We start from the raw sequence: 115343 nt of genomic DNA on the forward strand, positions 1-115343 counted from the left end.
TGGAATATAGCCAGATTGAGCCATAGCAGTCCGATTATATAGACAGGCAAGGCCCGTACGAACCAGCGCTCGCGCTCTTTACCCATCTTGTGGAACGCGCGGAAAATCTCAGGGATGCCTTGCAGCATCAGGAGAAAGCCACCGACTGGCATCGCCAGGCGCGCGGGCCACAAAAGTGGTCCCCAGGCACTGTCGATCTGCATGGTTTCACCTCTTGAAAAGGCGAGCCACCAGAACTCCGAGGCTATAATAGTGAAGAAGATCATCGAAGGCATAAAGAACAAGAGGTACAGTGTTGCATCTACTGTCGCCTGTGTCTTTGCCGACCAATTTCGGTAGAGGAAGTCGGCGCGGATATGAACACCGCGCATCAGACCGTAGCCCGCGGCCGCCATGAAGAGCACCCCGGCTATCATACGACTGGTGTCATACACCCAGAGCGTGGGGCCAAGCCCAAGGGCCTGGGCGAGACCTTCGAACCCGGCATTTTGCAAGATCGCAAACGAGTTACGAGAAAGGACTTCGAGCACCACTACGGCAATGAGTGGTACCATGAGCAGGGCAATAATCTGACCCGCCCGGTAATTAATGATGTCAATGGCTGCGGTTATCGGGCGTTGCCAGGGTGTCATATCCTCTGGCGTCTCGCCAGGTGACTCGGCACGTCGCTCCGCAATCAGTTCGTCCGCAATCTCGAGCTCTTCCGGATTTACCTCAAGCTCTTCTGGGTTTGCCTCATCTTTGGTCATACCCACTTCCCCCTCGTTTTTCTTGCCCTTTTTGGGCTCTCATTATTTAAATGGGCCCGGGCCCTTATGGAAACTTCGAAGCGAGGCCCTGATGGGCCTCGCAACGAATCTTTTTTTATTTTTTAAGTGTATCCGCGTGTGCGCGACCCAAACTTGCGTTTGAGGTCTGTGCACCCGCCCAGAATGGTACCACGGTGTCGGCGAAATCCTTTTGCGACTGCCACACTTCTGCGAAGAACTTGTTTTCTTTCGCAGCTTTTTCCAGCGACTTTTTAGCGGCCGCCATGTACTCGGTGAAGTAATCCGCAGGAGTATCTTCCAGGATAACACCGTGATTATCCGTCAGATCTTTCAACGCCTTACCGTTCTCAAAGATTCGGTAGGACATGGATTTTGACAGAGACGCGTTTGCCGCCACTTCCATGGCTTTTTGCTCAAGCGGGGTCAGCGAGTTGTAGAAATCGCCATTCACATACATGTCCGCGTTCACGGTCACCTGGTGCAGACCCTGGAGGTAGTAGTGCTTTAGCACTTTCTGGAAACCAAAGACGGAGTCTGGCTTGGGGCAGCACCACTCGGCTGCGTCGATCGTACCCTTCTCGAGCGCGGGCAGGATGTCGCCGCCGCCCATGGCAACCGCTGGAACACCGATTTCAGCGTATGCGGCACCAACCATGCCTGGAGGTGCACGGAAGCGCATTTGACGGAAGTCATCCATCGACTTGATCGGCTTTGGGAACCAACCGAGTGCCTCAGGGCCTACTGGCTGCAACATGAATCCCTTGACGTTTACGCCCATTTCATCCCACAGACGGTCATACAGCTCTTTGCCGCCGCCGTACTGGAACCAGCTCAGGAACGCGATGTTATCGAGACCTACACCGGCACCCGCAACAGGCGCGCCGAACAGGTTCGCCGCAACGTGCTTACCACCCCAATAATGTGTCCAGGCGAAGCCACCTTCAACCAGACCCGCGTCGACAGCATCTATGATGTCGCGTGGTCCAACAACAGCGCCTGCTGGCAGAACTTCGATGGTGAGCGACCCATTAGTCAGGGCTGCGACGTCTTTTCCGAACTCCTTCAACATAACGACTTCGTCAGCTGAGTTGGGTAGCACCGACTGGATACGTAAGACCTTGGCCTTTTCTGCCGCCATGGCAGACGATGCCATGAGGGCCAAGGCTGCTGTACAGGCAGCTATATATTTTAGTTTGATCATGTCTACTCCTCTAATTAAGAAAGCCTTCGTTATGTTATGCGCCGCGAGGCTGAAGGCAGCGCCCCGGAGCTTGTTGGGCCGGCGGTCCGACCCGAGTTCAATGCCGAAAACCGGCAAGAGTTAGTTTAAATGAGACTCTCGGTCTCGATATTACAGCTTTTTGCGATTGAGTAACAGAGCTAAATGCCTATAAATTTCGGTATCCCAAAAACCGAACTTGATGGAGCTATTCAGAGTAGAACCATCTAACAGATTCGTCAACGGGTCTTAAACGAGAATATTTGTTCCGTTTTAGCGGCACTTATAGTATCGTCGAATCGAAACATGTAACGATAGGGGGCTCGTGGATCAATTCGACTATATCGTCGTTGGCGCCGGATCGGCTGGCTGCGTGCTCGCCAATCGGCTGTCGGCGAATCCGGCGCACAAGGTGCTGTTAGTCGAGGCCGGGGGCAGGGATTTAAGCCCCTGGCTGCACATACCGGTCGGCTATTTCAAAACCATGCATAATCCCGGTTTCGACTGGTGTTACCTGACCGAACCGGACCCGGGTATCGCCGGACGTCGGCTGCAGTGGCCCCGGGGTAAAGTGCTCGGTGGGTCGAGTGCGCTCAACGGTTTGCTCTACGTGCGCGGTCAGCCGGAGGATTACAATCGCTGGGTCGAGCTGGGTAATCCTGGCTGGAGTTTTCGAGAGGTACTACCGTACTTCAAGAAATCGGAAGACAACGATCGTGGCGCCGACGAGTTTCACGGTGTGGGTGGGTTGCAAAAGGTGTCGGACCTGCGCCTGCGACGACCGATTGCCGAACATTTTATCCAGGCCGCGACCGAAATCGGTATTCCTTTCAACGAGGATTACAACGGTGCCGAGCAGGAGGGGGTCGGTTATTTTCAGCAGACCGCGTATCGGGGCTTTCGCTGGAGTACCGCGAAGAGTTTCCTCCGACCCGCCAAAAAACGGCCGAATCTCCGGGTGTTGACCAACGCCCAGGCAACCGGGCTGATCCTGGAGGGAAAACGGGTAACCGGGCTACAGTATCGGCAGGGCGGCCAGCAACGCTCGGCGATGGCCAGTGCCGAAGTCATCCTCAGCGCCGGCGCGATCAATTCGCCGCAGATTTTGCAGTGTTCCGGTATCGGTGACCCCGAACAACTGAAAGCCGTGGGGGTCGAAACACGGCATGCGCTCCCCGGGGTCGGCAAGAACCTGCAGGATCACCTGCAGATCCGTCTCGTGTTCAAGACTAACAAGCGCACCCTCAACGATGAGTTGAACAATTGGGTAAAACGCATGCTGGTGGGCATGCAGTATGTGCTGACCCGAACCGGGCCTTTGACCCTGGCCGCCAGCCAGGTCGCGATTTTCACCCGCTCCAGCGATGCGGTGCAGCGTCCCGATATCCAGTTCCACATGCAGCCCCTGTCGGCGGACAAACCCGGTGATGGCGTGCATCCGTTCTCGGCGTTCACCTCGTCGGTCTGCCAGCTCCGACCGCACAGCCGGGGCACTGTTGCGATCAAGTCACCGGACCCGCTGCAGGCGCCGGCGATGATGCCCAATTATCTCTCCGACGAGCGCGACTGCGAGGTCGCCGTCGGCGGTATTAAAGTCGCCCGACGTATCTGCGAAGCACCGTCTCTGCGAAATTGTGTCATCGATGAGTATGTGCCGGGTAGGCAGTTTCAGACCGATGCGGAACTGCTCGAGGCCGCGCGTAATTACAGCCAGACAATCTACCATCCGACCAGTACCTGTAAAATGGGGGTCGATGCGGACGCGGTGGTCGATCCGGAATTGCGTGTACATGGACTCGATGGATTGCGTGTAGTCGATGCTTCGATTATGCCGGAGATCGTATCCGGCAACACCAATGCGCCGACTATCATGATTGCGGAGAAGGCAGCCGACATGATTCTGGGGAAAAAGAGGTAATTTGGTTGCAATACCGTTTAAAAATTGCAAAAATGAGACTTTAAGTACCATTATAACAAACGAATGACTTTGGCTTTAACCTGACCTGGTTTGCGATTCTCGTGGCGGGGAATCTGCAAACCGCCTGGCTATCGCCACCAGTGGCGCTATCCGCCTATTTTTTGAAGGGGGTAGTGCCGGAATGGGACTTAAAGGATATCTATGGCGGCATGATGTAATTCATGGTGATCCAGGTGATCGGTTTGTTGCTGATTATCTTCTTCCCGCAGATCGCCTTGTGGTTACCCGAGTACCTTTATCCAACCCCTTAGTTTGAGATTTAGATAATGAGTGTAGAAATTGTAAAAAAGGCATCCAAGACCCCGGCCACGGGTGAGGACGACACCGCGCAAATCGTGCGCACCATGCTGCAAGAAATTGAGGAAGGCGGTGAAGCAAAAGCGCGTGAGTACGCACAAAAGCTGGATGGCTGGGACAAGGATATCGTCCTCAGTCGCGCTGAAATCGATGCGGCGATTGAACTGGTGCCAGAGCAGGCCAAGCACGACATTCAATTTTCGCACGCGCGCGTCAAGAGCTTTGCCGAGGCGCAGCTTGCCAGTATGACCGAGTTTGAAACCGAGCTGTCGCCCGGTCTGTTTGCCGGCCAGCGCCTGATCCCGGTCAATACCGCTGGCTGCTACGTTCCCGGCGGTCGCTACGCGCATATAGCCTCGGCCATCATGAGCATCACCACGGCACGCGTTGCCGGCGTCAAGCAGGTTATCGCCTGCTCGCCGACGCACCCGGACCGCGGCGTGCACCCGGCGATTATTTACGCGGCCGATCTGGCCGGCGCCGATACCATACTCTCTCTCGGAGGCGTGCAGGGCATCGCAGCAATGGCCTTCGGTCTTTTTACCGGCCACCCGGCCGATATCCTGGTCGGGCCCGGTAATCGTTTTGTCGCCGAGGCCAAGCGGATTCTATATGGGCGAGTCGGCATCGATCTGTTCGCAGGGCCCACTGAAATCCTGGTGATTGCGGATGACACGGCGGATCCGGAAATCGTTGCCTGCGACCTGGCAGGGCAGGCCGAGCACGGGCTCGATTCACCCGCGTGGCTGGTTTCCACCTCTGCCGAACTGGCACAGCAGGTGATCGACCTGATGCCGAAGTATATCGAACGCATGGCAGAGCCGAATCGCTCCACGGCTGAGAGTTCCTGGCGTGATTACGGTGAAGTGGTCGTGGTCGGTACGCGTGAAGAGGCGGTCAAGGTCAGCGATGATTATGCCCCCGAACACCTCGAGGTGCAGTGTGAAGATCTCGACTGGTGGCTGCAGCATTTAAGCAACTATGGCTCGCTGTTTCTCGGTGAAGAAACCACGGTCGCCTATGGTGATAAGTGTTCCGGCACCAACCATATCCTCCCAACCAAGGGCGCGGCTCGCTATACCGGGGGCTTAAGTGTCAGCAAATTTATCAAGGTACTGACCTGGCAGCGTATGACAGAAGAAGCGAATCGCGATGTCGGTGCGGTTACCGCGCGAATTTCACGTTCCGAGGGTATGGAGGGGCATGCGCGTTCCGGTGATGATCGCCTGTATAAGTATTTTCCGGGAGAGGAATTCGAACTGGGTATCGAGTAAAATCTCGCCATGCCCGCGATTCTTGACCAGTTCAAGCTAGCCGGTAGTAACTTTGTTGTGACCGGAGCAAGCTCCGGAATCGGTCGTGCCATGGCAGGTTTCCTGGCGCAGGCCGGTGCCGGTGTGGTGCTGGTGGCGCGACGCGAAACCGCGTTGGCCGAGGCCGTCGACGAAATTAATACCGGTGTTGACAAAGCCAGTTACGTGGTCGCCGACCTTGAACAGCGCGATCAGCTTGCGGAAATTGCCGCTCAATGCAAGTCGTCGATCAAGGGTGGGCATATCGATGGCATCGTTAATGCTGCCGGACTTAACCTGCGCGAACCGGTTGAGCAGGTATCGATCGAGAGCTGGGATGTCACGATAAACCTGAACCTTTCAGTTCCATTTTTCTTCACGCGCGAATTTATACCAGAGATGCGCAGTCGAAAATTTGGCCGCATCATCAACATTGCCTCGTTGCAATCGACGCGCGCTTTTCCAAATGGTCTGCCCTATGGTGCTTCCAAGGGTGGCATCTGCCAGTTGACACGCGCCATGGCAGAAGCCTGGTCACGCCACGGTATTTGCTGCAACGCGCTGGCACCCGGATTTTTTCCGACCGAGCTCACGGCCCCGGTATTCGATAATCCCGAGAGCCGGGATCGGTTCGCGCAACAAACCGCGATCGGGCGTAACGGCGAACTCGAAGATTTATCGGGAGCTACCATATTTTTTGCCTCGCCGGCGTCGGGTTATATTACCGGCCAGACCCTGGCGGTCGATGGAGGATTCACCGCAAAATGAAAGCACTAGTTTACACCGCCAACGAGGAGATGACTTACCGCGATGAGCCGGAACCGACGCCCGACCAGGGCGATGCGCTAATTGCAATCGAATCTGTCGGTATCTGTGGGTCCGACATGCACGCCTACCTTGGACACGACGAGAGGCGGGTGCCACCTTTGATACTGGGTCATGAGGCAGTAGGCACGGTCATCGAGGGTGGCAATAGCGGGCAACGGGTCGTGTTGAATCCACTCATCACCTGTGGGATCTGCGACGATTGTCTCGGCGGACGCCAGAACCTGTGCGCGAGTCGCGACTTGATCGGTATGTATCGCGCCGGCGCTTTCGCCGAGAAAATTGCGATTCCCGAGCGTAACCTGATCCCGGTACCGCAAGGAATGCCGAGTGAACACGCGGCGCTGACTGAACCGGGTGCGACCGGTCTGCATGCGGTTTTGCTCGCCGAGCGGATCGTCAGTCGGCCCTTGAGCGAATCGTGCGCGCTCGTCATTGGCGCCGGTTCGGTCGGTTTACTGACCGCGTTGATACTGCGTGACAAGGGCGTCGAAGAAATCGTGGTCGCCGAAACCAACCCGTTGAGGCGCGAACTGGTTGCACAACACTGCGATTTTGAGTTGATTGATCCGATTACTGAACAGCCAGCGGCACAACGCTTCGATTGCGTGTTTGACGCGGTCGGTGGAGCAGTCACGCGCGAGCAGGCGGTGCCGGCTACTCGATCTGGCGGGATTATCGTGCATATCGGTTTGATGGATAACAAGGGATCGATGGACGTGCGCGCGATGACTCTGCGCGAGATCACGTTTATCGGCACCTATACCTATACCCCGTTAGATTTGGGCGCCACGCTGCATAAATTAAACAGCGGTGCGCTTGGCAGCCTGAACTGGATTGAACAACGACCATTGGCCGATGGCGCCGAGGCATTCAGCGAGTTGCTACATGGGCAATGTGCTGCGCCTAAGGTTGTTTTAAGTACCGTTTAAAGTCAGTAGTCAAACCGTCCGAACCGTACCAGCGGCCCGGGTTTCCACTCCCGGGCTTTGGCGGTTTAGTTCAGGCGCTGGTCTTAACCTTGATCACGGCCTCGTGCCAGTCGGCCAGCAGCAGGCTGCGCTGATGGGCTTCCATTTCGGGATCAAACTCCCGCTCCGCCTGCCAACGCCGCGCAACATCGTCAAGCGAGTCGAATAATCCGACCTGCAGGCCGGCGAGGTAGGCGGCACCCAGCGCGGTGGTTTCGGTCTCCACTGGCCGTTCGACAATGATGTCTAGCATGCTGGCGAGAAACTGGCACAGCCAGTTATTTTGTACCATGCCACCATCGACACGTAACCGGGTCGGGGTTATACCGTCGCGGCGCTTGGCCTCGAGCAGGTCGAAGGTCTGGTAGCAAATCGATTCGAGCGTGGCGCGCACCAGCTCGGCCGGCCCGGTATCGCGCGTAATGCCAAATATTGCACCACGAGCTTCGGGATCCCAGTGCGGGGCACCCAGACCGGTAAACGCCGGCACCAGGTAGACCCCATTATTGGAATCGAGCGATTCGGCCATGGCCTCGGTTTGATGCGCCGTATCGATGATGCCGATGCCATCGCGCAGCCACTGCACCGCGGCACCGGCAACGAAGATCGAACCTTCCAGTGCATAAGTCGTTTTTCCGGCAAGCCGGTAGCCAACCGTAGTTAACAGCTTGTTGCTTGACGCCAGTGCCTGCGCACCGGTATTCAGCATCATGAAACAACCGGTGCCATAGGTGCTCTTGATCATTCCGGTTTCGAAACAGGCCTGGCCGACGAGCGCGGCCTGTTGATCGCCAGCAACACCCGCGATTGGAATTTCGACGCTCAGCAATGACTTGCTGGTTACCCCGTAGTCAGCAGCACAGTCGCGAACGTCGGGCAATAGTGACTCGGGAACGTCAAGCATGTCGAGTAGTTCGGTATCCCATTGCTGTGTATGGATATCGAACATCAGCGTGCGAGAAGCGTTGGTAGCGTCGGTGGCATGAACCTTGCCGCCAGTCAGGCGCCAGATCAGGAAACTGTCGATCGTACCGAAAGCCAGTTCTCCCTTGGCGGCACGGGCTCGTGCGCCCTCGACATTTTCGAGAATCCAGTTAACCTTGGTGCCGGAAAAATAAGGGTCTAGCAGTAGCCCGGTTTTTGCGGTAACCATAGCTTCCAGGTTTTGGGCGCGCAAGGTTTCGCAATAGTTGGCGGTGCGGCGATCCTGCCACACGATCGCGTGGTAGATCGGCTCGCCGCTGGAACGGTCCCAGACCACGGTAGTTTCGCGCTGGTTGGTAATGCCGATCGCGGCGATTTCGCGATTGTCGGTACCCGCCTTTTCAAGAGCGTCACGCACTACTGTCAGTGTTGTCGTCCAGATTTCTTCTGCGTTATGCTCAACCCAGCCATCCCTCGGAAAATGCTGCGAAAATTCCTTTTGTGCGGTAAAGCAGGCATGCCCGTTTTCGTCGAACAGCATGGCCCGTGAACTGGTGGTGCCCTGGTCGATGCTGAGAATATACTGACTCATCTAAAAATCCTCTGTGCTGTCATCCCGAACTCGACTCGGGCTCTTGCAATCATCGCATTATATCGAGATTCCGATATGTCGGACCACCGCTTATGCGGGAATGACGGCAAAGTTTATGCGTCATCCCGGGCTTGACCGATACGTCGGACCGCCGGGATCTTGTAATGTCGCCGTGAATCAAATATTCCCGCCGGGCCGCGCAGGTTCGCGAGAGAATGAGACTATTTCGCAAAATACTCATCGAAACGTGCCTTTGCCTCGTTGCCAAATAGCTTTTCGCAGGCCTCGAACAGACCTGCCGATTGTTGCAGTGTCGTACGCGACACCAGCAACTCGATCTTGGAGCGGCGCCTGAGATAATCTTCGAGTTTGACGATCATTTCATTGTGCGCCAGGTATTCTATTTCGCAACGGCGGATGCCGGTGTTTTCAATCAACGGCTCTGTCAGGGTGGGGTTCCGCTCAATCGCGTTGAGCAGGGTCTCGGCCTGTGCGCCATAGCGGCGCCACAAGCGCCTGCTTAAGGGTTCACAGGTGTCGTTGGCGAAAAATTCATCGAGCCCCAGCTTGCTTGCACGTTTGAAATAAGCCTGTTGTGCCTGATCATCGGGTTCCCCATACCATTTCTCGACATGATCCAGTTTCAGGCCGAGTTCGGCGACGCAAGCACAAATCTCGTTGCCGACATTCAGGCAGTCAGTCAATTTGCCACCAAAAATACTGATGTGACTCTGACCGGCGGACATCTCAATCACGTGTTTGCGCGATAGTTGCTGGACGTCAATCGAATTATCGCCGAGCTTGCGTGTTGCCAATGGCCGTACGCCACAGCGCTCGGCAATAATATCCCCGGGTACTAGCGGTGTGGGTAGATCGAGTCGGGCATTTATGTTCGATAGCACGAAATCACGATCCTCATCGGTTACCGCGGGGACAGGATCGTCAACCTTCGTGTCGGTAGTACCGATGCAGGTCCGGTTTGCCATGGGTATTGCAAAGAACAGGCGTTCATCGTCGGCAAAAAATGCAAGCACGCGATGATTTTCCGAAATCTGCGGTACGATCAGATGGATGCCTTTCGATAAAACGTGTTGGTATTCAGTCTCGACGCCGGTGAGCGCATTATGGCTGTCGACGAAGGCACCCGCCGCATTGATCAGGATTCTGGAGCGAATTTCAAACGAGTTGCCGTTGATCTGGTCCTGTGCCTGCGTGATCCAGTGGCCATTCGCATCGCGGGTCGCTCCTTCAGATTTGACATAGTTGGCCGCAACACAGCCGTTGTCGAGTGCGCTGCGCACGAAGTTGAATACAAAGCGAGCGTCGTTATCATGCAGAAACGCATCTGAGTACTCGATTCCGGCGCTGCTTATGCCCGTGTTGATTAAGGGTTCGATCTGCTTTAAACGACGCGGTGAAACCAGCTTTGGTGTGCGAGTTTTACCCCGGCCCAGCAACCAGTAGAGCCAGGTACTTGCCAAGATAATCCAGGGGTGAAATCGAAAACGTTTGTTGACCGTCATCAGGAAGCGAATTTCCTTGACGGTAGAGGGAAAGCTGTCGAGCAACTCGTTGCGCGACTTGCACAGTCCCGCAACCAGGCCGAACTCATAGCCTTCCATGTACTTGATACCGCCCCAGACCAGGTTGGAGGATTGCTGGCTGGTGAAACCGGCAAAGTCTCCGGCATCGATCAGCGCGACGCTTGCCCCACGTGCTGCCAGTGCCGCAGCCGTTACCGCACCGTTGATGCCACCACCCACAATCAGAACTTCAAAGGCTTCATTTTCGAGGCGCGCAATATTGCCGTTACGCAGGTCCATCGATTTACCGACACGGCTCCCTGTGATTCAAATTTACAGCCAATTCAGACTTTCCTGAAAACAAAGACGAACCAGCCAATTGCCAACGCCAGCGCGCCCCATAGCGGGGTGCCGATAAAGGCCAGCCATCCCAGGTTGATAAATCCCGTGCCCAACCATGAAATGAAGAGGCGATCACCACGAGTCGTATCGATGCCGAATATACCGCGGCGTGGATTACCCCCGGGGCTGAATTTTTCCCAGACGCCCATGGTGACGATTGACCCCACCAACGTTATGAAAAACGCGGCGGTCGGCCAGGTCCATGCCATCCAGGATAAATCTAACACGGGGCACCCATCTGACTAAACACGTCCCAGGGCAAAACCCTTGGCGATGTAGTTGCGCACGAAGTAAATGACAAACGCTCCCGGTATGATGGTGAGCGAACCCGCGGCGGCCAACAGTCCAAGTTCGTAACCCGAGGTACTTGCCGTTCGCGTCATGGTCGCTGCAATGGGCTTGGCTTCAACCGAGGTCAGGGTTTTTGCCAGTAACAGTTCCACCCACGAGTACATGAAGCAGAAGAACATGGCGACGCCGATACCGGCTGCGATGGTTGGGATAAAAATACGAATAAAAAATCGCCAGAAGGAGTAGCCGTCGAGATAGGCGGTTTCATCGAGCTCTTTCGGAATCCCGGACATGAAGCCCTCGAGAATCCATACCGCGAGCGGAATGTTAAACAGGCAATGCGCGAGCGCGACGGCGATATGCGTATCAAACAACTCGATCGATGAGTAAAGCTGGAAGAATGGCAGTGCAAACACGGCCGGGGGCGCCATACGATTGGTCAATAACCAGAAGAACAGATGCTTGTCACCGAGGAAACGATAGCGTGAAAACGCGTAAGCCGCGGGTAGCGCGACCGAAACCGAAATGAAAGTGTTGATGACCACGTAAATCAGCGAATTGATGTAACCGTTATACCAGGTTGGATCGGTAAAAATCTTGGTATAGTTTTCTAGCGTGAACTGTTGTGGAAAAAATGAAAACCCGCCCAGAATTTCGTTGGTCGTTTTAAACGACATCGACAGCAGCCCGTAGATCGGCAGCATCAGGAACAGGATATACAGGGTTGGCAAAACCCATTTTCTATTCATGCGGTCATTGCTCCTCGTTGCGCATCATCACGGTGTAAAAAACCCAGCAAATCAGCAACACGACCAGGAAGTAGATTAATGACATCGCCGCCGCGGGGCCGAGATCGAATTGCCCGAGCGCGATCTTGACCAGGTCGATCGACAGGAAGGTGGTGGTGTTGCCCGGGCCGCCTCCGGTCAGTACGAAGGGTTCGGTGTATATCATGAAACTGTCCATGAAACGCAACAGGATCGCAATGGTCAGTACCCGTTTCATTTTCGGCAACTGGATATAACGAAATACCGCCCAGCGACTGGCGCCATCGATGTGCGCAGCCTGGTAGTAGGCATCGGGAATCGAACACAACCCGGCATAACAAAGTAACACCACCAGGGAAGTCCAGTGCCAGACATCCATAACTACAGTCGTCATCCAGGCAGATACTGGTTGCTGGGTGAAATTGTAGTCAAAACCTATCGAGTTCAGGCTGTACCCGAGCAGGCCGATGTCGGGTAGCGCGAAAATGTTCCACATCGCACCGACGACGTTCCACGGGATCAGCAACGGCAGCGCCATCAGCACCAGGCAGACCGAGACCCATGGTCCCTTGCGCGGCATCGACAGTGCGACCGCGATCCCGAGCGGGACCTCGATCGAGATTATCATGCCGGTAAACAACAACTGTCGCAGTAGCGAATCGTGAAAACGTTCGGAACGCAGTACCTTCTCGAACCAGGTGACGCCTTCCCAGAAAAAAGCGTTATTACCGAAAGTTTCCTGCACCGAGTAATTGACGACCGTCATCAGCGGGATGAATGCGTTGAATGCCACCAGTAGTAATACCGGCACCACCAGCCACCAGGCTTTTTGATTGGTGGTTTTACGCACCTTTCGCCTCCACCACCCAGTCATCGCGATAAATGTGGAGATTGGCGGGATCGAATTGAATCATCGGGCTTTCCGGGGGTATTGCCTGGTCTTCTGCAACCAGCATCTTGATTTGCTCGGATTCGTGTTTGACGGTCACCACCTGGAAGCGCCCGAGGTCTTCAACTTTCTGAATCTCGACCGGAATCCCGTCATCGCCGAAACGAACAAACTCCGGCCGAATACCGATTTCGAGTTTACCGCTCAAATCGGTATCGGCCGGATAATCCGACGAGAGCGGATTATTCCCAAATACGGGTTGCCCGTTTTCTAGCCTGCAGGGCAGTACGTTCATCCCGGGTGAACCAATAAAGTAGCCAACGAATGTGTGTTTGGGCCTGGAAAATAATTCTACGGGGCTGCCGACCTGAACCACCCCGCCGTCATGCATGACGATGACCTGATCGGCAAAGGTTAGCGCCTCGACCTGATCGTGGGTAACGTAAATCATCGTAACCCCGATCTGTTGATGCAGCTCCTTGAGCTTCGAGCGCAGCTGCCATTTCAAATGCGGGTCGATGACCGTCAGTGGCTCGTCGAACAGAATTGCGTTGACATCCTCGCGCACCAGACCCCGGCCCAGGGAAATTTTTTGCTTGCCGTCCGCAGTCAGACCCGAAGCACGCTGCTGCAATCGCTCGGACAGGTCCAGCATGTCGGCGATCTCGGTAACTCTTTCCCGGATCCTTGCTTCCGGCATACCTCGATTGCGCAGTGGAAATGCCAGGTTATCGAACACGGTCATCGTGTCGTAGACCACCGGAAACTGGAAAACCTGTGCAATATGTCGACCGGCCGTAGGCAGCTGGGTCACCTCTTGATGGTCAAACAGAATCGAACCTTCTGACGGTGTCAGTAACCCCGAAATAATGTTTAACAAGGTCGTTTTGCCACAGCCTGAGGGACCGAGCAGCGCGTAAGCACCGCCATCTTCCCATACCTGGCTGACTTCCTTGAGCGCGTATACAGGTGCCTGGCCCGGTGGCGGGGGATAGGCATGGCGTACGTCCTTAAACTCGATTCGCGACATGCTACACCTGTGTTTCGATTAACATTTCGTTGGCGTCGAAATACAGGCAGCGATTCGAATCGAAGAAAAAACTGGCGCTCTCCCCAAATTCGTAGCCGTGAATACCGTGCGCCTCGCTAACCCAGTTATTGCCTTCGATAATGACGCGAATGATACTTTCAGAGCCGCTAATCTCGGCAATCTGAACCTCGCCATCGACTTCGACACCTTCGCCAACGGGTAATAAATGGTGCGGCCGCAAACCGATTTTATAGGCTCCGTCGGGCATCTCGGCGAGCCTGGGTGGCACGCTCCAGCTCACCGCGTCACTGAGGTAGGCGGTCTCACCACGTTTCTCGATCGAGGCGATATTAACCGGCGGGTCGGAGAAAACCCGGGCGCTCGCAAGCGATTCGGGATGGCGATAAATGGTCGAGGTTTTGCCGAACTGTACCACCCGCCCCTCGTCCAGGGTCGCCGTGTAACCCCCGAGCATCAGTGCCTCGAGCGGCTCGCTGGTAGCATAGACGACCGTGGCACCGGTATCGGCAAACATCCTCGGGAGTTCGTCGCGCAGCTCTTCGCGTAACTTGTAATCGAGGTTCGCAAGCGGCTCGTCCAGTAACACCAGTTCGGCCCCCTTGACCAGTGCCCGCGCCAGCGCGGTGCGCTGTTGCTGACCACCTGAAAGTTCACTCGGCAGGCGGTCGAGCATGGGTGTCAGTTTCAACAGGTCGGCAAAGCGACGCACCTTTTCATTAATTTCCTGTCGGGGTAATCCGGCAACCTTTAACGGTGAAGCGATGTTGTCGTAAACGCTGAAACTCGGGTAATTGATAAAGGCCTGGTAAACCATTGCAACGCTGCGCTTTTGCACCGGTATTCCGGTGACGTTTTCACCATTGACCCAGAGTTCACCACGGGTCGGTTTTTCCAGTCCTGCCATCAGGCGCATCAGCGAGGTCTTGCCGCTTAACGTGGTACCCAGCAGGATATTGAACTGGCCGGGTTCTAGCGACAAATCGGTTTCGTAGATATGGGTCTCAGCACCAACTCGCAGTGAAACCTGGCGTAATTCAATCGCCATTTAAGCGCTTCCCGCCAATTTTTCAGTCGCGTGGGCGCGTTTAATGATTTCAAGATTGACATCGTACTCGCGGCACAGCCGGATCGCTTCGTCGGGAATGCCGTCATCCGTAACCAGCGTTTCGATCGCCGAAACACCCGCAATTCGAATTGGCGCATGACGTTCAAACTTCATCGAGTCGGTGACCAGTATGACCGAGCGCGCATGCTGAATGATCGCCCGCGTGACGCGAACTTCCCTGAGGTCAAAGTCGAAAAACTCGCCCTCGCTGTCGATCGCCGAGCAACCGATAATGGCATAGTCAACCTTGAAGTTGTCGATAAATTCCTCGGCGCTGGAACCAACGATTCCGCCATCAGAGCTCCGAATTGCACCACCCGCGATCATGACGTCGAGGCTGGGGGCAGGCCACAGCATACTGGCGACGTTGATGTTATTGGTAATCACCAGCATCCCGCTGCGGTCGTAAAGATATTCGGCGACGCGCTCGGTGGTGGTGCCGATGTTGATGAACAGTGAAGAATTGTCGGGTAGTAACTCGGCCGCACGGCGGGCAATCTCGGATTTTTCCTCGCGCATCAGGATTTTACGAGCACCGTAGCCGAGATTTTCGACATTGTCTTTGACCACTGCGCCACCGTGAACCCGCTGCAGCAGCTGTTGTTCATACAGCTGGTTCAGGTCACGGCGAATGGTTTGTGGCGTTACCCGCAGGTGATTCGATAACTGGTCGACCTGAACCGATCCATGCTCACGGATATAGTCCATGATCAGATGCTGTCGACTGCTGATATCGGTGCTCATCGTGGTTTCACAGAAATTTGAGAGCAGACCACCCCCGGAGCCCTGTTTAACGAGCCCCGGCGGCAATCATGTTCAACGGTCTATCCCCAGACCGTTAGTTCTTCCAGCGTTTGATTAACTCGTCGTAGTTGACGGTCTGCCCCCTGGGCTTTTCGTTAACCTTGGCTTTCGGTGATCCGGGCTTGTTTAGCCAGACTGATGGATCCGATACCTTGTTGAGCCGTGGACCGCAGCCACCATAAGTACCCGCTTTCTCGTCCGCGGCCTGCATGCGCGACATGACGAGATCCATTTCCTCCGCGAGACGATCCATCGCCTGCTGCGGTGTGAAAGCGCCCGAGTTTACATCCCCGATTTGCTGCCACCAGATTTGGGCCAGCTTCGGGTAGTCGGGTACGTTGACACCGGTCGGTGACCACAACACGCGATCAGGCGAGCGATAGAATTCCACCAATCCTCCCAGTTTCGGGGCGCGCTCGGTGAACGACTCGTGGTTGATCGTGGTGTCGCGGATGAAGGTCAGTCCAACATGGCTTTTCTTGACGTCGACTGTTTTTGAAACCACGAACTGGGCATACAGCCAGGCCGCCTTGCGACGATCAACCGGGGTTGACTTGAACAGGGTCCAGGAACCTGCATCCTGGTAGCCGAGTTTTTGACCTTCTTCCCAGTAGGGTCCGTGGGGCGAAGGTGCCATCCGCCAGAGCAGATTTCCATCACCGTCAACGGTATTGTTGCCGGCACTCTGCGGAGCCACCATGGATGCCGTAAACGCGGTGTACCAGAAGATCTGCTGGGCCACGTTGCCTTGCGAAAGCGCTGGCAGCGACTGGTAAAAGTCATAACTAGCGGCGCCCGGTGGTGCATATTTGCGCAGCCATTCGTCCCACTTGCGGATCGCGTAAACTGCAGCCGGGCCGTTGGCGGCACCACCGCGGGAAACCGATGCGCCGACCGGGTTACAGCTGCCGGATTCCATGCGTATGCCCCATTCGTCGACGGGAATTCCGTTCGGCAGACTCTTGCTGCCGGCACCGGCCATCGATAGCCAGGCGTCGGTCATGCGCCAACCCAGGTCAGGTGCGCGCTTGCCGTAGTCCATGTGGCCATAGACCCGAACGCCATCGATTTCCTTGACGTGTACCGAGAAGAACTCGGCGATATCTTCATAGGCCGACCAGTTAACCGGAACGCCAAGGTCGTAACCGTACATGCTTTTGAATTTTTCCTGTAAATCCGCACGATCGAACCAGTCCTTGCGAAACCAGTACAGGTTCGCAAACTGCTGATCGGGCAACTGGTAAAGTTTGCCATCCGGTCCGGTGGTGAAGGATCGGCCAACGAAATCATCAACGTCAAGCATCGGATTGGTGACGTCTTTACCGTCGCCCGCCATCCAGTCCGACAGGTTCACCGCCAGCTGTAAGCGGGAATGAGTACCGATCAAATCCGAGTCATTGATGTAAGCATCGTACAAGTTACGTTGAGTTTGCATCTGGGTCTGCACTGCCTGCACCACCTCGCCTTCGCCGAGCAACTGGTGATTAACCTTGATCCCGGTGATTTCCTCGAACGCCTTGGTCAGGGTTTTGGACTCGTATTCGTGGGTTGGAATGGTTTCGGACAGAACGTTGATTTCCATACCCTGGAACGGCTTGGCAGCATTGATAAACCATTCCATTTCCTTCATCTGTTCTGATTTCGACAGTGAAGACGGCTGGAATTCGTTGTCCACCCAATTTTTTGCCTCGTCCATACCGGCATAGACGGATTGTGCACAGAACGCAGCAGCCGCAGCCACCAGCGCGATTCGCTTGATCATGAGAATTGCCTCCTCGGTTTTATGTTTATTTAGTTACTTCGACACGCCCGCTGAATCTACGCCCGCGGATTCAGATTGTCAATAATCTTTTTCGTTTGTTCGTATTAATGTTCATTTTGACGTTATATTTTCGTTTTATCTGAAAACTAACGATAAATCGGTGTCGGCTTTTACTCTATTCAAGGCTGCTTTAAGCCTTTATGATCGCTTCATGCCGAATCCCAAGCACTTGCTCATTGTTGCCCATAATCCGTCGGCCAACACCCAGAAACTGGTGGATGCGACGCTGCGTGGCGCCAGGCATGAAGATATCGAAGGGGTAGAGGTGAAGCATATTCCGCCGCTACAGGCAGTCGCCGATGACGTGCTCCGGGCGGACGCGATAATTCTTGGGACGACCGAGAATTTTGGCTATATGAGCGGTGCACTGAAAGATTTCTTCGATCGAATTTACTATCCCTGCCTGGAACATACCGAGGCAATGCCGTTTGCTGCGTATATCCGCGCGGGCCTTGACGGTACCGGCACCAAAATCGCGATCCGTAAAATCACGTCGGGATTGAAATGGAAAGCGGTGCAGGAATCGATCATATTGCATGGTGAATACCGGCCGGAGTTTGAAGCACAGTGCGAAGAGCTTGGCATGTTGATGGCCGCCAGTTTGGAATCAGGCATAATCTGAATGAAATAAATGGTCATTCCCGCGCAAGTTGCGGTCCGAAGTATCGGAATCTTGTATCGTGCGTATTTTAAAGGATCCCCGTTTGCACGTGGATCACATCATAGTCGTTGGGGGATTTTAAATGGCGGACTTTAGTGGAAAAAAAGCAATTGTTTTAGGGGGTACATCCGGCATCGGGCTGGCGACCAGCGAAATGCTGCGTGACGGCGGCGCTGAAGTCATCGCCGGTAGCCGCAGCGAACGTGAAATCGACGGCATCGAGTGCGTGCAGGTCGACGTGCTCGATCGTCCGGTATTGAGCACACTGTTCGAAAAACACCAGGGATTTGATTACCTGGTCAATGCGGCCACCGGGGGCCCCCGCGCCATAGGGCCTTTCCTCGAAATGGATCTCGACGGATTTCAGAATTCATTCGCCAAGCTCTGGGGCTATGTGAACAGCGTGCGTCTCGGGGTTCCGCAGATGTCACCGGGAGGCGCGGTGGTATTGTTCAGCGGTTATCCCGCGCGCAAGTATCGTCCGGGCACGCTCGCCATCGGCAGCGTCGGTGGTTCGGTTGAAGCCTTTATCCACCTGGTCGCCAACGAGGTCAGCCCGGTCCGTATCAACGGTGTTTGCCCCGGCCTTATCGATACGCCGATGTCGCCGCTGCAGGGTGACGAACGCAAGGCATACTATGACAAAGGCACTGCAGGTCATCTGATTCCGCGGGCCGGCACGGCTTCGGAATGCGCTGGCGCCGCAATCTTTCTGCTCGAAAACGAATTTGTAACCGGCACGATCATCGACGTCGATGGCGGTGCGATCGTGACATGAGTTTTGAAAAAATCAGTAAGCTGCTGACTGGAGATACCCCGGGGTGCACCACAGAACTGAACTATTTCCACATCGGGCCTGCTGATGCGGACAAAAAAGTCTACCTGCAGGCGGCCCTGCATGCCGATGAACAGCCTGGAATCCTGATTCTGCATCACCTGTTGCAATTATTACGTGACGCGGATACCGCCGGTGAACTGAATGCGCGCTTCGTGATTTTCCCGATGGTCAATCCACTCGGTATGGGCGATATCGAATTTGGTCAACACCAGGGCCGTTACAATCGCAGTACCGGGGTGAACCATAATCGTGCCTGGCCGGAACTTTATGATGCGGTCGGTGAAGCGCTTTTAAGCAAACTCGGTCCTGACGCCGACGAAAATCTCCGGCAGGTCCGCACAGCCTTGCTGGACTGGGTTGAAACCCTGCCGCAGGTTACCGTGCTGGATCAATGGCGCCGATGTCTAATCGGTGAAGCCTGCGACGCGGACTATGTTTTTGATGTGCATTGCGACGATGACTCGTTGGTCCATATTTTTACCGTGCCGCAGCTGGCGGAAACTATGCAACAGCTCGCCAACTGGACCGGGGCCGCGGCGACCTTGCTGGCAGAAGACAGCGGCGGTGGTTCCTTCGACGAGGTTTGGGCCGCTATCTGGTTGCGACTCGCATCCGAGTGCCCGGATAAACCTGTTCCCTTACCGGTCGTTTCTTGCACGCTGGAATACCGTGGTCGATTCGACACCTTTGACGAACTGAATCGACGAGACGCCGAAAATCTGTACGGTTATTTCCAGGAACAGGGTTTGATTACCGGAAAGTGGATCGGTCAAAAACACGAGGCTCCCGCACCCACTGATCTACGTGCGACCGAAATGCTGCGAGCACCGCAAGCAGGATTACTCGCCTATTGCGTGGAACTCGGGGACTGGGTCGAAAAGGGCGATCGCATCGCCGACCTGATCCGGCTCGACGGCGAGGGCGTGTTTGTTGAAAGAATCCCGTTGCTTGCGGGCACTTCTGGCCGGGTCATTTCACGTAAAGTCACGAAGTATGCCTGGGCTAATGCCAATGTTGCCAAGATTGTTGGTACTGAAATCCTCGAATCGCGCAGCGGCTACCTGCTCAGTGATTAATCCTGGTTTTCCTGGGTCCAGTTGCTCACGGGCAGATGCTCGTCGACATGTAGCCAGCTGACCTTTTCTTCAAGGAAACTGTGATCCTGCGGTGCCAGTCGCTCGAGATCGTCAAACAGGCCGAGTTGCATGTGAATTTCATCCGGACGGTCGCTGGTTTCGTAGGCAACCGGTGATCCACAATGCCCGCAGAAACTTCGCGTAACGCCATCATCGGTGGTAAACCGTTTTGGCACTGCCGCGGTGAATATTACTTGTCCTGGCTTAAAACCGGCAAAGGTCGTCATGACCGAACCACTTTGCCGGCGACAGGATTCGCAATGACAGTGCCCGACCCAGTCTGATTCACCGTCGATTTCGAATTTGACTGCACCACAGTAACAGTGGCCGGTTAATTTTTGTTCGTTCATTGAGGTTTTGCCGGAGGTCGATTGTATCCGGTTATTTAGAGTTCGATTTCATGACAAAGTCTTCGAGCTTCTTGTCAATGCCGAGGACATGCAGTTTAAGCCACTTGTATAGAAAATCGGAAAGCGAGATCTGTAGCGACGGGTGCATGCTCGGATCGGTTTCCAGCATCGCCTCTAGCTCCTCGCGGAAACGGTCATGCGCCTCGATGTGTTCTTCCTGATGGGGATATCCAAGTTCGACCATGTAGGTTTCTTCGAGGATGAAATGATGCTCGGCGTAAAGCTTGAGGCGAATCAGGATTTCGGGATCGAAGGGTACTTCCTTGATTTTATCGATCAGCTCGAACAAAACCTGGTGCTGCGTGTCCTGCCAGATGATGTCACTGGTTTTTTGCATTGCGCCGGATTCTGGGAAGATAGTCCGACCACGATAGATGAAAAGCTTGACCTTAGTCAAGGGATCGAAGTTTTGTAACCTGAGGGCCCTGGTTATTGGGGAGTGGTCGCAGCCGGCGTAAATGACATGATCGAAATCGCTTCGTTGATCAGTAGTTTGGCCTGCTCATGGTCGTTATACAAAAACAGCGTGTAGGCGTCGGCCATCTCGTTCCGATGCATGCCGATGATCAGCGCATTGCGATAGTCGGCGGCGAAATCAGGATTGATATCGAATGCCGAGGCCGCGGCCCAGTTGGCGTTGAATTTATCCAGCGCCTCCGCCTCGGGAAAAGTACTGGTTGCGGTCTCACCGCCGACTGACAAGCGATTAGTGATCGATTCGAACAGCAGCGGGAACAGGTGGTTGGGTTCGGGCGCGGCATTATGTGGGTCGTTGTATTCGATCTCGATACGGTTCAGCGGGCGCACGATAAATCGGACTTCGAGCGCTCCCGATTCATGCCTTAACGCGTATTCGTAGGGCAGAATGGCGTTCGCCTGCGTCGGCTGGTCAATATATTGAGTTTGCCGATGCATGCGCAATCCAGCTTCCCGCAGCAGCCGATCGAAGGCTGCGCGGGCATCCTTTTCCGCCGCATCTGCGGCCGTGGGTGTGCCCAGGTGAATCAGCACCAGCAGGGGCCCGAGCAACGAGGTTATGAATTTTCGGATTGCCATTGTTTCAATAGGTCCTCGGCCACCTGCGCCCAACTCGCTTCCGGCGACAGGGTCAGAAAGTGTTGCAGGTCTTTAACCGCGCTGTTCCGGTCGCCAAGGGCTTCGTGGGTCGAGGCGCGATTGAAATAGGCTGCCGGCACCTCCGGCTCGAGCTCGACGCAACGATTGAAATCAACCAGCGCCAGATCGTATTTTTCGGCTTCGAAATGCAGGCTACCGCGATTGAAATAGGCCGCGACAAATTTCTGGTCCAGCTCGATCGCACTATCCAGATCTCGCCGCGCATCGTCGTTGCGGCCGAACTGGCGATAGGCCTGGGCGCGATTGGTCAGCAGGATCGGGTCGTGCGGGTTCAATTCGACCGCGCGATTGAGATCGGCTAATGCCAGGCTGGTTTGCTGGTTTTGCAGAAACAGGCTCGAACGAACGCTCAACAGCATTGTATCGTTGGGGAATTTGCCGAGTGCCTCGTTTAATGTCTCCAGCGCCAGTGGTGCGCGCCCTTCGTCGAGATGCTGTAGCGCTACCTGAACGAGTTTGTCGGGACTCAGGCTGGCGTGCGGATCTTTCTGCTTATGTGCGCCGGCACCAGTAGTTTGTTGCCGGGGTGATTCGAGAAAAGACTTCATTTCCTCGCTTAACCCGGTTTCCTGGGCTAGCACAGCTTTATCCACGAGGACTGCGCCTGCAACGAATACCAGCATCCCTGCCGCAAACCACCCGGCAAAATGGGTTGAATCTCTGGCCGACATGTTTATTCCTTGCTGTAAGCCTGCAGCATCTTGTTCATCAACTCGATATGCTGCGCGTCGGTCAGGCGACCGGGCTCGGACACCTTGGACCACAGATCGGCATTGGTCATTTCACGGTGGCAACCCATGCACAGTCCGGTGCGATCCATTGCATCGCGCACCTCTTGTGGCAGCGCGCGCGACAGCGGCCAGTGCGAGCCTACCGTTTGTGTCTGTTGGCCGTCCTTGATAATCGTGGACAAGTCAAAATCAAGCGCCTCGATTTTGGGTATCTGGATCTTGAAGTTGCTCGGAATGGGTTTGCCGGTGCGCTGATCGATCAGGTCCTCAACCACGTTCTCGGTGTAGCGCAGCGAGAACACACCACCGGAGATACCGTAACCCTGGGCTTTCGGATTGTTGTGGCAGCTTTCGCAGGTACGGGCCTTGCGCTGCGCCGAGTGTGGCTGCACCGGCGCCATGTCGAGGCCGAGCGGCACGCGCTCCTGTCCCAGTTCCTTCTGCTCGTCGTAGGCCATTGCGATCTGGTTATGCGCCACAGTGCTACCGTCGCGCGCCCGCACGGTCCAGATAACCTGGCATCCCGGCATCAGCGGAGTCACGCGACCCTCACCGTTGATGCCGAGCACTGGCTCTTCCCAACGCAGGTAGGAACGGGTTTCGGAGACCTTGCCCGGGCTCTGGATGCCCTTGGTGCCGAGCGGTGATTCCGCGGTGGAACCATCCGGGTAGCGCAGCGATCCGGAGGCGATCCAGTCGGTGTCTTGCTTCGGCTTGCCGTTTTTATCCGGGCCGTAGTCGACGTCGACGTGGCAGCCGTAACACTGCGGTACCCAGGACGCGTGGCAGGCGTAACACTCGAGGCTCTCGGCGTGTTTCTTGACGCTTGCCATCGCCACCATTGCCTGAGAGTTGCGCCAGGCATCATCTTCGGCCAGCTTTTTCAGCAGCGGCACCTTGAAATCGTTGCCGGTAGCCGAGTGCATGATGACCGTATCGCCATCCTTGACCACGTTGCCGTAGGGGTTGCCGCGCGCGCTCAGCAGATAACCGTCCTTCTTGTCGTAAACGGTCGCAAATGCCGCGGTCTCCTGCAGCAGGCTGTTGGCGAGGCCGCGCGGCGAGTTACCAATCGACTTGGCGAATTCTTCGCCGTGACCGAGTGGCAGCTCCCATGGGTACTCTTCCGGCGTTCCATGACAGTCCTGGCACTCGACCTCGACCTGCGCCAGCGTAGTGCCCGGGATATTGCCGTCACCGTGCATGTCGATCGTGGTGTGGCAATCCTGGCACAGCAAGCCGCCTTCAGGGTTTTCCGGACGGCTCTTGATCTGGTGATGCAGGTCGTCGGAAATAAACAGGTAATTCTTGGTATGCAGCTTGGGCTGCTTGCCGCCGGTCTCGCTGTAGGGTGAGCCGTAGGGGAATTCCATCAGGCCCTGGTAGGTCACGCCGATGCGCTTGCCGCGGTTATGGCACGAATTGCAGGTTTCGACCGGGATACCGGAATAGGTCGTGTCGCCGACCGTGACCTTGGATTTACGCGTGGCCTGGATCTGATGGGTCAGCATGTGACCTTTCTGCGTCTTGTCGATGGTGGGATCACCGCCCTCGTATATGCCTTCGTTACCGTAGGGGATGTGGCAGGAAGAACAGCCCTGGCCGCGATAATCACCGCGCTTTTCACGCCCCTTGACGGTGACGTGACAACGCTGGCACTGCTGGCGCTGATAGGTAAAGCCGGCCAGCTTCGGATCTTTCTCGATCTCGTCGACGCTGGGTTGCGGGATTTGCGCCAGTTCGGTCGGAAACTGTTCCTTATGTGCCGCAATCATGTCCTTCATGTAAGCCTTGTAGGCGTCGGTGCCGACGCTTGGAACAGGTCCGTCGCCGTCCTTGACGTCGTAATTACCCCACGGCACCTTGTGGTTTTGCACTTCGGGGATGCCCCAGGTGTGCAGATTACCCTGGATTTTACCGGCCTCGGTGTTCATCAGGGATTTTTCGAGGCGTTCTTCATAGCCGGCATGGCAAGCGCTTTGCCCACAGGTGAACTTGTTAATATCCATCGCGCCAGGGTCGGGGTAGAAGGTTTGCGGACCCTTGAAGTCGACCAGTGACTGAGGCGATCCTTCGTGTGCCTTGGCTGCGTCGCTGGCGGTGGGATCACCACCGTGGCACATCACGCAGCCGGCGGTATCGCCATGCACGGCGCTCAGCGAATTGATCAGTTGCAGCATCGCACTCGATTCCTCGCGAATCGACTCGATGCCGTTATGGCAGGCAAGACAGCCCGAGACAGCCGCAGGCGACGGGCCCGGATTGATCCAGAGAAGCGAAAATAAAATGATTACCCCAAGTGCCTTGCCGTACCGGTCCATTGGTCATCCCCCTTGTAGCTATTTTTGTTAATTGGTACCCGCGCGCGACGAACGGATAACAGCAGGCTAGAGATTTTTTTTGCCGTCGACTTGACATATGTCAAATCGGAGCCTGTTTCAATTAAAATGCTTTATAACGGTGCAGAGAGGTAACTTTTGGTGCATGGTAGCGACTTAATCAACAAGATCCCCGCTGGTGCGGGGATGACGCCGAGTCGTTACGTCATTCCCGCCGGATGCGGAACACTTAGCGGGAATCTCACAATGGTGATCGTGTATTAAAATCCCGGTTTAAATGGGGATGATTTCAGGATTGATTGAATTCGCGGCAGGCAGCGTCGAGGCCACGCAGGGTTTGTTCGAGATCCTGCGCGGTATGTACGGTGGATACGAAACGTCGCACGCCGGGCAACACGTATTGCCCTTGCTTCATCAGCAGGGTATCGAACTTGCGCATTGAAGCCTGGTCGCTGGCGAGTATATCGGCCTGGTTGCGCGGGGTTTTATCCATGAACAGGATTTGCCACAGCGAGCCGGTATGCTCGGCGATCGCCGGGATATCGTGCTGGTCGAGGACCTTTTGCGTTTCGCGACAGAGATCATCGGCAAAACCGTTCATGCGCTTGTAGACGCCGGGTTTGCCGAGTTCGTCGAGCATTGCCATGGTCGCAGCGGCCGCGACGGGGTTACCGTGCAGAGTGCCGTTGAAATAGGTATACCCCGGTTGGCCTTTCAGTTTTGGATCGGACAGGCCGATGACGTCCGCGCGTCCGGCGATACAGGACAGGGGACCGCCACCGCCGACGACTTTGCCGTGGGTCGAGAGATCGGGCTTGACGTCGTACCGTTGCTGGGCGCCGCCGTAGCTCAGACGAAAACCGGTGACGACCTCGTCGAGCACGAACAGGATGTCGTATTCATCGCAGATTTTTCGGATGCCATGCAGGAATTCGGGTTCGGCCGGGATGATGCGCTGTACCGGCTCGGCAAAAATGGCGGCGATATCGGCGTGATGTTCGGCAACAATCTTGCGCAGGGTTTCGAGGTCGTTGTAGGGGCAGACCAGCATCGTTGAAACCGTCGCTTCGGGCTGTCCATAGGAATCTGGCGTGCCCTGCGGGTAGGCGCCGGTTTCTTTCGGAAAAGTCGACACGATCGCGTAATCGTGGTTACCGTGGTAGGCGCCCTCGAACTTGAGGATCTTGTTACGCCCGGTAAACGCGCGTGCCAGACGCATCGCGTAGCCAGTTGCTTCCGAGCCAGTGGTTGCGTAGGCGATTTTCTCGGCGCAGGGTATATCGTTAACCAGACGCTCGGCCAGGTGCACGGCGATATCGTTCAAGGAGCCGAACATGTGCGCACCACGATCCAGCTGCGCCTTGGTGGCTTCGACCACGGCGGGGTGCGAATGTCCAAGAATCAGTGCGCCGGCACCGCCGACGTAATCGATATACTCGTTGCCGTCGACGTCCCACATGCGCGAACCCTTGCCATGCGAGTAAATCAGGCGAATGTCATCGGCCAGCGAATAGCTGCCGAGGCCCGAGCCGGGTAAAACACGGTCGGCAATTGCAAACAGGTCGCGTTGCGACATGCTGCCGGGTGATTGTTTAACTGCATGTGATGACATGATAGGGACTCCAGAAACCTGCTTGGTTTAGCCGACTGCCTCACGCAGCCATTGGTGTAGTTTAAAAATTGACAATTCGTTGTATATCCCGCCCTCGGGATTCAAGACCAGTGGCCCGGGTTTATAACCGCGCGAATTCATCCCGCGCTGAACTTCCCTGACGATATCCAGGTCTTCCTGGAACGTGGTTTCACGATCGTTCTCGATGACCTTTTGCAGGGTTTCGTCTACCTCGCCATCGTTCGAGTAAAATGTACGGAATACGCGCACGTCATCAACCGCGAGCGGGCGCCAGGAAAAGCTGTTGACCATCCCGCCGGGATAAAACTGGATCGAAGTGGCCGGCCACAGGTAAAAGCTGCCGTAAGCGGCACCGCTGACGTCATACCAGGCATCTTCGCTGTGCGAGGCTTCGGAGGTATGGTGCAACACCTTGATATCTCCGTAAGGCATAATCGAGTAGGTATCGGGATCGATGATGCCCTTTGCAAACGAGGGATGGCAATTCGGGCAGTGGTAACACTCGTTATAGTTTTCGACCGCGACGAACCAGTTGCAGCCCTCGTCGGCGGTATGGTGGTAGGCATACTTGCGTTGCTCGAGGTCAGGGCACAGTTTAAGCATTTCATCGCGAATTCCCGGGTAGGACTTATCCATGCTTGTAGCCTCTGGATCGAGGTTGATTAACAGGAAACCGAGAAAATTCTCGAGCCTGATTTCGGTCAAGCAGATCTTGGAAGCATTGAAACCGGGCACCTTGTTCGCATGGGGTGCAGCTTTTAACTGTCCCCGCAGGTCATAAGACCAGGCATGGTAAGGGCAGACCAGTAGCTTTTTATTACCGCTGCCCTCGGCAAGTTTGTGCCCACGATGCTGGCAGACGTTGTAAAACGCCTTGATCCCGCCCTCGCGGGTATGCGTGATGAGGATGTCCTGGTCGTAGATTTCGAGCGTCAGGAAATCACCGGGTTTACCGACCTGGCTCGAATGGCAGGCCATCAACCAGTTCTTGTAAAACACTTCGTCAACGATGCGCCGGTAAAGATTGGGATCGGTAAAGTATTTCGCATCGAGTCCCATTACCGGGACACCATCTGCAACCACTTTCAAATCAGGATTCGTCATAAATGTTTTCCTCCCAACGCGCGGAATGAAACGCTTCAACGGAGGCGCTTGCCGCGTCGCCACCGCGTACTACCAGCAGTGCGCACAGGCTTTCGAGCAGTGCGATCACCGCTGAATTGGAATGAAAGAACTGCGGGGTATGGGTTGGGGAGACCAGTCCCAGGTCGGCCTCGCGGCACAGCGTTGCCGCGTTGCTGTCGGTTACGCCAATGACTTTTGCCCCTTTCCTTTTTGCCAGCTTTACCGCGGCCAGCGTATCGCGGCGATAAGGCTGGAATGTCATCGCCAGCAGGCAGTCGCGCTCGTCCATGCGAATCAGGTCGTCCGACGGCAGGCTGCCGTGACGTGGTGACAGGATAAAATGATCGAAGCCCATGCGCGCGACATACCAGAAGTTGTAGGCGAGCGGATAGGCGAGGCCGAGGCCGAGCACGTAAACCCGGCGCGCGTTGATCATCCAGTCGACCGCGCGCTCGAGATCCTGCACCGATTGCTGCTCGAACATCTTTTCGGTGTTGTCGAGACAGGCCTCGGCCATGCTGCCGAACACCGCGGTGCTGCCGCCCTCGCGATCCATCTGTTGCAGCCAGCGGACGCGGTCGGGTGACGAGCCGGTACCGCCGCGTACGAAATCACGGAAACGCTCGCGCATGGCTTCGTAGCCTTCAAATCCCAGGTGACGTGCCAGGCGTACGAAACTGTTCGGATGAACCTCTGCATTCGTCGCCAGCGTGCGCATCGATTGCAGCCCGACTTCATGTGGATGATCGATGATATAGCGCGCGCACAACTGTAGCTGACCGGGCAGGTTATCGAACTCGGCCAGCAAGCGCTTGAGCACTTCTTCCTGGGACTGCGGCAATCCAGCTTCGAGAATCTTAAATTTTTGCTGCATTTGTGACAATTGTGCACTTGATTTAAATAATGATACAAGTGTATCATCAGCGGATCTTTCGATGCAACCAAATTTTATCGGAGTCAGCTGGATGCAAAGCAAGGCGAATATCGTCATTATCGGCGGCGGCGTTATGGGCTGTTCGCTTGCCTATCACCTGTGCAAGGAAGGCGAGACCGATATTGTGCTGCTGGAAAAGGCGGAGTTGACCAGTGGCTCGACCTGGCATGCGGCTGGCCAGATTACGCACTCGGTCAGTCACTACAGCCTCGCCAAGATGGCGGCTTATGGCACCGAGCTCTACCCGCGCCTCGAGGACGAGACCGGGCAATCCTGTACCTGGCACGGCAGCGGCAGCCTGCGTATCGCCTATACCCAGGACGAAGTCGACTGGATCAAGTACACGCTATCGGTGGGCAAGGGCCTCGGTCACGAAATGGAAATCATCGGGCCTGAGCGTATCGCCGAGCTGCACCCTTTCTATAATCTCGACGGTGTAATGGCCGCGCTCTATACCCCGCACGATGGGCATGTCGACCCGGCCGGTGTTACCTTTGCGATGGCCAGGGGGGCACGCATGATGGGTGGTACCGTGATTCGTCAAAATCGGGTCACGGGCATCACACGCACCGGCGATACTTTCGTGGTACACACCGGGCAGGGTGACATCGAGGCCGACCGGGTGGTCAACTCGGGCGGTACCTACGCGCGTCAGATCGGGGAGTGGGTGGGGCTGAATTTACCGATCGCAAACATGCTGCACCACTACCTGATCACCGACACGGTGCCCGAATTCCAGGCTCTTGAAAAAGAGTTGCCGGTAATTCGGGACGACTCGCAGGTTTCGGGTTATATCCGCATGGAGCAGAAGTCGGGCCTGATCGGGATTTATGAAAAGGCAAACGCGGCCTCGGTCTGGGATGACGGCACGCCGTGGGAATCCGAGAACGAACTGTTCGAGCCCGATTACGACCGCATCATGCCGTGGCTTGAAAACGCGCTCGAGCGCATGCCGGTTCTCGCCGACAAGGGCATCAAGAGCGTCGTGCATGGGGCCATTACCCATCCGCCAGACGGCAACATGCTGCTGGGGCCGTCCGGGGTAAAGAATTTCTGGGTTTGCTGTGGTTCGCAGGTCGGCATTGCCTGGGGCCCGGGCGCGGGGAAGTACCTCGCGCAGTGGATGGTGCACGGTGCCGCGGACGTATCGATGCGCAGTTTCGACCCACGCCGCTTCGGTGCCCGCATCGATGATGAATACCGCGTCAACAAGGCGAAGGAGGATTACCTGCTGCGCCACGAAATCCCGTTTCCGCATCTGGACCGTCCAGACCTGCGGCCGTCACATTCCAGGCTTTCGCCTCTCTACGAGATCCTGAAAGACAAGGGAGCAGTTTATGAAGATGTGTATGGCTGGGAACGTCCCTACTGGTTCGCGGTCAATGGCGTCGAGCAAAAGCATATCGAGAGTTTTCGGCGCAGTGCGTTATTCGACATCATCGGCAACGAGGTACGCGGTATGCGCGCCCACGCCGGTATCGCGGATTTGACCGCGTTTGCCAAGGTCGAGATCAGTGGCGCCGATGCCGAGGCTTACCTCGACCGAATCCAGTCGAACAAGGTGCCGCAAAAAGAGGGCAGTGTCACGTTGACCTACCTGGTGATGGGTAACGGGCGCATCGAGGGCGAGGCCACGATCGTCAAGCTTGGCGATAATCATTACTACATGGTTTACGCCGCGGTACGCGAAGCCGCGCTGTTGAACTGGATGCAGGAGGAGGTTCGGGCGGACGAAACGGTCACCTTTAGCAATGTTTCAGAAAACTACGGTGTCATAATGCTGGCCGGTCCGGCGTCACGCAGAATTCTCGGCGGATGTACCGACGTCGCCCTCGATAATACAAGTTTCCGCTGGTTATCGACGCAACTTATCACCGTGGCCGGAATAACCGACGTGCGCGCACTGCGCGTAACTTATACCGGTGAACTCGGTTGGGAACTGCACGTGCCGATGGCGGGTATGCTCGATGTCTACAGCGCGCTGGTTTCGACCTCGCACAGTGAGGGAATGGTACATATCGGTTCGGCCACGCTGAACGCGGTGCGCATGGAGAAGGCTTATCGTTCCGGGTCGGAAATCACCAATGAAGTCACCATCACCGAGGCTGACGTGGCGCGTTTCGCGCGGGATGGCGAATTCCAGGGTGCCGAGTATTCACTCAAGTCTGCCGAGCGCTGGGTACTCGCTTATCTCCAGCTCGATGAGCCCGCTGCGGACGCAGTGCAGTGCGATCCACTGGGTTCCGAGTCGGTATGGCACCGGGGAAAGCCGGTAGGGCAGATCTCGTCCGGTGGCTATGGATACGACCAGGGCAAGTATCTTGCCTTTGCCTATATCAGGCCCGAACTGAACCAGGTGGGTAATGAATTCGAAGTGCTGGTCATGGGTGAATCACGCCGCGCCGTAATCGTCGAGCAATGCGTGTATGATCCACAGAACCTTCTGCCTCGTTCGGAAGAATAATACCGATTGTCGTTCCGCGGCTTGACCGCGGGACCCAGTCAAACAACATCGCGTGTAGCGCGAACATTTAAAGTAAGCTCTGCGAGCGTGATGGTTACACTGGATCCCGCGGTCAGGCCGCGGGATGACTAATAAGTGGTTAAGCCGCAGGGCGACAAGTTACCGAGGAGATGAAATGGACAAAGATTTATTTGAAAAAGGCCTGGCCAAGCGCAAAGGCACGTTGGGCGCGGAGTATGTTGAAAAGAACCTGGCCGCGGCCGATGATTTCACGCGCCCTTTCCAGGAGGCAATGACCGCATGGTGCTGGGGTTTCGGCTGGGGCGACGAGGTAATCGAACCGAAGACGCGTTCGATGATGAACCTGGCGATGATCGGCGCGCTCGGCAAGATGCATGAATGGGAAATCCACTGCCGTGGTGCGCTCAATAACGGCGTCAGCAAGGAGGAGATTCGAGCCATTATTCACGTGGTTGGAATTTACTGCGGTGTGCCGCAGTCGCTGGAGTGTTTTCGCGTGGCGCGCAAGGTGCTGGAAGAGGCTGGCGAGCTATAACAAGGCTTTGCACATCGTTCGAACCAACCAGTCTGACCCCAGTTCTTCTGCCATAAACATGTATGGTCTTGTTGTTCCAGCTAGACACCTGGGCACTCTGGTATCATCTAGGGGACAGATATATTTGCGGACCCCGGATGATTTCCATCAATCGAACTTTACCAGCCAAAGAGAAACTAAGGTTAATCGATAACTTGACCACGAACCATGCCTGAGCTGATCTGCAGACCCCGGATTTTGTTGCTGCTGTTAATTATCGCGTTACCCCGGGTATCGATTGCAGCCGGTGAAGACCAGGGTCTCGTCCAGTGGCAGGACTGGAGCAAAGACCTGTTTGACCAGGCAAGGCAGCAGCAGCGCATGGTGATCATGGACCTGGAAGCGGTCTGGTGTCACTGGTGTCATGTCATGGAAGCCAAAACCTACAGCCACCCGGACGTGGCACAATTAATCAATACGCATTTTATCCCGGTGCGAGTGGACGCGGACGCCAATCCGGATATCGCCGCCCGCTATGGGCGCTGGGGATGGCCCGCAACAATCGTGTTTTCGCCTGAAGGCGACGAAATCGTCAAGCGACGAGGATACATCCCGATCATCGGCATGTTATCGATGCTTGAAGCAATAATTGCCGATCCGAGTCCAGGGCCATCGGTATGGAACGAACCGAAGGCGACACCCGCCAGCCAGGCGGCGCTTGCTCCTGCACTGCGTACCAGGCTGGAACAGGCCTTCTTTGACCTGTATGACCCCCGCTACGGTGGCTGGGGTCGTATTCACCGGTTTGTCAATTCACCTGCAACCGAGTATGCGCTCGAACAGGCACGTCTCGGCAAGCGAGAATATGAATTGATGGCGCGGCTCACACTGCACAATGGCCTGCAGCTGATCGATCCAGAATGGGGTGGTGTTTACCAGTATTCGGACCAGTTCGACTGGCGCTCGCCGCATTTCGAGAAAATCATGTTTTTCCAGGCCGAGAACTTACGCCTGTATTCGTTGGCATACTCACGTTGGCGGGACGATACTTTTCTCGAAGCAGCGCACGACATTTTTCGTTACCTTGAATCCTTCATGCTCGACGCCGGCGGCGGGTTCTATACCAGCCAGGATGCCGATCTCAGCCTCGAGGTCGATGGCCACGCATTTTTCACGCTTAGCGACAAGGAGCGGCGCGCACTGGGGATGCCGCGTATCGACAAAAATATCTACACGCGGGAAAATGCGTGGTTGATTCGGGCGCTGTTGGATTATTACAACGCCAGCGATAACCAGGCGGCATTTGAGCGCGCACGGGATGCAACCCGTTTTATCCTGGAGCATCGAAGTTTGCCAGGAGGTGGATTCAGTCATGGGAACAACGATGTCGGTGGCCCTTATCTTGGAGACAATCAGGCGATGCTGCAGGCTTTTATCGCACTCTATCAGAATAGCGGTGACAGACACTGGTTGCCGCAAATTGCGGCAAGCCTGGAATTCATTGATGCCCAGTTTCGAAATCCCGAGGGCGGTTATAATAGTGCTGCGGTTGAGCCAGCCAGCGATGGCGTATTTGCCGAACCGTTTCTACAGGTAGATGAAAATGCGGCGCTTGCGCGTAGTGCAAATATCGCCTAGCATTATATAGGGACAGAGACTTCGAAAAAAATCAGCGAACATGCAATGCGTTTTCTCGCGGCACCGGAACTGAGCGAGCAGTTCAGTTTTCAGCCATCCATATTGCTCGCCGACTACGAGCTCAACACGGCGCCAGTGCATATTGCGATTATCGGTGCCAAAAAGGATACTGCAGCCCGGGAATTGTTCAATGCCGCTCGAGATTATCCTGCGAGCTACATGCGTCTGGACTGGTGGGATCGAAGCGAAGGACCGTTATCGAATAACAGCATCGTATATCCCGAGCTGGATCGTGCCGCAGCCTTTGTCTGCTCGAATTACGCCTGTTCATTGCCACTGTTTGCCGCCGACGAGATTGCGCCGAAGGTTGCCGAGCTCTACGCTACCGAAGATTAGAATTTTCGATCGAGCATCGCGGCAATATTCGATTTACTTGCCCTGGTCCGGGGGGTAAATTACTTTGCATGAAGATTACCGGCATTAGCGTTTGGCAGCTCGACCTGCCTTTGCACAAGCCTTACTGGCTCTCCGGCGGCAGGCTCAAGTTCGAGCAACTCGATTCCACCATTGTTCGCATCGATACCGACGCTAACGTATCGGGTTGGGGCGAGGGTTGTCCCTGGGGTGTGACTTACCTGCCGGCCTTCGGCAAGGGTATACGCGCCGGTATCGAGGAACTCGCACCCCTGCTTATCGGCAAAGATCCGCGCCAGGCCGATTCGATCAACCGTGTCATGGACCTGGCGTTGCCGGGACATCCGTATGTCAAGTCGGCGCTCGACATTGCCTGCTGGGACATCGCCGCAAAAGCAGCCGGTTTGCCTCTATGCGAACTGCTAGGCGCGCGCGAACCCGATCCGGTGCCCATCGCATCGAGCGTATCCACCGGCGGCCCGCAGGAAATGCTCGACGAGGTGCAGCGTTTCCGCGACCTGGGTTATCGCGTGCATTCCTGTAAGGTCGGCGCCGATGTACACCAGGATATCGAGCGCATCAATTTACTCGCCGCCAACGAACGTGCCGGTGAGATTATTTTTTACGACGTCAACCGCGCCTGGCTGCCGCGCGAGGCAATCACGGTAATGAACGCGGTTTCCGGGCTGACTTCGTGGTTTGAGCAACCCTGCGAAACGCTCGACGAGATCGCACAGGTGCGTCGGCATACCACTTATCCAATCGGGGTCGACGAGGGCTTGCACGGCATCGATGACCTGATTCGTATTCAGCGCGACGGTATCGCCGAGGTCGTGAATATCAAGATTAACCGCGTCGGCGGTCTGACCAAGACGCGACGCCTGCGTGATTTCTGCCTGGCAACCGGTATCACGATGCTGATCATGGATACCGGCGGTACCGTCGTATCCGACACCGCCGTCGCGCATTTTGCACAAACTATCCCCGCGGCATTCTGCCAGGGTGTCTGGTCCTGCCAGGAGATGGTCAGCGTCCATCCGGCACCCGGACAAGGCGTGCGTAACGTGGAAGGCTGCTTCAGCGCGCCCGACCTGCCGGGTCTCGGGGTTGAACCGGAGCTCTCGCTGCTCGGAGACCCGATTGCCATGTATGGTCGGGAATCTGGCTGAATTTCAACAGGCATCCCCGGTAAGCAACCTGCTTACTAGATTGACTGCCAGACCTGGTACAGGTCAGGATCAGCCAGGATGCCGCGCAGCGCATCGTCCAGAATAGTCGCCCAGCGCTCGGCACCTTCCTCGGTGTCGACGAGATCCTGGCGGATTTCAATGGAAACATGTGGCAACCCGGCTGCCTCGGCGTGATGATCAATCGTATAGTCGGCGGGGTGTTTGCCCGAGTAAGGTTCGTTATCCCCGATGTTAAAACCTTCGGGATGCGCACGCAGGTTTGCCATTAGTGGTACCGGAATGCGCGGGTCTTTGTCCCATAGAATTCCCGCATGCCAGGGGCGCACAAAACCGGCCATTTGTGGCGTGAAGCTATGTATCGAAATGAATGCGGGCACCACCCCCTGTTCCCTGAAGCGATGCAGTTCCGAATCGATGGCTTTTCGATAGGGCGTGTAAAAGCAATGAATGCGCTCATTGCGATGCGCTTCCGACATGCTCTGATTACCCGGAATTACCCGATCATCACTGGTTTCCGGCATCACACTGGGATCCTCAAGGCTGCGATTGAGGTCGACAACAAGTCGGGAATAGCCAGCCAGTACGGCGGGTGCATCGAGATGCTCGGAAAGATGATTGATCAACTTGCGGGTGCCGATATCGTAGGCAATATGCTGTTGCAGTTCTGACTTGTCGAGACCGAGGCTGTCCAGCATTTTCGGCATGACGTTACTGACATGATCGCCGGTAAGCAGGACCTTGGCCTTTCCCTGGTCGTTGATTACCGTGTATGGCGGAGGGTCATCGGGTCCGATCATTGATTCGATAGTGCTCGCTGGTCAAATTCGAGGTTTACATAATGCGCTTAAGCGGCATCGGGAATTCGGCAAGAATAAAGGCTCTTTCCGCGACGGTCCAGTATTCGCCGCAGGCCCGTTTGCGCACAATGCACGGGTCGATTCCCTTGTAACCCGGGTATTAGAGGCACGCGAACGCCTTGCTGCGTTAATCGATAGTGATCCGAATTCTGGTACTGCCATCGATCAGTGGTATATTAAGCGGCCCAGCCAGGGATTACCGAGCTCGCCATGCACGCAGAACCGCAAGATCTAGACCAGCAACCGGTCGCCCGACAGGCCTCGATAGCGTGGCAGGTGCCCGTTATCGATGTTGCCGAGGTATTTGCGGATTCATCCAGTGATGCCGCGGTAAGTGCGATTGATCAAATTGCCGATGCTTGCAAGACCTGGGGATTCTTCCAGGTCGTTAATCACGATATACCTGCCACGCTTATCGACGACGTCTGGCAGCAAACCCATGCCCTGTTCGCGTTACCGGTCGAGGAAAAGCTAAAGATAGTCCGCAACAAGGACAACCCATGGGGTTTTTACAATAACGAATTGACCAAGAACCAGCGCGACAAGAAAGAAGTTTTCGATTTTACCCGCGAGGGCGTCGACCCGATTTATCATCAGAGCAATCGATGGCCCGCACATCAGCCGGAATTCAAAGCCACGATGATGTCTTATCTCGAGGCCTGCACCGAACTTTCGCTGAATCTGCTCGAAGCTTTTTGCCTGGGGCTGGATTTACCCGCCAATTTCATGCATGACGATTTTGCGACCAACCACACCGGTTTCGTGCGGCTTAATTACTACCCGGTCAAGGATCCGATGGCCGGTCTGGCGATCGATCATCAGCCGACAGCAGACCTCGGTATCCATCATCACACCGATGCCGGAGCCTTGACGGTCTTGCTGCAGGATCAGGTCAGCGGTCTGCAGGTCTACCGCGACGGGTATTGGTATGACATCCCGACGGTTGACGGCGCGATGGTGATCAATACCGGTGACATGATGCAGGTCTGGTCCAACGATATCTACAAGGCCGCCATTCATCGCGTGCTGGCGATGGATACCCGTGAACGTTACAGTATTCCATTTTTCTTTAATCCGGCAGCAAACTGCAAAGTCTGTCCGTTACCCTCGGTGGTCAACGCGCAGAATCCTAGTCGCTATGACGCTATCGAGTGGGGCAGTTTTCGGGGCAAGCGCTCTGACGGTGACTATGCGGACTACGGTACCGAGGTTCAGATTTCGCAGTACCGAAAATAGTATCAATTTCCAGATCGACGAATTCCATAGCAGCAGATGAGTCGTTATCGCCCCCCGGGACCACCAAAATCGCCCTATATCACGCGTGCTGGTATGCAGGCGCTGGAAACGGAGCAAAAGGCAATCTGGTTAAAGCGCCGCGAAGTCGTCGCGGCCCTGTCGGCCGCTGCCGCGGAGGGTGATCGCTCGGAAAACGCCGAATATATCTATAGGAAAAAGGAACTTCGTGAACTCGATCGGCGGATTCGTTACCTGCAAAAACGCCTGCCGCAACTGAATGTTGTCGATCAAAAACCCGCGAACGCAGAGCGTGTATTTTTCGGTGCCACGGTCACGCTTGAAGATGAAGTCGGCACGGTAGTGACCTATCGTATTGTAGGCCCGGACGAATTTGATCACGCGGAAAACTATATCAGTGTCGATTCGCCACTGGCGCAATCTCTGTTGAAACGCGAACTGGGGGACGAGGTCAAAGTAGAGGTGCCCCGGGGGCGACTGGTTTACACTATCGTCGATATCAGCTATTGAGAACGAGTTGCGGCAATGAAGATTACCGGGTTTAAAACGACGCTCGTCGATGTACCGCTGCAGCGGCCGATCGCAACCTCCATCCACCAGATAAAAAGCATGGGTTTTGTGCTGCTGGAGCTCGAAACTGACCAGGGGCTTATCGGCGAAAGCTGTGTGCTGACATTAAATGCCGTACGGATCAATGCGCTGCATGAAATGCTGCTCGGTTTCGCGCACCAGGTCGAGGGACGTGACCCGCATTTTATAGCCGCCATCTGGCAGGATATCTGGAATGAACTGAATCCGATTGGTCACAAGGGCTTTTCGATAGCCGCACTCACCGCGATCGATACTGCCTGCTGGGACCTGGTGGGCAAGGCTGCAGAATTGCCCTTGCACAAGATATTCGGTGCCTGTCGCGAACGGGTAAAAACCTATGCCAGTGGTGGGCTGTGGCTATCGCAGCCGATCGACAGCCTGGTTGCAGAAGCCGCTGAACTGATCGACAGCGGATTCCGTGCCGTAAAGATCCGCCTGGGCAAGCCGAGCATACGCGAAGATGTCGAGCGCGTGGCCGCGGTGCGAGATGCCATTGGCCCCGGCATCGAATTGCTCGCCGATGCCAACCAGGCACTCTCGGTAAAGCATGCCATTCAGCTCGGTCGGGAGCTCGAGGAATTCGAGCTTGCCTGGTTCGAAGAACCTGTGGTTTACCACAATCTTGTCGGCTGCGCCGAGGTGCGAGCCGCGCTCGACACGCCGATCGCGGCGGGTGAGACTGAGTATACGCACCTCGGTATGCGCGATATTCTCGAGTCGGGGGCAGTCGATGTTTTAATGCCTGATCTCCAGCGCATCGGTGGTTTGAGCGAAATGCGGCGAGTTGCGGCACTTGCCCTGGCCTATGAAATTCCGATCTCGACACATATCTTCACCGAGTACAGTCTGTGTATCGCCGCTAGCGAATCCAACTGTATTTCAGTTGAACACATGCCCTGGTGTGCTGCCCTGTTTAACGAGGAAATGGAACTTGCCGATGGCCTGATCACTGTTCCTGAGCGCCCGGGTACCGGTTTTAGTTTTGACAAGACGGCAATAAAACGCTTTAGTGTTTGACTATGGGGGTACCAGACACGACCAAATTGCTCTTCCGGGAGATTGCACAGCTGTTGCTTTTTTCTGTGATGTTGCTGTGCCTCAATCCGGCGCATGCCTATCTCAACCGCAGCTATAGCACGCTTGCAGAATCAGTCGCTTTCGATGGCGATTTCATCGAGATCCTGCAATCGGGGAAACTGCGTATTCTGTTAACGCGCGATTTTTCGAGCGCTGACTACCTACCGCGCCGTGCTTCACCCCTGGCGGAGCAACAGCGCATTGCAGAGGAGTTTGCGCTGTCGCACGGATTAATTCCAGAGCTGGTAATCGTCGATAATTTCTCCAAATTGATCCCGGCACTGGAAGCCGGTTTCGGCGATATTATCGTAGATAACCTGACGATTAATGATCAACGGCTCGAGAAGATTTCCTTCTCGGTGCCGGTCGACCACGTCAACGAACAGGTGGTCGTGGCCAAAAACAACAAATCAATACAGCGCGTGCGCGATCTGAATGGCAAGCGGGTGATGGTAAGCCGCGACTCGACTTTCTGGCATGCGCTCAAGTGGCTCAAGGACAACAGATATCCCGAGATCGAAATCCTGGAAACGCCCGATGGCGTTCTAATTGAAGACGTGCTGGACGATCTCGCTGCCGGCGAGATTGATGCCACAATTATGGACAGTAACCTGGTCAGAATATATGAATCGTTTCGCGATGAAATCAGGGTGGCCACCAACTTCAGCAGCCAGCGCGATATCGGTTGGGGGGTACGTAAGAATGCTCCGCGATTGGTAAATGAAATCAATCGCTACCTGCAGCTTGAGTTCCAGGCCGAGGATCTGGATAAGCATTTTGTCGGTGATTTTGATGAAATAAAGAAGCGCCGCGTGCTGCGCGTTTTGCTACGTAACAACGCTGCTTCCTATTTCCTCTATCGCGGCGAGCTCATGGGATTCGAGTACGAACTTGCGCGCGAGTTTGCCAACTACCATGGCTTGCGCATGGAAGTGGTGGTCCCGCCAAGTTACCGCGAGCTGACGACCTGGCTGCTCGAGGGCAGGGCAGATATCGCGCTCGGATTCCTTGAGCCCGATGACCTGCAGCGCCGGCTTGGCGTTGATTTTTCCGAACCCTATCACTATGCGCGACAACATATCGTGGTGCACAAAGACGATAGTACCTCTTCTCTAGCCGATCTGGATGGCCAGACTATTCTCGTACGTCACCAAAGTCATTACTGGAAAAGGCTTTCCTCGTTGCAAAATCAGGGCGCGGGTTTTAGCCTGCGCGCTGCCGATGATAACGTTGAAACAGAGCAATTAATTGAGCTGGTAGCGCACGGTAAGTACAAGGCAACCATGGCCGATCAACATCTGCTTGATATCGAAATTGCCAAGTCGGTTCCGGTCCGTTCGACTTATTCCATGGAGCAGGAAGTCCCGCATTCGATCGCATTGCGTAAACGTAATCCAATGCTCAAACTGGCGCTAGACGAGTTTGTCAAACGAATCTACAAGAGCGAGTTTTACAACGTAACCTATATCGAGTACTTCAAGAATCGAAAATCGGTACAGCGCCTGGCGCGTGGGCGCGTCATTGATGCATTGAAAGGGCAGATTTCGCCCTACGATGAACTGGTACGCAAGTATTCTGATCGCTATGGATTCGACTGGCGCCTGGTAACTGCGCAGATGTACCAGGAGAGTAGGTTCAATCCAGGCGCGAAATCGCAGTTCGGTGCTCGTGGTTTGATGCAATTAATGCCGCGTACCGCCAAGGCAATGGGAGTTAAAGATATCAGTGATCCCGCCAGTAGCATCCGTGGCGGCATCAAGTATCTCGACTGGTTGCGCGACCGCTTTAATGCCGACCTGCCGATTTCGGATCGGCTCTGGTTTACGCTTGCGTCTTACAATGCGGGTTCGGGTCACGTACAGGATGCACGCCGTCTTGCTGCTCAGCTGGGGCGTGATCCGGATCGCTGGTTCGGGCATACCGAACAGGCAATGTTATTGCTGGAAAGAAAACAATACGCACAGAAAGCGCGTTACGGTTATGTCAATGGCAGTGAACCAGTCAACTACGTGCGGGATATCAAGCAGCGTTTCGAGGCCTATGTCGATCTCAGCCGGAACATCGCCTCGACTTCAGAGTTGATCGATCCCCTGATCTCGCCAACCAGGGATTCGATTGTAACAACCAGGGCCGACTAGGCCCGTGTCCGGTTTTTACCGGATATCGCGGTTGAGCAACCGTATGCCAATGCTTACTGTAGTGCGAAATTAACCCAGCGCCAGGACTTTCAAATCGGTTTCCGGGTCGGCGACCTCGGCGGGTGTTGGATTTTTGCCCGCCGCGATAATCCGGGTGCCGAAGGCATATGATTTGGGCTCGTTCATCGCGTCGATTGCGAGTAATTCGTCATCACGGTAGTACCAGACCGACATAATCGAAGGATCGGCGCCGGGGCGAAACACGGTTTGATTGTGACCCTGGCTGAGGCCGACGATCTGCAGACGGCAATCGTACTGTTCCGACCAGAACCACGGTAACGCGGTATAGGTCACTGCTTCTCCGGCCAGGACACGTGCCACCAGGTCTCCCTGGTCGGCTGCGTTTTGTACTGACTCGAGACGAATATGCTGACCGTTGCGGACAAAGTTGGTGCAATCGCCGGCAGCATAAATATTCGGATCGGAGGTCTGGCAGATTTCGTTGACACGGATCCCGTTGTCACAATCCAGCCCGGCTGCCTGCGCGAGCCCGGTATTGGGGCTGCTGCCGATACCCACCAGGACCAGGTCGGCATCGATCACTTCGCCGGTTTCGAGGGCGGCACCGCTTACGATACCGCCTTCGCCGAGCAGGCTGGTCATGCGCACAGACTCCCGTAAATCTACACCATGCCCAAGGTGCAGCTCACGAAAGTAACTTGACGTTGCCGCGGCAGCGACGCGTTGCAGGATACGCTCGGCCATTTCGAGCAGTGTGACTTCGAGCCCCATCTGGCGGGCGCTCGCGGCTGCCTCCAGTCCTATATATCCACCGCCGATAATGAGCAGCTTGCGTCCGGGCTGAAATTCGGGGGACATTTTGTCGGTATCATCGATGCTGCGTAACGTGAATACCCGGTCCAGGTCCCCACCATTTGCGACGGGAAGGCTGCGCGCACTGGAACCGGTGCATAACAGTAGCTTGTCATATTCGATCGATTCGCCGCTGGTGGTGACAACCTTGCGGTCATCACGATCGATCGCGTCAATGCGGGAGTTAAGGCGCAGGTTGATGTTCTGCTCCTGGTACCATTCCGGTGGGCGAATAAACAGGCGTTCACGGTCGAGTTCACCGATCAGGTATTTCTTGGAAAGCGGGGGGCGCTGATAGGGTAGATATGATTCTTCGCCAATCAGCAAGACCGGTTGCTTGCTGGCTAGCGCCACGTGGCGTGTTATGAAGGAGGCCGCCGCCTGACCCGCACCAACAATGACAATCGGGGCGGTCACGGATTACTCCGGTTCGGGGACGTAGAGTATCAATCCATCCAGCGCCGACGAGGCAACTATCTGGCAGCTCAGACGGCTATTATCCTCTCGTTCGACATCAGTCATTTCGAGCATGGTGTCTTCGATATCGTCGATCTCTCCTGTTTTCTCGAACCATTCGGGATCGACAAACACGTGGCAGGTGGCGCAGGAAAGACAACCGCCACATTCGCCCTCGATGTGCGGAACGTTGTTCGCCGTCGCAGCTTCCATCAGGTTCAAGCCGTCTTTTACATCAGCGCTGATTTCGCTGCCATCTTCCATTTTCCAGGTGATATTGGCCATGTTTTACTGCATATCGTGGATATCAAAGTCGCGTAATGTATCCTTTTTTGATGTCGATGTCTTTTCGAATTTTGCGCATCTGCGCGGTTACAGAGCCGACTCGTTCACAGTTTGCCGTATCAGGGACCATAGCTTTTCAACATGCTCACGGGTGGTAGCTTCAACTCCGATCGAAACCCTTACCATCCAGCGATCGTCGAGCATCGATGGGCTCATAAAGGCTACCCCGGATTGATTGATGGCGTTAACCCAGGCGAGGGTATGGCGATCCAGCGCTTCACCTTCGATGCCGGGTGGTTCATGGCGAATGCAGACGGTTTGCAATTTGACCGGTGCCAGCACGTGCCAGTCTTCGGTGGCGGCAACCGTTTCGGCAAACCAGCGCGCGTTTTCGAGATCGCGTCGCAGGCGGGTGCGAATCGATTCGATACCATCGATGCCGAGGTGATACCAGAGTTTGAGCGCGCGGAACCGACGCCCCAGCGGTATACCCCAGTCGCGGTATTGCCGGACTTCGTCATCGACGTTCGAACGCAGGTAACTGGGATTGGTCGACATGACCCGCACCAGGTGCTGCACGTCACGCACGTACATCAGCGAGCAGTCGAGGATCGTTCCCATCCACTTATGAGGATTCCAGGAGATGGAATCGGCTGCTTCTACACCCTCCCAGAGGTGACGGCATTCGGGTAACAGCATCGCACTGCCGGCCATGGCGGCGTCGACGTGTAACCAGATATCGTATCCCGCCGTTATCTCGGCGATTTCGGCAACCGGGTCGAAAGCGGTGACACTGGTTGAGCCCACCGAAGCGACCACGGCCACCGGTAGGTATCCGTTGGCGATGTCGGTTACAACTTGTTCCGCGAGACTCTCTGCTTGCATGGAGTGACTTTCGGGGTCCATTGCGACCATGCGCAGGTTGTCGCTACCGATTCCGGCCAGTAGCGCCGCCTTGACCACCGACGAGTGTGCCTCGGCAGTGGTATAGATCACAAGCGGTTTGTCAGCACCCTGCAGCCCTCCACGATTCTGCGCGTAGTTGCTGGCTCGTTCACGCGCCAGTAACAGTGAAGTCAGGCATGAAGTCGACGCGGTATCATGAATGCATCCCTCCCAGTTTTCGGAGAGCCCGGTGAGCTGGCGCATCCAGTCACAGACGACTTCCTCGACTTCGGTCAATGATGGGCAGCTTTCCCAGGAAATACCCAGCGCCCCAAGACCCGAACTCGCGATATCACCCAACACCGAGGCTAGTGCTGCGTTGGAGGGAAACCAGCCATAATGCATCGGGTGTTGTACCAGCGTGATTCCCGGCAATACACGCTGTTCCAGTTCACGCAGCAGTTGCTCGGGTGCCAACGGTGCTTCAGGTGCACTGGCGGGAAAGCTACGCCTGATGTTGCCGGGTTCAACCTGGGCTCGAACCGGCCGCTGCTCCAGGTTCGTACGGTAGTCGGCAATCCAGTCGATCAACTCGTGGCCGGCGTGGCGAAATTCTTCGGGTGTCATAAGTTTACTCGAATCGCTGTAGAAGGGTTTCAAACTCCGGATTTTCAGGTATCGTTGGTTTTTGAGTCAATCAGTATTATTCAGCCAGACATGAACCACGCTATCAGGGTTGCGATTCTGGATGCGGTGCCCGAGAGTTTCTGGGCGGACGATCTTGGAATTACGGACGCGCAAAAATTCATAGATTTGTTGCAACCGTTGAACGCCTCCGCGCGTTTCGAGGTTTACTACACGTCGAAAAACCAGTTTCCCGATAGCATCGATGACTATGACGCAATCCTGGTGACTGGCAGTCCCTGCAGCGTCCACGATGATCATGACTGGATTCGCGAATTGATTGATCTTACCCGGGTCGCGAACAGCAAGGGATTAAGGGTGATTGGATCCTGTTTCGGCCACCAGCTGGTGGCGCGGGCCTTTGGGGGTGAAGTAGGATTTAACGAGAATGGCTGGATGATTGGAAACTATTCTATGCGTATTACCAACCGTTATGACTGGATGCAGCCTGTTGCAAGCATCACCGGCCTGTATCATTTTAACCAGGAACGCGTAACCCGTTTGCCGGAAGCGGCGGAGCCTTTTGCGCACACCGAGGAATATGTCGATTACGGCTTTACGCTGGGAGATAATATCATGTGTTTCCAGGGTCATCCCGAGCAACCCCTGCGCGCGATGGTAAATTTTCTGAAGGCAACCGATAGCCTTTCGCCCGATGAGCAAGCCAGGGCCACTCGCTATATTCATGACGGTGAGCCCGACTCGCACATCTGGGCGGAGTGGATGATGCGCTTTTTTATCGCCTGAGTGCGATCGCTAACTAGCGGGAGATAACTATGAAACGTTGTTACACAGTTGCAGTTCTGGTTTTGTGCCTTGGCTCGCTGCAGGCCGCGGATATCGACAACGGTGACGATCTGCATTTCTCGAATTGTACCGGTTGCCACGACCCATCGGTATACACGCGTGACAACCGGCGAGTCAGGGATCTTGCGCAACTCGGGACGCAGGTTCGCTTTTGCAAGGACACGCTCGAATTAACCTGGTTCGACGACGAGGTTGAAGACGTAGTCGGATACCTGAACCAAACTTACTACCACTTTTAATTCGTGGGTGCTGATATTCCTTACCAGCGGCCGATGATGATACCCCGGGATTCATCCCGCCCGGGACCCATGGCTGCCAGGTCGTCATACGATGCACCAACGCGGGGTTTCAATCGACGACGCGAATCGATCAGCAGTTGCCGCATATCCCTGCGAATTTTACTGTGGTCCAGGTCCTCGCCGAGATCGTTTAACTCATTCGGATCTCTCTGCATATCGAACAGCTGGGGTCGATACAGGTTATGGTGAATATATTTCCAGCGTTGATCACGGACCATGGTTGCGCGGCAATCATAGGGCGCGATATCGAGCAGGGTTCGAGGCCCGCGGTCCGAATAATCGATCTCACTTAAAGCGTACTGCCGCCAGTCGGCTGGCGCGCTATGTGATCGTAGTAGCGGCATCAGCGAACATCCTTCGACTCGCTCGTGGCAGATATTGCCACCAGCGAATTCGATAAACGTCGGCAACAGGTCAATCGCCTCGACCATCTCGTTGCAGACGCTACCGCGGGTTTCATCGGCGGTCGCGTTTGGGTTGACGATGATCAACGGGATTTTTACCGAGGCTTCGTGGAACAGGTCTTTTTCTCCAAGCCAGTGATCACCCAGGTATTCACCGTGATCACTGGTGAACACCAGCATCGTTTTTTCGAAGATACCGGTTTGTTTCATGTATTCGAACAGGCGCCCCAGTTGATCATCGATCTGTCGAACCAGGCCCATGTAAACCGGAATAACACGTTCGCGCACATCTTCACGCGCGAAGCTCTCGCTGTATTCCTGCTCCATAAAGGCCCGGTAAACCGGATGCGGGTTGTGTAACTCCTTGTCGGAACGCACCACAGCCTGGACATCCTCGCCGCTATAGAGGTCGTGATACGGTGCGGGAGCGATCAATGGCCAATGTGGCTTGATATAGGAGAGGTGCAGACACCAGGGATTATCGTCCTCTTGCTGTTCCAGGAAATCGATCGCCCGGTTGGTTAAAAAAGTAGTCTCCGAATGCGCTTCGTCAACCCGCGACGGGTAGACCGAGTTACGCAGTCTCCAGCCTGAGCGAATATTGCCATCTTTGTCTTCGCCGCTATTGGCGTATTCCTGCCACGGATTTTTGCCGGCGTAACCGGCGCGATTAAGAAATGTGGTATAGCCGTGGTTGTCAGGCAAACTTCCGTCCGGATATAAACCTTCGTGCAGCTCGAAAGGTTCGTAACCGCCGCTGCCGGAATGCCACATAGAGTCAGATTCGGATGTAACGCCGAGCGACTCCATTGCTGCGGCACTTTTCCGGTTGTGAGCTTTGCCTACCAATGCGCTGCGATATCCCGAGGGTCTCAGGTAATCGGCGATCGTCAGTTCGTCCACTCGCATCGGGTCTTCGTTGGCCATTACCCCGTGGCTGGACTGGTAACGCCCGGTATAAAAACTGGCACGCGACGGGCCGCAGATCGGCGCCTGGCAATATGCATTGTCAAAACGCACACCGCGTGCGGCCAGTGAATCGATGTTCGGAGTATGGAGTTTCAGGTGCCCGTAGCAGGACAGGTAGTCCCACCGTAGCTGGTCGCACATGATGAACAGAATATTTCGCGGCATTACACAGAATCCAATGACGTTATCTCCGCCGAAGCGGGGATCTCTAACTGATTGGCTACCAGTTTATACAAGATTCCCGCTTTCGCGGGAATGACTTTTTATGATCGTAAAGTCATTAATCCTTGTATAGCCGCGGGTTGAATACATCGCGCAGGAAGTCTCCCATCAGGTTGATCGCGATGACGATGACGACCAGGAAGAAGCCGGGGATCAACGTGATCCACCAGGATCCCGAGTAAAGGTACTCCTTGCCAATGCTGATCAGCGAGCCGAGGCTGGGCTCGGTGACCGGCATACCGAGGCCGAGAAATGAAAGAGCCGCTTCGGTAATAATCGCGTTGGCGATTTGTACGGTAGCGATGACAAATATTGGGGACAGGCAGTTCGGCAAAATGTGTTTGAACATGATGCGAATTGGCCCAAAGCCCATCACGTGCGCGGCATCGACATATTCCTTTTCTTTTTCTCCGAGCACCGATGAGCGCACCGTGCGGGCAACTTGCGGCCATTCGGCTAGTCCGATAACGAGAATCAGGATCAGCATCGCCCAGTTACTGTAGGTTTCGCCGCCGAAGGCATTTTTAACGATGGCAAGAACGATGATAGCCACCATCAGCGTCGAAAACGACAGCTGCACATCCGCGATTCGCATCAGTATGTTATCGACACGACCGCCGATGTAACCCGATACCAGGCCGATGACGATGCCAATTGCAGCCTGCAGTAATACCGCGAATATACCGATCAGCAGTGACACGCGCATGCCATAGAGAATCGTGCTCCAGAGGTCGCGTCCCTGGTCGTCGGTGCCGAGTAAAAAACGTTGGTCCGCTCCCTCGAACCAGACTGGCGGCATTTCTGAATCCATCAGGTCGATTTGTGTCAGATCGTATGGATCGAACGGCGCGATCAGCGGCGAGAACAACGCCATCAGTGCCAAAATCAGGAACAGAGAACTCGCAGCAATTGCGATTTTGTCGCGCTTGTAATAATGCACCAGGTCGGATTGCAGCATTTGCTGCCATCGCGTCGTGACTGCGTTCATTGCCTGCGCCCAACCAGATCAACCATTGGGTTGATCACACCATAAAGCAGATCGACTAGCGTATTGACAACGACGAACAGGAAACCGACAAACATAATGTAGGCGGTGATCAGCGGGATGTCGGAGCGGTTAACCGCTTCGAGAAACATGAATCCCATCCCCGGCCACTGAAACACCGACTCGGTCAATATCGTGTAGGCGACCATGATGCCGATTTGCACACCGCCGACGGTAATCACCGGCAACATCGTATTTTTAAGGGCATGCTTGAGGTAAACCGGCATCGCGGACAGGCCCTTGGCGCGTGCGAACTTGACGTATTCGGAACTTAAGACTTCGAGCATTTCTGCACGTACCAGACGAATAAACAGCGGCAGCATGATGGATGACAGTGCAATTGCCGGCATGATGATATGCACGATGCCGTCCCAGCTGGCGAAATTGGTACTCCAGTAAGCCCACACCTGTACCACCTCACCGCGGCCGAAAGAGGGCATCCAGCCCAGCGTGATCGAAAAAATGAATATCATCGCCAGTGCGGTAAGGAATACCGGGATTGATATACCGACGACACTAACCGCCATGGTAAAACGGCTAAACCAGTGGCGCGGCTTGATCGCGCAAAAAACGCCCATCGGAATCGACACGAATATGATGATCAGCGACGCGGCGAACGAAAGCTCGAGCGTAGCCGGCAGCTTTTTGAGGATGACGTCGAGTGTCGGCTCCTTGAAAAAATAGGAAGTACCGAGGTCCCCCTGCAGCGCGCGGGTGATAAAACGGCCGTATTGTACCAGTAGTGGATCGTTGAGACCCAGTGATTCGCGCAGGTTGGCGCGCTCCACTTCCGACATCGACATGGCAGCCAGTTCCCGGGTCGGATCGCCCAGCGTGTCCTGGATCGAAAAACAGAACAGGCTGATGATGAGCATCACGATCGCCGCCTGCAAAACTCTTCTGAGCAGGAACTGGATCATGTTACGAGAAAATACTCCGGGCGGAAATCGCCCGGAGCAGGTTATCGGGAGCTGATGACGAAGTCATCTAGTTGATGACGAGATCACCCAAGTACGGGAAGTTGAGCGCGTTTACGATTGGATCGATGTTAACGCCCTTGCGTGCCGCCCAGGCGAGGTTTTGCCAGTGCAGCGGGACAAACCCGGCGTCCTGGTAAATCTTGGCCTCGATGTCCTGTAGCATTTTCGCGCGCTTGGTGGAATCGGTTTCAGCGTTTGCCATCATGGTATTCTTATCGACGTAGTCGCTACTATAGTTACCCGAATTGTAAACACCCATGCCGGTGCTCTGATCCGGGGTCATCGCCAGGAACTCGAAAAAGTTGGCGCTGTCCTCGGTGTCGGAATGCCAGCCGATCATCATGATATCCGCGGCGCGGTCGTCGAATGCAGGCCAGTATTGCGCCTTGGGCATGGTTTGCAGATCGACCTTGATGTTGATTTTTGACAGCATCGTGGCAACCGCCTGGGCGATTTTATCGTCATTAACGTAACGATTATTCGGCGCCATCATGGTGACGCTGAAGCCATTCTCGTAACCCGCGTCTTTCATCAGCTGTTGGGCGAGTTTTAGGTCAAAGCGGGGTTTGAGTTTGGGATTGTAACCGAGATAACCCGCGGGGCTCATCTGGCCGGCCGTGGTCGCAAAACCTTTCATGATTTTTTGGACGATGGCCTCGTTATTAACCGCATGAACGATTGCCATGCGGACGCGCTGATCGCGAAACTCGGGACGACGTTCCTGGTTCATCTGAAACGTGATGATACGCGTGCCGGGCATTGTGACCAGATCAGCGTTGCTGGCTGAGCGAATCTGGTCGAAGTCATTTGGCGATACCGGCGCGATGAAATCTACATCACCGGAGAGCAGCGCTGCAACCCGTGTTTGCTCATCCTTGATCGGTGTAAAGATAATGCGATCAACATTACCGGGAGAACCTTTGTCCCAGTAATTCGCAAAACGCTCGAAGACGATTTTAACGCCCTGTTCACGTGAAGTTACCTTAAACGGACCGGTTCCGGACAGGTTGGTTGAGGCAAACGATGCGCCATTTTTAACGATCGCGCCCTTGTCGTTACCGTTGGCATCGGTTCCGGTGTAAAACTTGCTGTCCATCGGGAAAATGTAGGTCGCAGTATGCAATACCAACGGGTAAGGGCCGCTGGTTACCAGGTCGATGGTGTGATCGTCGATCACATTGAGCTCGGTGAAATTGGCAAATATGCCCTTGAAATCGGGACTCACCTTGAGGCGATCGAAGGTCCATTTAAAATCCGCTGCGGTCATCGGGTTGCCACTGTGGAACTTGACGCCCTTGCGCAGGTTAAAGCGCACCGTGGTCGGATTAAGGCGCTTGTAGCTGGTCGCCAGTCGATTTTCAAATGCCAGGTCCTTAGTCCAGCGGATCAGCGGATCAAAGGACATATGTGAGAGTTGTAAAATACCGCCGGATAATTGCTCGTGAATATCCAAAGTCACCGGATCGGCGTCATAAGCAAGCCTTAGATCTTTTGCATTTGCCGTGGTGAAGGATAGCAGGCTCGCCATCACCAGGCAGGTAGTAAGTAGAAAACGATTTTTCATGGTGGATACTCCTTCAGTCATTTGTCATTGGTTATGCCTACAGCAGTTTTATTGAAAAAAACCGAAAAATTTTTATATTATTAGTGTGTTATATCTTCATGCTCATAAATACTATCGAATCGCGGCATTAGCGCAAGTAGCTCGATGCTGTATTCGTTTCGCGGGCTTTCGAAAAAATCTTCGCAATCCGCAGTCTCAAGTATGCGCCCACGGCGCATGATTGCAACCCGATCACACATTTGGCGGATGACTGGCAAGTCGTGACTTATAAACAGCATGGTCAGACCAAGTTCGTCCTGCAAGTCCTTCAACAGGTTCAATATCTGTGCCTGCACCGATACGTCGAGCGCCGAAGTCGGCTCGTCGCAAATTAAAAGTCGAGGCCTGCTCGCGAGTGCCCGGGCGATTGATATACGTTGGCGTTGACCACCCGAGAATTCGTGTGGGTAGCGACGCCCCATCTGGCGACCCAGGCCCACGTGGTCGAGCAGATCGCCGACGATCTGGCTGACTTCCTGGGGTGGCGCAAGTCGATGAAACAGGATCGGCTCGGCGATGATATCGTTAACCTTCATGCGCCCATTGAGCGATGAGTAGGGATTCTGGAACACCATTTGCATTTGCAGTCTGGCTTGTTTTACGGCTTCATGGTCCGGGTTATTAAACAATTCAACTCCGTCGAACCGGATCGAACCGCTGTTGGGTTGCTGCAATCCGGCCACCATGCGGGCAATCGTGGATTTGCCTGATCCGCTTTCGCCGACCAGCCCGAATGACTCTCCCTGTTTGATGGTCAGATTGACATCCTGGGTGGCTTGCAGGTATCTACGGTTCTTTTCGAGAAACGCATCGCGTGTAATAAACCGCAGGTTCAGATTTTCGATTTCGAGGAGGTTTTCACCACCCCCATGTCTCGTGCTCTGCCCCAGCCAGTGGGTAGAGACATCGATATGCTTGAGACCCTTGGCGGTGGTTTCGATATATTCAACCAGTGGAAAGCGATCAACCTTGATCGTCGATCTAGGTACGGCGCTGATCAGGCTCTTGGTATAGTCGTGTTTTGGCGCGGTCAAAACCTGAGCGGTCTTCCCGATCTCTACCAGCTTACCGCGATACATGACTGCGACGCGGTCGGTCACGCTTGCGATGACGCCCATATCGTGAGTTACCAACAGGCAACCGACCTGGCGTTCCTGGCACAGGCATCGAATCAATGAAAGGATCTGGTCTTGTACCGATACGTCCAGTGCAGTAGTGGGTTCGTCGGCGATCAATAACTCGGGTTCGCCGGCGAGCGCGATCGCAATCACGACACGCTGACGCATGCCGCCCGAAAACTGATGCGGAAATTGCTTGATGCGAATTTCGGGATCGGGGATGCCAACCTGGTCGAGCAGATCGATCGCGATCCGCAAAGCTTCTTTCTGACTGTCAACGCTGAGATTGGTAAGAATGGTCTCGATCAACTGATTTTCAACGGTGAACAGCGGATTCAGCGATGTCATCGGGTCCTGAAAAATGAAACCCACGCGCGAGCCCCGAACCTTTAAAATTTCCTTGTCGGTGAAAGTAGAGATCTTGGTATCGTTGAGGTATATGTCGCCTTTTGACACCCGACCCGGTGGGCTAAGCAATTGTACGATACCGTTGCCGATAGTTGATTTACCGGCGCCTGATTCACCCACGAGCCCCAGAATTTCACCGGCTTCGAGATCAAAACTGACGTCTTCGACTGCATAATCGGTTTCGTATCGGCCGGGGAATTCGATACTTAGATTTTTTATACTTAACAGCGGCATTTGCTATTTGGCCTTGATTTTTAGCTGCTTGGGCGAAACGGGATGCTAACGCGCTCGTCAATAAATTGCTACTTCTCAGGGCTGCCGATCAACTGTGCCTTCAGGTTATAGGGCCAGGCATTTGTGATTCCGGTAAGCATTAAATAATTAGACCGGTAGAATCGAATCTTTAAACTAGTACCGTAAACGGTGTTGGTACAGGATTTCATAGGATGGGCGTGCGTGTAACGCTATCTGTTTATCCTTGTCCGAAAGCGTATATTTTTGTTCGCGATAGGGTGCGAACCCGGTCGAGTTGCAGACCGAATCATACCAGTACTTTGCCCAGACCCCGTCGCTATCGCGAGGACCTTTTGGCCAACTGAGCATTTCGGGTCCAAACTCGATGTCGAGCTTTGTACAGATTGCTTGCAGCATGGTAGCCGGGTCCAGCAGGAACTCGCGGCTATCGATGACCAGGGGGATCTCGCCGGTCATGGCGCGCACCTGATCGAATAACTCGGCCTGCTGGATGAAGCCGATATCCTCCAGCGTCGCGTCACTGCGCACCGCGGCATAGGACGTTATTACCGCTTCGGGTTCGCGGATCAGGAAACAGTTGACCATTTCGGATAGCCAGTCACGCTCGATTTCCGGTAACAGGTGCAGGGTCATGTGTTTCTGGTAGAAGATCTGCTTACCTCCCGGTATGGCGCCGGTGCAACGCTCGATGATCGCGTCAACGTCGGTGCCCTGGGCTTCAATCACTTCAGCCGCGCCCGGGTGTGGTAAACCGGTTGCCTGCAGGTAATAACCATACAAGGGCTCATCCCACACGACGCAATCGTTTCGATTCTCCCAGGCGCGCATCAACGCGGTCGAGATATTGCGGGGTCCCGACCACATCGCAATACGCAGTGGGGTTACGCGCATTCCTGCTCGAGCATCGCGAGGTAAAGCTGCTGCAGTTTTTCGACCATTGGGCCGCGTTTGCCGTCACCGATGGTGCGGCCATCGATTTCGCGCACCGGTGCCAGGCCTGCAAAAGTGCCGGTCACGAAGGCTTCGTTTGCGCTGTAAACATCGGTCAGGCTGAAATTTTTCTGCCTCACCGGGATCTGGTTCTGCTCGCACAACTCGATTACCTTGCCGCGGGTTATGCCACCCAGGCAGTAATCGCCTGTCGAGGTCCACACCTCATCCTTGCACACGATAAAAAAATGGGTCGAGTTACAGGTGGCGACAAAGCCATGGGGGTCGAGCATTAACGCCTCGTCGGCCCCGGCCTTGGCGGCCTGGATGCAGGCGGTAATGCAGTTCAGCTTGGAGTGACTGTTGAGCTTCGGATCCTGCACGTCGGGATAGCCGCGGCGCACGTGGACCGTGAACAGCTTGATGCCCTTGCACGCGGTCTCGGGGAGTGCCTGCTTGTACTCCGGAATAATCACGATGGTGGGGGCTGTGATCGTAACGCGGGGATCCTGGTAGGGTGTCGCCTTGATCCCGCGCGACACCATGAGCCGGATGTGAACGCCATCCTGCATGTTGTTTTTTTCAAGCAGGCGGTAGAGGCGTTCGCCGAGTTCCGCGGCAGTTAATTCCATTTCCATATCGAGCGCTTTTGCGCCTGCATATAACCGCTCGAGGTGTTGCTCGAGAAACGCGATCTTGCCCCGGTGTACGCGCAATCCTTCCCAGACGCCATCGCCAAGCACGAAGCCGCTGTCGAACACCGATACTCTGGCCTCGTCACGTGCAAAAAATTCACCATTGATATCGATGAAGATGTCCGCGTTGCGCGGATCGTCCTGATACTCGTGAGTACCCTTGGTCTGACTATTCATCGGTGCTTCCTAATTCAAATTCCTCGCCCATACTCGAAATGCTCAGGTAAACGGCACCATCGCGTTCAGTTTCATCCGCGAGATTGAGCAGGTCGTAAAAAGCGCTGCGGCTGATCAGTGCATCCAGGCCTTCGCGAAAATGTACATAGGGTCGAGGTTGGTTGGTGTTCGTGTCGATATCGACACGAACAGGGTGATCGCGATCGACGATGATTTGTTCACTTGTGTTGGTGGTAAACACGATTGCCTGTTGACCATTTTCCTCGATGCGATCGACCAGGTTTGCAACAAACGGCGCATCGTCCACCTGGATGCGCAGTTTTTCGGCGGGCGTGACGAGGAAGTACTCGTCACCTTCGCGACGCAGAATCCCGGCAAACAGCTTCACCATGGAATCGCGCCGGAATGGGCGCCCCTCATGAAACCAGTTGCCATCGGCTGCGATACGGATATCGATCTCGCCCTGATTTCGAGGATTCCAGTCACGCCTCGCCGCCCGGGTTGTTTCACTGGTCCTGATATTGGCGAGAATTTGATCGAGTTGGGACATGCGTGTTTGTTTAATTTAACCAGCCACGATGTTATCCCCGGCGTGGATTAATGTCATCCTGTGCTTCGAGCCGCTACAAATGATCGGTGCTCGCACTGAACTGCCGGTTTTTCGAGACGGCTCACGCGATCTATCGAAAACGAATCAGTTAATCTATACTTTTACCACTTGCGCCATCCATGAGGAAACAATCCACCATGAAACGCAGAGGATTCGTCAAGCTGTGTGCGTCAGCGCTCGCCAGCATTACCGCCAGTCCCCAGTTACTGGCCCGGGAGAATCATGTTTATCATCGATACGGCAAGGTTGCCCTGATCGATCCCAATAGTGGTGAACCGATGCGGGCGGCGTCGCTGAACGTGGGAGAGGCTTACCTGTTCCACTACCCGTTTGTGTCCACGCCGTGTTTTCTCATAGACCTGGGCAAGTCAGTCACAACCCGAAGTAATCTCAAGACCCGCGACGGCGAGCTCTATCGGTGGCAGGGCGGGTCGGGGCAAAAAAACTCGGTGGTTGCATTCTCCGCGATTTGTGCGCACAAGATGAGCCACCCGGCACCATCTGTAAGCTTTATCAACTATCGGCATGGAAAAGTCAGGTTTCGTAACAGCAATGATGAACTCGAACAACGCGCCGGCGTCATATACTGCTGTTCGGAAAACAGCGTGTATGATCCCGCACATGGGGGTCGAGTACTCGGGGGCCCGGCACCGCAGCCGCTGGCTTCAATTGAGCTGGAATACGACAGGAGTGAAGATATCTTTTACGCTACCGCCACGATTGGCGGCGAAATGTTCGACCGTTATTTCAGGAATTTCCACGATCGGCTGGTACTGCAACACGGTCGAACCGATATCGATCGGGCATTGACCGGGACCACCGACCTGGTGCGACTCAGGGATTACACCGAAAACCAGGTGAGCTGCCAGGCTTGAGAAAAAGCGGGACCGAATAAGACTCCTGCCTCCGCGCAAACAAGGCTTCAAAGTAAAATCAAATGCCTGAATCAAATTTCCGGACGCAATCCGGTGCTGCTACTATTGGCTATTGTTTCCACCTGGTTTAGCGATGGCGGATAAGCGATTATCGGGCAAGCTCGCAGTGATTCTGCATGCGGATGTCGTGGGATCCACGATGCTGGTGCAACAGGATGAGCAAAAAGCTCACCAGCGCATCCAGGATTCTTTCCAGCGTTTCGGTAAAACCATTTCAAACTATCATGGCCAGGTTCGTGAACTCCGCGGCGATGCGCTACTGGCCGAGTTCGAACGTGCCTCGGATGCGATCTCCGCGGCGCTGTCTTTTCAATCAGACCAGGCGAATTACAACGCGCAACTCGATGACGATATCCGCCCACTGGTGCGGGTTGGGATCGCCATGGGTGAGGTCGTGATTGCCGATGACACGATCACGGGTGCAGGTGTGGTGTTGGCACAAAGGCTGGAGCAATTGGCGGATCCCGGTGGGTTATGCATAACACCGGCAATCCGTGAAGCGATGCCGCGGCGCCTGCCGTTCGAGCTTGAGAATATCGGTGAACAGCAATTAAAGGGATTCGATGAGCCCATTGGCGTTTACCGGGTCGTATTGACCCCTGGGGCAGCGGTCCCATCTCCCGAGCCGGGCCGGAATAGTGACGCTGCGGTGGGCTCGCAAAAGCTCAGAATTGTGGCAACCGCAGTTGTACTGGCTGTTTTTGCTGCGGCTACCTATGGCTTTGTCACCTGGCAATCAAGGGAACCTGTCATTCCCGAATCCACAGATCAGATTTCATCCGAAAAACCCTCGATAGCGGTTTTACCTTTCGACAATATGAGCGGTGACCCTGAGCAGGAGTATTTCGCCGATGGAATTACCGAGGATCTGACCACCGATTTGTCGAGAATCTCGGGATTGTTCGTGGTTGCTCGTAATTCGGCTTTTTCCTACAAGGGCAGATCGGTCGACGTACGTACTGTCGCCCAGGAACTGGGCGTGCGTTATGTTCTCGAAGGCAGCATTCGACGCGCCGATAACCAGATTCGGATCAATGCGCAGCTGGTTGACGGATCCAATGGCGGTCATATCTGGGCCGAGCGTTTTGATGGCACTATGGCTGATGTGTTCGCCTTGCAGGACCAGGTCAACCGGAAGATTGTCGCCGCACTCGAGGTCAACTTGACCTCGGCAGATGAAAAAAGATTCGACCATGTCGAGACCAAAGTTCCGGAGGCTTATGACAGGTTGTTGCTCGGGATCGAGCAGTACAACACCTTTACCCCTGATGCTGTTGTCGAAGCCCGTGAGATTTTCAAACAAGCTGCGGCTCTCGATCCAAACTACGCGCGGGCCTATGCCAACATCGCGTTAACGCATGCGACAGAAGTCAATTTTTTCTGGTCGAAGGATCGTGAAGGATCCATTCGGCTAGGGCTGGAGTTTGCGCGCAAGGCCCTGGAACTGGACGATACTATTCCACAGATATACCTGACGCGAAGCATTCTGTATCTGTCGCAGCGTCAACACCAGACCGCGCTCGAGTCGGCCCAACGCACGATTGAGGTCCACCCGAATTATGTTGATGGATATGCAACGCTGGCGTTTATTTCGAGCTATTCGGGTAACTTCGAAAAAGGGCTCGAAGCACTGGACCAAGCGATACGCATCAATCCGCAGGGCACCGGCGTTTATCTCGCCGTCAAAGGCCGCATTCTTTTTTTAATGGAAAAATACGATGACGCCGTACCGGCACTCGAGGAAGCGCTTGATCGAAATCCGGGATTCGACCGGATTCATTTGCATCTCGCAGCAGTCTACGCTCAGCTCGGACGAATCGAGGACGCCGAATGGTCGGTGGAAGAGGCGCTCGCAATCAATCCGGATATCACGCTGGCGAAGGAACGCCGCGAGAGTATCTATCGGCGCGAAAGCGATCTTGAGCATTACGTGGATGCCTTGCGTAAGGCCGGGGTACCCGAGTGAAAATCTGCCGCCATCCCCGCGCCGAATCCCACGTTATCCCCGCTTGCGCGGGGTAGACGGATCAACCGCCGGTGACCGGGGGAAAGAAGGCGATTTCGTCGGTGTTGCTGATTTCTGCAGTCGGTTCGCTCATTTCCTGGTTGATTGCCACCAGTATTCGGGTGTCACCGTTAAACTCGCTATCAAAGGGCTCTCCACGTGCCCGCAATAGCGCAACCAGGTCGGCAACTGTCTTGCAATCCGCTGATAAATTTATTTCCTCTGATTTAATGCCCAGCGATTCGGCCAGTCGCGCAAAATAGAGAATATCAGCCATTACCCTTAAAGGGACCAGTCGAAGAACTGGATATTGACTTCGTCACCGGCCTCGACGCCGTCGTTTTCATCGGGCAGTACGATAAAGCAGTTGGCGCGGCTCATCGACGTCAGGATACCGGATCCCTGTTTGCCGGTTTTGCTGACCTGCCATTCGTTATTGTCGTCCAGCATGGCGATACCGCGCTGGAACTCGTAGCGCCCCGGCTTCTTGCGCATCGCATCGAGTGCACGCGCGCGAAACAATGCCGGGCGTCTGGATTTGGCGCCGGCCAGAGCATCGATCGCGGGCACCACGAACTGGCTGAAGGTCACCATTACCGCGACCGGGTTACCGGGTAAACCCATGAAAATGCTGGCGTCGATCTGGCCAAAGGTCAACGGTCGCCCCGGCTTGATCGCGATTTTCCAGAACTCGGTCGTACCGAGTTCTGACAGTGCCGGCCTGATGTAGTCGGCCTCCCCGACCGAAACACCACCGGTGCTGATGATCAAATCAGCCCGCTTCGATGCATTATCGAGCACTTCGCGCATGGCTGTGGGTTCATCCTTGACCACGCCGAGATCGATGATGTCGACTGCCATGGGCGATAGCATGCCGTGCAGGCTATAGCGATTACTGTCATAAATCTTGCCCGGCTCGAGCTTTTCACCAATTGAGACCAGCTCGTCGCCGGTGGAGAAAAATGCGACTACGGGTTTGCGCTTGACCTGGAGTTGACCAATGCCCAGCGATGCCAGCACGCCGATATCGGCCGGGCTGAGTCTGACGCCAGCGTCAATCACGATTTCACCGCGGGCAACGTCCTCGCCGGCCAGGCGGATATTTTCACCGACCCGATGATCAGAATCGACCCGAATCCTGCCGGTTTCGGTAATTTCCACCTGCTCCTGCATGATCACCGCGTCGGTACCCTCGGGTACCAGTGCCCCGGTCATGATGCGCACGCATTGTCCTGGGCCACAGTCACCACTAAACGGGGTGCCCGCAAAAGCCGTGCCGACTTCTTCAAGCTCGGTAATTTCCCCTTTTGACAGGCTGTCGATGGCAACCGCAACCCCGTCCATTGCTGAATTAGGCAGCGGCGGAACGTCATGCGGGGACTTGACGGCTTCATTGTTTACGCGGTCAAGGCACTCACGAATCGGCAGGCGCTCGCAGGCGTGGACCGGTAGTACGCGTTCCTGGATTTTGTTTAACGCATCGCCGAGGCTGATCGATTCCGGGTCGAAGGGATCTGCACAGCTGGGCGCGGAAGAAATTTTGTTGCTCATGAAACGGAGTGTAGTCGCTTAGGAGCGTAATTGAGGCACAGACAGGGTAAAAATGGTAGGGGTAACACCATTTTTTTGTGGCTGCGGCCAATCCTTTTAGTAAAGTGGATTAAATTTAGGGCTTGGGGCTATAAAAGCAGCGGCGAGAGTGGTATTTTTACGCCTTGACCGAAAGCGTTCCAGCGGGATCAAAGAGCCGTGTTCCGGCGGGAATGACAATAACGACACAATCGGAGGATACAATGCAGAAATCCCTTAACATCGATCCCGGGAAGTGTACCGGCTGTCTCCAGTGCGAAATGGCCTGCTCCTACGAGCACACGGGGACCTTTAATCCATCTCGATCGTACATCAAGGTATTCACTTTCCACCAGGAAGGGAGGTTTGCACCCTATACCTGCACCCAGTGCGATGAAGCCTGGTGTATGCGGGCCTGTCCGGTTGACGCCATCAGCGTCGATATGGCCACCGGTGCCAAGGTAATCTCCGATGACAAGTGTGTCGGCTGCAAGGTCTGCACCATCGCCTGCCCGTTCGGTACCGTCAACTACTCGCAAGCGACCGGCAAGGTCGTTAAATGCGACCTCTGTGGCGGTGACCCGCAGTGTGCGGCAGCCTGTCCTACCGGTGCGATCACCTATGTCGACGCAGACTGGACCGGTTACGATCGCATGCTCGCCTCGGCAGCCAAGAGTCTGCCATCCGCCGAAGCAACCGCTTAACAATGGGGGTAACGAATCATGTCATGGACAAGAAAAATCCTGAGGGTAGATCTCTCTAAAGGTACCTGTACTTCCGAACCGCTCAACATGGATTGGGCGAAACTATACCTGGGTCAGCGCGGACTGGCGTCAAAATACCTGACCGATGAAGTCGATCCGAAATGTGACGCACTCGGACCCGACAATAAACTGATCATGGCCACCGGTCCGCTGACCGGCACCATGGCTTCAACCGGTGGACGCTACTCCGTCATCTGCAAGAGCCCGCTGACCGGCGCTATCGCCTGCTCGAATTCTGGCGGTTTTTTCGGCGCGGAATTGAAATTTGCTGGCTGGGATATGATCATCTTCGAGGGCAAATCGGATAAGCCGGTCTACCTGCTGATCCAGGACGATAAGGCCGAGCTGCGCTCTGGAGACGGGATCTGGGGCAAGTCCGCCTGGGAAACCGATGATATCCTGCACCAGACCCACCAGGACCCGCAACTGCGAGTCGCCTGTGTCGGGCGTACTGCTGAACACGGTTGTCTTTATGCGGCGGTCATGAACGACAAGCACCGCGCTGCCGGACGCTCCGGTGTCGGTACCGTCATGGCTTCGAAAAACCTGAAGGCTGTCGCGGTACGCGGTACCGGTGGAATTGGTAACGTCCACGACGCCAAGGCCTTCATGGCGGCGACCAGTGACGGCAAGGCGATACTTGCCGAGAACGCGGTTACCGGCCAGGGACTGCCGGCCTATGGCACCCAGGTGCTGATGAACGTCATCAACGGAGTAGGCGCCTTGCCGGCCCGCAATATGCGCGATGTCGGTTTCGAAGGCGCGGAGCATATCTCTGCCGAGGCCATGGCCGAACCGCGCAAGAGCGACGGCAAGCCCAACCTGACCACGAATGGCGCCTGCTTCAGTTGCACCATCGCCTGTGGTCGCATCTCGACCGTCGATCCGACGCATTTTTCGGTCAAGGATAAACCGCAGTACCAGGGGGCATCCGGTGGTCTCGAGTACGAAGCCGCCTGGGCGCTGGGTGCCGATACCGGTGTCGATGACCTCGATGCGCTGACCTATGTGAATTTCCTTTGCAACGAGGATGGCATGGATCCGATTACCTACGGCGCAACCGTGGCCGCCGCGATGGAAATGTTCGAGGACGGGGTTATCACGACCAAGGAAACCGGGGGTATCGAACTCAAGTTCGGCGGCGCCGAGGCGTTTGTTGCGATTACCGAGCAATTTGTCACCGGCGAGGGATTTGCGAAAGACCTGGGATTAGGCTCGAAGCGACTGTGCGAAAAGTACAAGCGTCCGGAATTGTCGATGACGGTCAAGGGCCAGGAATTCCCAGCCTACGATCCGCGCGGTATCCAGGGCATCGGTCTCGCTTATGCCACTTCAAACCGGGGCGCCTGCCATCTCAGGGGTTACACCATAGCCTCCGAAGTGCTGGGTATTCCGGTCAAGACCGAGATGAACGATACCGACGGCAAGGCCGAGCTGGTCAAGGCGTTCCAGGACGCGACCGCACTGGTCGATTCCGCTGGATTGTGCGTCTTCACGACTTTTGCCTGGGGCATGGATAATATCGCGCCGCAGATCGACGCGGCCTGTGAGGGCGACTGGAGCGTCGAAAACTGCCTCGAGACCGGTGAGCGCATCTGGAACATGGAGCGCCTGTTCAACGAGGCCGCCGGCTTTACCGCCGATGACGACACGTTGCCCAAGCGCCTGCTCAAGGAGATCATCAAGAGTGGCCCGACCGAGGGCCAGGTTAATCGCCTCGGTGAAATGCTGCCCAAGTACTACGAGGCCAGGGGCTGGACCGCCGACGGCAAGATCCCGGACGAAACCCGGCAACGTTTATCATTGTAACCTCGAACCCCTCGCCGCAAGGCGGGGGGTTTTTCCTTAAAGAGCACTGACATGCAACATATCATCATAGGTGCAGGGCCCGCGGGCGTGGTAGCAGCGGAAACCCTGCGTAAAACAGACCCTGAAGCACAAATCACGATTATCGGCGATGAGCCGGAACCGCCGTACTCGCGCATGGCGATCCCGTATTATCTCATTAGAAATATCGATGAAACCGGAACCTACCTGCGTGATCCCGGGACGCATTTCGGCGCCCTGAATATCGAAGTCGTGCAGCAGCGCGTCGACAAGATCGACGCCAAGGCGAAATCGGTAACACTGGCCGATGGTAGCTCACACGCTTACGACAAGCTATTGATTGCCACGGGTTCACATCCAATCAGTCCGCCGATACCGGGGCTCGATTTGCCGCAGGTACATTCCTGCTGGACACTCGAAGACGCGCGCAACATCGTCAAGCTGGCGCAGTCCGGGTCCAACGTGGTGCTCATCGGCGCCGGCTTTATCGGCTGTATTATCCTTGAGGCACTGGTCAAGTGCGACGTGCATCTTGCCGTGGTAGAAATGGGTAACCGCATGGTACCCCGCATGCTGGACGAAAAGGCCGGCGGATTGCTTGAATCCTGGTGCAAGAACCAGGGCATCGATGTGCATACCTCCTGCAGCGTTGACGGGATTGCCGAAGCCGGGGACGAGGTCGAAGTGTCGTTAAGCGATGGCAGCAAGCTGAGTGCCGCGCTGGTGATTACCGCGACCGGGGTCAAGGCGAATACCGACCTGGTGGAAGATACCGATATCAATATCGACCAGGGCATACTGGTGAACCGGCGCATGCAGACCAGTAATCCGGACGTCTACGCGGCGGGCGATGTTGCGCAAGGCGTAGATTTTTCTACCGGTAACTTCGAGGTACAGGCGATCCAGCCTACCGCGACCGATCACGGACGTATTGCCGCGCTCAACATGGCGGGACAGGGCGATGAACATCATGGTACGCTGAACATGAATGTCCTCGATACCGTGGGTTTGGTTTCGTGCTCGTTTGGTCTGTGGATGGGGGTTGATGGCGGTGAAAGCGCCGAGCTCTATAATCCCGACGAATTTCAGTATATCAACCTGCAGTTCGATGGCGATCACCTGGTTGGCGCCAGCAGCGTCGGCAAGACCCAGCACGTCGGTGTGCTGCGAGGATTGATCGAGTCGAAGATTCACCTGGGTGAATGGAAAGCCCGATTGATGCAGGATCCGACCGCGATCATGGAAGCCTATGTCGGCTGTACCCAGGAACTCGGGTATGCCTGATGCAGATCAGCATCGAGTTTTATGCATCGTTGATGAAATACCTGCCGCCGGGTAAGAGCCGTTTCAGACGCGAAATAAAGGTCGACCAGGGGCTCAAGCTCGCCCGCCTGATTGAACAGTTTCATATCTCGCCCGAGGAGGCACATCTGGTGCTCGTTAACGGGTTATTCGTCTGTGGCGAAGATCGCGCGGGGTGCGAACTGGTTGAAGGCGACGTCGTCTCGATCTGGCCGCCAGTTGCGGGTGGCTAGGCAACGTGCCCGAGTCGACCGTGGTCGAATATGAAATGGGTTACGGCGCTGAAGAATTCGGCAATGTACTCAACGGGCCCTTCAGCGGAGACCAATCAGGATATCTCTGCAGGCAGATAGAAAGCCATCACTGGGCGCTCGAACAGCCGGGCGCGACATTTGATCTGACCATTAAAGCCATCGAGAAACCGCCGCGCAAACTCGGCCTGTTCAACCTGCCCGTGCTGGATGTACGTTTTACTTTTACCGATACCGAGACCCCTTTGCGCGATCAATTTTTCCATCGCTTTCACCAGTATTTTCACAAGGGTGGCGGATGAACCCGGCGCAGAAAGATCGCTACGCGCGTCATATCCGCCTGTCGCAGATCGGCGAAAAGGGTCAGCAGGCGATCCTCGATGCGAGCGCACTGATTGTCGGCGTTGGCGGTCTCGGCTCCCCTGCAGCCATGTACCTGGCCGCGGCGGGCATCGGTAAGCTCATTCTGAGCGATTACGATGTCGTCGAAACCTCGAATCTGCAGCGCCAGATTATTCATAACAATGCTTCGGTGGGAGAAAACAAGGTCGATTCGGGTCGGCAAACCGTGCAGGCGTTGAATCCCGACTGCAAAGTCGAAGTGATCGGCTATCAACTCGAAGGCGAAGAATTAAAGCAGGTCATCGAATCGGTCGATATCGTACTCGATTGCACCGACAATTACCCAACCCGCTTCGAGATCAATCGCTATTGCGTCGAGACCGACACGCGCCTGGTAATCGGTGCGGCGATCAGGCTCGAGGGTCAGATCATGAATTACCAGCCGGATGCCAACAGCTCTTGTTACCAGTGTCTGTACTCGCATGCCTACGGCGCCGAGGAATCCTGTGAGTTTGAAGGCGTACTGGGCCCGGTGGCTGGCCTCATCGGTACCCTACAGGCCGTGCAAACCCTGCTGATCCTGGCCGGTCAGGGTGAAGGATTGGTTAATCGGTTGTTACTGTTCGATGCCTTCGCGATGCAGTGGCAATCCGTAACCCTGCCCAAAAACCCGAACTGCCCGGTCTGCAGCAAGAATTGATCTTCACCGTTTCGCTTGCAGTTCGTTAGGTAGTTTCGGTTGTGGAATAGAAATCCACGTAGATGAATTCTGCGATTGCATTGACATCGTTAATATCGAGCACCGGGATTTCAATCTCCGCGGGTGGGTTTGCATCGCAGGCCAGCGCGATCACGGATGCATCGTTCTGGTAAAGGAAAGGTTTGCCCAGGGTTTCGCGATGCAGTTCTATTTTCGGGAACTGGATGTCCTTGTAACCTTCAACCAGGATGATGTCGGCGCGCTCGGTATCGAGCATGTCGATGATTTCATGCAATTCCGGTTCATCGGCGGGTTCGTCGAACTCGGTGATGAGCGCCATGCGGGTGGTCGTGCAGATGACCGTCTGGTCGGCACCGGCCTTGCGCAATTCGTAGCTGTCCTTGCCCGGGAAGTCGAGTTCAAAGTGGTGGTGGGCATGCTTGATCACCGAAATCCGCAATTCGCGCGCCTTGAGCAGCGGGATCAGTTGTCGCAACAGCGTGGTTTTGCCGGTTCCGCTGTAGGCGCTAAAGCCGAGAATGGGTATCGAGGTGCTCATTGCCGGGCCTGCAGCTGTTGCTGATCCGTGGGTGTGTTGATATTGCGAAACATGTCCGCGCAATCCGAGAAATCGGTTTGCACAAAGCCATGCGAAGCATACCAGCGGTCGATCTTGCGGTCGCCGCTATCGAGAAATTCGAGCAGGCTCGGCCGCAGATCAACCTTGATCAGCGCGTGCACCGGTTGCAGTCGCTTACCGTCGAAGGCGACGTGGATAGGGGCATTAGTTTGCTCGTGGCTCAGGATAAATCGAGCAACGTAGTCATTTACCAGCAGCGGGCTATCGCAGGGTAGCGTCACGATATAGTCGCTTGCAACCGCGGCCATGGCGCTGGCAAAGCCGGCCAGCGGACCCTGGTAATCCTCGAGCTGGTCACTGATGACCGGGTGGCCGAAATTTCGGTAACGATCGTGATTGCGATTTGCATTGATTATAATGTCAACCGACTGCTGTTCGAGATTGTCAATCAGAAGAGATACCAGCGGCTGACCATTGAACTCGATCAGGCCCTTGTCCTGACCGCCCATGCGCCTGCCCTGACCGCCGGCGAGAATCACCGCGGTGATGTCTCTGGTGCCTATGCTCATCGCATTTTGGACTGACGTACCGAATCCAGTTCAACCACTGTAGAAATGGAGATTGCTGTTTCCTCGCCAGTTACCGGAAAATTCATGATCAGAAAAGGCCTGGTGCGTAAAATGGGGTTTGTCCTGCTGTGTTTGAAATCGAGCTGCAGTGTACCAATCCGCGTCGGGTTGCGTCGAATTTTCGTTGGGGTGGTCAGGTAAAACGGTTAAACTGCCAGCTCCAGCTTAATCAATACGAGGTAGTAATGGACGAAGAAGCCCTGAACATGTCGATACGCAAATTTCTGAAGAAAGTCGGTATTACATCGCAGCGCGAAATCGAACGTGCAATAGATATCGCCAATACCGAGGGACGCCTAGACGGCAATCCGGTCAGGGTCAAGATCACGCTGGAATGCGATCTGATCGACGACGCCCTGTCGATCGAAGACGAAATCAAGTACTAGCAGCGGGCGCGAACCATGAGTCAGGATCGAGAATTCGTGCCCTTGAGGATAGCGGTATTGACCGTGTCTGACTCGCGCGACGAGGCAACCGACAAGTCGGGCGCCTTACTGGTTAAAATGCTTGGCGCATCGGGCCACCCGCTCGCCGAGAAAGCCATCGTTCCGGACAACAAGTATCGCATTCGTGAAGTGGTCTCGCGCTGGATTGCCGATGAATCGCTGCCGGTTGTTTTAACCACCGGGGGTACTGGTGTTACCGGCCGTGACGGTACCCCCGAAGCGGTCACGCCGTTGCTCGATAAGGTTATCGACGGTTTTGGTGAAACCTTTCGCAGCCTTTCCTACCAGACTATCGGCACCTCGACCCTGCAATCGCGTGCGATAGCGGGCGTGGCCAACGGTACCTATATATTTTGCCTGCCGGGTTCTGCGGGAGCCTGCAAGGATGCCTGGACGCAGTTGATCAGTAGCCAGCTTGATTACCGAACTCGTCCCTGTAACCTGGTTGAGTTGATGCCGCGATTACGCGAAACCTAGAATTCAGATACTTCGGTTTCATCGTGGTCAGTTGTCTGCTAGTATCGGCTAGCTTGCGCTCTTGCGTACCGGCCGGGCTGGCGGAATCTCGTCGAACTCGATCAGTTCGCCACCGTGGTAAACCAGGAAATGCCGACCCTTGGCCCGGGCGATCAGGGTTACCCCGACCTGCTGTGCAATCTCGAGACCCATGGCAGTAATCCCGGAACGCGACAGTAAAACCGGTATCTCCATTAACGCGACCTTGATGACCATTTCCGATGTCAGGCGCCCGGTAGTGTAAAAGAGCTTGTCATGTCCCTGCAGGTCGTTGAGCCACATGTAACCCGCGATCGCATCGACCGCATTGTGCCGGCCGACATCCTCGATAAACTGTTCGATACCCTGGGATTCACTGCACAGGGCGCAACCGTGTACGGCACCGGCATTCTTGTAAATTTCGTTGAATTCATTGAGCTGGTTGAGCAGCGCGTAAATCGCAGATTGCCTGAGTGCCGGCGGTTGCAGCGATATCTTGTCGATGTCCTCCATCAAGTCGCCAAATACTGTTCCCTGGCCGCATCCGGTGGTGACCGTTTTACGACCGAGCTTGGCGTCGAGATCTTCGATACCATCGTGCGTGGTAATTGCGACCGCCTCGGCCTCCCAGTCAACCTGGATCGCCTTGATCGCCTCGATATCATCGATCATCCGCTGGTTACGCAGCCAACCCAGGATCAGTAACTCGGGGTGATTGCCGAGCGTCATCAGGGTAACGATTTCACGCTTGTCGAGATATATCGTGAGCGCGCGTTCCACGGCTATCGCGCCTTCCACCGGCTCGTTGTATTCGTTGCAGGCGATAACATTGGCCGTGGCCTTGAGGCCGGCATTACTGAGTTGGGGAAGGCGTCGCTGCGGGACGGAAGTCATGGGATAGGCCCTTGGGTAAAAGGTACTAACCGCCGGTGAGATTCATGTGGCGCAGCAGTATTTCCTGGGAATTGAGGTTGAAATCATGTCCCTTCGGCTTGATTTGCATCGAGTCGATGATAGCCTGCTCGAGCGCTTCCGGATTACCGGGATTGGCCCGAATAACATGGCGCAGATCAAGCGAATGCTCCTGCCCCAGGCATAACAGCAGGCGCCCCTCTGCAGTCACACGCACGCGATTGCAGGATTCGCAGAAGTTATGGCTGTGCGGCGAAATAAAGCCAACCCGGGTATTGTCTTGTTGGGTGAGCTGATAATAGCGAGACGGGCCTGCAGTAGTCATTGTGCTGGGTACGATCTCGAAGTGTTGTTCGAGATCTTCGAGAATCTGGTCGCTAGAATAATAGGCAACGGCACGGTCATGATGGTCGTTCTGGCCGAGTGGCATTTCCTCGATAAAGCTGATGTCGATGCCGCGATCGATACAATAGTTTACCAGGTCGAGAATTTCGTCATGGTTGTGGTTTCTCAGTACCACGGTATTTATCTTGATCTGATCGAAATTGCAGGCGATTGCCGCGTCGATGCCATCGAGTGTCTTTTTGAGTTCGCCAACCCGCGTCATTTCACGGAAGCGTTCCGGGCGTAGCGTATCCAGGCTGACATTAATGCGCGTCACACCGGCGTCCTTTAAAGGGCGCGCATACTTCTCGAGCTGGGTTGCATTGGTGGTCAGCGTCAGGTCACGCAGGCCTTCGCTGGCACCCAGGTTGTTGAACAATTGCATAATATTTCTTCGCACCAGTGGCTCGCCACCCGTGATACGAATCTTGTCCACGCCGAGTTTGATAAAGGCCCTGCCCACGCTTTCCATTTCTTCGAGCGTCAACAACTGTGTGCGCGGCACGAATTTCATCTTTTCCGGCATGCAGTAAACACAGCGCAGGTCACAGCGGTCAGTAACCGACAGACGCACGTAACTGACCGTGCGCCCGTAGCGGTCGATGAGCTGGTTCTGTGGAGTTGTCTCGGCCATGGGACGAGCTATTCTAGCAACGATCACGTGATTTAGAAACGGCAGAATTGTTAGGGTCTTTACCCGGTTGAGTCCGCGTCAATGGTGGAATTCACAAGCCCTGGTTCTGGTACAGTAAATTAAATTTGCTGGCACTAGTTCGCATCTGGTAGCTCCATATACTTTGCGCATTCTTACCCACCAGGACCGGAGTCATGTTGATAGGTGTTCCCAAGGAAATCAAGAACCACGAGTACCGCGTCGGGATGGCACCCGCGAGTGTGCGCGAGGCGATAAAACACGGCCATAAAGTGATGGTCGAAACCAATGCCGGCGACGGTATCGGTGTTAGCGATGCCGAGTACGAAAAAATCGGCGCACAAGTCGTCGATTCACCCGAGGAGATATTCGCCAGTGCCGAATTAATAGTCAAGGTCAAGGAACCGCAGGCCGGGGAGAGAGCGATGTTGCGCGAAGGCCAGGTTCTGTTTACCTATTTGCACCTGGCACCGGATCCGGAGCAGACCAAGGACCTTCTGGCGAGCGGTGCGATTTGTATCGCCTATGAAACCGTTACCTCCCCCCATGGCGGCCTGCCTTTACTGGCGCCGATGTCGAAGGTGGCCGGACGCATGGCGATCCAGGCCGGCGCCTATTGCCTCGAACATCCGCATGGCGGGCTTGGTATGCTGCTCGGCGGCGTACCCGGCGTCGATCCGACCAAGGTCGTAATCCTGGGGTCCGGTGTGGTCGGTACCCATTCCACCCATATTGCAGTCGGCATGGGCGCCGATGTCTGGGTCCTCGATAGTAATCCCGAGGCGATCGAGAACCACTGGCGACAGTTTGGTCGCAGTACCAATTCGGTATTTTCGACCGATGATGCGATCGAGCGCCACGTGGTCGAGGCCGACCTGGTGATTGGCGGGGTTTTAATCCCGGGCGCCGAGGCACCCAAGCTGGTTACGGCGCAAATGGTCGAGGATATGAAGCCCGGTGCGGTCATCGTCGATGTCGCGATCGACCAGGGTGGCTGTTGTGAAACTTCGCGGCCAACCACGCATGCTGATCCGACCTACATCGTCGATGACGTGGTGCATTACTGCGTCGCCAATATGCCCGGTGGCGTGCCGCGCACGTCGACTTACGCGCTCAATAATGTGACCCTGCCGCATGTCCTCGCACTTGCCAACAAGGGCTATCGGCAGGCGCTCAAGGATGATCGCTGGTTACGTGATGGTTTGAACGTACACAAGGGCAAGATTACCCAGCGTGAGGTGGCTCGAGATCTCGACTACGACTATCAAGATCCGGAAAGCCTGCTGTAATGAGCCGGTTTCGCGCAGCATGCGTGCAGAATACCGCGACCCGCGATATAGCGACCAACGTTGGCTGGGTTTGCAAGCGCATCGACGAGGCTGCTGCTGCGGGCGCTGATTTTATCACGTTGCCTGAAACCGTGGGTTTAATCGAGCCGGTCAATGAACAGATTCCAGCGTCTACCTACCGCGAAACCGAGGATATCGGCCTGGCTGCCTTTAGAGGGAGGGCAAGTAAGCATGGCGTTACCATCCTGGTCGGTTCGCAGCTGATACTCGAAGATGGCAAGATATTCAACCGCAGCTTCCTGCTGGACACGACCGGAGAGATTCGCGCCCGTTACGACAAGCTACATATGTTCGATATCGTACTAAAACACGGGGAGTCCTATCGTGAATCGGATGCCATCGCCCCGGGAGACACAGCGGTCATCGTCGAAACCGAGTGGGGCAAGCTGGGTTTATCGATTTGTTATGATCTGCGATTTGGTGCACTTTACCGCGCTTTGGCGCAGGGCGGGGCCGAATTCATCACGATTCCGGCCGCCTTTACGCAAACCACCGGCCAGGCGCACTGGCATACCCTGGTGCGGGCGCGCGCAATCGAGACCGGTGCGTTTATCATTGCCCCAAACCAGTGTGGACACCATTGCGACAAGCGCTACTCTTATGGACATTCGCTAATTGTCGATCCCTGGGGTGAAATCCTGGCGGATGGTGGCGCGGAACCTGGCCTGATTTACGCGGATATCGATCTTGGCCAGGTGCAAAAAGTACGTGACCGAATCCCTTCCCTGAAAAACGAGCGGCCTTTTACCCTCGAGCAGCAATAGTCAAGCTGTCATTCACACGTAAGCGGCCCCCCGCGTACGCGGGGTTGGCGTCCCGGCATCATTCGTGGTTCGGCTATACGAGCAGCTGCGATGCGACGACCAGCCGGATGACTGATATTCTTACAAAGGCGGATGGAAAAAATTTTTGACGGGCAAAAATGTATTCCGCCCGCTGTGACCGGCGTGCTGGCGTTACCAGGATCGGTAATACTTGATAGGAGGGAGAGGAAGCATTGATTTTACAGGCGGTATGACTTGCGCTTTGACAGCATAGCTGTGGTATAACTGGGGGTCCTATTAAGACGATATTACTGTTAGCGATGGAAAAAATGGATCTGGAAGACTTCGACCAGGAGCTTCCCGACCGCATGAACCTCGCGGTGATCATGGAAAAACAGCCCTCGACACACCCCTGGGCGGAGTTTCGCTACGATGCGATCGGGGTTGTTGTGCACGACGGCGAAGAAAAATCGGTATCCCGGATTTACCAGGATGGCGAGGTCGAGCATTTCCTCGTCACTGGTCTGGATCTGCAGTTGCATCTCGACGAATGCGAAAGTTACTACCACAACCTGATGTCGCCCGAACCGGGTTGTTTCATCGTTGCCGATCAGCCCGATACCAGTGACGAAATGCCAATACCCTACCTGGTTTCGCTAAGTTTCGACGAGGTTCACGCCTACCTCGAAGGAGACGAACAGATTTACTCGGTGCCGATTCCGCCGCAACTTTACCGCTGGGCAGAAGCCTACGTATTGACACACTATGTCGCGATCAAGAAAACCAAGCGCAAGCTTAAAAACTGGCACCAAACGGAAAAGCCCGGAACGACCTCCGGGGGCAACCGGTCATGACCGAGGACAGCAAAGAGTCGGTTTTACTGCGCTGGTCGCGGCGCAAGCAGGAGGCCGTGCAGAGCACCACCGGCGTCGGCGAAGACGAACCGAAAGAAACACAGGCCAGCCTTGACACCACAGCATCAACCGAGACCGAGACAGCCCCGGTACTGACCGATGCCGACATGCCGCCCATCGAATCGCTGGATGAAAACTCCGATTTCAGTGGCTTCATGTCGGAAGGCGTCAGTGACGAACTGCGCAACCTCGCGTTACGCAAGCTTTTCAAAGCGCCGGTTTTCAATATTCGTGACGGCCTCGACGAGTATGACGAAGACTATACCTTTTTCGAGAAACTCGGCGACGTGGTTACCTGTGATATGAAACACCATATCGAAATGAAAGAGCAAGAGGAACGCGAAGCCCGGGCGCTGGCAGCCGAACAGGATGCCGAAGGTGAGATAGAGGCCATGGAAGCAATTGAGGATGACGAAGATCTTGAGGCCATGGAACGCATCGAGGATGCCGATATCGCTGATAAGAAGTCCGAAATCGTATCAAATGCCGACCTGCAACCCGAAAATAACCAAAGTGCGGACAAATGAGTAACATCGATGCGCGAAATCAGGCGCTAAAGTCGCGTGATGCTTATGAATTCGAGCCGACCAGCCTGGTGTCATACCAGTCTTCCGGCAAGATAATCGCGCTCGGTGACGACGAGGCCCTGCAAAAATGCGCTGAATTACCGGAAACGCTCGCTATAGACAGGATTTCGACCGCTGCTGGCGGGATCCGGATCGACGGCTATCTCGGCGCTTTTGTTGTCAGCGTAAACGATCAGAAAGGTAACCCGGTGGCCCACCAGGGCGACGCGATTCTCGATCTGAATGAAACGCCATTGCTGGCGCGGGAAATGCTGCCCCCGGGATATTTCCATGTGCCTGCGCGGGACTGGGGCAAACCAGAGCTGGTAGACGAACTGGCTGACTTGCCGGGCGAGTTTCAAAAACCCAAGTATTTCGATTATGACGCGTCGATTTGCGCGCACGGCGTGAATGGCAAGATTGCGTGCCGGCAATGTATCGACGCCTGCCCGGCGGAAGCGATCCAGAGCCTGGTGGACCGGATCGAGGTCAATCCTTACCTGTGCCAGGGTGGCGGCAGTTGCACCACGGTTTGCCCGTCGGGTGCGATCCGTTACCTGTACCCGACCCTGCGCGACAATGGCAAGCGCATGCGCGACATGCTCAGGATTTACCAGGAGCAGGGCGGCAGTCGCCCCATTATTTTGTTCCATAGCGAGAGTTACTCGCCCGAAATGTACCTGCAGCACTATGACAACCTGTTGCCGCTCGAGGTCGAGGAGCTAGGCAGCGTTGGCATGGATTTGTGCCTGTCGGCACTGGCCTATGGTGCCATGCAGGTGGTGCTGTACGTCGATGAGCAGGTGCCGGGGAGTACCCGGGCCAGCCTTGCGGCCCAGGTCGAATGGAGCGAGGCGCTGCTGGTCGGTGTCGGGATGGATGGAGCCTGCATTTCGCTTTGTACCGCTGATGCGCCACTGCCGGAAATCGAAGTCGCGCAAAATGTCGAGATGGCGATACACGATGTGCCCCCGGGTAAGCGCAATGCGATATACCAGGCGCTCGATCATCTCGTAACAAGCCTGAAGCCTGCACCGGACCAGGTTGAGCTGCCAGCATCAGCACCCTTTGGTGAAGCCGCTATCGATGCCGCAAAGTGCACGCTGTGCATGGCCTGCGTGGGGTCCTGCCCGGGCCGAGCGCTGCAGGATGGTACCAACCGCGAAGTGCCCGAGGTTTTTTTCATCGAAAGCAACTGCCTGCAGTGTGGCGCCTGCGTGCAAACCTGCCCGGAGGACGCGATAAGCCTGCAACCCAGGCTGCTGTTTGATCATGAAACGCGAAACCGGGCGCGTGCCCTCAACAGTGACACACCGTTCGTGTGCATTGCCTGTGGCAAGCCGTTTGCATCCACCTCGGTAATTCACAAGATGCTGGAAAAACTGAAGGATCACCATATGTTTGGCAGTCAACGTGCGCTTGATCGATTGAAGATGTGTGACAATTGCCGCGTGGTCGATATCGTTCAGGATCCCGATGCGATGGGTGGACAGTTTGATCCGCAAAAGGGCTTTCGTCAGTAATCCGTCGTGATGAACTAACCATGTCAACCACCGGCGAACCAACGATCGAACCGGAACAGCGTTACCGGGCATCGGCCTATGCGTTGCTGGCGGCCTTGCTGAGGGCACCGCCGGAGCAGGCCTTGCTGGATCACGTGGTGGAGCTGTCACCGGAAAGTGACCCTGAATCCGATGAACTCTCGCTGGCAATGGCAGAGCTCGCAGGCGCTGCCCAGAAGGTGCGTCCGGCCGACCTGGAAGATGAATACAACCGCCTCTTTATCGGCCTTGGCGGGGGTGAAGTCGTTCCCTACGGATCCTGGTACCTGACCGGTTACCTGATGGAACAACCGCTGAGTGATTTGCGTGATGACCTGCGTGCGCTCGGTTTTGAGCGCAATCCGGATGTTAGTGAGCCAGAGGACCACGCTGCCGCGATCTTCGAGGTATTTTCCGTCATGATCACAGACTCGGTAGATCTCGAGCGTCAGCGAGCATTTTTCGAAAGGCACATGAAAAGCTGGATATCGCGCTTTTTTGACGATCTGAGCGAGGCGAAATCGGCAGATTTTTATGGATTCGTGGCGCGATTTGGAGTAGCCTTCTATAGTTTGGAAAAAACTTACCTATCTATGCAGATATAACATTATAACGATTGAACTCTAAGAACCCTGTGGAGGAGAAAGACGTGAAATACAACAGTCAACCGAAGGATCAGGAACGCAGAGCATTTATCAAAAAGTCCACGTTAGCCGGAGCGGCCGTGGCAGCCACGACGATGGCCGGCAGCGCCGTCGCCCAAGTCAGCGATGAAACCACCGAAAAACCAGTCCAGAAGGGTTACCAGTTAACCTCGCACGTCCTCGACTATTACAAGTCAGCTGGCATTTAACCTGGGGAGGAAGCACATGAAAAAATTAATCAAATCATCGTCCAGCGTCGATAAATCAAAAGTCGCCAGGCCTTGCAAGTCGGTGCCCGGGGCAATTAGTCGTCGTACCTTCTTAAGAAATTCGAGCCTGATGGCGGGTGGCGCGGCGCTCGCGACCACGGTGTCGCCGGTGATGATGAAAAAAGCCGATGCGGCGGTTGCGGCCGGCGGTAAAATCGAACAAGTCAAGACGATTTGCACGCATTGCTCGGTTGGTTGCGGCATTATCGCGGAAGTTCAAAACGGCGTCTGGACAGGGCAGGAGCCGGCTTTCGATCATCCTTTCAATAAGGGCGCGCACTGCGCCAAGGGTGCGTCGATCCGTGAACACGGGCATGGCCCACGTCGCCTCAAGTATCCAACCAAGCTGGTTGACGGGAAATGGAAAAAGATTTCCTGGGACGAGGCGATCAATGAAATCGGCGACAAGATGCTCGAAATTCGTGACAAGTCGGGTCCCGATTCGGTGTTCTGGCTGGGTTCTGCCAAGCACAGCAACGAGCAGGCTTACCTGTTCCGCAAGTTCGCGGCCATGTGGGGCACCAATAATGTCGACCACCAGGCGCGTATCTGTCATTCGACCACGGTTGCCGGGGTAGCAAATACCTGGGGCTACGGTGCGATGACGAATTCCTACAATGATATCCATCATTCCAAGGCAATATTATTGATCGGTTCCAACCCGACCGAAGCGCACCCGGTCGCGTTGCAGCATATCTTCAAGGCCAAGGAAGAAAACAATGCGCCGGTGATCGTCATTGATCCGCGCTTCACCCGTACCGCAGCGCACGCCAATCACTATCTCAAGATTCGTCCCGGCACCGACGTGGCGATTATCTGGGGCATGATGTGGCATATCTTCGAAAACGGCTGGGAAGACAAGGAATTTATCCGCCAGCGGGTTTACGGCATGGATGACGTCATGAAGGAAGTCAAGAAGTGGAACCCGGCCGAAGTCGAACGCGTTAGCGGTGTGCCGGAAGACCAGGTTTATGCAGCCACCAAGGCGATGGCGGATAACCGTCCCGGCACCTTCATCTGGTGCATGGGCGGTACCCAGCACACTATCGGTAACAACAATACCCGTGCTTATTGTGCGTTCCAGCTGGCGCTCGGTAACATGGGCGTCTCGGGTGGCGGCGCCAATATATTCCGCGGCCACGACAATGTCCAAGGGGCCACCGATCTCGGTGTACTTTCCAACACCCTGCCCGGGTACTACGGTCTTTCCGCGGGTTCGTGGAAGCACTGGTCGCGCGTCTGGGACCTCGACTACGAATGGATCAAGGGCCAGTTCGATAGCGGTAGCTACGAGCAGAGCAAGGGTAAAGATGTCCCGGTCATGAATACCAAGGGAATTCCGGTATCACGCTGGATCGACGGCGTGCTCGAAGACAAGGCAAACATTGCCCAGAAAGATAACCTGAGGGCAATGTTCTTCTGGGGTCACGCGCCCAACAGCCAGACTCGCGGCGTCGAGCAGAAAAAGGCGATGGAAAAGCTCGAGATGATGGTCATCGTCGATCCTTATCCGACCGCATCAGCGGTAATGCCGGACCGTAAAGACGGAATCTACCTGCTGCCGGCATCGACGCAGATGGAAACCTACGGTTCGGTGACAGCTTCCAACCGCTCGTTCCAGTGGCGTTCGAAAGTCATCGAGCCACTGTTCGAGTCACTGCCAGATCAAACCATTATGTACAAACTGGCGAAAAAACTGGGTCTGGCCGATCAACTGTTCAAGAACATCAAAGTCAACGGCGAGGAACCACTGGTTGAAGACATCCTGCGCGAAATCAATCGCGGCATGTGGACCATCGGTTACACCGGCCAGAGCCCGGAACGTCTGAAGAAGCACCAGGAGAACTGGGGCACCTTCGATTACGACACCCTGAAAGCCGAAGGCGGTCCCGCCGACGGCGACTACTACGGCCTGCCATGGCCTTCATGGGGACCCCCGGAAATGAACCATCCGGGTACGCCGAACCTGTATGACACCTCCAAGAACGTGGCGGATGGTGGTTTGACTTTCCGCGCCCGCTTCGGGGTAGAACGTAACGGAACCAACCTGCTTGCAGAAGGTTCTTATGGTAAAGGTTCTGATATCAAAGATGGTTATCCTGAATTCAGCGCCGATGTTTTGAAGAAACTGGGCTGGTGGGATGACCTGACCGCGGCAGAAAAGAAGGCGGCCGAGGGCAAGAACTGGAAAACCGACCTGTCCGGCGGCATTCAGCGGGTCGCAATCAAGCACGGCTGTTCGCCGTTCGGAAACGCCAAGGCCCGAGCGATGGTCTGGACCTTCCCGGATCCGGTGCCCATTCATCGCGAGCCGTTATACACGTCGCGACGTGACCTGGTCGAGAAGTACCCGACCTACGAGGATCGCAAGTCGTTCTGGCGCCTGCCGACGCGTTACAAGTCGATCCAGGCCACCGATTTCAGCAAGGATTATCCGATAATCCTAACCTCCGGACGACTGGTCGAGTACGAGGGCGGTGGCGACGAAACCCGCTCCAACGCCTGGCTGGCCGAATTGCAGCAGGACATGTTCGTGGAAATCCATCCACGTGATGCCAACAACGCCGGCATCAAGGATGGCGACGATGTCTGGGTCGAAGGCGCCGAAAAGGCCAAGGTCAAGGTCAAGGCGATGGTAACGCGCCGGGTTGGTTCCGGGGTCGCTTTCATGCCGTTCCACTTTGCCGGGCATATGCAAGGCGAGAACCTGCTGGATAAATACCCGGAAGGCGCGGCACCCTACATCCTGGGTGAAGCGGCCAATACGGCATTTACTTATGGCTACGATTCGGTGACGCAGATGCAGGAATCGAAATGCAGCCTTTGTCGCATTACGAAAGCTTAAGGGGGATTGAAAAATGGCTACTATGAAATTTTACTGTGATGCGGAACGTTGTATCGAATGTAATGCCTGCGTAACCGCCTGTAAAAACGAGCATGATATCCCCTGGGGCGTTAACCGCCGACGCGTGGTTACGATCAAGGATGGCGAGCAGGGTGAACGCTCACTTTCGGTCGCATGTATGCACTGCTCCGATGCGCCTTGCGCTGCAGTCTGCCCGGTGGACTGCTTTTACACCACCGGTGACGGCATCGTTTTGCACGACAAGGACATCTGTATCGGCTGCGGTTACTGCTTTTACGCCTGTCCGTTCGGGGCGCCACAATTCCCCGAATCGTCAGCCTTCTCGTCGCGTGGCAAGATGGATAAGTGTACTTTCTGCGCCGGTGGTCCGGAAGATGACCACAGCTCCGAAGAGTACAAAAAGTATGGACGCAACCGGCTTTCAGAGGGTAAGTTGCCGTTGTGCGCAGAGATGTGCTCCACCAAGGCCTTGCTGGCTGGCGATGCAGACGTACTCTCGGATATCTATCGCAAGCGCATCATCAATCGCGGCGCCAGCGCCTTTGACTGGGGTGTTAACTTTAACAACACCAAGATCCAGGGTTAATAATACGCAGGCATAGAAATGAGATCGATACAGGGACGTATCGAGGTTCGCCCGATGGATTTGGCAGCACAATGAAAACTGGGAAAAGGGTGAGAGTCGTGAGAATCCATACGTTGATAATGATGGTTTGCCTGGTGTTGTCCGTGTTCCAGGTGCAGGCTGCCGATCCTTCTGTCGATCCTCCTCCCCCACCTGAGAGTTTGCTATCCATTAATCCCGGTTCAGAGCTATGGCGCGAGGTGCGACAGCGTGATGGCGTTGTCGAGGGTATCAGCCAGGTCAAATCACCGGGTGCCAACGTGCTGGTCAACGTGTCGGGCCAATCCTGGCGCGAGTACCGGATGCAGGAACTGGTGCCGATAGCGGGTGCAGCGATTTTGATCGTGCTGGTCATAATCGCGATCTTCCGTTTGTTGCGCGGTCGCATCATGCTCGAGAACGGGCGTTCGGGCGTCAAGATTTTACGTTTTACGACGAGTCAGCGAGCCGCGCACTGGACTACGGCGATTCTTTTCGTGACGCTCGGCCTAACCGGGTTGATCCTGTTGCTGGGTCGCAAATTTCTAATCCCTCTGTTCGGTGCCGAGGGTTTCAGCAATATCGCCGTGGCGGCCAAATTCCTGCATGATTACCTTGGACCCGTCTTCATGTTGGCGCTGACCTGGCTGTTCGTGTTGTTTGTACGCGACAATATTCCATCTCCCAAACTCGACCTGCAGTGGTTGCTGAAAGGCGGTGGATTGTTCGGCAAACACGCCAGTGCCGGTCGCTATAATGCCGGCGAAAAACTCTGGTTCTGGCTGGCGACGATTGTTGGACTTGCGGTGATTATCAGTGGCATGGTGCTCGACTTTCCGATTTTTGGCCAGGCGCGTGCCACGATGGAGTTTTATCACTGGGTGCATAGCGTATCCGCGATAATTCTGATCGTGGTTTCGTTTGGTCATATCTATATGGGCACCGCGGCACTGGAAGCGACTTTTGAAGTCATGAAGACCGGCTACTGTGACGCTAACTGGGCCAAGGAACATCACGACCTGTGGTATGAAAAAGTCAAGGATTCAAATGAATCCGCGCCGCAGAGTCAGGCGCAAGCCAACACCGATACCGGGCAACGCGAATCTGCGGACTCCGCTTACTAGCTCAAGGCCGTCGCGGTCAGTAGTTGTCCTAGGTCAACTACTGCGTTGGTTAATATTGCATAAATTATGACCTGTTTTATTCTGCCGGGAGTCAAAACCGGTAGGATAAAGCTTGGTTAATTCCCGCTACATATACTCACCCGTTTCACCTACGCAACTGACAGCTATTATCCTGTTTGTGGTTGGCCTGTTTTTGACGCAAGTCTCCGTTGCAGCTGTACCGCAAAAACATGAAAATTTCCCGCAAGGAGTGCCAACAATAAACCCGGGTAGTGAACTGTGGCGCGAAATACGCCGGCGCGACGGCAGCGGCGAATTCAACGAAGTGAACCAGGGACTGCTGGTCAACGAACTGTTACGCGAAATGCGCAACAGCCAGCAGATACAGCAGGGAATCAGCCAGGTCGGACAGGTCGATAGCGGCGTGCTGATCAATGCCCAGGGCAAACGCTGGGCACTGTTTCGCATGACCACGCTGGCGGATTACAGTGCCATCGCGATTGCGGCCATCTTCGTCATCATCGTTCTGTTTTTCGTTATCCGTGGCAAGGTGTCTATCGAGGGCGGCCTGTCTGGTAACGTGGTCAAACGTTTTAGCGACTACGAGCGCGTCGTGCACTGGACACTGGCGATCGTATTCCTGTTTCTCGCCATTACCGGGTTGATACTGTTGCTGGGCCGCCCGCTGCTGATTCCGCTGTTTGGCAAGGATTTCTTTGCACTATTGGCCTCGGCTAGCAAGGAGGGGCACAACCTGTTTGGCCCACTGTTCCTGGTATCGCTGATCATGATGCTGATCAGTTTCGGGCGACGCAATATTTACGAAAAGGGCGATCTGACCTGGCTGCTCAAGGGCGGTGGCCTGATCGGTAAGGGTCACGTTTCGGGCGGATTTTTCAACATGGGCGAAAAAACCTGGTACTGGATGGTGATTTTGATAGGCCTCGTGATTTCGATCAGCGGTCTGATCCTGGTATCGCCCAATTTCGGGCAGGGCCGACTGATCATGGAGTTCACCCATATCCTGCATGTGGTCAGTGCGATGATATTAATCGTGGTCTCGATCGGCCATATGTATCTCGGCTCGATCGGCAGCGAAGGCGCGCTCGAGGGTATGAAATCCGGCTATGTGGATATCAACTGGGCAGCAGCACATCACGATCGCTGGGGAAAGCTTTGCCGCGAACAGGATTTAATCGTCTCGGCCGAGGAGTACGCGCGGCTGCAGGGACAAACCGGGAGTATATCTCAACCCGTGACGGAGCAGGGCAAATGATCGAATACCTCGTTGACGGACCGCTCTGGTATCTTTCCCTCGCGGTGTTTTGCACAGGCGTTGTCTGGAAGCTGGGCAGCATTATTTTTACAAGCCGTAAAACCGACCTTTCCGTGGCGCGCGACTCGGCGACGTCAGGCGCGGTCAGAACCGTGTTTAGCCGTTTCCTGCCGCACAGGGAAATTGCGGCCAGCATAAAAATGCAGGTCATCGCGGGATACATGTTTCACCTGGGCTTGTTCGCGTTATTGTTTTTCGCCGCGCCGCACGTCTTGTTTCTCGAGGAACATATTCTCGGTTTTGGCTGGACAGCGATGCCGCACTGGGCCTTTATCGTCTCCGCCCAGTTCGCCTTTCTCGGCCTGATCATGTTGTGGTTACGTCGGTTGGTGAACCCGGTCAGCCGGCTGATATCGACACTCGACGATCACGTCGCCGCAATCCTGACCTTCATCGTCATGCTGACCGGCTGTTTCGCGCTGCTCGAGGGCTCGCCTGCGCTGCGATTGCTACACCGTTTCACGGTCGAGCTTTGGCTGATTTATTTTCCGTTCAGCGCGTTAATGCACACCTTTACCTTCGTGCCAAGCCGCGCTTTTACCGGCGCCTGGTTCGGACGGCGCGGCATCGATGCCTAGGGGATTAATCGAATGAGCGAACGACTCGAACGTGGTCTCGAAACCCTGCGCAACGAAATTGACGGCAAGGTCAAATCCTTCTTTTCGAGCTGCGTACGCTGCGGCATTTGCGCCGAAGCCTGCCTGTTTTATACCGAGACCAACGATCCGCGCTATACCCCGATCTACAAAACTGAGCCCCTGCGCAAACTGTGGCAAAAGGAATACAGTTTCTGGGGCAAGCTCAGCAGCGCACTTGGTATCGGCAAACCCATGACCGAGGCGGATCTCGCCGACTGGGAGGAACTGGTCTATGACGGTTGCTCGATGTGCGGTCGCTGCAGCATGGTGTGCCCGGTCGGTGTCGATATTTCGATGGTCATCTTCAAGGTCAAGCATGGCCTCGCCAAGGCCGGCTTTTCACCCGAGGGCCTGGTCGGCGCGACACAGCGCGCGGTCGATATCGGCAGCCCAATGGGTATTACCATGAAAGCAGTCGCGGCGACAATCAAACACGTCGAGGCGAATACCGGCCTCAAGGTACCGTTGGACGTCGAAGGCGCCGATTATCTTGCATTGCTTTCGTCCAACGAAATCGCGCTCTATCCCGAGTATCTCGAGTCGATTACCAAGATCTTCGATCACGCCGGCGTCAGCTGGACCCTGTCGTCCGAGGCCTACGAGGCCACCAATTCAGGATTGCAGATTGGTAACAAGACGATCGCCGGGCAATTGGTACAGCGCGTCGTCGACGGCGCCGAGAAACTCAAGGTCAAAAACGTCATCAGCCCGGAGTGCGGCCACGCCTATACCGCGTTGCGCTGGGAGGGGCCGAATTTCATCGGCAAGGCCTATCCGTTTCGCGTCGTGCATATACTCGAATTGCTCGACGAGTTGCGCGCCGAGGGCCGGCTCGAGACTACTGGCATGGAACACGAACGTCTGACCTTCCACGACCCCTGTTCGATCGTGCGCCGTGGCGGCATCCAGGCACAACCGCGCAACCTGCTGCAACCACTGGCCGAGAACTTCGTCGAAATGACCGACCATGGTTCGATGAACTGGTGCTGCGGCGGCGGTGGCGGCGTCAGCAGTAACGAGCGCGCCGAGGAGTTGAAACTCACTGCTTTCAACAAGAAGAAATCGCAGATCGATGCGCTCAAGGTCGACGCGGTCGTGACCGCTTGCTCCAATTGTCGCATGGTCATGGAGGAAGGCGTAGAACACAACGAAATGGAAGTCGAGCTGCTGGGGCTGACCGAAATCATTGCCGAGCACCTGGTTGACAAACACGCCCACTAAAAAATTAACCAGTTCCGCCGCTATCTTCCGGCAATTGGAAAGATTTCTCGAAGGTGGGCGGAAAACATTTTTGACGGGCAAAAATGTATTCCACCCACTGTGACTAGCGAAGTTGCGTTTAGAGAATTGGGGTGACCTGTCATTTCAGTTAATGTGAGAATCTGAACGGCGTGTTAATTACGCTGTGGTATGATCGTCGGCATCTTGAATTTGACGAGACGATGCCATGGCTGACGAAACCATAACCGATGAAGAACTCGATGAAACCTACCGTCGTATGGTGGATTCATTTATCGATCGTGCCAACGAGCTTGCCGAAACCAATAGCCCGGAAAACGTCGGTATGGCACTGCTGTACGCGGCGTCTCGTTACAATGCTCATGTAGTCTCACATCATGCCCCGGTGCTCGAAGACTACGAGCGTGATATTCCCGGGGCACGCGAGTTTTTCCATGCCCAGTACCAGCAGATGCTCGATGAGAATCTCGAAGACTATAAGCTAACCTACACCAAGTACTCGAATTTCATCCGCAAGCAGTAACCTTCGCCAACCTTATCCCGGGACAAACCTGGTCCGAGAAATCGCCTCGCTGTTTCCAGGCTCCAAGGCAGCCATCACGGGCTGACTTGTCGAGTGCACCGAGCTTGTCCACGTAACAGAAGAACGCCGCAAAATCGAAGTCGTGTGCCTCGATCATGTTGATAAATGCCGGGACCTCGGAATTATAAGCGGCTACTGATCCGATCTTGGCATTGTTCAGGTCATCGGCAAACCAGCCTGTGAATCCCTTGTTGATTTCATACCTGCCGGCAATGCTGCCATGTGCATCTCGTGCATTGGCAAATACCTGCGCTTTGCGCTGGCGTTTTTCTGTATCGCTGAGGTCACTGGAATAGATATCTGTCAGCTCTTTACGGACGTCTTCGATGAGTTCAAATACCTCGCCGCGATAGCTTAGCCAGCGCGATATCTTGCCGAGGTCCTCGAACCGGTTCTGTGATTTTAACCAGAGTTCGGTGCCAACCTGTTGTATGGCGGTTGCAAGCGATTCGTTGAAAGTTGTGTCGTCATCGATATATATCTGCTGATGTGTGAGTTCGTGGAACAGTAATCCCGCGAGGCGGTAGTCGGGCCAGTTAATAAAACTGCTCAGCACCGGGTCATCGAACCAGCCCAGTGTCGAATAGGCCGAGACTCGGCCAATATGCACTTCCAGGCCTTCTGACATCAAGTCCTCGGCGTAGGTTAACAGGCGGTCCTCATCGTAGTAACCGCGGTAGCTGGCGCAACCGATGATCGGGTAACACCATTCGTAAAGCCGTGTCGAGAATTCCGGTGCGGCGAACAGGTTCTGGATCACGTAGGGCCTATCCAGCTCGACGTAACTGTCGTAACTGCCGTTTGAGGGTAGCTCGAGGCGTTCGATCGAAAAGCGCCTTATCTCCTGCACTAGCGCCAGACGCTCGCGCAAATCGGCTTCAAGCGAGTCATCTGCGAGCAACGTGTCGATGTCAACGCGTTGATTCATAACCGCCAGATGCCCCGTCGCACTATGCCAGTAATAGCCGAGGTCGGCGCAGCCGCTCAGTAATGACAGTAAAGCAATCGAAATTATCCAGCGCATACAGTATTCTCTCACACAGTACTTAACAGGGAAAAATCATGTTTGTTTCCAGCCAGTTCGACGGTGGCAATATCGAGTGCCTCGATGCTAGCGATCCCAGCAATATTCTGCTCGAGATACGTGCCGACAATCAGTCGGACTTTTACCAGTGGTTTTATTTTCGCGCGGCAAACGTCAAGGATCTCGAGTGCAGATACCTGATTACCAATGCGGCAGGCGCAGCCTACAAAAAGGGCTGGGAAGGGTACCAGGCCGTCGCCAGTTACGACCGCGAATTCTGGTTTCGCGTCGAAACCACTTACGATGGTGAAAACCTGGTCATTGAACATAACAGTAGCGAAGACCAGGTCTACTTTGCCTATTTTGCGCCCTACTCGATGGAGCGTCATGCGGACCTGCTTGCATTTGCGCATTCCAGCGAGCGCTGCCAGGCGGAGACGCTGGGGGTAACACTAGATGGCCAGGCTATGGATTGTCTGCGTTTTGGGGAGCCCGGGGAGGGACGAAAAAGTATCTGGATGGTGGCACGCCAGCATCCGGGTGAAACCATGGCTGAATGGTGGATGGAAGGCCTGGTCAATCGCCTGGTCGACCACAGTGATCCCGTTGTCAACACGATTCTCGACAAGGCGGTAATTTACCTGGTGCCAAATATGAATCCCGACGGAAGTCGGCGCGGGCATTTGCGTACCAACGCGGTGGGATCGAATTTGAATCGCGAATGGGACAACCCCACCCCGGACAAGAGCCCCGAGGTACTGTGCGTGCTCGAGAAGATCAGGCAAACTGGGCTCGATTTTGGTCTCGACGTGCATGGTGATGAGGCGCTGCCGTACAACTTTATAGCGGGCACCGAGGGCATTCCCGGTTGGAACCATGAACGCCAGCAGCAACTCGAACTGTTCAAGATGACGCTCGCGAACATTAACCCGGATTTCCAGGTCGAACACGGCTATCCGCCGAATTCGGCCGGCAACGCTAACATGACCTATTGCTCGAACTCGCTCGCGGAGCGCTTTGGTGCGCTGGTCATGACGCTGGAAATGCCGTTCAAGGATGCCACCGGAACCCCGGATCGTATCCAGGGATGGAGCCCGGAACGTTGTGGCCGTCTCGCGCATTCCTGCCTCGATGCCCTGCACCTGTGCTGGGACCAGGTGGTGAAATAATGTTCAATCCGAAATCGCACGGGGGATAAGAAGCTTGGTCAAGCGCAGAGATTTCCTCAAGGCAGGCGCCGCCGGGTTACTCGGTAGCGCCCTTGTCAAGTCGCCTGCAGCCCTGGCGACCCTTAAAAGCACGGCTTTTCAGCTAACCGCGTCTAACGGTAATTTTAAATTCGGTCCGGACCAGGTCATGGCAACACAAGTCATGTTTTATAACCAGTCGATACCCGGGCCGGTAATCCGTATCCCGCAGGGTCAGGAATCGACGATTCGGTTTAAAAATGCGCTCGACGAATCCAGCTCTGTTCATTGGCACGGGCTGCGCATCGATAACGCGATGGACGGGGTGCCCGGCATGACCCAGGAACCGGTGTTACCGGGCCAAACCTTCGATTACCGATTGACTCCCCCCGATGCCGGCAGCTACTGGTATCACACCCACCAGCGCTCCTGGGCACAACTGGCCCTGGGTCTGGCCGGGATCCTGATCGTCGAAGAAGCATCACCACCGCGGGTGGACCAGGATCTGGTTTTTGCTATCGATGACTGGCGCCTCGATGATCAAATGCAGATGGATATGCGCAGCCTGGGTGCGCTGCATGACTGGTCGCATCGCGGGCGTCTCGGCAATGTCATAACCGTGAACGGTGAAACCGAGAAGAGGTATAAAGTTGCCGCCGGTGAGCGTGTCCGTCTGCGATTGCTCAATATCGCAAATGCGCGCACCATGAATCTGTTATTCAACGAACCCGAACTCTCGGTTGTCGCGATTGATGGCCAACCGGTTAAACCCTTTGTTCCTGAATCGGGCAGAATTTTACTGGCGCCAGGCCAGCGCGCCGATTTGATCATCGACATGACTGCCGGTCCCGGCGAGCGTTCACTGATCGAGGTCGTTATTGGAGAGTACGCCTACGAAGTTGCGAGTTTCGAGTACGATCAGACCAGGAAGCGCGAGCACACCCTGGATACACCCATTGCACTGGCCGACAATCCGCTGCAGCAAACCCGGCTGCCGGATGAATTTATACGAGTGCCGTTGCTGATGGAAGGGGGTGCCATGGGCGGCATGCGTGGAGCAATGTTTCTGGGTAAGGAGATGGGGATTCGCGAGCTGATCGAGCACCGCAAAATATGGGCCATCAACGGCATCGTAGGGATGCCGGAAAAGCCACTCTTCAGTGTTAAACGCGGAACGGCAATTAGCCTTGATGTTAAAAACGAGAACAGCTGGCCGCATGCGATGCACATCCATGGACACCATTTCGTTCACGACAGGACGCCTGATTTCTGGCGCGATACCGCGCTGTTTTCACGCGGTGAGCAGGGGACGATGAAATTCGTCGCCGATAATCCAGGCAAATGGCTGATTCACTGCCACATGGTCGAGCACATGGCCGGCGGCATGGTAACCTGGTTCGAAGTGACGTAACGTCGAATTAATTCCCTGGAGATTTGCAACCATGTCGAAGATCAACATCCAGTTCACGCTGTTTTCCGCGTTTTACTCGCCCCTGATTGTGACGATGGCGGGAGGGTTTCTTAATCGGGAAGGTCTCGAGTACGAGTGGTCGGTGTCGCCACCCGGAGTGCCGGCGGTCGCCGCCATTATGGACGGGTCGGCACAGGTCGTGCAGTCGGCACCGAGCCAGGCCTTTAACGCGATAGCGCAGGGCGAGTCGGATTATCCGCTCCACTTTGCCCAGATCAATGAAATGGATGGATTCTTTATCAGCGGTCGCGAGGCGGATGCCGGGTTCTCATGGCACCAGCTCGAGGGCGCAGAAGTGGTCATGTTCGGTGGCGGTCAACCCAATGCGATGTTTCGCTACGCCTGCCATCGCGCCGGTATCGACTATGACAAAATTCGGGCGATTACGCCCGGCGGAGCGGATGAAATCGATCAGGCGTTTCGCGCTGGCGAAGGTCAGTATGTACAACAGCAGGGACCTTACCCGCAGCAACTCGAGGTTGAGGGTGTCGGCAGCATCGTCGCCCAGGTGGGCCCGCTGATTGGGCCCTGTGCCTTTTCGAGCCTGGCCGCTTCGCGCGAATGGCTGGGCACAGACGAAGCGAGCGCCTTTACCCGCGCCTATGCCAGTGCCCGGCAGTATCTGAATGAAACCCCGGCCAATGAAATCGCGGCTCTCGAGCAATCCTATTTCCCCGCTACCAGTCCCGCCGCCCTGGAGCAATGTATTTCCAGTTACCAGCAACTGGGGTGCTGGACACCGCATGTCGAAATAACAAAACCGGCATTCGCAGTCATACTCGATGTCTTTACCTATACCGGTGGTATATCTGAACGCTACCCTTACGAATCCGTCTGCGCCGTTCCACCTTCGGACCAGGGAATCACTCATGACCATTGATAAAAATTCGATCACGGCTGACCTGCTTTCCGATACAGGGTATTGCCACCTGGATAATGCAGGTGCCGCATTAATGCCGCGCTGCGTGCTGGAGACCCAGATCGCGCATCTTGAACTCGAAGCATCTGTCGGCGGTTACGAGGCAGAGCGGCGCAAGCATGATCAAATCGAGGCGGTTTATGATTCGGTCGCTCGTCTGATCAATTGTCATCGAGACGAGGTTGCGATCGTCGAAAATGCAACGGTCGGCTGGATGATGGCATTTTATGCGATTCCTTTTGAGGCGGGCGATCGCATCTTAACGGCCGAAGCCGAGTACGCATCGAACTACCTGGCTTATCTGCAGGTAACCAGGCAAAAGGGGGTCATTGTCGAAACCATTCCCTCCACCGTGGATGGCGAGATATGCGTCGAAACCCTGGAGAGTATGATTGACGAGCGGGTAAGACTGATATCGGTAACTCACGTACCGACCAACGGTGGTCTCGTCAATCCGGTCGAGGCAATCGGTCGGGTTGCGAAACAACATGATATTTTGTACCTCGTGGACGCCTGTCAGTCAGCCGGCCAGATGCCACTCGATGTCAGTGCGATAAACTGCGATTTTCTCAGTGCGACCGGACGCAAGTTTTTACGCGGACCGAGGGGTGTCGGATTTCTTTTTGTCAGTCGCCGCGTGCCGGAATCGCTGCACCCACCCGTGATCGATCTTTTTTCCGCGACCTGGATCGATGCAGATCACTATGAATTGCGCAAGGATGCAAGGCGCTTTGAAAACTGGGAAAGTAATTATGCTGCCAAGCTGGGCCTTGGCAGTGCGATTGATTATGCATTGAACATAGGCCTTGATAATATCGAAGCCGAAGTCACGCGCCTGGCAGACTTGTTGCGGAGCATGCTGGCCGAAATACCGGGCGTCAGCGTGCATGATATCGGCAAGCGGAAATGCGGGATCGTGACTTTTTCAGTCGATGGTGTCGCGGCTACCGATATCGAAAAGCGGCTTCGGGAAAATGGAGTCCAGGTCAGCGTGAGTTCTCCGGTTAGCACCCTGATTGACGCGACCCGCCGAAAGCTGCCTGACCTGGTGCGCAGCTCAGTGCATTACTACAACCGGGAAGCGGAGCTGGAAGCGCTGGTGAACGTTATCAAGTCGATCTAAAAACTCGGCAATGCCGTGGCAACGGGATTTGCCTAGATTTCCTGAACCACTTTGGCCAGCATATCGCGCACCTGGCCTGCAACGGCTTTCAGGTCATCGTTGTCGATCGCCTGCATCGAGGATACCGGATCGACTGCGCTGACCTGAACACCACCCTCGACCGCGCGCAGTATCACATTGCACGGAAGCATCGCCCCGATTTTTGGCTCCATGCCGATCGCCTGGTGTGCCATCGTTGGATTGCAGGCACCGAGAATGCGGTAGGATTCCATGTCAATATCAAGTTTTTTCTTCATTGTCGCTTTCACGTCGATTTCGGTGAGAACACCGAATCCGTGCGCTGCCAGGGCATTACGCGTCCTGGTATCGACGTCATCAAAATCTGAATTCTCGATGAGTCGGTCAATGGTGTAGCTCATGATAGCAATGCCTCCGTGGTTTTGGGCTCTGGATGTCTCGACACCCGGTAGACGAAAAATACGCTATCCGGGGTTGGTAATCCAGCTTCGCTGGACCGAATCTTTTTATGAGGGTAGAGGAAGATGTTATACGGCCGAAGGAGAGGCCGTTAGTCTGGAACAGAAATGTGCAGAAAAGGGCTTGCTGTCGCTTGACGCCAGAATTGCCCCCCAGAAACTGTGGGACTCCATGTGCGGGCAACGATTTTTCAACCCGCCGCGGAACGTTACTGGTAATAAACGCCTAGTGCTGCGTTTTCGTCATGATGGTGTGGATGGCCCGATCAAACACTGACGCTGATTCGATACATTTGACGCGTCCTTCCTTGAGTTCGATCGCAAAATTACTCATGTTCATGTTTCTGACCTTGTGACCCTGGCGATTGACGAAGACGAAGTTACCCGTGACATTGCTTTTCCAGGACAGGCGCGCGACCAGAACTTTAGATTGCGACTCGGTAAATTCCACCCAGTCGCCGATTTCCAGCGCCCCGGCCTGCTCCAGGAAGTCTTCACCCTCGTCTTCTGCTTCAAACAGTTCTTCGTCATCAGAAGCGAGCACAATTTCTTCGTCTATCGCGATCTCACCCATTTTGACACCAGCGGCAAACTGGTTGAGATCGTCAATGACATCGGTCGTGGAAGCCTCCGAGATAATGGTGATGGAATCATCATCAATCTCGTTCAGAACGACCTCGATTTCACCGGTTTCGTTGGCAGAGAACTCAAAATCCGGTGCTTCCGTGATATCGATACCCTGTGATTTGGCAAATGCGTCAGCGCCGCTGTCTTCAGGCCAGACGGTCTGATCGTCGACACGAGTTACAATGTTTTTCGACGTCTGCTTGACGATCTTGGCATGTTCCTGGGCCAGCATCTGGAATATCCGGTTCTGCACGTCTACCGGGATTTTAACCAGGTCCATTCCCTTTGAGAGCGCACGTAACAGTGCAGGAATGGTTTGTATAATCTTGACCCGTTCTTCCTCGGTATATTTAGGTATTAGCGACCAGACGAAACACGTCGAGATACGTTTCAGGTTTTTCCAGTGATTGGATGTTTCACCCAGGGACAAATATGCGTTGAACAGCACCGAGGTCCAGGTGGTTTCGAGAAAATCGATTACTTCAAAACTGATTTCCCGGTTATTGATAAGCTTGTGAACCAGTGCAGCCGCAGCATCCTGGGCTTGCTGAATTTGCAGATCCCTGTTCTCTTCCTGTAGTTGAATCTCCTTTTCGACTTTTTCAATCTTCTGGTCCTGGTCGGTAAGGAAATTTTCGAAGTTGATATAGGCTTCTTCGAAAACCGAGATATCTTCATCAAACTCGCTGATCAGGAAATTGACGATTTCCTCGGTTTTGTCGATGAGCGGCTGTTCGTCGGTATGACCTTCGCTCCAGCCCAGTGACGCGCGTGAAATGCTGTCGAGCAATTTTCGTGCAGGGTGTTTTTTCTGGTTGAAAAAATCCTTGTCGATAATAGCGACCTTGAGCATTGGAATCTGCAGGCGGCCGATCAAAACCTTGATCGGATCAGGCAGCGCCTCATCGTCAAAAAAGAAATCAAACAGCATCGAGACCACATCGATGGTCTGGCCGTCAGTTGCATTAACCTGGTGCTGATTTTGCTGTTTGAAATCGACCAGTTGCTGGTGACTTTGTGCTTTGAGACTTTGCGGATCGATCGAGGCCAGCGGTTGGCTTGGAATGCTTGCGGCCTGCAGGCTGTTCAGCGCGGCGACAAAACTACCGCCCTGGGAACTGGGTGCAACGGCACCGCCTCCCGCGACGCCACCGCCACCGGCAACTCCGCCGCCACCCACAACTCCGCCGCCACCGGCAACTCCACCGCCACCGGCAACTCCGCCGCCACCGGCAACTCCACCGCCACCGGCAACTCCGCCGCCACCGGCAACTCCACCGCCACCGGTAACTCCGCCGCCACCGGCAACTCCGCCGCCACCCGCAACTCCACCGCCACCGGGTACACCACCGGCGCCCGCTACGCCTCCGGCACCTGCAATTCCGGCACCGGGTACGGCGGCTACCGCCTGCTGTAACGCCGAAAACAGGTTGCCGTCGGCTACCTGAACGCCTGCAACTCCACCGGCACTCGCACCGGATGCGGGAGTCAACAAGACCGGCCCACCGGCGCCAGGTTCTCCTTTATTCTTGATACGGTTCGCCATGTAACGGCTGGTCTGTTTCATCCTTTCCTGGTCGGGTTTGAAACCGGGCAGCACACCTTTCTTGACGAACAGTTCGTTTAATTCCTTGTAGAAATGACCCAGGTTATTCATCACGTATTTATCGAACAGCTTGTAGAAGATCAGCTTCGACTGGATATCGGTTTCGAGCAACTGGGATGCCTTGTCAAAACTTTCACAGATTGCCTTGGGATCGAGGGGATTATCGTCATCGTTTATTTCCTTGCGTTTCAGGACTAGTTTCAGACGTTCGCTTATTGCGAATAACTCATCCTCGAAGCGCGGGCGCGCCTTCGAAATCATGTTTTCGATTGCTATGTTGTCTTCGAGGTCGTCGAGCTCGACAAGAGTCAATTCCTCTTCGTCATCCTCTTCGTTGTTGTCAGATTTTCCTGTGATGAAAGTATTAAAGCATTGCTGCATTTCGTAGGTGAAATGTTTTTTGATGCCGTCACGTTTCAACCTGATCTCGCGCATCGCCTCCATATACATGTTGCGCTCACGGTCATTTTTAACCTTGTCCGATAATTCAAACATGGCGTCGTCAACATTCTCCATCAGCACGCGGATCAGGTCACTGAGTCCGTCCAGAGAGAAACGCTTAACCGAGTTATACACCGGATTTTTCCCGCCCTTGGCGTTAACGACTTCGAGTTTTGGTGCCAGCATTTTTTACCTGCATTCCCCGCCAATCTGCCTTGACTCCGATCAAATCACGCTCCCGGGAGATATAAAGATGACGTTAAGAAATTATTAGTGATAGTGTGATGTAATTCGCGTGTTAATAAGGTGTGGATAAAAGCATAGTTGTTATTGGTAACCTCATATGACCATTCATACCCGAAATATGACCGTTCGTCGGTAACGTCAATAATTTAACAGCCGTAAAAGAAGGTCAGTCCGGGCTTTACTGTAAGGGCGCAATCCGGAGAATAGCGCAGGCTTAGAAGAACCAGGTATCCATGAAGTTTTATTGCCTCTGTTTTAGCGCCTTGATGCTGACTTCGGCATCCCTGCTTGCGGTCGAAAAACCGCGACGAATAGTCTCTATCGGACTCTGTACCGACCAGTTACTGCTAATGCTCGCCGACCGCGAGCAAATAGCCTCGTTGTCGGTCTGGGCGCAGGATGAAAATATGTCCTACATGATCGATGCGGTCGGCGATATCCCGCTCAATCGCTCGTCGGTCGAGGAGATCATCCAGTTTGAACCAGATCTGGTCGTGGCAAGCGAGTTTGTCGCCTGGGATACGGTCAAATTTCTACGCCAGCTTGGATACCCGGTGAAACAAATGCCGGTAGCGACCTCGGTCGCACAAATTTACCAGCAACTTGAATTGTTTGGCGAGTGGACTGGCAATCAACAGCGCGCACAGGCAACTATTGCGCAGATGCAATCGCGGCTAGCCGATATTCATGCACGCTATGCCGAACGACCCGTCAAAAGCGTGATCATCTACTCGCCCAACGGTTTTACGATTGGTGCAAATACGCTCGAAGACGATTTATTTATCCAGGCCGGGTATCGAAACCTGGCGGCGGAGATGGGAATCGAAGGTTTCCAGGCGATTTCACTCGAAAAACTGGTGGCCTCCGATCCCGATGTGCTGCAAATTGACCGTGGCCTGTCACAACAGGATTCACTTGCGACTGCCTACCTGGGTCATCCTGTTTTAGCCAGACTGACCCGGCAACGCGAGTATCTCGATATCCCGACTCGATTGCGGATTTGTGCAGGACCGATGATTGTCGATGCAGTCGAACTGATGGCGGCACGTCGATGAACCTCAAGGCCGTAGACACACGGCTGTTGATAGCAATCCTGTTGCCGCTGCTGCTGGTAGTACTTGCGTTCGCGCTTGGTGTTGGTGCTGTCGATATCGATCTGGGCAAGGCGATTCGCGATATCGTCAATCAACAGACTTCGATAGAAATGCTGATCCTGCATGACATACGGTTGCCGCGCGCTTTACTCGCGGGCCTAGTGGGAGGGACTCTCGGGCTCGCCGGGGCTGCCCTGCAGGGATTGCTGCGCAATCCCTTGGCGGAGCCGGGCATTATCGGGATTTCAAACGGTGCCGCGCTGGGCGCGGTTATCGTGTTTTACTACGGTCTCGCCGGCAGTGCCTGGTTCGTATTACCGCTGGGCGGACTGGTCGGTGCCCTGCTCGCGGTTAGCTGTATTTTTCTGCTCGTGGGTCAAAGCCGCTCGATCATTACGCTGATCCTGGCGGGGGTAGCGATCAATGCGATTGGCGGTGCGCTGATCGCGCTCGCGCTTAACTTTGCCGAGAGTCCCTACGCGATGCAAGAAATCGTGTTCTGGCTGCTCGGCTCGGTTGCCAATCGTAGCTTCAATGAGCTTTATATTGCATTGCCTTTCCTGGTATTAGGCTGGGCTATGATGCTTTATTGCGGCCGCTTTCTGAATGCCCTGACGCTCGGTGAAGAAACCGCAAAGTCGCTGGGATTCAATGTCGTGCGTATGCGCCTGGTACTGATTCTCGGCGTAGCCGCAAGCGTCGGTGCGGCGGTTTCGGTGGCCGGTAACATCGGTTTTATCGGCCTGGTTGTACCACACCTGGTACGCCCTTTCGTTGCCTATGAACCGCGCCGGCTGTTACTCGCGAGCGGCCTCGTCGGTGCGATTTTGCTGCTGATCGCCGATATCGCGGTACAATCACTGCCCACTGCCGCGGAAATGAAACTTGGCGTGATCACGTCGTTGGTCGGTGCGCCATTCTTCCTGCTGCTGATATTGAAATCGAGGAATACCTTGCAATGAGCCTGCTGAGCGCAACCGCTATCGATTACAGCATCGACCAGGTACCGATTCTCAAGGGTATTGATTTCCACGTCGACAAGGGGGAACTGGTCGGTTTAATCGGTCCGAACGGGGCAGGCAAGAGCAGCCTGCTACGATTGCTGACCGGTATCGAGGCACCCGACCGCGGTGAGATCAGGTTACAGGACCAGGGGATGGCGAAAATCTCCTCGCAGCAACGCGCGCGCTGGCTGGGTTATCTGGTGCAGGGTGCGCAGGCTTACTGGCCGTTCAGCGTGGAAAAAGTTGTCGGGCTCGGGCGTATTCCATACCAGAAATGGTGGCAACAGGCGAGCGCAGAAGACCAGGCCAAAATCGAAGCCGCAATGGAGATGACCGAAACCCTGGCCTATCGCAATCGTATTGTTACGACCCTTTCAGGAGGTGAGCAAACCCTCGTCATGCTGGCCAGGATTTTCGCGACCGGGAATCAACTGATTCTCGCCGATGAACCGGTTGCCGCGCTCGATCCTTATCATCAACTCCATGTTATGGAAATTTTGCGGCAGCACGCACAACAGGACCGGGCCGCGGTCGTGGTGTTGCATGATTTAAGCCTGGCTGCACGATTCTGTGATCGGCTGTATATGCTCAGTCACGGAGAACTGGAATGCAGTGGCAGTGTCGACCGGGTGCTGAACAAGGAGAATATCGCGCGGGTTTACGGGGTTGATAGCCGGATCGAGTGTAATGAAAATAGTATTAGCGTGATCCCGCTGACGCGGGTTAGTGAACATCACCCCTGAAGCGGTCTAATAGTACCAGGCGAGCTGTGCAAACAGCGATGCACCGACCGCAAGCGTACGGGTATCTATACCTGAGTCGATACCGCCGAATTCATTGCCATCGCTGCCGGTCGGCAGGTTCAACGCAAGCAGTAACTGTAAATCCTGTTGCAGATCGTGCTGACTGAATACCTGCAACAGTGTCGAATTATCATCGAGATTTCTGAAAATACTGGTGGTAAGCACCCACAGGGGCGCCAACTCGATGGTAGCCGCGGCTGCAAGGTAGTTTTCACCCAGGGTGTATAGTTCTGCGCGTTCGATTCGGGTCAGTAATTCAGGGTTGTCTGCGAGCGCGACGGGATCATAATCGCCGTCGTCGATGCCAAACCCGTTATGAAAATACTCAAGCGCCACACTTGTATTTTTTTCCCAGGCGATCCACGAGTAAGACCAGTTCAGGACGGCGCTGGTAAAATGCTCGTCCCCGGTATCGGTTAGCATGATATCGCTGCGCCAGATAGCGTCGGCAATATCGATGCTGCCCCCCAGCGCCACGATACTTGCGTCGTAATGTTCCGCCACCAGTAAATCGAACTCACTGGCCTCCGAGAATCGGTGGTACTTGAGCGCAAGACTGGAGACATCCGCGTCGACGTCATCATCCTCGTCACGGCGGCCAACCCAGACTACCTGCACATCATCACCTGAATCGAGCAGGTACTGAGCGTAGAGCATGTCGTCACCGGTCTTGTACTCGGTGTCGATGGCGGCTGGATCAAACGGGTTAAAAAAATCGACCGGATTGTAAATCAGGCCGTTACCCCAGGACACGGCCTGGCGGCCGATCTTGAACACTGTCTTGTTCGAGGTATGACTCAGGTAAAAGCGATCGAGGCGATGCGTGATTACACGATCATCCTGATCGCTGATGCGATGTGATAAATCGAAAACGCGCTGTTCATCGTCCGCAAGCGTTACGGCATTGAAACCGAGATTCGGGTTTTGTTGTCGTAACTCGAGCTGGTCGCCCTTTACCGCGATCAGCTGATAGTCGCTACGCCAGCTCCATTGACCGCTGCCGCCGGACAGGTTGAGCCGTAAGTCAAGATTTGCGTCGATCGCCGGATCGTCGCTGAAATCCTGCAACAGGCTTTTACCGGGGATATTTACCGCTGTGACCTGTGGTTTAAAGTGACCGCGTAGTTCCAGAGCATGTACCCCCTCAAAGTACAATGCCGTGATTAGCAGCGTCATTGCAATACTTCGGATCGTTACGTGAGCGGGAAACCTGGAATCGCGGGGTCGTTTAAAGATCCCGGATAATTGCTGCGCAATTTCCGGGATGACGCGGCTAGTTGCGGTGGTCCGCCGAAGCGGGATGATGTGGATAATTACCGGGATGATGTTACTGCACTTCATCGCCGATAATCTTGCCATCGCGCATCTTGATCAGGCGCTTCGCGTAACGCATGACGCGTTTGTCGTGGGTGGAGATGATGAAGGTGATGCGGTGGTGTTCATTCAATTCCTGAAACAAGCCCATCAGGTGCGCCGCGGAAACACTGTCGAGATTGGCGGTCGGTTCGTCGGCGAGCACCAGGTCGGGGTGCGAGACGATCGCACGTGCCACCGCAACGCGCTGCTGTTGACCGCCCGACAGTTGCGCCGGTCGCCGGTCTTCCATACCCTCGAGGCCGACCTCCTTGAGAATATCGAGTGCTTTTTGTGCGCGTTCCGCCGCCGGCACGCCCTGGACCTCCATGACAAATTCGACGTTTTCCTGTGCCGACAGCACCGGGATCAGATTATAGGACTGGAATACGAACCCGATGTGGTGAAGTCGCATGTCGGCCAAAGGCCCGCGTTCGAGTTGATCGACCCGTATATCGCCCATGTGAATCTCGCCGCTGTCGGGCGTATCGAGCCCGCCGATCGCGTTCAGCAGAGTGGTTTTGCCCGATCCCGAGGGCCCGGACAGACAGACGAATTCACCCACCTCGATGTCGAGGTCGATGTGATCGAGACCGGTAATGATCTCGTCGCCCTGTTTAAAGGTTTTACATAGTTGGCGGCAGCGGATGGAACTCATGGATTTCGACTCAGTGGGTGTTGAGCGCGCGTACCGGATCGAGCTGGGACGCGCGCCAGGCGGGAAGAATGCTGGTCAGGATGCCGAGCAAGACGACAACGACGTTGGCCAGCACCACATCGTAAAGAGTCAGACTGGGGTAAATGACGCTGCCGACGCCCATCATTGCCATACCCTCGGCGACGATGGAGATGTCGAGCCCGCTCTCCAGCGGCTTGATCGTGACCAGCGCCAGCAGGTTACCGACCGCCAGACCGATTAGCAGCAACAGCAACGATTCGAGCAGGATCTGGTATACGATCAGGCCCGGCCGCATGCCCAGCGCCTGGATCAGGCCAATTTCACGTACGCGCTCGAAGATGGCCATGATCAGCGTGTTGACCAGCCCGAAGGACAACGCGAGGAAAATGATGATCACCCACACCAGCACAAAACCATCCATCATGTTGAACATGACCGCGAGGTAGGTATCGATTTCGTACCAGGGTTTAACCTCGAGTCCATCGGGCGTGGCCGCCTTGACTCTCCGGTAGAGGGATTCGACATCGCGATAGTCGTGGTCGATGAGCACGATCTGTGAAATCCGGCCCTCGATATTCAACAGTTTTTGCAACGTAGCGCGCGCGGCATAAACGTTAAATTCCTCCTGCGCGGCCAGTTCCGCCTGGTAGATGCCGACAATGCGAAATCCCCGTTCGGCGATATTATTGGCCGGATCCTGGCTCATAACGACGACGCGTTTGCCGAGCCGGGTTTCGAGTCGCTCGGCGAGCCTGGCGCCGATGATAATGCCTTTGTCCTGGTTCGATTCGAGGAATCGACCCGCGGATATCTGCGCCGGCAGCCCGGTGATATCGGCTTCCGCCGCCGGCTCGATACCGATCAGATTGATGCCCCGGCTTTCGCGTTCGCTGGCAATGACCGCGGGCACCCGGATTCGGTTGGCCCAGCTGCGGCTGCCGTTTTGCGTCAGTGCCGTCAGCAGTTCACCCCGGGGTTCGTCGATACTGTTGACCACGTTCGGGTCGTCGAGAAAATCGGGATGCTGAATCTGGATATGCCCGGGCAGGTTGCGAATGCCCTGGTTGAGCATGTCGTCGACCATGCCGCGCATCAGCGCGGTCATGAAAATCATCGCCCAGACACCGACCGAGATCGCACCCAGCATAATCGCGGTGCGGCGCTTATTGCGCCACAGGTTGCGCCATGAAAGCGTCAGGATGGTTTTGAAATGAGTGCCGAGCCCCGTCATGTCAGATCGCCCGCATCGCATCGATCGGCGTCAGCAGATAAAGCCGCAGCGCCGGGTAGAGGGCTGCCAGCAGGCTACCAATGGCGACTGCGGCAGGACCCAGCGTTATTGTTGCGATAGTAAACGCCGGATAGATCCGCTCCGGCAGGTTGAACTTGAGCGCAACTTCATCCATGCCGGGGTAGGAAAAGCCGACACGGCTCATGTATATATTGATCGCCAGGCCAACGGCGATGCCGAGCACCAGGCCAAGCGCGGTCATCAATGCGGTTTCGAGCATGACCAGTCGCGACAGCCGTGCCGGTTGCAACCCCAGCGCCATCATAGTGCCGAACTCGCGGGTACGTTCGAGCACCGACATCAGCTGGGTATTGAGCACGCTGAAGGCCACCAGCACGATCAGCACTATATACATGAACGAGTTACTGGCCATATCCGCCTGGATAGCCTGCCGCAGGCCCGGCTGCAATTCGTCCCAGTGGCGCAGGCTTATGCTTTTGTCGGTATCCAGCAATTCGCCGATCTGCGACTGCAACGATTCGACGTCGTCGATGTGCTGCGCGCGCACGGTCAGGCTGTGCCCGCGGTCCTGCATCGCAAACGCATCCTGGAAATAACCGAGATCGACCTGCGCCACCGCGCGATCGAGATCAGCAACGCCCGACTCGAATATGCCGACCACCGTGACGATGCCGGCGGCAAACGAATCGTCGAAACCGCTGCCGATAAAAGTCAGTTCATCACCCGGCCCAACCTTGAGATTGCGCGCCAGCACTGCACCGATGACAATTTCCCCGGGCCTACCGGGTTCAAGGTACCGGCCCTGCTTTACCAGCCCCGGCAGGGTCGATACCAATGGCTCGTGCGCGGGATCGACGCCGATAATCTGCAACCCGTAGGAACGCTCGTTGCTCGACGCCAGGGCGAATCCGGTGGCGCGGGCGCTGATGCTGTCCAGGCCGAGTTCGCGGCGCAGGCGCTCGGCCAGTTCGGCAATATCGTCGATTGCGTAGCGCATTTTAGGCTCGTCGAGATATCGGGGATGTTGCAGTTGCAGGTGCCCGGAAAAAGCCTGCAGCGAATTGTCGATCATCATGTCGTAACTGCCGAACTGCAACGACATCGCGAATATCAGCAGGCCATTGGAAAAAATCATCGCACCAACGGTGAGCCAGGTGCGGCGCCAGTGGCGCCACAGGTTACGCCACGCCATGCGCAGTGTGACATCCTTCACTGCCGGGGATTCCTGAGGCTGGATAGCGTGAACAGATTAGCTTCCAGCGCGATGTCGAAGTCGATGTCGTCAACGACCATTTCAGTCCATTCATCCGGTGTCTCGAGCTTGTGCATGCGCATGCGTGACGCGATGGTGCGGTCGTCCATGACTGCGATCTCGGTCGCGTTCATTTCCTTGACCAGGATATCGTCCTGGTCCCAGAATTCCTGGCGCAGCAAGATAAAGTCGTCACGGATAGTAACGATTTCCTTGCCCCAGACAACCGCGGCTTCCTCGTGTGGAATCGATTCGATGGTGTAAACCAGGTGATCATCCCGGGTCTCGGTTTTGAGCAGGCGATGATCATACTGATCGATGATATCGGTCGACTTGCTGATGTCCTTGTTGGAAAAATCGCTGCCCATCCAGCTCTGGTTCATCATCGAGGACGGCACCTTGAGGATACGATTGATCTTCGGCGAAAAAGTCCACATGCTCTGATCCTTGACCAGGGTGCCATTTCCCGCGTCGCGCTTCGGCGCGGTAACGCGCACCAGGGAAAGCTTGTCGCCCTCAGTCCAGGCCTGCATCGAGAAGCTGCGTTCCCAGTCGCTGCGGTGGACTGTCATCGTCATTTCAGAGTACGAGGTAATACCGCGCCAGTGTTCCATCGCCGCACGAATCAGGTCGCGTGGGTCCGGAGTATCGCTCTCGGTTGCGGCCAGCGTCGACCAAACACCTGACAACGCGAACAATAACAGGATGTAAAGACGAAAATAAACGCTCAATTTAAGATTTTTTATTGCCATTCCGGGCTATCTCTCCATTGCGTTAATGCGGTCGTCCGCTCGGTAATGTACGATGCTATCAGCCTGACATTTACCTGTCCTTAACAAGGTCCCGACCGGAGTAGATACTATGCGTGGTTTTTGCGTTCAGTCATTGAGCCAGATCAATCAGATTTCGCTGAGCTTTGCTAGATTTTCATCGTGACGGGAGTATATTGACTGGATCTAAACCGAGGGCTAAATCACCATGAGTAATGACGTTAAAGAAAATCTGAAAAGCCAGGCCACCTGGAAACGTGGTCTTTATATGCTGCTGTATGCAATTTTTTACACTCTTGCCGAAATCATATTGGTCGCAGTGATTATCTTTCAGTTTCTTTCAAAGTTGTTTACCGGCGAAACCAACGAGCGCCTGCGCAAACTGGGCCAGGGATTAAGCACCTATATTTACCAGATACTCCAGTACATGAATTTCAACAGCGAGTACCAGCCTTACCCATTCGGTGCGTGGCCGAAAGGGGAGCCCAAACCTGCCAGGCTAACCGAGCAGGCCGAGTCGACTAATCCCTAGTCTGCAAATGCCAGGATTTTTCAATATCGCGCGAGGATGTTGCGTCGGGTTGGTACTGGCTTTTCCGTTTGCAGCGCAGGCGTCTTCGAGTGCGGGCGAAACCGTGGTCGAGCGTGGCAGTATCGATGACGATTACTATGCTGCCGGCGGGGTCGTCGATATCGACGCCAGTGTTGCCGGTGACGTTATCGTTGCCGGTGGCGAAATCTATATTGGGCACCTGGTCGAGGGCGATGTCATTGCCGCCGGCGGGACGCTCAAAATTCGGGGTGAAGTCAAGGATGATATCCGCATCGCCGGCGGCAATATCAATATCGATGCCGTTATCGCCGATGACCTTGCCGCGACCGGTGGTTCGATAACCCTGTCACCCGGAACAACCGTTGGTGGAAACGCGTGGCTGGCCGGTGGTGAAATTCACCTGGCGGGTACAATTCTCGGTAACCTCAAGTTAGCCGGTGGTCATATTCGCCTTTCCGGAAGCGTGCGGGGCGATGTTGAAATCGATGGCGCAGAAATTGAAATCCTCGAAGGCGCACGGATCGACGGGGAACTGAACTATAAAAGCCCGCAACCGGTAACCCCCGATGAGGGCGCAAGCGTATCTGGAAAGATAACCTATGAAGCGGTGGACTGGCATTATGCCGATCGTGGCTTTGGCCTGTTCTTTTCGATTACTCTCGCAGTCGCGAGTATCCTGTTTTACCTTTTTTTCCCCCATTACACGGTTGCCTCGGTCAAACGGATTGGTTCCAATCCGTGGACCAGCCTGGGTCTGGGATTTATTTTCACTGTCGCCACGCCGATGGTCGCTTTCATGCTGATGCTGATAGTGTTGGGTCTCTGGGTCGGCTTGAGCTTGCTGGCGCTTTACTGCGTCGCTTTATTGTCGGGCTTTCTGATTGCCTGTTTTTTTGTCGCCGATCGGGGCGCGAAACTCCTGAGGCTGAATATCGCTTCACGCGGGCGTCGATTGATTTCGGTGGTAGCCGTTATTTTCCTGCTTGGATTAATCCAGCTGATTCCATTGCTCGGCGGCCTGATCCTGTTTCTGCTGTTGCTGTTTGGACTGGGTGCCGGGTTGCTGCAGTTGCGTTACGTTTACCGACCACCCGCAGCGGTGTCATAAAATTGCAGGCATTCGGGTTCGCGCCCCCGAACAACCCGCTTTCCCTTCAGTTTTCCATGGGTCTCGGTGACAACCGTGTGCTGTCCTTCACGATGATGATCATCGTAAAAGTAGATCACGATCCAGTCCTGCACGCGGTTAAGGCTGTGCGCACGCGCGGTATTTGAAAAAAGCGCGGTGAAATGCCAGTGATCATAAGTGGCGTGCAGGATGGGTAACCAGGCCTTGTTTTCAGGATTGAAGCGCCTAGGTCTGATCATCGGCAACTTGTCGTCCCTGGCCTTCAGGCGGTATTCCTCGTCGACCTTCAGTACCAGTCTGACATCAGGCCTGGTGCTGTCCTGGCGGACGGGTCTTAACTGCCGGCGTTGTTCATCGAGGTGTTTTTGCAGCCAGGACTCAATCGCCTCGCGACGTTTGCTGCCAAGGCCTTCGACCCTGGTGAGCTGTCCGTCGCGTGCCGCGTTTTCGAGCGCTTCGAGACTTTCGACATGCAGCGTGTCGTGGATGCGTTCCGCCAGTGCTCTACCAACCGTTGGAATCTCACGGAACAAGGCCACTGGATCGGCAGCACCCTTGAGATTCTCGAGGCGCGACATGCGCCCGGTGGCGATATATTCGTAGATCGAGCGCGCGATTCCCTCGCCGATTCCTGGCAGGGCAACAAGCCCCTTGATGCCCTTTGCCTGCATCAGGTCGGCGATATTTTGAGGCATTTTGTCGAGCGTATCTGCGGCGTGAAGATAGGCGTTGGTGCGAAACGGATTGGCCTGCTGTGCTTTAAGCAGTGCCGCAATTTCGCGCAGATTCTGGGCTACTTCATGATTGTACGCCTGCATTTGGCACACCATTTTCAGTGGGGATTCTTCCCTCGATGTTTAATTTTAACGACCTGCCCCGAAAAAAAGCTTGATTTGAATCATCGATCTCGGCGATAACACGGCGGTTAAATTATCGAGTCCTAACCATGAAGCTTTACAACGCCTGGTATTGTCCCTTCGCCCAGCGTGCCTGGATGGCGCTGGTTCACAAGGGCATCGACTTCGAGTATGTCGAAGTCGATCCCTACGACAAGACCGACTGGTGGGTCAGGGTGTCGCGCGGTGCCGAGCTGGTGCCGGTACTGGTGCAACCGAATAGTAACGGGGTTGGCGAGACCACCATCGTTGAATCTAACCGGATCCTGGAATTCCTCGAGGATTACCGGCCACAGCAAAACCCGATCTTCTCGGCAGATCCGCTCGAACGCGCCGAGCAGAAGTACTGGATGGATCACATCGGCAACAAGATCACGCCCTACCTGTATCGTTTTCTGAAAGCGAGCGAGCCGGGTGATTACCGTACCGAGTCACGTGCAAAGTTGCTCGAAGGGCTGAGCACGCTGGTCAGCGCAATGGATGATGACGGGCCGTTCTTTTCGGGCGACGAAATCTGTGCCGTCGATATCGCCCTGATCCCGTTTGCCTACCGTATCGACGTGTTGCTCGGTACTTACCGCGATTTCAGGCTCCCCGAAGAGGGCGAAGCCTGGCAAAGATACCGGCGCTGGTACGACGCGATGCTGGAGCTGCCTTCTTTCAAGGTGACCGCCTTCGACCAGGACGATTACGAAAAGCGCCTGGTCGAACACTACTACCCCTATAGCCTCGGCGAGGGGCAGACCGACGTTACCCGGGTAAATTGAGCTGTTAGCGTAATCGTCAGCTTGCTGCAAGCGGGCTTATATCGGGAAAAGTGTGAAGCAGTTGCGTTTGATTCAGACCTGATTCAGGTAATATACGATATGGTTACACGAACTCGCTAATGGGCTGATAGCGCGAATGGCCGACGACACAGTAATTGATCTCAATGGAATCCTTGCAAGGTTGCAGAATCGTCGTGAATTCCTGCAGCTGCTCGGCAAGGGGCTTGGATATGGTGCCATCGCCACGGCGTTGCCGGCCTGTGGCGGCAGCAGTTCGGGCTCGTCTGACGAGCCTTCGTCTCCAGCTTCGCCACCGAAAATTGTCGTGCCGAAGGCGAGTCCCGAATACACGGTGCTCAAGCGCACCAGCTTTGGTCCGCATCGGGATGCTCTGGTCTCGATAAAAAACCTCGGCATTACTGGTTACCTGGAGCAGCAGCTCGATCATCTGAATATCGACGTCAGCGCACTCGAAGCCGAAATTGCGACACAATTTCCGTTGACGCTGCAAACCCCGGCAGAACTGGTCCTGAATTTCCCCGCCAATATTTTCGACGTGGCCACGCAAATGATCGCGGCAACCCAGTACCGGCAGATGTTCAGCGAACGCCAGCTGTTTGAAATCATGGTCGAATTCTGGAGCGATCACTTCAATATACATCTGATCAACGGTCTTGGCCCAACCCTGAAACCTTTCGATGACCAGCAGGTAATTCGTACCCATGCGCTTGGGAACTTCCGCGATATGTTACATGCTTCCGCGAAAAGCAGTGCGATGCTGTTTTATCTCGATAATTTTTTTAACCAGGCAATCGCGCCGAATGAAAACTATGCGCGCGAGTTGATGGAACTGCACACGCTCGGCGTCGATGGCGGTTATACCGAAACCGATGTCAAGGAGGTTGCGCGCTGTTTCACCGGTTGGACCTTGCGCTTCCCGGGAGACCCGGGTGGCGACTACGGCGAATTCGTTTATGTCGACGCCATTCACGACGACCAGGCCAAGCTGGTGCTGGGCAATCCGATTGCAGCTGGTGGCGGGCAGACCGATGCTGAACAGGTGCTCGATATACTGGTAGCGCACCCGTCCACGGCAAACTTCATCGCCACCAAGTTGTGCCGACGCTTCATCAGCGACTCGCCTCCGCAAGCGGCAGTCGATACGGTCGCCCTCGCGTTTTCCAGCTCAAACGGCGATATCAAGGAAACCTTGCGCGCACTGTTCGCGACCGCTGCATTTCTCGATGATGCCGATCTCAAGATCATCCGGCCGAGTGAATATCTGGCCGCGCTGGTAAGATCGCTGGCGCCCGATACATCTTATCCACCGGACCAGGGTCAGTTCTGGTTTTTCGCGCAAAATACGCTCGGTCAGCTGCCATTTTACTGGCCGACGCCGGATGGTTATCCGGACCTGCAGAGCTACTGGGCCAGCACCGGCGGGTTGCTGAACCGCTGGCGCCTGTCGTTTCTGAGCTTTGCCGGTATTATTCCGGGTGTCGACGTGATCACGGTCGACTACGCGACAATGCTAAATGGTGCCAACACACTGGCAGCGGTCGTGGATGCGATTACCGATGCCGTACTGATGCGACCGCTTTCGAGCGATGACCGCTCGATCATCATGGCTTGGCTGAAAGGTGAGCTCGGGGTTACCGAGGATGAAATTTTGCCGGCAACCGTGCCGGAACAGGCGTCGGCGCTGGCTGCCGCGGTACTGGTCAGCTCGGTTTATTTTCATCTGCGCTAGGAGTGAATGGTGTCGACTGCCAATAAAATTGTTGCCCACCCCACGATCCCGAGTGATCACGATATCCTGGTATGTGTTTTTCAGCGCGGTGCAGCCGATGGTCTTAATGCGCTGGTACCCTATAGCGATGCCGACTACTACACCCATCGCCCGAATATCGGGATACCGGCGCCGGGAAGCCCGGGCGGTGGCGTCTACGTAACGGATGATTACGCCCTGCACCCGGTACTGGCGCCGCTCAAACCGATTTATGACGCGGGTGATCTGGCGCTGGTGCATGCCACGGGAGTTCCGCACGCGATACGTTCACATTTTTCGGCACAAAACCTGATTGAGCGAGGTGTCGTTGAAAAAACGGGGCCCAACACCGGCTGGCTCGGGCGTCACCTTGCTGCAAGCCCGGCGGCCTCGAGCTCGGCTTTTCGCGCCATTTCGATCAGCGGCAACGTGCCAGTTGCGTTGAACGGCGCGGTCGATCCGCTCGCGATCGATAATTTAAATGATTTCGGTTTCGACCAGGGCATTCTCGACTCGGGTTATCCGCAGGTGCTTGCAGAGCTGTTTCAAAATCCGGTCCCCTTTTTCGGTCCGGCCGGGGCTGCATTGACGGCGATGGAAGAATTACAGGCCGCTGACCTGGCTGCGATTACTCCGGCTAACGGCGCGGTGTACCCCGACACCGCACTCGGTAACAAGATGCGGCAGGCGGGGCAGTTAATTAAATCCGAACTGCCGGTTGAAGTGATCTGTATTGATTCCGATGGCTGGGATCACCACGAGAGCCTGCCGACCTATATTGACCTTTCGTTGAGTGAACTCGCTCAAGTACTGGGTGCCTTTTACACCGACATGGGTCTCGGTATGTCACGTATCACGATGCTGGTGTACACCGAGTTTGGACGCAGAGTCGCCCAGAACGGATCGATGGGTACCGATCATGGAACCGGCAGCCTGGCTTACTTGATGGGAGGCGGTGTCAATGGAGGACAGGTCATCAGCGACTGGCCCGGCCTTACGCCTGCAAATCTTGAATACGGTGAGGACCTTAAAATTACCACTGACCTGCGCACGGTAATCTCGGAACTGATGAACAAGCGACTCGGTGGTACCGATGTGGGTACGGTTTTTCCTGGATTCAGCGGTCCGACCGATGTGAACGCGTTTCTTTAGGCTGATTTTTAAGCTGCCCAATAGTCTCTATTAAACCTCGATTGCCGGACGGTGTTTACCTTGTGAATCGCAACCGGCATGGCTATGATGCTTGGTCAAGGAAATTGCGTAAACGAGGTTTGTCATGAAAGTGTGTGTACTCGGGGCTGCCGGCGGAATCGGTCAACCACTCTCTCTGTTGCTCAAACTACAGCTTCCAGCGGGTAGCGAGCTGTCGCTCTACGACGTGGCGCCTTTTACACCCGGGGTGGCGGTCGATTTAAGTCATATCCCGAGCGATGTCTGTGTTACGGGTTATGTCGGTGATGACGTCGAGACCGCGATGAAGAATGCGGACATCGTCGTGATCCCCGCCGGCGTGCCCCGCAAACCGGGCATGACCCGTGACGACCTGTTCAACGTCAATGCCGGGATCGTCAAGAACCTGATCGGTACCGGTGCCAAAGTCTGTCCGGGGGCCTGCTTTGCGATCGTCACCAACCCGGTCAACTCAACCGTGCCAATCGCTGCCGAAGTACTCAAGGCCGCCGGTGTATACGACAAGCGCAAATTGTTCGGAGTAACCACACTTGACGTCATCCGTTCCATTACCTTTGTCGCACAAACCGCCGGCAAAAGTGTCGATGAAGTCAGTGTCGATGTCATTGGCGGTCACAGTGGCGTTACCATCCTGCCGTTGCTTTCCAGCGTTGCCGGCGTAGAGCTGAGCCAGGCTGATATCGAGGCCCTGACGCCCCGAATTCAGGAAGCGGGTACCGAGGTCGTCGAAGCCAAGGCGGGCGCCGGTTCGGCCACGCTGTCAATGGCGCAGGCGGCGGCGCGCTTCACAATGTCACTGGTGGCCGCGATGAATGGCGACTCCGTTACCGAGTGCTGCTATGTCCAGGTCGGCGACGATAGCGACAGTTTTCACGCGCAACCGGTGATACTAGGCAAGGACGGGGTTGAATCGATCCCGCCATTGCCGGCGCTTAGCGACTACGAGCAAAGACTGCTGGACGAAATGCGCGAGACCCTGCAAGGCAATATCAAAAAGGGTATCGAGTTTGCAAACGCCTAGAGAGTAATTATCTTCGGCGTAATATTGGGAAGACATTGATACCAAAAATCTGTTGAGGAACCTCGAAAATGCGTTACTCGATACTGCTGTTGTTAGCCTTTCTGGCGTTCGCTTGCAGTTCCAAGAATACCCATCAGGATGACGCCGAGATAATTACCAGGATCGGCGTCATTGCCGCCAAGGAAGATGCCAGTGTTAACGATGTCGAAAAAGACACCCGGACCAGGACCAGCGTTTACGGATCGGTTTCGTCCGGTGGAAATTTTTCGATCGGAGTGGGTGTTTTACTATCGTCCTTTTTCTCCGGTGATTCCGAACCGGAACTGGTGCGTTACGAAGTCGATCTGAAGGATGGCGGACAATTCACGATTTATCTTGACAGTCCCGATTTCGAAGTCGACGACTGCGTCGAGATCACCGTGCACCCGAATGAAGAAAAGTATCCGCCAACCATGAAGCGCAAGAAAGGTGCCTGCTAGATTGCTTATAGGGATCGTCATCGCGGAATGACGGTGAATTTCGAGGAATGGATTCCGGATCAATGGAAATGTTATCCTTTGACGATGTCCGACGAGAAAATATCCAGCAATGAAGCCATCGACGCGGCGTTACACCTCGATGGCGATCCCGAAAACGTCAAGCAGTTCTACGAAGACTGGGCAAAGAATTACAATATCGACACCACCGGTTCCGAATACACCGGGCCTGCGATCGCAGCGAATCTGATGCAACAAAACTTAACCGATAAGGACAGTGAGCTTCTCGATGCCGGTTGCGGCACCGGGCTGGTTGGTGTTGAGTTGCAAGCGCTTGGGTATGGCAACCTGGATGGATTCGATCTCTCCGACTCAATGGTAGAGCTAGCCGCTGCGACCGGGGCCTACCGGCAGGTACTGGGAAGTATCGATATGATGCGAGCGGCGAAAAGTTATGCAGCTGCCAGCTACGATGCGATTCTATCGGTAGGGGTTTTCACCCTGGGGCATGTGCCGCCCGATGCATTGAAGGTATTACTGAAGCTGGCCAAACCAGGCGGGTTGCTGGTGATATCCACGCGCACGCATTACTACGATCAGACCAACTACCAGCAAGTAGTCGACGAACTAACCACCAGCAAGCAAGTTGAATTAATCCAGGTAATCAAGGATGCACCCTATAACAACGACGGTGACGGTCATTACTGGGTTTTTCGAAAAACAGGCTGAGCTGGATCTGCTTTAAAGTTTTCTTTGCGATTGAATCCGTAGCACTGTTTGAGTTAAATAGGTTAATCCCGCGGGGTCCCGTTGGCACAACGATTACTGGAGAGTTTTTTCATGCCGTCCAAGCGATTGAATGTTTTCAGCCACTGCGCGAAGTCACCGTGGTTTTCCCGTACCTGGAGTGAAAACGCGTTTTACAGCGAGTATGCTGGACGATTGGTGCTGCAGTCGCTGGGAAATGACACGACCGAGGAATACTGGAAGCTGCGCAAAGCGGTCGGCCTGTTTGACGTGCCGGAGCGCCCGGTTGAAATCAAGGGTCGCGATTCGGTTAAATTTCTCAATCGCGTGTTTACGCGCCCGGTCGACAAGCTTCATGTCGGACGCGGTAGCTACGGACTGATCTGCCACCAGGGCGGTGGCATGGTGTGCGACGGCATTTTATTCAAACTCGCAGTAGATCATTTCTGGTACGTGCATGCCGATGCCGACGTTTACCTGTGGCTGGTAGCGCACGCGCTCGATTACGCGGTCGAGATCCACGATCCACGGTCCTGGGTACTACAGGTACAGGGTCCGAAATCGATGGCGGTTCTGGAAAACGCCTGCGATGGCGGACCGCCAGGGGAATTCCGTTATTTTGATGCTTTCGAGGGACACATGGGCGGGCAGCCCGTGCTCGTGAGTCGCACGGGATGGTCAGCAGAACTCGGATTCGAAGTCTACAACATGGATCCCGAGGTTGATGGCCCGGCACTTTGGGATCACTTGATGGCTGCCGGTGCCGACAGTGACATTCTGGGTTGTGGCCAGTCATCGATGAACATTCGGCGCATCGAGGGCGGCATTCTGAACTACCGTAGCGACATGGACTGGGATACGACACCTTACGACATGGGGCTCGGAATGTTCGTCAATCTCGAAGGCCACGATTTCATCGGTCGCGATGCCCTGCGTAACGCTAGCAAGGAGCCCCGTTTCTGCGGCTTCAAATGTGAGGGTCGGCAAATCAAGTTCGGTTCCAGGGTTTTCTTGAACGGACAGTCGGTGGGTCACGTTACTGCCTACGAGATTTCGCCTTACCTCGAGTGCGGCGTCGGTTTCGTGTTGCTCGACTCGCCCGAGTTCATGGGTACAAGTGGTGTCAGCATTACCGATCGGGATGGCGTCGATTGCCCCGTGGAGCTCGTAGATCTGCCATTTTACGATGCCGAGAAAAACATCCCACGCGGACTCGAGCCAGTCGATGGAAAAATCGAGTAACAGGAGATAGAGTAAAAATGTCAAATTTTGACGGTAAAGTCGCCTTTATCACCGGCGCCGGGGGCGGCATGGGATACCAGATTGCATGCGATCTGATTGACGCCGGCGCCAGCGTACTGATGTTCGATATAAAGGCCAGGCCCGACGAAATCCCGGGCCACGCCGAACAATCCCATTTCGTGCAGGCCGATTTGACCGATGACACCGCCGTTGCGGCTGCGGTGGAGCAAGCGGTAACGTCGTTTGGCGGCATTGACTACCTCGCCAATGTCGCAGGAGCGCTCTGGTTTGACCGCGACAGGTCTGCGCTCGAAATCGACCTGGATGTCTGGGACCAGGTGATGGCGGTCAACCTGAAGAGCATGGTGCACACGGCAAGACAGGTCGTCCCCTGTATGCGCACCCGCGGTGGCGGTGCCATGGTGCATTTTTCTTCCACCCAGTGTTTACGCGGTGATTCCGCGCCCCAGGATGCTTACCAGGCCGCCAAAGCCGGTGTCGTCGCGTTTTCCAAATCGCTGGCGATTCAACTCGCAGGGGAAAACATTCGTTCTAACGTGATTTTCCCGGGACCCAGCGAATCGCCGATGCAGGATCGCTGGAAACAGAATCCCGACGCCCGCGCGGCCACGGCCAACGCGATACCACTGGGACGGGTTGGCACGGTCGCAGACATGTCAAATGCCTGCCTGTTTTTACTTTCCGACAAGGCGTCATTTATTACCGGAACCGAGCTGCTGGTCGATGGTGGCTTGTTGGCAAAACCCTGAGCCAATCGTTCCGGGCCCGTAGCCTCAAAATCTGGCATAGTACTGGTTCGTTTCAATCCTGAGATAAACCGATGACTTCCAGAACTGCGATATTGATTACCGGTGCTTCGGGTGGTATTGGCCGCGCGGCCGCAATCGAATGTGCTAACCGTGGCGGCAGGGTCGGGGTTCACTATAACGGCAACCGTGCACGGGCCGAAGCAACCCTCGCGGCATTGGCAGGTGACGGCCATCAGATATTTCAGTGCGACATTACCGATCCGGCAGCGGCCGAGCAATTGATCGAGGAAGCGGACCTGGCGCTCGGTGGCCTCGACGTGCTGGTCAACAATGCGGGAATCTCGCAGCGTCACCAGTTCGAGGAGATCGACTATGCCACCTGGCAACAGACCTGGCAGCGCATCGTCGACACCAACCTCACGGCGGCAAGCAATTTGTGTTTCCTGGCGGGTCGGAAAATGATCGCCAGCGGTGGTGGTCGAATCGTCAATGTTTCCTCGCGCGGGGCCTTTCGTGGCGAACCGCTGATGCCCTGGTACGGCGCGTCTAAGGCTGGCATGAATGCCATGGGCCAATCGCTGGCGCAGGCGTTGGGACCAAAAAAGGTGTTTGTTTACACCGTTGCCCCCGGCTTTGTCGAAACCGAAATGGCGGCCGCGGTACTGGCCTCGTCCGAAGGTGACGGCATCCGCAATCAAAGCAGTATCGGCAGGGTTGCCCAACCCGAAGAACTCGGTAAAACCATCGGTTTTCTCGCCTTCGATGCGCCTGAATTCATGACCGGCAGCATCATTGATGTCAACGGCGCGTCTTATCTGCGCTCCTGATCGGACGATCATGGTAGCGACTTATGTTTTGAATTGGGCTCCCGTCGGTAGCAAACGCCGGTCGGAAGGTAATTGATGGAATACGATTTTATCGTTGCGGGGGGTGGCCTGGTTGGTTCATCGGTCGCTTACGGTCTCGCGCAGGAGAATTACAAAGTCGCCGTGCTCGATGGCGGCGATCGTTCGTTGCGCGCATCGCGCGGTAATTTCGGTCTGGTATGGGTTCAGGGCAAGGGCTGGGATTACGCACCCTACGCAAATTGGACCGGGCAGGCGGCCAACCTCTGGCCAGAATTTGTCGACAAACTTACCGAAAAAACGGGAATCGGGGTTGATTACCAGCGTTCAGGTGGTATGCATTTTTGTCTCAGCGGTGATGAATGGGACGAGCGCATACAGGAAATGGAAATGATTCGACAACACACGGATGGATCTTTCGAATATGAGATGCTCGATCATGACCAGCTGAAAAAATACATCCCACAGATTTCGAAAGCGGTTCTGGGTGCAAGCTATTCGGCCCAGGATGGGCATGTCAATCCGCTCTACCTTTTGCAGGCCTTGCATCAGGGGATGGATTATCATCAGGTAAAATATTTTCCAAACCAGGTTATCGATAATATTGAAACCAGGGAGGGTGGTTTTTTCGCATACGCCACCGAGGGCGTCGTGTCGGCGGAGAAAATCGTTTTATGTGCTGGGCTCGGTAACCGACGGCTCGGTGAAATGCTGGGAATGGAGATACCGGTCGTCGTCGATCGCGGGGAAATCATGATTACCGAGCGGCTGCAGCCATTTCTGAATTTACCAACGCTACATGTTCGCCAGACCGCGGAAGGCACCGTGCAGATCGGGGATTCCCACGAGGACGTGGGACTGGATGACGGTACCAATCCGGCAGTATTGAAAAAAATCGCACAGCGTGCCGTTCTGATGTTTCCGTTTCTGGAACGGGTTCGGCTGGTGCGGGCCTGGGGTGCGCTCAGAATCATGACACCGGATCATAACCCGATCTATCAGCAGTCGGAGAGTTGTCCCGGCGCCTACACGGTGACCTGCCACAGTGGCGTAACGCTGGCCGCGATGCATGCGGGGCCGGTTGTCGAGTGGATTGCCGGCAGCGGCGAGCCTGATCTTATCAACCAGTTCGGCACCGACAGGTTCGATGTTTCGCTTAATTGAAGACAGGCGTTTCGATACCGTTTCGGTGCGAATTGAAAACCGCGAATTCCAGGTGCCCGCCGGAATTTCAGTTGCCGCTGCCGTATTACTCTGTGGTTTTAAAAAGGTACGTAACACCCCGGTATCCACTTCGCCAAGGTTGCCGTATTGCATGATGGGGATTTGTTTCGATTGCTTGATGCAAATTGACGGAGTGGCAAATCAGCAAGCCTGCCAGATCGAGGTCAGGGAAAACATGACGATCGAGTATCAGCTAGGTGCAGCCGAATTGGAACTGCCAGAATGAAGAGCCATTACGAGGTGCTGGTGATAGGTGGCGGACCTGCGGGTCTCGCCGCGGCCGCAGAGGCATCGCGGGTCGGCCTCGAGGTTGCCCTGGTAGATGAGCAAGCGCCAGGTGGCCAAATATATCGCAATGTTAGCGAGGCCAAAAATGGTGCCGTGAATTATCTCGGCAGGGACTATTTTCGGGGTCAAAAGCTCGTGAATGAGTTTCTGAACAGTGGGGCGACGTTTTTAAACGATGCGTCGGTTTGGTACCTGGATGAACGACTCGAGACCGGTTTGCTGATCGACGGATCCAGTCATTTCATTACCGCCGAACGGTTAATACTGGCGACCGGCGCCCAGGAACGACCCATGCCTCTGCCCGGATGGCATTTGCCCGGTGTCATGACGGCGGGTGCCGGCCAGATATTGCTGAAATCAGCCGGGATAGTGCCGGATGGGCGCCTGGTATTAGCGGGTAGCGGGCCGTTACTGCTGTTGTTGGCCTGGCAGTACCTGCAGGCAGGCGTGAAAATTGAGGCACTTGTAGACACGGCCCCTGATTCGAGATTTTTCGAAGCTATCTCCTCTTTACCCCGCGCATTAGCCGCAGTCGACTACCTGTTCAAGGGCCTGACATTCATGCGGGCGATCAGGAAGGCGCGCATACCCGTTTACAAAAACGTGTACGGCCTCCGTGCCGAAGGGGACGAGTCACTAGAGTCGGTATGTTTTAACCTGACTCGGAGTAGAGCGGGTAACCGGATCAAGGTTAAAATCGAAGCCGATACCCTGATGTTACACCAGGGTGTGATCTCCAATATACGCCTGCCCCTTGCTGCAGGTTGCAACCTGGTATGGGATGCGCTACAGCAAAACTGGAAGGTCAGAAAGGATAAGTGGGGCCAGACAAGTGTCAAACAAGTCATGGTTGCAGGTGATTGCGCCGGTGTCGTCGGCGCCCGGGCGGCCGAGTTACAGGGCAGGCTTTGCGCATTGCAGCTTGGCTATGAACTGCGTGCAATCGGTCCGGGACAGCGCGATAGATCGGCGCAGCAGCTTAACCGGTCGCTGAACCGGCATCTCTCGATCCGGACTTTTATCGATAAGCTTTATGCACCAGGCAGGGCCTATCAGCTACCGGACGATGAGACACTGGTGTGCCGCTGTGAAGAGGTAAATGCCGGCCAGGTGCGCCAGGCTGTGCGTATGGGATGCGTAGGACCCAACCAGGTCAAGGCTTTCACCCGTTGCGGCATGGGCCCATGCCAGGGCTGCCTGTGCGGCAGCACGGTCGCGGCGCTGGTGGCCGATGAAACCGGCGCATCGATGGAGCAAGTCGGGTATTTCAGGGTACGTCCACCCTTTAAGCCAATCACGCTGGGCGAACTTGCAAACACCTAGACAGACGTGACACCGCCCGCTTGGCGCGTGGCGGCATGATACAGGCAGGTATTGGGGTCGCAGATGTGTTGCTTCAGAGCGAGCAGTTTGCGAGGCCGTTGATCCAGCTGGCTAACAGGCTAACCCCTAAGTTATCGATCAGATTTGACCCCAGTGGTGGCATGCCGTGGCTGTCGCGCCGACTGGCCCTGGAAATGACTAACGAGCGTGCAGCGTCACCGGGTGCGATCAGGCGTGCGTTGCTAATGCCGAGATCGCCTTCAAGCGGTATGGCATCGCAGGTATTGGTATTGGAAAACAGCGTGGTATAGCGTAAGTCCATGGTGGATGGAGTTGGTCCACCGGGGCGATGACATTGCGCACAATTGGTATGCAGGTAAGCGCGAGCCCGATCAGCGATATTGGCCGCGGAATCGGTTGGCGAAGTTAGCGCGGGTAAATTTTGCACCGGGGCCGGTAACGGCGTCGTAAACATCAAAACATGATCGATCGTTTCCAGCTGGTTTGCGGTACGACCACTCGAGGGATAGGTGAATACGCGGTTAAGCTGCGCGGTCTCGGGACCCAGCGCGAAGCCTGCGCTGCTGGTATGGCACTCGAGACACTGACTTTCCGACGGAAAAATCCAGTCCTGGCCGTTACTGAGGACTGTCTTACCCCCCTTAACGCGCGTGGCCTCAGTTTGCTGTGGATTCCACTCATAGGTGTAACCGGCCCATACTCCGTCGGGGTGCCGCATCAAATGACGTGTCTCGACCAGGTTGCCATTGAGGCGGAAGTTTTTGACTATCACGGTACCGTTCGGAAATTCCCAGTCGTCCTCCGCATTGCGCGTTATCGTGGTGCCATTGGGCAGGCCAATGTAGCGCTCCTTCTGCGCGTCATCGGACCAAAATGGCGCGTTAATATCGTAAGGTAACAAGCCGGCATAAGGCTGGGTTATATCGACGGGATCGGTGCAACCGGTATTTGAAAGCAGGTCAGGTATCGTGTCGGGTGTCGGCGGCCCGGCCGGCACCAGCTTGCGCAAACGGCTATTGTTGATGTCGGTAAAATAAAGCTCGCCGCTTTGGTCGGCGCCGAAAGAGGTCGGGCCAAAATTCGTGTCTATCAGTTGATCGTTACTGTAACCCCCCTGTCCATCAGATTGCAGGGCCCAGATTCGACCCGATCCATAGTCGGCAAATATATAGCGCCCGACCAGTTCAGGGATTACC

110 protein-coding genes and 1 pseudogene (1 of these 111 running past the window's edge) are annotated in these 115343 nt (G+C 55.2%); 64 read left to right on the top strand and 47 right to left on the bottom strand.

Annotated elements, in window-relative coordinates:
• Together OES20_07355 and OES20_07360 are read right to left on the bottom strand one after the other, a co-directional pair.
• Positions 1 to 749 (bottom strand): TRAP transporter small permease subunit (locus OES20_07355; GenBank protein ID MDH3634506.1); only part of this gene is annotated, 749 nt, incomplete at its 3' end.
• 115 nt (positions 750 to 864) lie between these two features.
• Positions 865 to 1923: a TRAP transporter substrate-binding protein gene (locus OES20_07360; protein ID MDH3634507.1), complete on the bottom strand. Its 1059-nt coding sequence runs from the start codon at positions 1921 to 1923 to the stop codon at positions 865 to 867.
• Positions 1924 to 2314: 391 nt separating this feature from the next.
• Here OES20_07360 and OES20_07365 point away from each other — a divergent pair, with 391 nt between their 5' ends.
• The 5 genes and pseudogenes from OES20_07365 (at position 2315) to OES20_07385 (ending at position 7313) form a co-directional block, all read left to right on the top strand.
• The gene (locus OES20_07365; protein ID MDH3634508.1) at positions 2315 to 3907 is read left to right on the top strand and encodes a choline dehydrogenase; all 1593 of its coding nucleotides are present in this window, start codon (positions 2315 to 2317) and stop codon (positions 3905 to 3907) included.
• Positions 3908 to 3978: 71 nt separating this feature from the next.
• A pseudogene (locus tag OES20_07370) lies at positions 3979 to 4218 on the top strand (TRAP transporter large permease subunit).
• A 15-nt stretch (positions 4219 to 4233) separates the two neighbouring features.
• Complete coding sequence (gene hisD, locus OES20_07375) at positions 4234 to 5538, top strand: histidinol dehydrogenase (GenBank protein ID MDH3634509.1); 1305 nt, start codon at positions 4234 to 4236, stop codon at positions 5536 to 5538.
• A gap of 9 nt (positions 5539 to 5547) precedes the next feature.
• Entirely contained in the window at positions 5548 to 6324 is a 777-nt protein-coding gene (locus OES20_07380; protein MDH3634510.1) for an SDR family oxidoreductase, read from the top strand.
• Complete coding sequence (locus tag OES20_07385) at positions 6321 to 7313, top strand: alcohol dehydrogenase catalytic domain-containing protein (GenBank protein MDH3634511.1); 993 nt, start codon at positions 6321 to 6323, stop codon at positions 7311 to 7313. The genes OES20_07380 and OES20_07385 overlap by 4 nt, the downstream gene beginning before the upstream one ends.
• 70 nt (positions 7314 to 7383) lie before the next feature.
• On the opposite strand, the gene glpK is transcribed toward OES20_07385, so the two are convergent.
• From glpK to OES20_07430, 9 genes are all read right to left on the bottom strand, one after another.
• Entirely contained in the window at positions 7384 to 8868 is a 1485-nt protein-coding gene (gene glpK / locus OES20_07390; protein ID MDH3634512.1) for a glycerol kinase GlpK, read from the bottom strand.
• A 221-nt stretch (positions 8869 to 9089) separates the two neighbouring features.
• Positions 9090 to 10691, bottom strand: a complete 1602-nt coding sequence (locus tag OES20_07395) for a glycerol-3-phosphate dehydrogenase/oxidase (GenBank protein MDH3634513.1) — start codon at positions 10689 to 10691, stop codon at positions 9090 to 9092.
• 44 nt (positions 10692 to 10735) lie between these two features.
• Complete coding sequence (locus OES20_07400) at positions 10736 to 11002, bottom strand: DUF2160 domain-containing protein (GenBank protein ID MDH3634514.1); 267 nt, start codon at positions 11000 to 11002, stop codon at positions 10736 to 10738.
• A 33-nt stretch (positions 11003 to 11035) separates the two neighbouring features.
• The gene (locus OES20_07405; protein MDH3634515.1) at positions 11036 to 11833 is read right to left on the bottom strand and encodes a carbohydrate ABC transporter permease; all 798 of its coding nucleotides are present in this window, start codon (positions 11831 to 11833) and stop codon (positions 11036 to 11038) included.
• 4 nt (positions 11834 to 11837) lie between these two features.
• Positions 11838 to 12701, bottom strand: coding sequence for a sugar ABC transporter permease (locus OES20_07410; GenBank protein ID MDH3634516.1), 864 nt, complete (start codon positions 12699 to 12701; stop codon positions 11838 to 11840).
• Positions 12694 to 13770 (bottom strand): ABC transporter ATP-binding protein, encoded by a 1077-nt coding sequence (locus OES20_07415; GenBank protein ID MDH3634517.1) that lies wholly within the window; start codon positions 13768 to 13770, stop codon positions 12694 to 12696. The genes OES20_07410 and OES20_07415 overlap by 8 nt, the downstream gene beginning before the upstream one ends.
• 1 nt (position 13771) lies before the next feature.
• On the bottom strand, positions 13772 to 14836 hold the full coding sequence (locus tag OES20_07420) for an ABC transporter ATP-binding protein (GenBank protein MDH3634518.1): 1065 nt from the start codon (positions 14834 to 14836) through the stop codon (positions 13772 to 13774).
• Positions 14837 to 15640, bottom strand: coding sequence for a DeoR/GlpR family DNA-binding transcription regulator (locus tag OES20_07425; GenBank protein MDH3634519.1), 804 nt, complete (start codon positions 15638 to 15640; stop codon positions 14837 to 14839). It abuts the gene before it with no gap.
• 94 nt (positions 15641 to 15734) lie between these two features.
• Complete coding sequence (locus OES20_07430; GenBank protein MDH3634520.1) at positions 15735 to 17462, bottom strand: ABC transporter substrate-binding protein; 1728 nt, start codon at positions 17460 to 17462, stop codon at positions 15735 to 15737.
• Positions 17463 to 17673: 211 nt separating this feature from the next.
• On the opposite strand from OES20_07430, the gene OES20_07435 reads away from it, so the two are divergent.
• The 3 genes from OES20_07435 to OES20_07445 all read left to right on the top strand — a co-directional run bounded on the left by OES20_07435 (position 17674) and on the right by OES20_07445 (position 20097).
• The gene (locus OES20_07435) at positions 17674 to 18144 is read left to right on the top strand and encodes an NAD(P)H-dependent oxidoreductase (GenBank protein MDH3634521.1); all 471 of its coding nucleotides are present in this window, start codon (positions 17674 to 17676) and stop codon (positions 18142 to 18144) included.
• Between the two features lie 121 nt (positions 18145 to 18265).
• Positions 18266 to 18961 (top strand): SDR family oxidoreductase, encoded by a 696-nt coding sequence (locus tag OES20_07440; protein MDH3634522.1) that lies wholly within the window; start codon positions 18266 to 18268, stop codon positions 18959 to 18961.
• Positions 18958 to 20097, top strand: a complete 1140-nt coding sequence (locus OES20_07445) for a M14 family metallopeptidase (GenBank protein ID MDH3634523.1) — start codon at positions 18958 to 18960, stop codon at positions 20095 to 20097. The genes OES20_07440 and OES20_07445 overlap by 4 nt, the downstream gene beginning before the upstream one ends.
• Here OES20_07445 and OES20_07450 read toward each other — a convergent pair.
• From OES20_07450 to OES20_07485, 8 genes are all read right to left on the bottom strand, one after another.
• Entirely contained in the window at positions 20094 to 20507 is a 414-nt protein-coding gene (locus tag OES20_07450) for a GFA family protein (GenBank protein ID MDH3634524.1), read from the bottom strand. The genes OES20_07445 and OES20_07450 overlap by 4 nt on opposite strands.
• A 31-nt stretch (positions 20508 to 20538) precedes the next feature.
• Positions 20539 to 20904 carry a hemerythrin family protein gene (locus tag OES20_07455; GenBank protein MDH3634525.1) on the bottom strand — a complete coding sequence of 122 codons (366 nt, stop codon included), beginning with the start codon at positions 20902 to 20904 and terminating at the stop codon, positions 20539 to 20541.
• Between the two features lie 92 nt (positions 20905 to 20996).
• A complete protein-coding gene (locus OES20_07460) occupies positions 20997 to 21623 on the bottom strand; it encodes a hypothetical protein (GenBank protein ID MDH3634526.1) in 627 nt (208 codons plus the stop codon).
• Positions 21602 to 22375, bottom strand: a complete 774-nt coding sequence (locus OES20_07465; GenBank protein MDH3634527.1) for a tetratricopeptide repeat protein — start codon at positions 22373 to 22375, stop codon at positions 21602 to 21604. The genes OES20_07460 and OES20_07465 overlap by 22 nt, the downstream gene beginning before the upstream one ends.
• Before the next feature lie 2 nt (positions 22376 to 22377).
• Positions 22378 to 24756, bottom strand: a complete 2379-nt coding sequence (locus tag OES20_07470) for a cytochrome C (protein MDH3634528.1) — start codon at positions 24754 to 24756, stop codon at positions 22378 to 22380.
• A gap of 307 nt (positions 24757 to 25063) precedes the next feature.
• The gene (locus tag OES20_07475; GenBank protein ID MDH3634529.1) at positions 25064 to 26386 is read right to left on the bottom strand and encodes an aspartate aminotransferase family protein; all 1323 of its coding nucleotides are present in this window, start codon (positions 26384 to 26386) and stop codon (positions 25064 to 25066) included.
• A gap of 27 nt (positions 26387 to 26413) precedes the next feature.
• Positions 26414 to 27511 carry an aromatic ring-hydroxylating dioxygenase subunit alpha gene (locus OES20_07480; GenBank protein ID MDH3634530.1) on the bottom strand — a complete coding sequence of 366 codons (1098 nt, stop codon included), beginning with the start codon at positions 27509 to 27511 and terminating at the stop codon, positions 26414 to 26416.
• The gene (locus OES20_07485; GenBank protein ID MDH3634531.1) at positions 27498 to 28406 is read right to left on the bottom strand and encodes a MurR/RpiR family transcriptional regulator; all 909 of its coding nucleotides are present in this window, start codon (positions 28404 to 28406) and stop codon (positions 27498 to 27500) included. Before OES20_07485 ends, OES20_07480 begins: the two co-directional genes overlap by 14 nt.
• A gap of 61 nt (positions 28407 to 28467) precedes the next feature.
• Here OES20_07485 and OES20_07490 point away from each other — a divergent pair, with 61 nt between their 5' ends.
• The 5 genes from OES20_07490 to OES20_07510 all read left to right on the top strand — a co-directional run bounded on the left by OES20_07490 (position 28468) and on the right by OES20_07510 (position 34686).
• Positions 28468 to 30930 (top strand): FAD-dependent oxidoreductase, encoded by a 2463-nt coding sequence (locus OES20_07490; GenBank protein MDH3634532.1) that lies wholly within the window; start codon positions 28468 to 28470, stop codon positions 30928 to 30930.
• Positions 30931 to 31105: 175 nt separating this feature from the next.
• Positions 31106 to 31486 carry a carboxymuconolactone decarboxylase family protein gene (locus OES20_07495; GenBank protein MDH3634533.1) on the top strand — a complete coding sequence of 127 codons (381 nt, stop codon included), beginning with the start codon at positions 31106 to 31108 and terminating at the stop codon, positions 31484 to 31486.
• A gap of 207 nt (positions 31487 to 31693) precedes the next feature.
• A complete protein-coding gene (locus OES20_07500; GenBank protein ID MDH3634534.1) occupies positions 31694 to 33103 on the top strand; it encodes a DUF255 domain-containing protein in 1410 nt (469 codons plus the stop codon).
• A gap of 45 nt (positions 33104 to 33148) precedes the next feature.
• Complete coding sequence (locus OES20_07505; GenBank protein ID MDH3634535.1) at positions 33149 to 33499, top strand: hypothetical protein; 351 nt, start codon at positions 33149 to 33151, stop codon at positions 33497 to 33499.
• A gap of 68 nt (positions 33500 to 33567) precedes the next feature.
• Positions 33568 to 34686 (top strand): mandelate racemase, encoded by a 1119-nt coding sequence (locus OES20_07510; protein ID MDH3634536.1) that lies wholly within the window; start codon positions 33568 to 33570, stop codon positions 34684 to 34686.
• A 35-nt stretch (positions 34687 to 34721) separates the two neighbouring features.
• Here the strand turns inward: OES20_07510 and OES20_07515 are convergent, their stop codons facing one another.
• Complete coding sequence (locus tag OES20_07515) at positions 34722 to 35504, bottom strand: N-formylglutamate amidohydrolase (protein ID MDH3634537.1); 783 nt, start codon at positions 35502 to 35504, stop codon at positions 34722 to 34724.
• Between the two features lie 270 nt (positions 35505 to 35774).
• Here OES20_07515 and OES20_07520 point away from each other — a divergent pair, with 270 nt between their 5' ends.
• The 4 genes from OES20_07520 to OES20_07535 are packed head-to-tail and all read left to right on the top strand — an operon-like array spanning position 35775 to position 40624.
• Positions 35775 to 36800: a hypothetical protein gene (locus OES20_07520; GenBank protein MDH3634538.1), complete on the top strand. Its 1026-nt coding sequence runs from the start codon at positions 35775 to 35777 to the stop codon at positions 36798 to 36800.
• 36 nt (positions 36801 to 36836) lie between these two features.
• The gene (gene greB, locus OES20_07525; GenBank protein MDH3634539.1) at positions 36837 to 37328 is read left to right on the top strand and encodes a transcription elongation factor GreB; all 492 of its coding nucleotides are present in this window, start codon (positions 36837 to 36839) and stop codon (positions 37326 to 37328) included.
• Between the two features lie 15 nt (positions 37329 to 37343).
• On the top strand, positions 37344 to 38426 hold the full coding sequence (locus OES20_07530) for a mandelate racemase/muconate lactonizing enzyme family protein (GenBank protein ID MDH3634540.1): 1083 nt from the start codon (positions 37344 to 37346) through the stop codon (positions 38424 to 38426).
• A gap of 53 nt (positions 38427 to 38479) precedes the next feature.
• Positions 38480 to 40624, top strand: coding sequence for a transporter substrate-binding domain-containing protein (locus OES20_07535; GenBank protein MDH3634541.1), 2145 nt, complete (start codon positions 38480 to 38482; stop codon positions 40622 to 40624).
• A 69-nt stretch (positions 40625 to 40693) separates the two neighbouring features.
• Here the strand turns inward: OES20_07535 and OES20_07540 are convergent, their stop codons facing one another.
• From OES20_07540 to OES20_07550, 3 genes are all read right to left on the bottom strand, one after another.
• Positions 40694 to 41914, bottom strand: a complete 1221-nt coding sequence (locus tag OES20_07540; GenBank protein ID MDH3634542.1) for an FAD-dependent oxidoreductase — start codon at positions 41912 to 41914, stop codon at positions 40694 to 40696.
• Positions 41915 to 41917: 3 nt separating this feature from the next.
• Positions 41918 to 42238 (bottom strand): 2Fe-2S iron-sulfur cluster-binding protein, encoded by a 321-nt coding sequence (locus OES20_07545; GenBank protein MDH3634543.1) that lies wholly within the window; start codon positions 42236 to 42238, stop codon positions 41918 to 41920.
• An 87-nt stretch (positions 42239 to 42325) separates the two neighbouring features.
• On the bottom strand, positions 42326 to 43750 hold the full coding sequence (locus OES20_07550) for a pyridoxal-dependent decarboxylase (GenBank protein MDH3634544.1): 1425 nt from the start codon (positions 43748 to 43750) through the stop codon (positions 42326 to 42328).
• A gap of 90 nt (positions 43751 to 43840) precedes the next feature.
• Between OES20_07550 and OES20_07555 the strand changes: the two genes are divergently transcribed.
• Positions 43841 to 44554 carry a type 1 glutamine amidotransferase gene (locus OES20_07555; protein MDH3634545.1) on the top strand — a complete coding sequence of 238 codons (714 nt, stop codon included), beginning with the start codon at positions 43841 to 43843 and terminating at the stop codon, positions 44552 to 44554.
• A gap of 29 nt (positions 44555 to 44583) precedes the next feature.
• Entirely contained in the window at positions 44584 to 44853 is a 270-nt protein-coding gene (locus OES20_07560) for a cytochrome c (GenBank protein ID MDH3634546.1), read from the top strand.
• A gap of 20 nt (positions 44854 to 44873) precedes the next feature.
• On the opposite strand, the gene OES20_07565 is transcribed toward OES20_07560, so the two are convergent.
• From OES20_07565 to OES20_07600, 8 genes are all read right to left on the bottom strand, one after another.
• Entirely contained in the window at positions 44874 to 46451 is a 1578-nt protein-coding gene (locus OES20_07565; GenBank protein MDH3634547.1) for a sulfatase-like hydrolase/transferase, read from the bottom strand.
• Positions 46452 to 46566: 115 nt separating this feature from the next.
• On the bottom strand, positions 46567 to 47496 hold the full coding sequence (locus OES20_07570) for an ABC transporter permease (GenBank protein ID MDH3634548.1): 930 nt from the start codon (positions 47494 to 47496) through the stop codon (positions 46567 to 46569).
• On the bottom strand, positions 47493 to 48473 hold the full coding sequence (locus OES20_07575) for an ABC transporter permease (GenBank protein ID MDH3634549.1): 981 nt from the start codon (positions 48471 to 48473) through the stop codon (positions 47493 to 47495). Before OES20_07575 ends, OES20_07570 begins: the two co-directional genes overlap by 4 nt.
• Before the next feature lie 67 nt (positions 48474 to 48540).
• Complete coding sequence (locus OES20_07580; GenBank protein ID MDH3634550.1) at positions 48541 to 50097, bottom strand: ABC transporter substrate-binding protein; 1557 nt, start codon at positions 50095 to 50097, stop codon at positions 48541 to 48543.
• Positions 50098 to 50177: 80 nt separating this feature from the next.
• Complete coding sequence (locus OES20_07585; protein MDH3634551.1) at positions 50178 to 51896, bottom strand: ABC transporter ATP-binding protein; 1719 nt, start codon at positions 51894 to 51896, stop codon at positions 50178 to 50180.
• A gap of 174 nt (positions 51897 to 52070) precedes the next feature.
• On the bottom strand, positions 52071 to 52808 hold the full coding sequence (locus OES20_07590; protein ID MDH3634552.1) for an HAD family hydrolase: 738 nt from the start codon (positions 52806 to 52808) through the stop codon (positions 52071 to 52073).
• Positions 52799 to 53719, bottom strand: a complete 921-nt coding sequence (locus tag OES20_07595; GenBank protein MDH3634553.1) for an aminotransferase class IV — start codon at positions 53717 to 53719, stop codon at positions 52799 to 52801. The genes OES20_07590 and OES20_07595 overlap by 10 nt, the downstream gene beginning before the upstream one ends.
• Positions 53712 to 54269 carry a DUF1285 domain-containing protein gene (locus OES20_07600; GenBank protein ID MDH3634554.1) on the bottom strand — a complete coding sequence of 186 codons (558 nt, stop codon included), beginning with the start codon at positions 54267 to 54269 and terminating at the stop codon, positions 53712 to 53714. The genes OES20_07595 and OES20_07600 overlap by 8 nt, the downstream gene beginning before the upstream one ends.
• A gap of 197 nt (positions 54270 to 54466) precedes the next feature.
• Here OES20_07600 and OES20_07605 point away from each other — a divergent pair, with 197 nt between their 5' ends.
• Together OES20_07605 and OES20_07610 are read left to right on the top strand one after the other, a co-directional pair.
• Positions 54467 to 55204, top strand: a complete 738-nt coding sequence (locus tag OES20_07605; protein MDH3634555.1) for a hypothetical protein — start codon at positions 54467 to 54469, stop codon at positions 55202 to 55204.
• A 133-nt stretch (positions 55205 to 55337) separates the two neighbouring features.
• Positions 55338 to 57230, top strand: coding sequence for an adenylate/guanylate cyclase domain-containing protein (locus OES20_07610; protein MDH3634556.1), 1893 nt, complete (start codon positions 55338 to 55340; stop codon positions 57228 to 57230).
• Positions 57231 to 57291: 61 nt separating this feature from the next.
• Here OES20_07610 and moaD read toward each other — a convergent pair whose 3' ends face one another.
• Positions 57292 to 57546, bottom strand: a complete 255-nt coding sequence (moaD, locus tag OES20_07615) for a molybdopterin converting factor subunit 1 (protein ID MDH3634557.1) — start codon at positions 57544 to 57546, stop codon at positions 57292 to 57294.
• A gap of 5 nt (positions 57547 to 57551) precedes the next feature.
• Positions 57552 to 58820 carry a molybdopterin molybdotransferase MoeA gene (locus tag OES20_07620; GenBank protein ID MDH3634558.1) on the bottom strand — a complete coding sequence of 423 codons (1269 nt, stop codon included), beginning with the start codon at positions 58818 to 58820 and terminating at the stop codon, positions 57552 to 57554.
• 242 nt (positions 58821 to 59062) lie between these two features.
• On the opposite strand from OES20_07620, the gene OES20_07625 reads away from it, so the two are divergent.
• The 6 genes from OES20_07625 to OES20_07650 are packed head-to-tail and all read left to right on the top strand — an operon-like array spanning position 59063 to position 64024.
• Positions 59063 to 59542 (top strand): 4Fe-4S dicluster domain-containing protein, encoded by a 480-nt coding sequence (locus OES20_07625; protein MDH3634559.1) that lies wholly within the window; start codon positions 59063 to 59065, stop codon positions 59540 to 59542.
• A gap of 18 nt (positions 59543 to 59560) precedes the next feature.
• Entirely contained in the window at positions 59561 to 61411 is a 1851-nt protein-coding gene (locus OES20_07630) for an aldehyde ferredoxin oxidoreductase family protein (GenBank protein ID MDH3634560.1), read from the top strand.
• Between the two features lie 51 nt (positions 61412 to 61462).
• A complete protein-coding gene (locus tag OES20_07635) occupies positions 61463 to 62713 on the top strand; it encodes an FAD-dependent oxidoreductase (GenBank protein ID MDH3634561.1) in 1251 nt (416 codons plus the stop codon).
• Entirely contained in the window at positions 62713 to 62964 is a 252-nt protein-coding gene (locus OES20_07640; GenBank protein MDH3634562.1) for a MoaD/ThiS family protein, read from the top strand. Before OES20_07635 ends, OES20_07640 begins: the two co-directional genes overlap by 1 nt.
• Before the next feature lie 5 nt (positions 62965 to 62969).
• Complete coding sequence (locus tag OES20_07645) at positions 62970 to 63284, top strand: hypothetical protein (GenBank protein MDH3634563.1); 315 nt, start codon at positions 62970 to 62972, stop codon at positions 63282 to 63284.
• Entirely contained in the window at positions 63281 to 64024 is a 744-nt protein-coding gene (locus OES20_07650) for a HesA/MoeB/ThiF family protein (GenBank protein ID MDH3634564.1), read from the top strand. The genes OES20_07645 and OES20_07650 overlap by 4 nt, the downstream gene beginning before the upstream one ends.
• Before the next feature lie 25 nt (positions 64025 to 64049).
• Here the strand turns inward: OES20_07650 and mobB are convergent, their stop codons facing one another.
• Both mobB and mobA read right to left on the bottom strand, forming a co-directional pair.
• Positions 64050 to 64583 carry a molybdopterin-guanine dinucleotide biosynthesis protein B gene (gene mobB / locus OES20_07655; protein MDH3634565.1) on the bottom strand — a complete coding sequence of 178 codons (534 nt, stop codon included), beginning with the start codon at positions 64581 to 64583 and terminating at the stop codon, positions 64050 to 64052.
• Positions 64580 to 65173 (bottom strand): molybdenum cofactor guanylyltransferase, encoded by a 594-nt coding sequence (gene mobA / locus OES20_07660; GenBank protein ID MDH3634566.1) that lies wholly within the window; start codon positions 65171 to 65173, stop codon positions 64580 to 64582. Before mobA ends, mobB begins: the two co-directional genes overlap by 4 nt.
• Positions 65174 to 65418: 245 nt before the next feature.
• Here mobA and OES20_07665 point away from each other — a divergent pair, with 245 nt between their 5' ends.
• Positions 65419 to 65619 carry a DUF6494 family protein gene (locus OES20_07665; GenBank protein ID MDH3634567.1) on the top strand — a complete coding sequence of 67 codons (201 nt, stop codon included), beginning with the start codon at positions 65419 to 65421 and terminating at the stop codon, positions 65617 to 65619.
• 15 nt (positions 65620 to 65634) lie between these two features.
• Positions 65635 to 66156 (top strand): molybdenum cofactor biosynthesis protein B, encoded by a 522-nt coding sequence (moaB, locus tag OES20_07670; protein MDH3634568.1) that lies wholly within the window; start codon positions 65635 to 65637, stop codon positions 66154 to 66156.
• Positions 66157 to 66204: 48 nt separating this feature from the next.
• Here the strand turns inward: moaB and OES20_07675 are convergent, their stop codons facing one another.
• Together OES20_07675 and moaA are read right to left on the bottom strand one after the other, a co-directional pair.
• Positions 66205 to 67068, bottom strand: a complete 864-nt coding sequence (locus OES20_07675) for a formate dehydrogenase accessory sulfurtransferase FdhD (GenBank protein MDH3634569.1) — start codon at positions 67066 to 67068, stop codon at positions 66205 to 66207.
• A 25-nt stretch (positions 67069 to 67093) separates the two neighbouring features.
• Positions 67094 to 68104, bottom strand: a complete 1011-nt coding sequence (gene moaA / locus OES20_07680) for a GTP 3',8-cyclase MoaA (protein MDH3634570.1) — start codon at positions 68102 to 68104, stop codon at positions 67094 to 67096.
• Positions 68105 to 68298: 194 nt separating this feature from the next.
• Between moaA and ald the strand changes: the two genes are divergently transcribed.
• From ald to OES20_07750, 14 genes are all read left to right on the top strand, one after another.
• Positions 68299 to 69411, top strand: coding sequence for an alanine dehydrogenase (ald, locus tag OES20_07685; GenBank protein MDH3634571.1), 1113 nt, complete (start codon positions 68299 to 68301; stop codon positions 69409 to 69411).
• On the top strand, positions 69411 to 70235 hold the full coding sequence (locus OES20_07690; GenBank protein ID MDH3634572.1) for a carbon-nitrogen hydrolase family protein: 825 nt from the start codon (positions 69411 to 69413) through the stop codon (positions 70233 to 70235). The genes ald and OES20_07690 overlap by 1 nt, the downstream gene beginning before the upstream one ends.
• Positions 70236 to 70555: 320 nt before the next feature.
• Complete coding sequence (locus OES20_07695) at positions 70556 to 71089, top strand: DUF3305 domain-containing protein (protein MDH3634573.1); 534 nt, start codon at positions 70556 to 70558, stop codon at positions 71087 to 71089.
• Positions 71086 to 71676, top strand: a complete 591-nt coding sequence (locus OES20_07700) for a DUF3306 domain-containing protein (protein ID MDH3634574.1) — start codon at positions 71086 to 71088, stop codon at positions 71674 to 71676. Before OES20_07695 ends, OES20_07700 begins: the two co-directional genes overlap by 4 nt.
• The gene (locus OES20_07705) at positions 71673 to 73238 is read left to right on the top strand and encodes a 4Fe-4S binding protein (GenBank protein ID MDH3634575.1); all 1566 of its coding nucleotides are present in this window, start codon (positions 71673 to 71675) and stop codon (positions 73236 to 73238) included. The genes OES20_07700 and OES20_07705 overlap by 4 nt, the downstream gene beginning before the upstream one ends.
• A gap of 20 nt (positions 73239 to 73258) precedes the next feature.
• Complete coding sequence (locus tag OES20_07710) at positions 73259 to 73861, top strand: molecular chaperone TorD family protein (GenBank protein MDH3634576.1); 603 nt, start codon at positions 73259 to 73261, stop codon at positions 73859 to 73861.
• A 44-nt stretch (positions 73862 to 73905) separates the two neighbouring features.
• The gene (locus OES20_07715) at positions 73906 to 74109 is read left to right on the top strand and encodes a twin-arginine translocation signal domain-containing protein (GenBank protein MDH3634577.1); all 204 of its coding nucleotides are present in this window, start codon (positions 73906 to 73908) and stop codon (positions 74107 to 74109) included.
• A 16-nt stretch (positions 74110 to 74125) separates the two neighbouring features.
• On the top strand, positions 74126 to 77014 hold the full coding sequence (locus tag OES20_07720) for a formate dehydrogenase subunit alpha (protein ID MDH3634578.1): 2889 nt from the start codon (positions 74126 to 74128) through the stop codon (positions 77012 to 77014).
• 13 nt (positions 77015 to 77027) lie between these two features.
• Positions 77028 to 77621: a formate dehydrogenase FDH3 subunit beta gene (fdh3B, locus tag OES20_07725; protein ID MDH3634579.1), complete on the top strand. Its 594-nt coding sequence runs from the start codon at positions 77028 to 77030 to the stop codon at positions 77619 to 77621.
• A gap of 98 nt (positions 77622 to 77719) precedes the next feature.
• Positions 77720 to 78763 carry a formate dehydrogenase subunit gamma gene (locus OES20_07730; GenBank protein MDH3634580.1) on the top strand — a complete coding sequence of 348 codons (1044 nt, stop codon included), beginning with the start codon at positions 77720 to 77722 and terminating at the stop codon, positions 78761 to 78763.
• Positions 78764 to 79013: 250 nt separating this feature from the next.
• Positions 79014 to 80039: a formate dehydrogenase subunit gamma gene (locus OES20_07735; GenBank protein ID MDH3634581.1), complete on the top strand. Its 1026-nt coding sequence runs from the start codon at positions 79014 to 79016 to the stop codon at positions 80037 to 80039.
• Positions 80036 to 80677 (top strand): hypothetical protein, encoded by a 642-nt coding sequence (locus tag OES20_07740; protein ID MDH3634582.1) that lies wholly within the window; start codon positions 80036 to 80038, stop codon positions 80675 to 80677. Before OES20_07735 ends, OES20_07740 begins: the two co-directional genes overlap by 4 nt.
• A 12-nt stretch (positions 80678 to 80689) precedes the next feature.
• The gene (locus tag OES20_07745) at positions 80690 to 81958 is read left to right on the top strand and encodes a (Fe-S)-binding protein (GenBank protein MDH3634583.1); all 1269 of its coding nucleotides are present in this window, start codon (positions 80690 to 80692) and stop codon (positions 81956 to 81958) included.
• 226 nt (positions 81959 to 82184) lie between these two features.
• A complete protein-coding gene (locus tag OES20_07750) occupies positions 82185 to 82499 on the top strand; it encodes a DUF3144 domain-containing protein (protein ID MDH3634584.1) in 315 nt (104 codons plus the stop codon).
• On the opposite strand, the gene OES20_07755 is transcribed toward OES20_07750, so the two are convergent.
• On the bottom strand, positions 82483 to 83583 hold the full coding sequence (locus OES20_07755; GenBank protein MDH3634585.1) for an aminopeptidase: 1101 nt from the start codon (positions 83581 to 83583) through the stop codon (positions 82483 to 82485). The two genes, OES20_07750 and OES20_07755, sit on opposite strands and share 17 nt — an antisense overlap.
• A 38-nt stretch (positions 83584 to 83621) precedes the next feature.
• On the opposite strand from OES20_07755, the gene OES20_07760 reads away from it, so the two are divergent.
• From OES20_07760 to OES20_07775, 4 genes are read left to right on the top strand one after another with little or no spacing between them, the layout of a single operon-like run.
• On the top strand, positions 83622 to 84752 hold the full coding sequence (locus tag OES20_07760; protein ID MDH3634586.1) for a M14-type cytosolic carboxypeptidase: 1131 nt from the start codon (positions 83622 to 83624) through the stop codon (positions 84750 to 84752).
• 34 nt (positions 84753 to 84786) lie between these two features.
• Positions 84787 to 86181, top strand: a complete 1395-nt coding sequence (locus tag OES20_07765; protein MDH3634587.1) for a multicopper oxidase family protein — start codon at positions 84787 to 84789, stop codon at positions 86179 to 86181.
• A gap of 31 nt (positions 86182 to 86212) precedes the next feature.
• Positions 86213 to 87121: an ABC transporter substrate-binding protein gene (locus tag OES20_07770; protein MDH3634588.1), complete on the top strand. Its 909-nt coding sequence runs from the start codon at positions 86213 to 86215 to the stop codon at positions 87119 to 87121.
• Positions 87111 to 88283 carry an aminotransferase class V-fold PLP-dependent enzyme gene (locus tag OES20_07775; GenBank protein ID MDH3634589.1) on the top strand — a complete coding sequence of 391 codons (1173 nt, stop codon included), beginning with the start codon at positions 87111 to 87113 and terminating at the stop codon, positions 88281 to 88283. The genes OES20_07770 and OES20_07775 overlap by 11 nt, the downstream gene beginning before the upstream one ends.
• A 32-nt stretch (positions 88284 to 88315) precedes the next feature.
• Here OES20_07775 and OES20_07780 read toward each other — a convergent pair whose 3' ends face one another.
• Both OES20_07780 and OES20_07785 read right to left on the bottom strand, forming a co-directional pair.
• Complete coding sequence (locus OES20_07780) at positions 88316 to 88702, bottom strand: DUF302 domain-containing protein (protein ID MDH3634590.1); 387 nt, start codon at positions 88700 to 88702, stop codon at positions 88316 to 88318.
• Between the two features lie 283 nt (positions 88703 to 88985).
• A complete protein-coding gene (locus OES20_07785) occupies positions 88986 to 91619 on the bottom strand; it encodes a DUF1631 domain-containing protein (protein ID MDH3634591.1) in 2634 nt (877 codons plus the stop codon).
• Between the two features lie 293 nt (positions 91620 to 91912).
• Here OES20_07785 and OES20_07790 point away from each other — a divergent pair, with 293 nt between their 5' ends.
• Genes OES20_07790 through OES20_07800 form a run of 3 tightly spaced genes read left to right on the top strand, consistent with a single transcriptional unit; the run spans position 91913 to position 94520 of the window.
• Positions 91913 to 92734 (top strand): ABC transporter substrate-binding protein, encoded by an 822-nt coding sequence (locus tag OES20_07790; protein MDH3634592.1) that lies wholly within the window; start codon positions 91913 to 91915, stop codon positions 92732 to 92734.
• Complete coding sequence (locus tag OES20_07795; GenBank protein MDH3634593.1) at positions 92731 to 93735, top strand: iron ABC transporter permease; 1005 nt, start codon at positions 92731 to 92733, stop codon at positions 93733 to 93735. Before OES20_07790 ends, OES20_07795 begins: the two co-directional genes overlap by 4 nt.
• Complete coding sequence (locus OES20_07800) at positions 93732 to 94520, top strand: ABC transporter ATP-binding protein (GenBank protein MDH3634594.1); 789 nt, start codon at positions 93732 to 93734, stop codon at positions 94518 to 94520. The genes OES20_07795 and OES20_07800 overlap by 4 nt, the downstream gene beginning before the upstream one ends.
• Before the next feature lie 6 nt (positions 94521 to 94526).
• On the opposite strand, the gene OES20_07805 is transcribed toward OES20_07800, so the two are convergent.
• The 5 genes from OES20_07805 to OES20_07825 all read right to left on the bottom strand — a co-directional run bounded on the left by OES20_07805 (position 94527) and on the right by OES20_07825 (position 99868).
• The gene (locus tag OES20_07805; protein MDH3634595.1) at positions 94527 to 95756 is read right to left on the bottom strand and encodes a hypothetical protein; all 1230 of its coding nucleotides are present in this window, start codon (positions 95754 to 95756) and stop codon (positions 94527 to 94529) included.
• A gap of 151 nt (positions 95757 to 95907) precedes the next feature.
• On the bottom strand, positions 95908 to 96591 hold the full coding sequence (locus OES20_07810; protein ID MDH3634596.1) for an ABC transporter ATP-binding protein: 684 nt from the start codon (positions 96589 to 96591) through the stop codon (positions 95908 to 95910).
• 10 nt (positions 96592 to 96601) lie between these two features.
• Positions 96602 to 97843, bottom strand: coding sequence for an ABC transporter permease (locus tag OES20_07815; GenBank protein MDH3634597.1), 1242 nt, complete (start codon positions 97841 to 97843; stop codon positions 96602 to 96604).
• Position 97844: 1 nt separating this feature from the next.
• Positions 97845 to 99077, bottom strand: coding sequence for an ABC transporter permease (locus OES20_07820; protein ID MDH3634598.1), 1233 nt, complete (start codon positions 99075 to 99077; stop codon positions 97845 to 97847).
• On the bottom strand, positions 99074 to 99868 hold the full coding sequence (locus tag OES20_07825) for an outer membrane lipoprotein-sorting protein (GenBank protein ID MDH3634599.1): 795 nt from the start codon (positions 99866 to 99868) through the stop codon (positions 99074 to 99076). The genes OES20_07820 and OES20_07825 overlap by 4 nt, the downstream gene beginning before the upstream one ends.
• A gap of 226 nt (positions 99869 to 100094) precedes the next feature.
• On the opposite strand from OES20_07825, the gene OES20_07830 reads away from it, so the two are divergent.
• Complete coding sequence (locus OES20_07830; GenBank protein MDH3634600.1) at positions 100095 to 100418, top strand: DUF4389 domain-containing protein; 324 nt, start codon at positions 100095 to 100097, stop codon at positions 100416 to 100418.
• Positions 100419 to 100425: 7 nt separating this feature from the next.
• Entirely contained in the window at positions 100426 to 101547 is a 1122-nt protein-coding gene (locus OES20_07835; protein ID MDH3634601.1) for a hypothetical protein, read from the top strand.
• On the opposite strand, the gene OES20_07840 is transcribed toward OES20_07835, so the two are convergent.
• Positions 101520 to 102386: a helix-hairpin-helix domain-containing protein gene (locus OES20_07840; GenBank protein MDH3634602.1), complete on the bottom strand. Its 867-nt coding sequence runs from the start codon at positions 102384 to 102386 to the stop codon at positions 101520 to 101522. The genes OES20_07835 and OES20_07840 overlap by 28 nt on opposite strands.
• 128 nt (positions 102387 to 102514) lie before the next feature.
• Between OES20_07840 and OES20_07845 the strand changes: the two genes are divergently transcribed.
• The 12 genes from OES20_07845 (at position 102515) to OES20_07900 (ending at position 114126) form a co-directional block, all read left to right on the top strand.
• The gene (locus tag OES20_07845) at positions 102515 to 103231 is read left to right on the top strand and encodes a glutathione S-transferase family protein (protein MDH3634603.1); all 717 of its coding nucleotides are present in this window, start codon (positions 102515 to 102517) and stop codon (positions 103229 to 103231) included.
• A 136-nt stretch (positions 103232 to 103367) separates the two neighbouring features.
• The gene (locus tag OES20_07850; GenBank protein ID MDH3634604.1) at positions 103368 to 104981 is read left to right on the top strand and encodes a DUF1800 domain-containing protein; all 1614 of its coding nucleotides are present in this window, start codon (positions 103368 to 103370) and stop codon (positions 104979 to 104981) included.
• 9 nt (positions 104982 to 104990) lie between these two features.
• Complete coding sequence (locus OES20_07855; GenBank protein MDH3634605.1) at positions 104991 to 106151, top strand: DUF1501 domain-containing protein; 1161 nt, start codon at positions 104991 to 104993, stop codon at positions 106149 to 106151.
• A 124-nt stretch (positions 106152 to 106275) separates the two neighbouring features.
• Entirely contained in the window at positions 106276 to 107211 is a 936-nt protein-coding gene (gene mdh, locus OES20_07860) for a malate dehydrogenase (protein ID MDH3634606.1), read from the top strand.
• Between the two features lie 68 nt (positions 107212 to 107279).
• Positions 107280 to 107690, top strand: a complete 411-nt coding sequence (locus tag OES20_07865) for a hypothetical protein (protein ID MDH3634607.1) — start codon at positions 107280 to 107282, stop codon at positions 107688 to 107690.
• A gap of 27 nt (positions 107691 to 107717) precedes the next feature.
• The gene (locus tag OES20_07870; GenBank protein MDH3634608.1) at positions 107718 to 108416 is read left to right on the top strand and encodes a class I SAM-dependent methyltransferase; all 699 of its coding nucleotides are present in this window, start codon (positions 107718 to 107720) and stop codon (positions 108414 to 108416) included.
• Between the two features lie 81 nt (positions 108417 to 108497).
• Positions 108498 to 109676: an aminomethyltransferase family protein gene (locus OES20_07875; GenBank protein MDH3634609.1), complete on the top strand. Its 1179-nt coding sequence runs from the start codon at positions 108498 to 108500 to the stop codon at positions 109674 to 109676.
• 17 nt (positions 109677 to 109693) lie between these two features.
• A complete protein-coding gene (locus OES20_07880; protein MDH3634610.1) occupies positions 109694 to 110446 on the top strand; it encodes an SDR family oxidoreductase in 753 nt (250 codons plus the stop codon).
• Positions 110447 to 110517: 71 nt separating this feature from the next.
• Positions 110518 to 111273: an SDR family oxidoreductase gene (locus OES20_07885; protein MDH3634611.1), complete on the top strand. Its 756-nt coding sequence runs from the start codon at positions 110518 to 110520 to the stop codon at positions 111271 to 111273.
• Positions 111274 to 111348: 75 nt separating this feature from the next.
• Positions 111349 to 112455 carry an FAD-binding oxidoreductase gene (locus OES20_07890; GenBank protein MDH3634612.1) on the top strand — a complete coding sequence of 369 codons (1107 nt, stop codon included), beginning with the start codon at positions 111349 to 111351 and terminating at the stop codon, positions 112453 to 112455.
• The gene (locus OES20_07895; protein MDH3634613.1) at positions 112439 to 112741 is read left to right on the top strand and encodes a (2Fe-2S)-binding protein; all 303 of its coding nucleotides are present in this window, start codon (positions 112439 to 112441) and stop codon (positions 112739 to 112741) included. Before OES20_07890 ends, OES20_07895 begins: the two co-directional genes overlap by 17 nt.
• Complete coding sequence (locus tag OES20_07900; protein MDH3634614.1) at positions 112738 to 114126, top strand: FAD-dependent oxidoreductase; 1389 nt, start codon at positions 112738 to 112740, stop codon at positions 114124 to 114126. The genes OES20_07895 and OES20_07900 overlap by 4 nt, the downstream gene beginning before the upstream one ends.
• 73 nt (positions 114127 to 114199) lie before the next feature.
• On the opposite strand, the gene OES20_07905 is transcribed toward OES20_07900, so the two are convergent.
• Positions 114200 to 115343: the 3' portion of a PQQ-dependent sugar dehydrogenase gene (locus OES20_07905; protein MDH3634615.1), read on the bottom strand. The gene runs 1439 nt beyond the window's last position; 1144 of the gene's 2583 nt are visible here — the last part of the coding sequence; its start codon lies beyond the right edge, outside the window; it ends in the stop codon at positions 114200 to 114202.

The sequence above is a fragment of the Gammaproteobacteria bacterium genome, from assembly GCA_029862005.1.
GTDB lineage: Bacteria > Pseudomonadota > Gammaproteobacteria.

Coding starts and splice junctions, on each gene's coding strand:
- OES20_07360 (MDH3634507.1), bottom strand. CDS start 1,923: ATGGCATCGTCTGCCATGGCGGCAGAAAAGGCCAAGGTCTTACGTATC.
- hisD (MDH3634509.1), top strand. CDS start 4,234: ATGAGTGTAGAAATTGTAAAAAAGGCATCCAAGACCCCGGCCACGGGT.
- OES20_07380 (MDH3634510.1), top strand. CDS start 5,548: ATGCCCGCGATTCTTGACCAGTTCAAGCTAGCCGGTAGTAACTTTGTT.
- OES20_07385 (MDH3634511.1), top strand. CDS start 6,321: ATGAAAGCACTAGTTTACACCGCCAACGAGGAGATGACTTACCGCGAT.
- glpK (MDH3634512.1), bottom strand. CDS start 8,868: ATGAGTCAGTATATTCTCAGCATCGACCAGGGCACCACCAGTTCACGG.
- OES20_07395 (MDH3634513.1), bottom strand. CDS start 10,691: ATGGACCTGCGTAACGGCAATATTGCGCGCCTCGAAAATGAAGCCTTT.
- OES20_07400 (MDH3634514.1), bottom strand. CDS start 11,002: ATGGCATGGACCTGGCCGACCGCCGCGTTTTTCATAACGTTGGTGGGG.
- OES20_07405 (MDH3634515.1), bottom strand. CDS start 11,833: ATGAATAGAAAATGGGTTTTGCCAACCCTGTATATCCTGTTCCTGATG.
- OES20_07415 (MDH3634517.1), bottom strand. CDS start 13,770: ATGTCGCGAATCGAGTTTAAGGACGTACGCCATGCCTATCCCCCGCCA.
- OES20_07420 (MDH3634518.1), bottom strand. CDS start 14,836: ATGGCGATTGAATTACGCCAGGTTTCACTGCGAGTTGGTGCTGAGACC.
- OES20_07425 (MDH3634519.1), bottom strand. CDS start 15,640: ATGAGCACCGATATCAGCAGTCGACAGCATCTGATCATGGACTATATC.
- OES20_07430 (MDH3634520.1), bottom strand. CDS start 17,462: ATGATCAAGCGAATCGCGCTGGTGGCTGCGGCTGCTGCGTTCTGTGCA.
- OES20_07435 (MDH3634521.1), top strand. CDS start 17,674: ATGCCGAATCCCAAGCACTTGCTCATTGTTGCCCATAATCCGTCGGCC.
- OES20_07440 (MDH3634522.1), top strand. CDS start 18,266: ATGGCGGACTTTAGTGGAAAAAAAGCAATTGTTTTAGGGGGTACATCC.
- OES20_07445 (MDH3634523.1), top strand. CDS start 18,958: ATGAGTTTTGAAAAAATCAGTAAGCTGCTGACTGGAGATACCCCGGGG.
- OES20_07450 (MDH3634524.1), bottom strand. CDS start 20,507: ATGAACGAACAAAAATTAACCGGCCACTGTTACTGTGGTGCAGTCAAA.
- OES20_07455 (MDH3634525.1), bottom strand. CDS start 20,904: ATGCAAAAAACCAGTGACATCATCTGGCAGGACACGCAGCACCAGGTT.
- OES20_07460 (MDH3634526.1), bottom strand. CDS start 21,623: ATGGCAATCCGAAAATTCATAACCTCGTTGCTCGGGCCCCTGCTGGTG.
- OES20_07465 (MDH3634527.1), bottom strand. CDS start 22,375: ATGTCGGCCAGAGATTCAACCCATTTTGCCGGGTGGTTTGCGGCAGGG.
- OES20_07470 (MDH3634528.1), bottom strand. CDS start 24,756: ATGGACCGGTACGGCAAGGCACTTGGGGTAATCATTTTATTTTCGCTT.
- OES20_07475 (MDH3634529.1), bottom strand. CDS start 26,386: ATGTCATCACATGCAGTTAAACAATCACCCGGCAGCATGTCGCAACGC.
- OES20_07480 (MDH3634530.1), bottom strand. CDS start 27,511: ATGACGAATCCTGATTTGAAAGTGGTTGCAGATGGTGTCCCGGTAATG.
- OES20_07485 (MDH3634531.1), bottom strand. CDS start 28,406: ATGCAGCAAAAATTTAAGATTCTCGAAGCTGGATTGCCGCAGTCCCAG.
- OES20_07490 (MDH3634532.1), top strand. CDS start 28,468: ATGCAACCAAATTTTATCGGAGTCAGCTGGATGCAAAGCAAGGCGAAT.
- OES20_07495 (MDH3634533.1), top strand. CDS start 31,106: ATGGACAAAGATTTATTTGAAAAAGGCCTGGCCAAGCGCAAAGGCACG.
- OES20_07500 (MDH3634534.1), top strand. CDS start 31,694: ATGCCTGAGCTGATCTGCAGACCCCGGATTTTGTTGCTGCTGTTAATT.
- OES20_07505 (MDH3634535.1), top strand. CDS start 33,149: ATGCGTTTTCTCGCGGCACCGGAACTGAGCGAGCAGTTCAGTTTTCAG.
- OES20_07510 (MDH3634536.1), top strand. CDS start 33,568: ATGAAGATTACCGGCATTAGCGTTTGGCAGCTCGACCTGCCTTTGCAC.
- OES20_07515 (MDH3634537.1), bottom strand. CDS start 35,504: ATGATCGGACCCGATGACCCTCCGCCATACACGGTAATCAACGACCAG.
- OES20_07520 (MDH3634538.1), top strand. CDS start 35,775: ATGCACGCAGAACCGCAAGATCTAGACCAGCAACCGGTCGCCCGACAG.
- greB (MDH3634539.1), top strand. CDS start 36,837: ATGAGTCGTTATCGCCCCCCGGGACCACCAAAATCGCCCTATATCACG.
- OES20_07530 (MDH3634540.1), top strand. CDS start 37,344: ATGAAGATTACCGGGTTTAAAACGACGCTCGTCGATGTACCGCTGCAG.
- OES20_07545 (MDH3634543.1), bottom strand. CDS start 42,238: ATGGCCAATATCACCTGGAAAATGGAAGATGGCAGCGAAATCAGCGCT.
- OES20_07550 (MDH3634544.1), bottom strand. CDS start 43,750: ATGACACCCGAAGAATTTCGCCACGCCGGCCACGAGTTGATCGACTGG.
- OES20_07555 (MDH3634545.1), top strand. CDS start 43,841: ATGAACCACGCTATCAGGGTTGCGATTCTGGATGCGGTGCCCGAGAGT.
- OES20_07560 (MDH3634546.1), top strand. CDS start 44,584: ATGAAACGTTGTTACACAGTTGCAGTTCTGGTTTTGTGCCTTGGCTCG.
- OES20_07565 (MDH3634547.1), bottom strand. CDS start 46,451: ATGCCGCGAAATATTCTGTTCATCATGTGCGACCAGCTACGGTGGGAC.
- OES20_07570 (MDH3634548.1), bottom strand. CDS start 47,496: ATGAACGCAGTCACGACGCGATGGCAGCAAATGCTGCAATCCGACCTG.
- OES20_07575 (MDH3634549.1), bottom strand. CDS start 48,473: ATGATCCAGTTCCTGCTCAGAAGAGTTTTGCAGGCGGCGATCGTGATG.
- OES20_07580 (MDH3634550.1), bottom strand. CDS start 50,097: ATGAAAAATCGTTTTCTACTTACTACCTGCCTGGTGATGGCGAGCCTG.
- OES20_07585 (MDH3634551.1), bottom strand. CDS start 51,896: ATGCCGCTGTTAAGTATAAAAAATCTAAGTATCGAATTCCCCGGCCGA.
- OES20_07590 (MDH3634552.1), bottom strand. CDS start 52,808: ATGCGCGTAACCCCACTGCGTATTGCGATGTGGTCGGGACCCCGCAAT.
- OES20_07595 (MDH3634553.1), bottom strand. CDS start 53,719: ATGAATAGTCAGACCAAGGGTACTCACGAGTATCAGGACGATCCGCGC.
- OES20_07600 (MDH3634554.1), bottom strand. CDS start 54,269: ATGTCCCAACTCGATCAAATTCTCGCCAATATCAGGACCAGTGAAACA.
- OES20_07605 (MDH3634555.1), top strand. CDS start 54,467: ATGAAACGCAGAGGATTCGTCAAGCTGTGTGCGTCAGCGCTCGCCAGC.
- OES20_07610 (MDH3634556.1), top strand. CDS start 55,338: ATGGCGGATAAGCGATTATCGGGCAAGCTCGCAGTGATTCTGCATGCG.
- moaD (MDH3634557.1), bottom strand. CDS start 57,546: ATGGCTGATATTCTCTATTTTGCGCGACTGGCCGAATCGCTGGGCATT.
- OES20_07620 (MDH3634558.1), bottom strand. CDS start 58,820: ATGAGCAACAAAATTTCTTCCGCGCCCAGCTGTGCAGATCCCTTCGAC.
- OES20_07625 (MDH3634559.1), top strand. CDS start 59,063: ATGCAGAAATCCCTTAACATCGATCCCGGGAAGTGTACCGGCTGTCTC.
- OES20_07630 (MDH3634560.1), top strand. CDS start 59,561: ATGTCATGGACAAGAAAAATCCTGAGGGTAGATCTCTCTAAAGGTACC.
- OES20_07635 (MDH3634561.1), top strand. CDS start 61,463: ATGCAACATATCATCATAGGTGCAGGGCCCGCGGGCGTGGTAGCAGCG.
- OES20_07640 (MDH3634562.1), top strand. CDS start 62,713: ATGCAGATCAGCATCGAGTTTTATGCATCGTTGATGAAATACCTGCCG.
- OES20_07650 (MDH3634564.1), top strand. CDS start 63,281: ATGAACCCGGCGCAGAAAGATCGCTACGCGCGTCATATCCGCCTGTCG.
- mobB (MDH3634565.1), bottom strand. CDS start 64,583: ATGAGCACCTCGATACCCATTCTCGGCTTTAGCGCCTACAGCGGAACC.
- mobA (MDH3634566.1), bottom strand. CDS start 65,173: ATGAGCATAGGCACCAGAGACATCACCGCGGTGATTCTCGCCGGCGGT.
- OES20_07665 (MDH3634567.1), top strand. CDS start 65,419: ATGGACGAAGAAGCCCTGAACATGTCGATACGCAAATTTCTGAAGAAA.
- moaB (MDH3634568.1), top strand. CDS start 65,635: ATGAGTCAGGATCGAGAATTCGTGCCCTTGAGGATAGCGGTATTGACC.
- OES20_07675 (MDH3634569.1), bottom strand. CDS start 67,068: ATGACTTCCGTCCCGCAGCGACGCCTTCCCCAACTCAGTAATGCCGGC.
- moaA (MDH3634570.1), bottom strand. CDS start 68,104: ATGGCCGAGACAACTCCACAGAACCAGCTCATCGACCGCTACGGGCGC.
- ald (MDH3634571.1), top strand. CDS start 68,299: ATGTTGATAGGTGTTCCCAAGGAAATCAAGAACCACGAGTACCGCGTC.
- OES20_07690 (MDH3634572.1), top strand. CDS start 69,411: ATGAGCCGGTTTCGCGCAGCATGCGTGCAGAATACCGCGACCCGCGAT.
- OES20_07695 (MDH3634573.1), top strand. CDS start 70,556: ATGGAAAAAATGGATCTGGAAGACTTCGACCAGGAGCTTCCCGACCGC.
- OES20_07700 (MDH3634574.1), top strand. CDS start 71,086: ATGACCGAGGACAGCAAAGAGTCGGTTTTACTGCGCTGGTCGCGGCGC.
- OES20_07705 (MDH3634575.1), top strand. CDS start 71,673: ATGAGTAACATCGATGCGCGAAATCAGGCGCTAAAGTCGCGTGATGCT.
- OES20_07710 (MDH3634576.1), top strand. CDS start 73,259: ATGTCAACCACCGGCGAACCAACGATCGAACCGGAACAGCGTTACCGG.
- OES20_07720 (MDH3634578.1), top strand. CDS start 74,126: ATGAAAAAATTAATCAAATCATCGTCCAGCGTCGATAAATCAAAAGTC.
- fdh3B (MDH3634579.1), top strand. CDS start 77,028: ATGGCTACTATGAAATTTTACTGTGATGCGGAACGTTGTATCGAATGT.
- OES20_07740 (MDH3634582.1), top strand. CDS start 80,036: ATGATCGAATACCTCGTTGACGGACCGCTCTGGTATCTTTCCCTCGCG.
- OES20_07745 (MDH3634583.1), top strand. CDS start 80,690: ATGAGCGAACGACTCGAACGTGGTCTCGAAACCCTGCGCAACGAAATT.
- OES20_07750 (MDH3634584.1), top strand. CDS start 82,185: ATGGCTGACGAAACCATAACCGATGAAGAACTCGATGAAACCTACCGT.
- OES20_07755 (MDH3634585.1), bottom strand. CDS start 83,583: ATGCGCTGGATAATTTCGATTGCTTTACTGTCATTACTGAGCGGCTGC.
- OES20_07760 (MDH3634586.1), top strand. CDS start 83,622: ATGTTTGTTTCCAGCCAGTTCGACGGTGGCAATATCGAGTGCCTCGAT.
- OES20_07770 (MDH3634588.1), top strand. CDS start 86,213: ATGTCGAAGATCAACATCCAGTTCACGCTGTTTTCCGCGTTTTACTCG.
- OES20_07775 (MDH3634589.1), top strand. CDS start 87,111: ATGACCATTGATAAAAATTCGATCACGGCTGACCTGCTTTCCGATACA.
- OES20_07780 (MDH3634590.1), bottom strand. CDS start 88,702: ATGAGCTACACCATTGACCGACTCATCGAGAATTCAGATTTTGATGAC.
- OES20_07785 (MDH3634591.1), bottom strand. CDS start 91,619: ATGCTGGCACCAAAACTCGAAGTCGTTAACGCCAAGGGCGGGAAAAAT.
- OES20_07790 (MDH3634592.1), top strand. CDS start 91,913: ATGAAGTTTTATTGCCTCTGTTTTAGCGCCTTGATGCTGACTTCGGCA.
- OES20_07795 (MDH3634593.1), top strand. CDS start 92,731: ATGAACCTCAAGGCCGTAGACACACGGCTGTTGATAGCAATCCTGTTG.
- OES20_07800 (MDH3634594.1), top strand. CDS start 93,732: ATGAGCCTGCTGAGCGCAACCGCTATCGATTACAGCATCGACCAGGTA.
- OES20_07805 (MDH3634595.1), bottom strand. CDS start 95,756: ATGACGCTGCTAATCACGGCATTGTACTTTGAGGGGGTACATGCTCTG.
- OES20_07810 (MDH3634596.1), bottom strand. CDS start 96,591: ATGAGTTCCATCCGCTGCCGCCAACTATGTAAAACCTTTAAACAGGGC.
- OES20_07815 (MDH3634597.1), bottom strand. CDS start 97,843: ATGACGGGGCTCGGCACTCATTTCAAAACCATCCTGACGCTTTCATGG.
- OES20_07825 (MDH3634599.1), bottom strand. CDS start 99,868: ATGGCAATAAAAAATCTTAAATTGAGCGTTTATTTTCGTCTTTACATC.
- OES20_07830 (MDH3634600.1), top strand. CDS start 100,095: ATGAGTAATGACGTTAAAGAAAATCTGAAAAGCCAGGCCACCTGGAAA.
- OES20_07835 (MDH3634601.1), top strand. CDS start 100,426: ATGCCAGGATTTTTCAATATCGCGCGAGGATGTTGCGTCGGGTTGGTA.
- OES20_07840 (MDH3634602.1), bottom strand. CDS start 102,386: ATGCAGGCGTACAATCATGAAGTAGCCCAGAATCTGCGCGAAATTGCG.
- OES20_07845 (MDH3634603.1), top strand. CDS start 102,515: ATGAAGCTTTACAACGCCTGGTATTGTCCCTTCGCCCAGCGTGCCTGG.
- OES20_07850 (MDH3634604.1), top strand. CDS start 103,368: ATGGCCGACGACACAGTAATTGATCTCAATGGAATCCTTGCAAGGTTG.
- mdh (MDH3634606.1), top strand. CDS start 106,276: ATGAAAGTGTGTGTACTCGGGGCTGCCGGCGGAATCGGTCAACCACTC.
- OES20_07865 (MDH3634607.1), top strand. CDS start 107,280: ATGCGTTACTCGATACTGCTGTTGTTAGCCTTTCTGGCGTTCGCTTGC.
- OES20_07870 (MDH3634608.1), top strand. CDS start 107,718: ATGACGGTGAATTTCGAGGAATGGATTCCGGATCAATGGAAATGTTAT.
- OES20_07880 (MDH3634610.1), top strand. CDS start 109,694: ATGTCAAATTTTGACGGTAAAGTCGCCTTTATCACCGGCGCCGGGGGC.
- OES20_07885 (MDH3634611.1), top strand. CDS start 110,518: ATGACTTCCAGAACTGCGATATTGATTACCGGTGCTTCGGGTGGTATT.
- OES20_07890 (MDH3634612.1), top strand. CDS start 111,349: ATGGAATACGATTTTATCGTTGCGGGGGGTGGCCTGGTTGGTTCATCG.
- OES20_07895 (MDH3634613.1), top strand. CDS start 112,439: ATGTTTCGCTTAATTGAAGACAGGCGTTTCGATACCGTTTCGGTGCGA.
- OES20_07900 (MDH3634614.1), top strand. CDS start 112,738: ATGAAGAGCCATTACGAGGTGCTGGTGATAGGTGGCGGACCTGCGGGT.